We start from the raw sequence: 90,076 nt of genomic DNA, 5'->3' as shown, positions 1-90,076 counted from the left end.
CAAAAGGCATTTATACGTACGAAATTGTATTAGCCAATAAAGAAATTTATAAGAAAGGCGAATACAAATTTGAAGACGATGTGGTATTTACGGTTAAAGATGAATAAAGAAAACAACTTTTTTTAAAATTTATAAAAATGTACACTTTTTGTGTACCAAAATGTAAAATAGGGCGTTTACTTTTACAACATCAAATAACAGTAATTGTATTAGACAGTAAATAAGTCTAGGTTTTAAAAATTCGACGACACAAAACCTAAGACCGATACAATTAAAATTATATACATGAAAAATGTACTATTGGGTTTGATGGTTATGGTTACTTTCCTATTCGAAGCAAAGGCTCAGGAAAAACAAACAATAGACCAGCAATGCGATTTTAAAAGTGGTTCCATAGTAGTGTCCTTTAATAAAGAGCGTATCGAATACAAGTTTACCTCTTTGGACGATCTAAACGAGCAGGTAGATGAAATTAGTAAAGAGATTGATTTTGCTGATTTCACCAATAAAAAAGAAGTCTGTGAAATAATTGTAGAACTCAAACTAGAAATAGCAATCGGAGCGACACGAATACGGCTTTCAGAAATAATAAAAACCAATTGCACAGAAGCCACAACTTCTGAAGCGGCAAGAAAATTAAAAGCCATGCTAGTTGCCGCCACTATTGGATAAAGAAACTGTTTGACAGAAGACTAAGTGAATGCATATAATTCATTTAATTGTGGGAAATTGGGTTCTGGCTTTTGCTGGAGCCCAATTTATTTATATAACTTTATTTTATGATGAAACTATTATTTTTAACAAGCATGGTTGTAGTACTGCTGAGTAGCTGTACCTCTAAAACTATGGATACTACTGATAAAGCCACCAATGATTCTATTAAGAAGTATTTGGATTTGGCGGGGAATTATAATGTCGCATTTGATAAAAGGATACAGTATAACGATAAAGCGTATTCTATGATTGATTTGAAGAAGAATGATAGTGTTACTAGATATTATTTAAATTATGTTACTTGCAATTACTCTAATTTATTTAAAAACAAAGAACTTAAATTAACTGCCGAGAAGTTAATGGTTTTATCGTTAAAAGGCAAAGATTCTTTAAATATTGGTAGAGCCAATAGAAATTTAGGATTGTATTATATGGCAATATCAGAAAATGAAAAGGCGATAATATATTTTTTTAAGTCAAAAAAAATATTTCAAGCTTTAAAAAGAACAGATTATGTTTTAAAAGTAATGGATCATATAGCGACAACACAATATTTTGCTTCAGATTTTTTAGGAAGTAATAAGACTTCAATTGAAATGATAGCATTATCAAGAAAGGAAAATTTAACTAAATTTCAATATATAGCTTTGTTGAATATTGGAGATAATTTATCTTCTTTAAATAATCATGAAGAAGCGTTAAAATATTACAAGAAAACTTTAAACAAATTAAAAGGTAATAGTGGTGTTTATAATTCTATGTCACAAAATTATTTATTTTTAAAGCAATATGATAGTGCATCAAAATATGTAAACTTTAACTTAAAAAATAAAAATTTATTATTATTTCATCCAAATACTTATTCAAGAGCTATCTCTTTAAATGCATTAGTTAAATTAGAAAAAGAAGAGTATGATGGATTAGAAAAGGAATTCAATTTAGCAGAATATTATTTTAACCGATATAATAGTCCAAATGGCAGAAATTATAATCAAATATACCTTTCTAAATATTATGACAAAATAAATGATAATAAAAAAGCAATAAAATCAGCTTATAAAGCTTTAAATTTATCTAAGGAGTATAATAATTATTATGATATTCTAGAAAGTCTAAAACAATTAATAAAAGTAGATAATACTAATGCTTCAAAATATGCTCAAGAATACATAAGAGTTAGCGATAGTTTGCAAATGGCAGAACGCAATTTTAGGGATAGATTTGCGCGAATAGCATATGAAACCAACGAAATCACCCAAGAAAAAGAAAAAGCCATCAATCAAAAATGGTTTATTAGCAGTATATCAGGTGTCATAATCCTAATTCTCTCACTATTATTTGTTATTTCTCGTCAACGAAACAAGCAAAAAGAACTACAGTTGCTCCAAGAACAACAAAAAGCCAATGAAGAAATTTACGAACTCATGCTTACTCAAAAAAGTAAGGAAGAAGAAATACGAAAAAATGAAAAAAAGCGTATTGCTCTAGAGTTGCACGACGGTGTTATGAACAAACTCGCCAGTACGCGACTCAATTTGGATGTGCTTAAGTATAAAAAGGACGCACAAACTATTGAGAAATGCGTGCCGCATATTGCCGAGATTTACAACATAGAACAGGAAATACGAAACATTACGCACGATTTGTCACAGGAAGCTATTGTAATTGGAAATAGTTTTTCAACCCTAATGAACGACTTTCTAAACACACAAAATTCAGCTTATCCCAAAACCCAATGTAGACTCGAAATAGAGGAATCGATTTCTTGGAGTAGTATATCGAGTACCATTAAGATGAATCTGTTTCGGATTGTTCAAGAAGCCACGCACAACATCAATAAATTTGCTAAAGCCAAAAACGTAGTGATTAGTTTTGTTTTAGACGAGCAAAATATTTGCCTTTCTATTACCGATAATGGTAAAGGATTTGACCCCGAAAACAACACGGATGGTATTGGCCTCAAAAACATCAAGCAACGAGTGGATAACCTTAACGGTAACTGTGTTATTCAATCAATAAAAAACAAAAGCACTTCCATCAATATTGCGATTCCAGTAATGTAGTGTAACCTACAGAATATTATATTTGAAAACGTCAGTTCGTTTTATGTATATCTTGTCTCAAAAGACGAGATATACATAAAATGTATCGACCCGAGCCGAAGGCGAACTGAGCGTAAGCTAGAACCCTTTTTAATGAAATTTTCCATGTTCACGATACGCTTCGCACTCGAAGCGACGTGTTTTGAGAATCCTAACTATATTTCGATACATTTTCAACTCCATGGCATTCTATTAAAAACACTCGATTTGACGATATACTAATTCAAAAGGGATATCGAACTCCTATTAATAAGTCATTCAAATAGTAGATGAGCACCAATTAATTTCTTCCTGCATAAAATAGTCATCCACCCAGATTTTCCGTTTTCATCCCCAATATCATTTTTAGCAACCTCAGGATTTACCTGTTTTTTGGTCCGATAAGTCATTTTCTCAAAAACCATCCACTCGCATTTGGCTATCATTCACTATCAAACGGCACCATTCTACCATATACCCCTTTATTCATAGGGATTGACAAACACATCCTATTTAGTTTTACATCGTGAAAGTGTCGCATTGTCTCAAATCAATAGAATGACACACATCAACAAAACGAAAAAAAACATTTAAAATAAAAAGTCTCAATTATGAAAAAATTAGCAACAACATTCGGATTATTAGCTTTAATGCTTGTAGTTACGTCATTTACAACACCAAGTGAAATAGGTGGTAAAAGTACACCTGGTACCTTGGGAACAGGTAAAGAAGGTTTTAATATTGGTGGTAAAAGCACACCTGGTACTTTAGGAACAGGAAAAGAAGGTTTTAATATTGGTGGTAAAAGTACACCTGGTACTTTAGGAACAGGTAAAGAAAGTTTTAATATTGGCGGTAAAAGCATACCTGGTGATTTAGGGACGGGGAGTAAATAAACAGAAAATTAAATTTTATATAATTAAACCACTAATTTAAGTTAGTGGTTTTTTTATTGAGTATGTTTACTACTTTTGTTGAAACACTATTTAATATTGAAAGTAAATTATATTATAATATTTATTATAGTTTTATTCTTAAGTTGTACAAAAAAGAAGATTCACATATTTTCTGAAAAAACAATTTCAGAGAAAGGGTTTTATTATTACAACTTGTCAAAACAGGAAAAATATTCTGATGCACAAAGGATAAATTTTCTAAACAGAGCTTTCAGTTTAACGTATAAACTCCAAAACACTAAAGAAAGCCGTAATTTGCTTTCCGATATTGTTTTTCAGTATTATAATTTTGATATTAAAGATGGTTTTAACAATTCATCCAAAGTTTTACTCAAGAATTCTCTAGCTTCACGAGATAGTATAAATTTAGGGAAAGCATATAGAAGTAGGGCATTCTATTATAAAAATGAAAACATCCTCGATAGTTCATTTATCTATTTTTCAAAATCAGAAAAGGTATATTTTAAAATAGATGATCAAAAAAAAGAGGTATTAGCTAATATTTATTTAAACAAAGGAGTAGTACAATACTTGGCTAGTGATTTTTTAGGGGCTGAATTATCTCTTACAAGAGCATATTCAATTTTCAAAGATTCAGAGAATAAAAATAATTTATATGGGACATTAAATCAGTTAGGATTAGTTTATAATGAACTTAAAGAGTATGATAAAGCTGTTTTTTATCATACAAAAGCACTTGAAACGGTTAGAAAGTTTAATTTACAAAACACACAACATCAAGAGGCGGTTTGCTACAATAATTTGGGATACCTGTATATTAAGCAAAATAAATATAAAGAAGCAATAACTAATTTTGAAGAAGGTTTAAAAGACAAACAAATTCTTAAAGACGATCCGGACTTATATTCACTTTTAATTGATAACCTTGCCTATTCTAGATTACAGAGTTCAAATTTTAAAGAACTCCCTAGACTATTTTTTGACGCATTGGCAATAAGGCAAAAATTAAACGACCCTACTGTTATTATTGGAAGTTATATTCATATTTCGGAATATTATCAAAAAAAAGGAGATAAAGGATTATCAATAGAATATTCTCAAAAAGCATTAAGTCATTCGAAACAATCAAAAATACCTGGTAATATTGTACTAGCATTAAAACAAGCATCAATTGTTGATATAAAAAATGCCTCAATATATTCTAAAGAATACATCAGAATTAGTGATAGTCTTCAAATTGTTGAACGTAAATCTAAAGACAGATTCAATCGTATTACCCTCGAAACCGACGAAATCATCCAAGAAAAAGACGTCCTCGAAGACCGCAACCGCAACCTCCTCTACGTTTTTGTAACCACCGTAATCTTAGCCTCATTATTATTTGTCGTAAGAGCACAACGTGCCCGAACACGAGAACTACTTTTCAAACAAAACCAGCAAAAAGCCAACGAGGAAATCTTTAACCTCATGATGTCGCAGCAATCTATTATAGATGAAAGTCGCTACAAAGAAAAGAAACGACTGGCGCGAGACCTGCACGACGGTGTTTTAGGCAGAATGTTTGGACTGCGGCTCAACTTAGACATTTTAAACTCGAGTACCGATACCGATGCACCTCAAAAAAGACAGGAATTGTTAAATCAGTTAAAAACCATCGAACAAGATATTCGTGAAATTTCGCATGATTTAAATAGAGAAAAATTGGTTTTAATTAATAACTTTGTTTCCATCGTTCATAATTTATTAGAAGAGCAAAAATCATTGCATGAGGCACATGTTGATTACCAAATTGACACCAAACTAGATTGGGATAAAATAGGAAATGCCGTCAAAATTAACCTGTATCGTATTTTGCAAGAAGGTTTACAAAACATTAATAAGTACGCCAATGCTAAGAATATTAAGGTTGACATTAGCGGAGATGCTGAAAATGTGTATTTAAAAATTAAGGACGACGGAATTGGATTTGATGTCAACAAAAAAAGCAAAGGAATTGGAATGCAAAACATGATTTCAAGAACACAAGATTGTCAAGGAATTATAGACATCAGCTCTAAAAAAGACCACGGAACCAAAATAGTAATTACAGTTCCCATAGAAACCAAAAAACCAAGTGTAGAAGAATCATGACAAACCGAATGAACATATTAATCGTAGACGACCATCCATTTATTATTCAGGCGTATAAAAATGCCTTAGATAAATACAGCCAACAAGGATATGAGTTTGTAATAACTCGAGCAAACAATTGTAAATCGGGATACGAAAGTATTACGGAATCAAAAACGCCTTTTGATGTGGCTTTCTTTGACATCAGCATGCCAGAGTATGCCGAAAAAGGAATTTATTCGGGCGAAGATTTAGCCATGCTGATGAAAACAGAAATGCCTCGCTGCAAAATTATTCTGTTAACCATGCATACCGAATTGCTCAAAATAAACAACATCATCAAAACCATCAATCCAAGCGGATTGGTGATAAAAAATGATTTGACGTTTGACGAATTGATTTTCGCATTTGATAAAATCATGAACAACGAAAATTATTACAGCCAAACCGTAATCAAATTAGTAAGTCAAGCGCAGTATAACAATATCGAATTAGACGCTTTTGATAAACAAATTTTGTTTTATTTGTCAAAAGGAGTAAAAACAAAAGATTTACCACTCTATATCCCACTTTCGTTCAGTGCTATCGAAAAACGTAAACTTAATATCGGAGAACTATTAGAGGTAAAAGAAGGAAATGACATCGATTTGATTAATGAAGCCAAAACAAAAGGTGTCATTTAACGATATTACGGGAAACCGTAACAACCAATCAAAATACTACCCTTAACTTAGCAAAAGATTTTAGGGGAATCTAGTAGATTATGGCAGTAAGACGCTTTGTACTATTACTTAATTTATGAAACTCAGGGAGAAAAGCGGTGCTTTCGGGTATCGCTTTTTACTTATTCATTCATGGCATCCCAACCGCGCGCTTTCAACGGAATTTTAGTATTTGCTCTAGTGATCAAATGAATACCTTCGCTTTCTTGTGTTAAATGGCCAATTACCGTAAAGTTTGGATTGGCTTTTATTTTATCAAAATCTTCTAAGGCAATAGTAAATAACAATTCATAATCTTCTCCACCATTGATGGCAACGGTAGTACTATCGATATTAAATTCTTCACAAACATTGATAAATTGAGGATCAACCGGAATTTTCTCTTCGTATAAATTACATCCTAACTTAGATTGTTTACAAATATGAATAATCTCAGATGATAATCCGTCCGAAATATCAATCATAGCACTTGGTTTCACATCTAATTTATGCAACAATTCCCTAATATCATGCCGCGCTTCGGGTTTTAACTGACGTTCAATCAAATACGAATAGCCATCCAAGTCGGGTTGATTGTTTGGGTTTACTTGAAACACTTGCTTTTCACGTTCTAAAATTTGTAATCCCATATAAGCCGAACCTAAATCGCCTGTAACTACTAATAAATCACCCTCATTTGCGCCATTTCTATAAACAATATCTTCTGCATTCGCTTCTCCAATTGCGGTTATCGAAATGATCAATCCTTTTTGAGACGAAGTGGTATCACCACCAATCACGTCAACATTATAAAATTTGGCTGCTAATGCTATTCCGTCAAAAAGTTCTTCCAAAGCTTCCAGCGGAAAACGATTAGAAACCGCGACAGAAACCGTAATTTGAGTCGCTCTAGCATTCATCGCGCAAATGTCCGAAACATTCACCACCACGGCTTTATAACCCAAATGACGTAACGGCATGTAGGACAAGTCAAAATGCACACCTTCAATTAATAAATCGGTAGAAACAATTGCTTTTTTATCCCCAAAATCCAAAACAGCCCCATCATCGCCTATACTTTTTAAGGTTGAGGATTGCTTTACATCAAAGTTTTTGGTTAAATGTTCTATAAGTCCAAATTCTCCCAATTGTGAAAGTGAAGTGCGTTGTGGTGTTTTATCTTCTAACATGATTTTTTTGGAAAAGCGTAAGCGCTAAAGTCAATATTTTTTGTTACATATTTTATGGTTTCAAAGGTACAAAGTTTTTAATGCTAGATTTTTTGTTTTATTGGTTTCAGATTTAGTATTTTTAAAAAATTAACTTTATTGTGTAACAAACCTATTTTCTAAATACAAATAGTAGTAAAAATTATTAAATTACATAGTATGAAATTGCAGATAAACAATTTAACAAAAACATATTCAAATGGTGTTAAAGCACTAGATAATCTTAATTTAGAAATAGGAACTGGAATGTTTGGATTGCTTGGGCCAAATGGTGCCGGAAAATCTTCTTTAATGCGAACCATAGCCACTTTACAAAAACCTGATTCTGGCTCTATTGTTTTTGATGGTATTGATATTCTTAATAATCAAATGGAATTGAGAAAAGTGCTAGGCTATTTGCCACAAGAGTTTGGCGTTTATCCCAATATGTCTGCAGAAAGTTTGCTCGATTATTTTGCCCGTCTAAAAGGAATATCCTTGCAAAAAGAACGCGATGCTATTGTTAAAGAAGTTTTGGAAGTTACAAATCTGTATGACGTTCGAAAAAAATATGTTAGTGGTTATTCGGGCGGAATGAAACAACGTTTTGGAATAGCTCAATTATTATTAAACAATCCAAAATTGATTATTGTTGATGAACCTACCGCAGGTCTTGATCCAGCTGAAAGACATCGTTTTTTAAATGTTTTAAGAGAAATTGGAACCAACAATACCGTTATTTTTTCTACCCATATCGTTGATGACGTAAAAGAATTGTGTAACGAAATGGCGATACTCAACGGCGGAAAAATATTAACCCAAAATACACCAAAAGGTGCAGCTGAAAGCTTGATGGGCAAAATTTGGACAAAAGCAATAACCAGAGAAGAATTAGAACAAAATGAAAATCAATTTAATGTAATTTCTTCAAATTATAATGATGACAATACACTCAATATTAAAGTGTATAGCGATGAAAAGCCAAGCGAGAGCTTTGTAATTTGCCAACCCCAACTGGAAGATGTTTATTTTGTTGCACTAAAATCGGATCAATAATATGTTTGGAACATTATTTACTTTCGAGCTAAAAAGATGGCTTAAAAACCCCACTTTTTATATTTTTTGCGGAATTTTCTTTGCACTATCCTTGTTTTTAATGGCAAGTTCTTTGGGTGTTTTTGATAGTTTTAAAACGACTACGGTATCCAATACTTATTCTAATTCTCCAATAGCCATCAACAGTATGTTGAACGGATTGTCGCTGTTTATTTATTTTTTGTTGCCAACCATCGTAGGCGCATCTGTTTATAGAGATTTTAAATACAATATGCATACGATATTGTTCTCCTATCCGTTTACCAAAAGCGAATATATGTTTGGTAAATTTTTGAGTTCAATAACAGTTGTAATTTTAATAACCTTTTGTGCCGGATTGGGTTCATTTGCCGCTTGTTTTTTGCCAAGTGTAAATCCAGATTTACTCGGACCACATAAGTTTTCAGCGTATTGGCAGAGTTATCTAATTTTTATAATACCTAATATTTTGTTTTATGGCGTTATCATTTTTTCGGTAGTAACGATTACACGAAATGTTGTGGTTGGATTTATATCAGTCATTGGATTGTTTTTCATACAAGGTATTTTAGGCAATTTTACTGAAGAAGCTGAAAATAAATATTTGATTTCGTTATTTGATCCATTTGGTTCCGATGCCTTGAATTACTATACAAAGTATTGGACCGTATTTGAAAAAAATGCCAACGATTTACCTTTTGAAGGCGCTTTAATTTATAATCGATTGATTTGGTTTGGAATATCTCTTTTGATTTTCGCATTGATTTATCGTTCTTTTTCTTTTTCACAAACAGCGCCATCTTGGCAAAAAAGTAAAAACGAGGAGCGAGTAGTCAAAAACAATTTTGGCAGTATCACACGAATTAATTTGCCGAAAATTTCCTTTGATTTTTCTTTTGTTCAGCAACTTAAAACAGCTTGGAGTTTATCCAATGTTGATTTTAAGTTTATGGTTAAAAACTGGATATTTGTTGCTGTTGTAATCGTTGGTTTGTTGTTTGCATTTATAACGTTAAATTTCTCAGGAACTATTTTTGGAACTGAAACCTATCCTGTGACTTGGCAAATGCTTCAATTTGCAGGAGGCGTTTTTAGCACCTTTATCAATTTGATGACTTTCTTATTTGCTGGAATAATCATTCATCGTGTTAAAAACACCCGAATGAACTTTTTGATTGATGCAACTCCCACCAAAAACTGGACGTTTCTTTTATCTAAGTTGATTGCCATTGTAAAAATGCAAATGATATTGTTGTCTATCGTTTTGGTTTCTGGTATAATTTATCAGGCCTCAAATGGGTTTTTTGATTTTGAAATTGGACATTATTTATTTGAACTTTATGTATTGATTTTAATTAATTGTGTCGTTTGGGCATTGTTAGCTGTTTTTATTCAATCATTATTAAAAAATTACCTTTTAGGCTTTTTCATTCTTATGATTTTGTCAATAGGTTTAAGTTTCCTTCCAATATTTGGTATCGAACAGCAAATTTTTGTATTTAATAGCGATACAGGTTATTCCTATTCCGATATGAATGGTTATGGACATCGTTTGAACGAGTATTTTCTCTATAAAACGTATTGGTTATTACTTGGAATTGTAATGTTTATTATCAGTTTGTTGTTTTATGTCCGTGGATTAGGGCAATCGGTTCGCGGCCGAATTTCGGATGCTAAAAAACGATTGACAAAACCTTTGGCTATGTCAATGCTAATAGCTTTTGTCGGGTTTATTTCTATCGGGAGTACGATTTATTATTATGACAATATCAAAAACGAAAATAAGACTGGCCAAGAAGTTGAATTGGAAATGGTAAATTGGGAGAAAAAATATAAAAAATACCAAAATACACCACAACCAAGAATTATTGCTATCAATGTGGCTTTGGATTTGTATCCAAAAGAACGAAATTATGTAGCCAAAGGAACCTATATTCTTAAAAATAAATCATCGGTAGTTATTGATACCATTTTTGTTGATTATATGAAGAAAACAAAACTCGATTTCAATACGAAAGTAAAATTGGTTTCAAAGGATACCGTCTATAATTTTAATATCTATCGATTGGAAAAACCTTTACAACCAGGCGAAACGATAACATTAAATTTTGAATTAAAAAATGATCCTAATACAATTCTAGAAGACAATTCTCCTGTTCTCGAAAACGGGACATTCTTAAATAATCAAAATTTTCCAAGAATTGGCTATAATGCTGATGTAGAATTGACCGATGACGATTTGCGTAAAAAGTACGGATTGAAACCTAAAGATAGAATGCCATTTCCAACCGATTCAATAGCGAGACAAAATACGTATATAAGCAATGATTCAGATTGGATAAAGTTTGAAACCACAGTAAGTACGGCAGGCGACCAAATAGCCATTGCGCCTGGATATCTTCAAAAACAATGGAAAAAAGAGGGGAGAAATTATTTTCATTACAAAATGGATCGTCCGATGCTCAATTTCTACGCCTATAATTCGGCACGTTACGAAGTAAAACGTGACAAATGGAACGACGTCAATATTGAAATTTATTACCATAAAGGACATCACTATAATGTAGGCCGAATGATTTCGGCTATTAAAAAATCCTTGGGTTATTACACAAAAAATTTCAGTCCTTATCAGCATAAGCAAGTTCGAGTAATCGAATTTCCAAATACTATGGGAATGTTTGCTCAGTCGTTTGCTAACACCATACCTTTTTCTGAAGCCATCGGATTTATAGCCGCCGTTGATGATGAAAATCCAGATGCGGTAGATTATCCTTTCTCGGTTACTTCGCACGAAGTAGCGCATCAATGGTTTGCTCATCAAGTAATTGGTGCCAATGTTCAAGGTGCCACCCTGCTTTCCGAAAGTTTATCCGAATACAGTTCGCTGAAAGTTTTGGAACATACGTACGGGAAATCACAAATGCGACGTTTCTTAAAAGATGCTTTAGATAAATATTTACAAGGAAGAACTTTTGAAAGTGACAGAGAACAACCCTTAATGTTTAATGAAAACCAGCAGTATATTCATTACAACAAAGGTTCGTTGGTGCTTTATGCTTTGAGTGATTATATTGGAGAACAAAAAATGAATAATGCTATAAAAGCATATATTCAAAAAGTGGCTTATCAAGAAGCGCCATATACCAATTCGATTGAGTTTGTATCGTATTTGAACCAAGCCACACCCGATAGTTTGAAGTATGTAATAGACGATATGTTTAAAACCATCACTTTATATGATAATAAAATAACAAAGGCATTCTCCAAAAAACTAAAAAATGGCAGCTATGAGGTAACCATCAATTTTGATATTACCAAATATAAAGCCAACGAAGAAGGAAAGCGAACGTTTACAAATAATCTCGGGAAAACGCTTAAAATTACCAAAAAAGGGAAAAAGTATGCAACCGAATCGTATCCGTTGAATGATTATATTGAAATCGGTATTTTTAGCGAAGAAACATTAAAAAACAAAAAGCGCGACAAAGAATTGTATTTAAAGAAAGTAAAAGTAACAGGTATCGAAAATCAAATAAAACTCATTGTAAAAGAAAAACCACTTGAAGTTGGTGTTGATCCGTATAACAAATTAATTGATACTCAAAGTGACGATAATAGAATGAAGATATAAAACTAAAGGTGAAACGTAGGTTTCACCTTTTTTCATCTTCTTGAAAAACTACAAAAAATAAAAATGAACAACCATCAAATAGTAACCCTTACGATAAATCCATCTCTAGACAAATCAACCCATTTCACCGGACTAATTGCAGAACAAAAAATACGCTGCGAAAGCCCTAGGTATGATGCTGGTGGCGGAGGTATTAATGTTTCAAAAGCCATTTCAAAACTAGGCGGAAGCTCAATTTGTGTGTTTACTTCGGGTGGTTCATCGGGTGAAATGTTAGAAGAATTAATCAAAAAAGAAGGAATTGAAAGCATTGCTATAAAAACCAAAAACTGGACACGAGAAAACTTCATCGCTTTTGAAAACACTACTCAATCGCAATACCGATTTGGGTTTCCAGGGAATGAATTTTCGGAAGATGAAAAAGATAAAATAATCGAAATGGTCTCAACCTTAAAAGCCGAATATTTAGTCATCAGCGGTAGTTTGAACGAAGGTTTACCAACTGATTTTTATCAAAAAATAGCCGAAACAGCCAAAGCTTCGGGCATAAAAGTAATTGTAGATACTTCTGGAGAACCATTACAAAAAGTGCTAGAAACGAGTGTTTATATGATTAAGCCCAATATTGGCGAACTCGCAAAACTCATGGGTGTTGAACGATTGGAATTAGCTGATGTTGAAAAAGCAGCAAAAAACGTAATAGAAAAAGGGGCAGCCGAAATTGTCGTAGTTTCTCTTGGTGCTGATGGTGCTATTTTAGTTTCAAAAGACATAACCGAATACGTAGCGGCACCAAAAGTAAAAAAGAAAAGTACGGTTGGTGCTGGCGACAGCATGGTTGGCGGCTTGGTTTGGGCGTTGTCACAAAACAAATCCCTAAAAGAAGTAATCCAAATAGGCGTTTGTTGTGGAACTGCCGCGACAATGAACGAAGGTACGCAGCTTTTTAAAGTAGAAGATGTGGAAAAACTATTTAAGGAAATGCAATCTTAAATTTTTGACCATATAAGAAATTTAAGGTCATTTAATATTCCTTCCATGTTCTTAAATGCCTTATGTGGTTTAAGAATTACATGCGCTTTTTATGTAAAAGCTGTAAAAAAATTGGTTAAAGGATTACAAAAGAAATAAAGTTACACAAACTTAACATTTCGACCTATTGAAAGAAATCAGATAAAATCATTTCAATTTATGATATGCTTTTCTCGTCCCAAAAGACGAGACAGCATGACAAAATTGTGGTGACAAAAACCCAGCAACTTTGATTATTGAGTTTGTCTTAATACTTGATACTGAAATCTTAATACTTCTTAATCATTCAACTTCAAAACCGCCATGAACGCTTCTTGCGGAATCTCAACATTCCCTACCAAACGCATACGCTTTTTACCTTTTTTCTGTTTTTCCAGTAGTTTTCTTTTACGTGAAATATCACCACCATAACATTTAGCAGTAACGTCTTTACGCAACGCTTTTATGGTTTCACGCGCTATGATTTTTGCCCCAATTGCTGCTTGTATCGGAATATCAAACTGCTGTCTTGGGATTAATTCACGCAACTTCTCACACATTTTTTTACCAATGGCATACGCGTTGCTCTCATGTATCAAAGCCGAAAGCGCATCAACCGATTGCGAATTTAACAAAACATCCAATTTCACTAATTTAGAAGCTCTCATGCCTATTGGAGAATAATCAAAAGAAGCATATCCTTTAGAAACCGTTTTCAATCGGTCATAAAAATCGAATACAATTTCGGCCAAGGGCATATCAAAATTCAACTCTACTCTTTCCGTGGTTAAGTAGGTTTGATTGGTAATTACGCCCCGTTTTTCAATACACAAACTCATCACATTCCCAACGTAATCTGATTTGGTAATGATGGTTGCTTTTATAAAAGGTTCTTCTACTCGGTCTAACCTTGATGGTTCTGGTAAATCGGATGGATTATTAACTACAAATGGTGTTTCAGGATCTTTCTTAGTATATGCCAAATACGAAACGTTGGGAACCGTAGTAATTACCGTCATATCGTACTCGCGCTCCAAACGCTCTTGAATAATTTCTAAATGCAACATTCCTAAAAACCCGCAACGAAAACCGAATCCCAAAGCAGCTGAACTTTCGGGCAAAAAAACCAAGGAAGCGTCGTTCAATTGCAATTTTTCCATCGAAGAACGCAAATCTTCATAATCATCCGTGTCAACCGGATAGATTCCAGCAAAAACCATTGGTTTTACATCTTCAAAACCAGTAATCATATTGGTTGTTGGTGTTTTGGCATCGGTAATCGTATCCCCAACTTTTACCTCTTTTGCTTCTTTTATTCCTGAAATCAAATACCCAACATCACCCGTCGAAATGACATCTTTTGGAACTTGGTTTAATTTCAAGGTTCCTACTTCATCCGCAAAATATTCATTGCCGGTAGCCATAAATTTTATCTTTTGACCTTTCCGAATTTCACCATTTTTAATTCTGAAAATAACTTCAATTCCTCGAAACGGATTGTAATGAGAATCAAAAATCAAAGCCTGTAATGGTTCCTCTTTTATGCCTTTTGGTGGCGGAACTTTTTCGATAATGGCAGCCAAAATATTTTCCACACCAAAACCAGTTTTCCCCGAAGCATGAATAATATCCTCTAATTTACATCCTAATAAATCGATAATGTCATCACTAACTTCTTCCGGGTTTGCGCTTGGTAAATCTACTTTGTTCAATACCGGAATAATTTCCAAGTCGTTTTCCAAAGCCAAATACAAATTTGAAATCGTTTGTGCCTGAATACTTTGCGCTGCGTCAACAATCAACAAAGCGCCTTCACAAGCTGCAATAGAACGGGAAACTTCATACGAAAAATCGACGTGACCCGGAGTATCAATAAGATTCAGAATATAATCTTCGCCTTTGTAGTTGTATTCCATTTGAATCGCGTGACTTTTTATCGTAATTCCACGTTCACGCTCCAAGTCCATATTGTCGAGCAACTGCGCTTTTTCTTCACGAGCAGTAACGGTTTGGGTAGCACTCAACAATCGGTCTGCCAACGTACTTTTCCCGTGGTCAATATGGGCAATAATGCAAAAATTTCTAATATGCTTCATCTTCTTTCTTTGTCAAAATTATTATGGGCGTGACCACAAGGGTCGGGCTTTTCGTTACAATCTTTTGTTTTTTTAAAAGAAAAAAACAAAAGGATTTTCGCTACTATCCCTCACGCAAACTAACGCTGTAGAATTAACAGCAATCCATTAATCGGCAAATATAGGGCAAAGTTTTTGATTGAAGATTGCAGATTAACGATTGTTGAAGGATGAATTAAAATTCTTAAATCGATGATAGTCAATTATCATTCAACAATCTTTTATATATTTGTTTGTTTTAAATTTTGATTATGACTACAACTCATGAATTAATTGTTAGAGACTTAACTGTAATGAATGGCAAGCCAATTATAAAAGGCACAAGGATTACAGTGGAATTGATTTTAAAAAAACTTTCTGAAGGTGCTTCAGTATTGGATTTGATAAAAATATATCCTCATTTAAATTCGGCTCAAATCCTAGCTACTCTTGATTATGCTGCCAATATTATCAGCAATGAAGAGCTTTTAGATGTTTAAGAAATGATTATTGCTGACGAAAATATTCCTTTACCTATAATAGAAAGTTTACTCCAAAACAGTATTGAAATTACTTCTGTATACAAAGACTTCCGAGGGATTTCAGATATAGAAATAATTGATTTGGCTCAAAATCCTCCCAAAATAATTTTGACAGAGGATAAAGATTTTGGAGATTTAATTTTTGCTTACAATCAAAAACAAGTCAGTGTAATTTTGTTGCGTTATCATTATTCAGAGATGGAAACCATTTCAAAAATTCTACTAAAATTTCTCTTAAATCATGCTATTGAAAACCACTCATTTATTGTGATTTCTCCAAAAAACATCAGGATTAGAAAGATTTAAAAAAATAGTAATTCTGAAAGATAGTCCAATATCCTTCTTTATTATCTTTACCCAAAATTTACGCCAATGCCCAAAATAGGCAACATCATATTACCCGATTTCCCTTTACTTCTTGCACCTATGGAAGATGTGAGCGATCCACCTTTTCGCAGGTTATGCAAATTGCATGGTGCCGATTTGATGTATTCGGAATTTATTTCTTCCGAAGGGTTAATTCGTGATGCTATAAAAAGCCGCATGAAGTTGGATATTTTTGATTATGAAAGACCCGTTGGCATTCAAATTTTTGGAGGCGATGAAGAAGCCATGGCGATGTCGGCCAAAATTGTAGATGCTGTTCATCCTGATTTAATCGATATTAATTTTGGTTGTCCCGTTAAAAAAGTAGTTTGTAAAGGCGCCGGTGCCGGCGTTTTGAAAGATGTAGATTTGATGGTTCGTTTGACCAAAGCCGTGATTAAAGGAACCAACCTTCCAGTAACGGTAAAAACACGATTGGGCTGGGATGAAAGTTCGATTAATATTGATGAGGTTGCCGAACGATTACAAGACATTGGTGTTCAAGCCTTAACCGTTCATGCCCGAACGCGTGCCCAAATGTATAAAGGAAGTGCCGATTGGTCACATATTGCCCGTGTGAAAAGTAATCCCCGAATAACGATGCCTATTTTCGGAAATGGCGATATCGATTCGCCTGAAAAAGCATTGGAATACAAAAATAAATTTGGTTTAGATGGCATGATGATTGGTCGCGCCGCCATCGGCTATCCTTGGATTTTTAACGAAATCAAACATTACTTCAAAACCGGGGAACATTTGGCACAACCTACCATGTTTGACAGAATTGAAGCCGCTCGAAATCATTTAACCTGGTCAATGGATTGGAAAGGAGAACGCGTCGGAATTGTAGAAATGCGTCGTCATTATACCAATTATTTCAAAGGAGTTTCTAACTTCAAAGAACACCGATTAAAATTGGTTACACTAGAAAATGCTGAAAGTTTATTCAATGCTTTAAATGAAATTCAGGAAGTTTACGCGGATTATCAGTTTGTTTAATTTAACAACTTTTTGGTTACGCGACTGCTTGCTATCAAACTAGATATAATACCTAGAGTTATTATAGTTCCCATTACTATCAATACATTTTGAAAAGTAAAAACTACAGGATAAGCCAAAGATTCAGTTATCATTATTAGTTCGTACTGTTCTTGAATTACGACAACAATGATTCCTACACCTAATCCAATAATTCCCCCAATAATAGTCAGTAAGCTACCTTGAAGCAGGAAAATTTTCTTTAAATCTTTGATTTCCGAACCTAAGTTATAAAGTGTTTTCAAATTAGGTCTCTTGTCCAAAATCATCATAATTAAGGCGCCAATTAAATTGAATAAGGCAATAATAATGACTAAGGTAAAAATAAGATAAACCGCAATATTCTCGGTATTCAACATTTTATAAAGTGTAGCATTCAGTTGTGCTCTGTTTTTTATTTCTACTTTATTTGTCAGTACAGCTTTTAAATCATCTATAATTTCGGCTTCATTAAAATTTGGAACAGTTTTAATCTCAATACTAGAAATTTGATTCTTTTTATATTCTAATAAATCTTGTGCCAATCTCAAATCAGAAAAAACATATTTGCTATCCAAATCTTCGCTAATGGCATAAATTCCGACCGGAATCAGCACCGATTTATTAAATGCCTCGGCTTCACTTTCAATTACAGCTTTACCTTTTCGAGGAACATATACTTCAAATGCATTATTAAAATCAAATAATCCCAGCGATAATTTTTGAGAAATTCCATAACCAACAACAACTTCAGCTGTATTATAGCGTAGCCAGTTTCCGTTATAAAGACTTTTAGAAACAGCATTAATCTTGTAGTAATTTTTATCAACACCTTTGAGATAGGTGACTTGTTCTTTTCCGTCAAAAAAGAAGAGTACACGCTCTTCTGCAACTTTACTGTATGAAACAATCCCTTTAATCGCAGTAATTTGATTTTCTTGTTTGGTCGAAATAAAGAAGCTTTTTCCTTGAATTGGAGTTACTTTTAAATCGGGATCAATAGTGTTCGTAAACGATAAACTAAAATCACGCAGTCCACTAAAAACAGATAGAACAACGAACAATGCTAGTGTTCCCACTATAATTCCCATCGATGCAATGCCCGTAATAATGTTAATAGCATTGTTTTTACTTTTGCTAAAAAGATATCTTTTGGCTATGTAAAGGGCGAAGTTCACTTAGAATTTCTTACGTTTTTCTAAAAGGTCTCTGTTTTCAATAGGATTTTCTTTCCCTGACAGGGCATTATCAATCTTTTCGATATAATCTAAAGAGTCATCAATATAGAAAGAAAGGTTAGGGACTTTTCGTAGTTGCAATTTTACACGTTGCGATAAATCATGCTTAATCAAAGGCGCATTGGTCTTTATAGCTTCAAGTAAATCCTTTGCTTTATCCTGGGGGAAAACACTTAAATATACTTTGGCAATAGACAAATCAGTGGTTACGATTACTTTAGAAACCGAAATCACTAAGTTAGAAATTCCATTTTTACGTATCTCACCTTGCAAAATATCTACTAAATCCTTTTGCAATACGCTGCCAATTTTTTTCTGTCTGTTCGTTTCCATGGCGCAAAAGTACAATTTTAAATTTTTATAAAAAGATGTAGCGAAAGTTTTGGCTTTTTTTAACAAGCCATTACTGTCTGCCTTCCTAACAGTTTACGTTGTTCGTTGTGTCTTGTCCTAAAAGACAAGATGTCGCGGTCATCTGGGATAAAGGATAAACCATTTGAATTTTTGTTACCTTTGAATAATCAAAATCAATACTAAAATGCGTAAAATAGAACACATAGGAATAGCGGTAAAAAGTTTAGAAATATCCAATTTGCTTTTTGAAAAACTTTTTGGTAATCCGCCATATAAAGAAGAAGAAGTCGCCAGCGAAGGCGTTAAAACTTCCTTTTTTATAAATGGGCCGAATAAAATAGAACTATTAGAGGCAACAAATTCTGAAAGTCCAATTGCAAAATTCATAGAAAAAAAAGGGGAAGGCATTCATCACATTGCTTTTGATGTAGAAAACATAGTTGATGAAATTGAACGTTTAAAAAAAGAAGGTTTTATTGTTCTTAATGAAACTCCTAAAAAAGGGGCCGATAGTAAACTAGTTGCTTTTTTACACCCAAAAGGTACAAATGGTGTTCTGATAGAACTTTGTCAAGAAATCAGCTAAAAACACTTGCTTTGAAAAAAAATTAGTAGTAATATTGCACCTCCAAGAGAGGTCCTATAGCTCAGTTGGTTAGAGCACCTGACTCATAATCAGGTGGTCCTTGGTTCGAGCCCAAGTGGGACCACTAAAAAGTAAGACCTCTTTTTGAGGTCTTTTTCATCTAAATTAAAACTAAGAAAGTGAATATATCGTTAATAAAGGTAAGTTGTCGATTTTTTCATTTTGTATCGATAATAGAAATTGTAGAACGTTAATTTTCGATTAACTTTATCGATTAAACGCAAATTTATTTTGGAGAATAGATTTTTTTTATACTTTTACCGACTATGAAAATTGTCCCGAATAGAATAATTATTTTTTTGGTAGTGTTTTTGGTGCAACAAGCTACTGTTTTTGCTGCGCCGTCACCACCACCGCCAACAACACCGCCGCCGCCACCTGGGCTTCCATTGGATGGAGGTATATTTTTATTAGTACTTCTTTCGGTGTCCTATGGTGTTTTTAAATTAATTAATATTAAAAACATAAAAAAAGCCTCAAATTAATTTGAGGCTTTTTTATTTTGCGAAATGTCGACGGGTTATTGCTGTAAAGAATACAATTTAGCAACGTATTTTCCTATAATATCAAATTCAAGATTTATTTTTGTTCCGATTTTAAAGTCTTTAAAATTAGTATGCTCATAAGTATACGGTATGATAGCAACACTAAATTCGTTTTCTTTTGAATTTACAACGGTTAAACTAACACCATTTACGGTTATTGATCCTTTTTCAATAGTAATGGTACTTATGGTTTTATCATAGTAAAAAGTGAAATACCAACTACCTTTTGCTTCTTCAATAGATTTGCAAACGCCTAGTTGGTCTACATGTCCTTGAACGATATGTCCATCAAGTCGGTCACCCAATTTCATGGCACGTTCAAGATTAAGTGAATCGCCTATATTCCATTCTCCTAAATTGGTCTTTTGTATCGTTTCATTAATAGCAGTAACCGTATACTCGTCATTATTAATAGCGATAACGGTTAAACAAACTCCATTATGAGCAATGCTTTGATCAATTTTTAATTCGTTAGTTATTGTAGAGAAGACAGTAATGTGCAGATTATCTTTTTCTTTTTTTAAATCTTTGACAATTCCAAGGGTTTCAATTATTCCTGTAAACATTGTAGTTTTAATTTACTAAATTTGCACCTCAAAATTAGCAATAAATAACTTGTTCTTCTTATGAAAAAAGCAGAAAATATCATTGTCGGGATTTCTATCGGTGATTTAAACGGAATCGGCAGTGAAGTCATCCTTAAGACTTTTGACGATTCAAGAATGTTAGAACTTTGCACACCAGTTATTTTTGCCAATGTAAAAGTGTTGTCCTTTATGAAAAAATCATTGGGATTAGAAACACCACTTCATGGTATTGATCAAATCAATCAAATAGTTATTGGTAAAGTTAATGTCCTGAATATATGGAAAGAAAGTGTCGATATAAATTTTGGAACCAATGAGGATAATGCTGGAAAATATGCCATAAAATCATTTATTGCAGCAACAAAAGCATTGAAAGAAAATCAAGTAGATGTTTTAGTTACCGCCCCAATTAATAAGTATAACATACAATCAGAGGAGTTTAAATTTCCTGGACATACTGATTATTTAGATAAAGAACTTGAGGGAAATGCTTTAATGTTGATGATTCAGGATACTTTAAGAGTTGGTCTGCTTACGGATCATATTCCAGTTAATGATGTAGCAAAACAGTTAACCGAAAAAGTGATTGTTCAAAAAATAGAAACGATAAAACTTGCATTAACGCAAGATTTTGGGATAAACAAACCAAAAATTGCCGTTTTAGCATTGAATCCTCATGCAGGAGATAACGGTGTTATTGGCAAAGAAGATGACGAAATAATAAAACCAGCAATTAAGAAGTTATTTGAAAAAGGAACGCTCGTTTTTGGTCCTTTCCCTGCGGATGGTTTTTTCGGCAACAGTCAATATGAAAAGTATGATGCAGTAATTGCGACCTATCACGATCAGGGATTAATTCCGTTTAAAACATTGTCTTTTGGTAACGGTGTTAATTATACAGCAGGATTGAATAAAATTAGAACGTCTCCCGATCATGGTACTGCATATGAAATCGCAGGTAAAGGGGTTGCCGATTATAATTCGTTTAAAGAAGCAGTTTATACTGCAATTGACATTTATAATTCGAGAAATGAATATTACGAAATCAGTAAAAACCCACTTAAAACAAAGGAAAAACAGTTATAAATAAAAAAATGTTTATAAGGCTTTTGAAATTGCAATAATTTTATATCTTTGCACTCCTTAATTAGGGCTGAAATTGTTGTTTAGATGAAAAGTACGAATGAATATTTAATTCCTTTTATAGAATTAAAATTAGGAAAGCATCAATTTGAATTTAATATAAATAAAAAGTTCTTTGACGAATTTAGTTTTAATGAATTTGAAAGTTGCGAAATAAAGGCAGATGTTGTTCTTGATAAAAAAGCAACTATGCTAGAAATCAGCTTTAAACACAAAGGGACAGTAAATGTTCCCTGTGACTTAACAGGCGAACAATTTGACTTGCCAATAAAGGGTAAAATAAAACTAGTGGTACAATTTGGAGAAGAATTCAACAATGACAACGATGAATTGTTAATTCTGCCGCATGGAGAATATGAAGTAGATTTATCACAATATATATATGAAATGATTGTGTTGTCTATTCCTCAAAAAAGAGTTCATCCAGGTGTTAAAGATGGCACATTGCAAACAGAAGCTTTGAAAAAACTAAAAGAGTTACAAGTAAAAGAACATACAGTAGAAAAAAAAGAAGAAGACATTGACCCGCGTTGGGACAAATTAAAACAACTATTAACGGATAAATAATATAGTAAAATGGCACATCCTAAAAGAAAAATCTCCAAAACAAGAAGAGATAAAAGAAGAACTCACTATAAAGCAACTGTTGCTCAAATTGCAACATGTCCAATAACTGGAGAAGCGCATTTATATCACAGAGCTTACTGGCATGAAGGTAAAATGTACTACAGAGGACAAGTAGTTATAGATAAATCAGCAGCTGTTGCCTAAATTAAGTTTTTTTAAAAAACTAACTCTCACTCTGTGGGAGTTTTTTGTTTTGTAGAAATTTAATAAATAACACATCTTAAAACGCTTTACGTATAATATTTTTTTGTAATTTCCACAACTTTTCAAACTGAAAAAGTGAAAAGAAAAACACCTAATTTATGAATACAATTACAGCCGCAATTACCGCAGTTGGAGCTTATGTCCCTGAATTTGTACTCTCAAATCAAGTACTGGAATCAATGGTAGAAACCAATGATGAATGGATTACTACCCGCACCGGAATCAAAGAAAGAAGACTGTTAAAAGAAAAAGGGAAAGGGACTTCTTTCATGGCGATAAAAGCAGCTCAAGATTTAATTTCGAAATCAAATATTAAACCTGAAGAAATTGACCTCTTGATAATGGCCACTGCAACACCAGATATGCCTGTCGCTTCTACAGGAGTATATGTGGCAACTCAAATAGGCGCAGTTAATGCTTTTGCATACGATTTGCAAGCAGCATGTTCCAGTTTTTTATACGGAATGTCAACTGCAGCAGCGTATATTCAATCGGGGAGATACAAAAAAGTACTTATAATTGGTGCTGATAAAATGTCTTCTATAATTGATTATACAGATAGAGCAACCTGTATTATTTTTGGAGATGGTGCTGGTGCAGTATTATTTGAGCCAAACTATGAAGGACTCGGTTTGCAAGATGAGTTTTTAAGAAGCGATGGGATTGGAAGGGAATATCTAAAAATTGATGCTGGTGGATCTATTCTTCCACCATCAAAAGAAACTGTTGAAAATGGACAGCATTTTGTTTTTCAAGACGGGAAAACAGTATTTAAATACGCAGTTTCAGGAATGGCAGATGTAAGCGAGAAAATTATGGAGCGAAATAATCTTTCTAAAGACGATGTAAACTGGTTAATCGCTCATCAAGCTAACAAAAGAATCATCGATGCAACAGCAAGTAGAATGGGTCTTGATGAGGAAAAAGTACTAGTGAATATTCAAAAATATGGGAACACAACATCGGCAACCTTACCTTTATTGTTAAGTGATTTTGAAGATAAATTTAAAAAAGGCGATAATTTAATTTTTGCAGCATTTGGAGGTGGATTTACTTGGGGTTCTATCTATTTAAAATGGGCATACAATAAACAATAAACTAACTAAAATCAACGAATCATGGATTTAAAAGAAATTCAAAACCTAATCAAATTTGTATCCAATTCTGGAGTTGCTGAAGTAAAACTAGAAACGGGAGATATCAAAATAACTATTAGAACGACATTAGAGGGGAATTCACCAGATATTACTTATGTGCAACAAGCACCAATGCAACAAGCAATAGCTGCAGCACCATCTTCACCTGCACCATCTTCACCTGTTGCAGCTGTTCCATCTGATGAAAATTCGAAATATATTACTATTAAATCTCCAATGATTGGAACGTTCTACCGTAAACCCGCTCCTGATAAACCAACATTTGTTGAGGTTGGTAGTACTATAGGAAAAGGAGATGTTCTTTGCGTAGTGGAAGCTATGAAATTATTTAACGAAATCGAAGCTGAGATTTCAGGAAAAATCGTTAAAATTTTAGTTGATGATATGTCACCAGTTGAATTTGACCAACCATTATTCTTAGTTGACCCATCATAAATGTTTTGAAATTCCAATTATCAAAATACAAATTCCAATATTTTGGATTTTGGGATTTGGGATTTGTAATTTTAAAATTGATAAAAGATGTTTAAAAAAATACTAATTGCCAATAGAGGAGAAATTGCACTTCGTGTAATCAGAACCTGCAAGGAGATGGGCATTAAAACAGTAGCAGTCTATTCTACTGCTGATGCAGAAAGTTTGCACGTGAAATTTGCAGACGAAGCGGTTTGTATTGGCCCTCCGCCAAGTAATCTTTCTTACTTAAAGATGTCAAATATAATTGCGGCTGCAGAAATTACAAATGCAGATGCCATTCATCCTGGTTATGGTTTTCTTTCTGAAAACGCTAAATTTTCTAAAATTTGTCAAGAGCATGGAATCAAGTTTATCGGCGCATCTCCTGAAATGATTGACAGAATGGGCGATAAGGCTTCGGCAAAAGCGACGATGAAAGCTGCTGGTGTTCCTTGTGTTCCTGGTTCTGAAGGTATTTTAGAATCTTACGAACAAGCCGAACAAATTGCCGATGAGTTTGGTTACCCAGTAATGTTAAAAGCTACTGCTGGCGGCGGTGGAAAAGGAATGCGTGCCGTTTGGAAAAAAGAAGATTTGCTAAAAGCATGGGAAAGCGCGCGCCAAGAGTCGGCTGCTGCTTTTGGCAATGATGGTATGTATCTAGAAAAATTAATTGAAGAGCCAAGACATATCGAGATACAAGTTGTCGGGGATTCTTACGGGAAAGCCTGTCATTTATCTGAGCGAGATTGTTCAGTGCAACGTCGTCATCAAAAATTGACCGAGGAAACACCTTCCCCTTTTATGACGGACGAATTGCGAAATAAAATGGGCGAAGCTGCAGTTAAAGCTGCCGAGTATATCAAATATGAAGGCGCCGGAACCGTTGAATTTTTAGTTGATAAGCATAGAAATTTCTATTTTATGGAAATGAATACGCGTATCCAAGTGGAACATCCAATTACAGAACAGGTTATTGATTATGATTTGATTCGTGAACAGATTTTAGTAGCCGCGGGTGTTCCAATTTCGGGTAAAAATTATTTGCCTCAATTGCACGCTATTGAATGTCGAATTAATGCTGAAGATCCGTATAATGATTTTAGACCATCACCAGGGAAAATTACAGTTTTACATTCTCCTGGAGGGCACGGAGTGCGTTTAGACACTCACGTTTATGCAGGGTATACGATTCCACCAAATTATGATTCCATGATTGCCAAGTTGATTACAACGGCTCAAACAAGAGAAGAAGCTATTAATAAAATGAAGCGTGCTTTGGATGAGTTTTATATCGAAGGGATAAAAACAACTATTCCTTTCCACAGGCAATTGATGGATGATGAGCGATATGTTGCAGGAAATTATACTACTGCTTTTATGGATACCTTTAAGATGAACGATCCTGAGTAAATTGAAAGCCCAACATGAGAGTTGGGTTTTTTATTTTTATAATGTTTCCTTCAACCATTTATAAAACTCACGTTGCCATACTAAACCGTTTTGTGGTTTGAGCACCCAGTGGTTTTCTTCGGGGAAATAGAGCAAACGGCTTTTTATACCACGAAGTTGTGCCGCTTGAAAAGCTTCTTGCGCTTGTCCTATTGGCACACGAAAGTCTAATCCGCCTTGTATGATTAGGATTGGTTTGTTCCATTTGTCCACAAAATTTATAGGGTTGAACTGAGTGTATGATTTTTGTGCGGCAACATTATCTTTTTCCCAATAAGCGCCACCAAAATCCCAGTTGTTAAAGAATACTTCTTCTGTAGTTCCAAACATACTCTGGGTATTAAAAACACCATCATGAGCAATGAATGTTTTGAATCTGTTTTTGTGGATTCCAGCTAAGTAAAAAACAGAATAACCTCCATAACTGGCGCCAACACAGCCCAAACGTGCTTTATCTACATAACTTTCTTTTGACACATCGTCTATTGCTGAAAGGTAATCATCCATCACTTGTCCGCCCCAATCTTTGGAAATTTGTTCGTTCCAAGCTTGCCCGTGACCATACATGCCTCTTCTGTTTGGCGCGACAACAACATAACCCTGAGAAGCCATCAAAGAAAAATTCCAACGGAAAGAATAAAACTGTGTCAAAGGTGATTGTGGTCCGCCTTGGCAGTATAAAAGCGTTGGATATTTTTTAGTTTTATCAAAATTTGGAGGTAAAATTACCCAAACCAACATTTTTTTACCGTCGGTTGTGGTTACATAGCGTCTTTCATATTTTGGTAATGACAACATAGAATACGTTTCGTCATTGACTTTGGTAAGTTTTGTAAATGCTTTTTTCTTGTAATTAAAAGAATAAATTTCAGAAGCATGGTTCATGTCTGTTCTAGTAACGATGATGTTATCGCCATCAAAACCTACAATGTCGTGTATATCAAAATCTCCGTTAGAAATTTGTTTAACGCTTATTGCTATTCTTTTTACTCCAGGAAAATTTACTTCAAATAATTGTAAAGTTCCATCAACGGCAGCAACAAAATAAACTTTTGTCCCATCCGGACTCCATTTAAAACTTTCAACAGAGCCGTCCCAATTGATGGTTAAATTATAGTCAACATCCTTAAAACGAACAATGATATCATTTTTATCCGCTTCATAACCATCGCGTTTCATTTGTAACCAGGTCAAATAACCGGCGGGCGAAAATGTTGGATTGGTATCGTATCCTAAATTGTTTTCAGTTAGATTTTTGGTAGTCTTTGTTTCAATGTTATACTCATACAAATCGGTATTGGTTGAAATCGCATAAGCGGTTCCAAATTTCTTTTTGCATACATAAATAATATTTTTACTATCGGGTGACCAAATAAAATCTTCATCGCCTCCGAAAGGTTTTTGAGGAGAATCAAAAGGTTCGCCCGTCATAATGTCTATTGGACGCGCTTTAGTTCCTTTATTGATGGCATAAAAAACATGATTGTGTGTCCCGTTATTCCAAGTATCCCAATGACGGTAATCTAATCCGTCATAAATTTGTGCTTCTGATTTGTCTAATTCAGGATAAAAGTCTTTACCTAATACTTTTTCGGTTTTAACTTCTTTACTTGATAAAATGAAACTTCCATCTGGAGAAACATTTTTATCGGTTAACATTTCTTTGGTTTTTGATTCCTGAACTTCAGTTGGATTGCCTCCAGCAACTGGAATTGTATAAAACTTTGAATTGGATTTATTTTCATCTATGGATGGAATTGCCACTTTGTAAACAATTGACTTTCCATCTTTTGAGATTCCAAGTGGTGAGATACGTCCTAGTTTCCATAAAGTTTCTGGAGATAAAACTTGTTGTGCTGATGCTACTAGGCTCATAGTAATAACGATTAAAAAAAGGATTCTCTTCATTTTGATATGATTTTATAAGGGCTAAAAGTAACAAATATAATTAATAAAAAAAGCCATACTTTTTCAGTATGGCTTTTCTGTGTTTTGGAAAAGGTTTATTCTTTAATAAATCGTTTTGTACTTGTTGATGTTCCGTTAGAAACTTCAAGTAAGAAAGTACCGGAATTTAATGAATCGACATTAATCGCATCATTTTCTATTTTACCACTTCCTAATTCTTGGCCCAACATATTGAAAATTCTATAAGTTGATGGAGAATCAAGATCAGCAATGTTTACTACATCACCTTTAACAGGGTTTGGATATAAGTTGAATGAAATTTTGGTAACACTTACCTCGTCAAACCTTGCAGTTGTTGTAATGTTGACGGTATAGTCTTCTACTTCACCAAAAGAGAATACTTCACAAGAAGTTGGCGATGCATTATATTTCATCGATACACGCATTCTAGTAGTTCCTAATAAAGCTGTAGTTGGTATCGTAAAACTTCCAGAAATAGGTGTAGCAGTTGTTCTATTTCTATTGAAAACTTGTTCACCCGAATCAAGGAAATCACCATCTTTATTATAATCAATCCAAACTCTGTAGGCTTCACTATAAACGGTAGCTGTCCAACCTGGTGTTATCGTAATGGAATTACTTGTCCCACGAACTAAATTAGTAGACAAAGCAGTAAAATTACCATAACCGCCATTATTTCCAGATAAATTATTAATTGTTCCAAGCTGAACTCTATTTATAAATTCATCAGCAGTGCTATTTCCTCTAGATGCACAGTAAGTAATTGATACAACAGCTAAAGTGGTAACAGAAACGGTATTACTATTTAATGAAATATTACCAGCAGCATCTTTTGCTCTTACATTAAAAGTATAAGCTGTTGAAGCAGTTAAACCAGTTACAGCAAAAGTAGTTGCGGTAGTAGTGGAACCAATTAAAGAACCATTTCTAAAGATATTGTATCCTGTTACAGCCACATTATCTGTCGCGCCCGACCATGATAAGTTGGTTGTAGTTTGTGTTGTTCCTGATGCGGATAAAGTTGGAGCAGTTGGAGCAGTTGTATCAGGAGCAGGGGCCAAAGTTGTTACACTAACTGTGTTACTGTTGGGAGAAACATTACCTGCAGCATCTTTTGCTCTTACATTAAAAGTATAAGATGTCGAAGCGATCAAACCTGTTAAAGCAAAAGTAGTTGCGGTAGTAGTAGAACCAATTAAAGTGCCATTTCTAAAGACATCGTAACCAGTTACCGCTATATTATCTGTAGCGCCCGACCATGATAAGTTGGTTGTTGTTTGTGTAGTCCCTGAAGCGGATAAAGTTGGAGCGGTTGGCGCAACAGTGTCAGGAGCAGATCCAGCTGTGATAGTAAAGTTAGTATTAGAAACATCAAAGAAAATATGGTTTGTTCCTTTTACCATAATTCTATTAGTTGTCCCAGGAGTATTCGGAATGGTAACTGCTTGAGTACCGTCATTTGGGGTTGAAGCCAATAAATTATTCCAAGTTGTTCCGCCATTTGTTGATAAAAGGATATCAACATTAGCACAGTTAACACCATTTGCAGTTGTACCAGCTACAGCCCAAGTTATAGTTTGTGAACTTCCTCCAACATATGATACTGCAGTGTTTGGAGAATTAACAGTAAATGGTCCAGCGGTGCCATTAACGGTTACAATCATATCATCTGAATTATTGGCTGATCCACCAGCTCTATTATCGCGAACAGTCAATCTAAAATTCATAGTTCTTGCTACCGATGGTAATGCTTCTACAGTAATCTCAGTGCCAGCAGTTGTAGTGGCTCCATTTAAAACAGATTGAATTCTGGGGAAATATCGAACTGGAGCAGCTGTAGAATTGTAGGAACGGAAAGTTGGTCCGGAAGTTCTTGTGGCACTAGCTGCAGAGCTAGCTCCAGTTGCTGTTGAAGCGGCATTGTCAAATTGTTCCCAGTTATAGGTTAGCACATCACCATTGGCATCTGTTCCTGATCCCGTTAGCACAAAAGGAGTACTTCTAGGAATGGTGTAATCTATTCCTGCATTTGCAGTTGGTACAGCGTTTCCGGTTGCGGTATTCGTTTGACACGTTTTGGCCTTAACATTATTAGTTATTTGTTGAATACTAGCAGCATGAAAATAAGCATCTGAATTTGGCTGAACATCTTGAGAAGTTATTCCAGCATATCCCATAATTGATGAACCTGAACCAGGCTCCATGTTTACTCCAGTGCCTTCATTACTCATAGAAAAAGTATGGTTTCCACCAAACTGATGTCCGATTTCATGGGCCACATAATCAATATCAAAAGTATCTCCTGTTGGAATGGTACTTGAAGTAAATCCACTTCCTTTTGAACCATTCACACAAACACAACCGATACATCCTGCATTTCCGTTGTTAGAAGCTCTAACAAATACATGTCCTACATCATAATTAGCTTCTCCAATTACAGAAGTTAATGTGCTTTGTAATTGACTATTGTAACTTGTAGTATAAGGATCTGTTGAAGCGTTTGTATAGATTACAGCATCATTATTGGCAATCAACACCATTCGAATTGCAAAATCTTTTTCAAAAACACCATTTACACGGGTCATAGAGGCATTTACTCCAGCTAGTGCTCCTGCTACTGTTCCTCCAAAGTAAGCCGAGTATTCTCCCGTTGTAGATACTGCTATACGAAAAGTACGTAAAGTAGAATCGTCAGCATTCGGGCGTAATGTTTCTCCATCAATTTGTGAGGCAACTTGATTAATTACGCTACATTCAAAAGGATTAAATGTTTTGGTTTTATCTGCTTTTTTGTAAATAGTATAGGTAGTTAAATCTTCCGATAATGGTTCAATAAACACAGCAGATCTATCTGCTCCTATTACCATAGATTTAAAGCCAAGCGGAGACATACTAAAATAAGCAGTCAAGGTAGGATTGTCTTTTCCTATTCCGATATAAGATTTTATTTCTGGAAATCTTGCGGCTAATGCAGGATCCATAGTTGGATTTTCGTAAATACTAAAGCGCTCTAAAACACCATCAGCATTTGGTATAGAGATGATTGTATTAGATTTTGAGTTTGCATTTCTTAAAGGTGCATTAACTAGATTCGATTTAAGATTTACAATATTTAAATCGAAAAGTGTTTTTTCTGGAAGTTGCATTTTTGCTTCCAATGGAATCATGTTACTTTTTTTGGTGGTAGTATTCCACAATGTACTTTTATTTTGGGCAATTGAAGCACTTGCAGTTGCAATTAGAGCAACAAGAAGTAATTTACATCTCATAATTTATTTTATTTGGTTAATGTAGTTTACCAAAAATAAAAGTATTTTTATCAAATCGATTTAATTTTTAATAATTTTTTTATCAAATACATAAATTAGTGTCATAATTGTTGATATATATCTATAAAGCACAAGAAATTCATATAAAATCGATAAATTTTAATTCTTTTATTTAAGGTTAATCTTAAAAAAAGTATTTTTAAAAAAAATAACTAAATGAATCTTAGCTACTGGGAATTAAAAAACTGGTTTACAAATGTAGATTTCACTATTGTAGGAAGTGGAATAGTTGGACTTCATTGTGCATTAACTTTACGTGAAAAATTTCCAGAGAGTAAAATATTGATTTTAGAAAAGGGAATGCTGCCGCAAGGAGCGAGTACAAAAAATGCTGGATTTGCTTGTTTTGGAAGTATTTCGGAAATTATAGATGATTTAAAGTTACATACCGAAGAAGAGGTAATTCAATTAATTCGAAAGAGATGGAGTGGATTACACTTATTGCGTAAAAATTTAGGTGATACCACAATAGATTTCAAACCTTATGGAGGTTATGAATTGTTTTTACAGAATGACGAAAGCACTTATAATGAATGTTTAAAAAAAATTCCTTTTATCAACGACTTACTAAAACCGCTTTTTAGAAATGATGTTTTTGTAAAGGAAGTTAATAGATTTGATTTTCAAAGTATACAAGAATATGTGGTTTTTAATCCTTTTGAAGCTCAAATTGATACAGGTAAAATGATGAATGCTTTGTTAAAAAAAGCCAATGCTAATTCTATTTTGATTCTTAATCAGGTTAAGGTTACTTCCTATCATGAAAAAAAAGAAGGAGTTGAAGTTGCTTTGTCTGATTTTGTTTTTTCAACAAAAAAATTATTATTTGCAACCAATGGTTTTGCAAGCGAATTGACAAATAATCAAGTGAAGCCAGCTAGAGCACAAGTATTAATTACGGAGCCCATTCCAAATCTCACAATTAAAGGAACCTTTCATTTGGATAAAGGGTATTATTATTTCCGAAATATTGATAATAGAATACTACTTGGTGGCGGAAGAAACTTAGCATTTGAATCGGAAACTACAACAGAACTGGGCCAAACAGAATTAATTCAAAATCGTTTGGAAGAATTATTAAAAGAAGTAATTTTACCAAACAGGGATTTTAAAATAGCACATCGTTGGAGTGGCATTATGGGACTTGGGGCAACTAAAACCCCTATAGTTGAGCAAATGTCAGATAATGTTTATTGCGGAGTACGCTTAGGCGGAATGGGTGTTGCCATTGGGAGTTTAATAGGTCAAGAATTAGCAGAATTAGTCAATTAAGTATGGTAAAAAAATTTTTTCGCTGGATTTGGAAAGCCATGCTTTGGTTTTTTGGGCTTTCTATTATTTCTGTAATTATTTTCAAATGGGTTCCAATTCCGTTTACACCCCTAATGATTTCAAGAATTATTGAATTTAAATTAGATGGAAATGATGCCATATACAGTCACAAATGGGTTCCTTTAGAAGAAATATCTCCCCGCCTTCAAAAAGCTGTAATTGCTAGTGAGGATGGAAACTTTCTTAAACATTACGGCTTTGATTTTAAAGCCATGCAAAAAGCATTCAAAAATAACAGCAAAGGGAAAAAACTAAAAGGAGGAAGCACCATTTCACAGCAAACGGCTAAAAATGTTTTTCTTTGGCAAGGCAGAAGCTATATTCGTAAAGGATTGGAAGCTTATTTCACTGTTTTAATTGAACTCATTTGGGGTAAAGAGCGCATTATGGAAGTTTATTTAAACAGTATAGAAATGGGTAATGGCGTTTATGGGGCTCAAGAAGCATCGCGGCATTGGTATAGTAAATCTGCAATTGATTTGTCTTCAAGAGAAGCAGCAGGTATCGCCGCCATATTACCAAATCCGAGAAAATACAAAGCATCCAATTCTTCTTCCTATATTAATAATAGAAAAGATAAAATCATGAGAGTGATGCGACATCTCGGAAAAATTGAATACTAAAAAAAGCCATCTCGCTATTTGAGATGACTTTTTGAATTTATTTAGTAGTTGCTAATTAATAAAACAAAGGTTTATATTGTGTCCAATGCTTAAATATTAACGTAGCATTAAAAATAACAATTAATAAGGCAATTGATAATCCTGGTATTTCCAAAAACAAATGGAATAATAAAATATTAATGGATATTGGCGCTAATAATATTAAGGCGAAAGCCACCCATTTTTTTAATAATAACAAAATTCCTATAACCACTTCTAATACGCCTACAATTGGAAAAATATAGCCGGTTGCATTGAGTGAATTCATGAATTGTCCCGCAGCGGTATTTCCATCAGGTTGGTCCAATGGTAAAAAATGATGAATCATGTTCGCACCAAATACAACGAGTACTGTGCCAAGTGTAATTCGTACTATTTTAGTAAACATTGACCTCATAACAATAAATTTTCGTTAGTAATAATGTAAAAATAACAAAATTTACCCTCAGCAAAATCAATTATTTACTTAAATTTTCAACACTTATATAATTTATTAATATAAAACAAAAAAAAATAATTACTATAAGAAGTGTTTTTGTATATCAATTAAAATAAAAAAAGGGATACAATTTAGCATCCCTTTTTTATAGAAAGATTTTCTTTTTATTGCACAACAACTGGATAAGTTACCGCAGCGTCTGTTGAACCACCAGCATTAGTAATATTTCCAGCAGCTACTCCAGCAGCAGACTTGTTTGGTTCGTGTCTTAGTGTTACCAATAAATTGCCTGAAGTTGCATTTCCAGTTAACAAGGTAAATTGAAGACCAATTGGTTTTCCATTGGCATCAGTGTCATCATAAGTAAATGTTCCTAAAGCATTAGTTGCTTGATAAAATAATTGATGATCTATACCTTCTGCTAAAATCTCGGCAGTTATATTATCGACTGGATTAGCAATTTCATTTAAAAAAGTTACAGCACCTGTATAGGTTGTATTTGCAACTAAATTTCCGGAAACCGTAATCACTGGGGCATTTGGACCATCACCATCTAAATCTCTAGAAGTAAGTGTAATTATTTGTCCACCACCTGTTAAAGTAGTTGTAACTGTTGTGATTACCTCATCTTCATTAACAGGTTTATCATCGTTGCTACATGAGTTTAATGTAATTAAAGCTGCCATTGCTATTGTTAAATTTCTTAAATTTTTCATTGTTTTAAATGTTTTAGTTTTAATAATTAATTTTTAATTGAATTTGAAAGTTTCTACCCATTTCATCGGCATAGAAACGTTGCCTGTTTAAATAATCTCTGTATTTTGTATCAAAAAGGTTAAATACAGAAAAACCTAGTGTTGCCATAGCGTGTTCGGAAGTTTTAAATTGTATATCAGATGAAAAGTGTAAAAGATGATATCCTGGCGGCGGTGTACTGATATCAACTTCAACGGGAGTTAACTCATTGTTTACAATAATATTGGTTGTAAAATTGTTATTTGGGAATTGTGTTTGTTGAAACATAATTTCGCTTTGTAATTCAAGATTGAGATTACACCATTCTTTTTTAGCAAACAGAAGTCTATTGTTAATATTTAGCGGAGGCATATCGATTAAAGCACCATCTTTTGATTTGTCTTTTCCGTTTACGTAGGAAGCTAAAAGCCTATGCTGCCAATGTTCATTGATTTGCCATTCTGAATAAAAGTCAATTCCAGTTAACAAGGCATTAGTTTGCTCATATTCCCACACTGGAAAATCGCCGCGGGTAGTTTTTTCAAAATCGGTTGGTTTTAAAAACATAAAATCTTCAACATAGTTTAAAAACGGATTGATGGTAATCTTGAAATTTGTCCATTTTTTTTGCAACGAAGTCCCAATCTTATTTGACTTTTCTTGTTGTAATCGCAAATCCCCCAATTCAATCATACCAGTAGAATGATGTAAACCATCACTAAAAAATTCGGATGGATTTGGATTTCTAACGGCACGACTTACATTAAAATACCAGTCAAATTCTTTTCCAAAGGAATATTGTGTTCCAATACTTGCTGAAAAGTTATGGAACGTATAGGAAGGTTTGGTCAACCATTGGGTTTGTGTTTCATTTTCTCCTACAATAAACGAGTCAAACTCTGGACTATAGTTTCTTTCGGCCCATCTTGTTTTTTTGTAGTACTTGGTAGCTTCAATAGTTGAAAAATCATATCGAATTCCCGCTTCAACAGAAAAATTCGTCGTAAAATGTTTGTCAACAATAGCATATACTCCAGCATCTATTTTGTTATAACTGGGTATTAAAGGAGAAACACCCGTGTTAGGACTGGCAGCATTATTTTGATAAGAACCCGAAAACCCTGCTTTATAGTCCCAAGTTTCTTTGCTTAATTTGTAATCGGCATTCAAAGTGTTCGTCATTAAGTTTAAACTTAATGCTGGTCTTGAATCGGAAATTCCAGTTCTTGTATCAAATTCTTCCCGGTTATTGAATTGAAAAGCATATTGCAAACTAATGGATTCTCTGTCTTTGAAGTAATAATTATAATTGAATTTAGCCAAATGATGTTGTACTTTTTGCCTTGGATTTTTAATCGAATGGGTAAAATCGTTAATAACATATGGGATTTGATTATTTATTGCATTAAACAAATCATTAACGTTTCCGATGTGCGAAGCACTTAAAATTGCTAATGTTGCATTATACAAACTGTAATACGAAGAAAAATCAAATTTCTTCCCTATATACTTCAAATCTCCCGAGAAATTTACTTCTCTATTTCCAGTATTTGATAAAACATAATTAGGAGATTCTCGATCGCCATAGTATTTTAGACTTGCTTGAGCATTCCAACTCCAATCGCAAAAATTTCCTTTATGCAAGCTCGAGGAAATTGTTCCGCCTCGTCCGTTGGATTCAGCTGTCATAATGGTTTTTCCGAAAAGCGTATCTTTCTTTACACTCAAAGGCTCAATGATTACAATTCCACCAATAGCATCACCGCCATATTGCAGTCCAGAAGCACCTTTTAAAACGGTTATTTTTCCAGCTGCATTTACATCAAAATTTGGCGCATGTTCCATTCCCCATTGTTGGTCTTCTAGTTTAACATTGTTGTTAAAAACAGGAACTCTATTGCTATGTAAACCATTAATTACAGGTTTTACAATGGTGCTACCACTTTTTAATATAGAAACGCCCGAAACCTCTTTGAGTACATTTCCTAAAGACTGACTACTGAATTTTTCAATAGTTTTTTCTTTAATTTTTTGTTCTAAAACGGAGTGATTGAAATAATTGTCTTTGTGTTTTAAGACAATTTCCTCTAATTGTTCCCTCTTTTGTATCATCTTAAAATTTAACTCAAGATCGCCACTAATTTCAATTATAGTATCAATGGGTTTATATCCAACATAAGTTATTAAAACCTTTGTAGATCCATTTGGAATATTCCGAATGCTATAAGAACCATCTTTTTTACTGTTGGTTGTTTTTGACGAAACATGAATATGACTTTTTTCTAATGCCACATTGTTTTCGTCGGTAATGTAACCACTTATTGTGTTTTGGCTATAAATTGTGCCAAAAAAAAATAAGCAAAAAAGAAAACATGTTTTTTGCATTTTGTAATTGTTTTAAATTTAATATACTCTTAGGAGTGCATAGAAATTAAACAATTGGAGGGCCGCGAAGTGAAAAAGAACTTCCGGTATAAAATAAAATGCTTTCGGAAGTGTTTAAAAATGAAGGTTTGAAATAAAGTGAATTGTATTTTAAAGAAATAAGGGATGTTCTTATTTCTAAAGAAGAACTGAAGGTAAATTCACAAGTAAAACAATGCTCAAAGCCAAAATGTGCATGATTGATTTCGGTTTTATTGTGATTGTATTTGTGATTGCAATGTTTTGCTATAAATTGTTTTTCCAAATGACTCATAGCGTGAAACGATTGGAACAGTATTGCAAACAATACGACCAGTCCTAAAATTGTATTTACTATGAGAACTCTTTTTTTCATTAACTATATTCAGTATTCGGTTCGGCTTTAGCTTAGTAAGTTTGCAGTGTTTGAGCAAACAAAGTCTTACACAAAGGTACGTTATACCAAAGGAAAAACCGATTGGATTTAACAAATTTTATGATTTGATAAACCAAACGGTTATTTTATTTCCTCATTATAAATGGCGGTAATCTACACTAATTTATGCGCCATTAAATATTCCGCAATTTGAATCGTGTTAGTCGCAGCGCCTTTTCTTAAATTATCAGAAACAATCCACATGTTTAATGAGTTCGGCTGACTTTCATCACGGCGAATTCTACCCACAAACACATCGTCTTTACCTTGCGCATACAATGGCATCGGATAGGTATAGGTGTCGGTATTATCTTGAACTGTAACACCATCAGTGTGGTGTAGAATGTTTCGAATTTCATTGATGTCAAAATCATTCGAAAATTCGACATTTACTGCCTCGCTATGTCCGCCAACTACCGGAATTCGTATTGCAGTTGCCGTAACTGCAATTGTTTTGTCACCAATAATTTTTTGAGTTTCACGCACCAATTTCATCTCTTCTTTGGTGTACCCGTTAGCTTCAAAGCTGTCGCATTGTGGAATGGCATTTCTATGAATTTGATATTTATAGGCCATTTCACCTTGAACTCCGGCATATTCATTTTCTAATTGTTGCACTGCTTTTACACCAGTTCCAGTGATGGATTGATACGTAGAAACGATAACACGTTTGATGTTGTATTTTTTGTGCAATGGCGCTAAAACCATTACCATTTGAATGGTGGAACAGTTGGGATTGGCGATGATTTTATCGTCTTTGGTTAATTCGGAAGCATTGATTTCGGGTACGATTAATTTTTTACTCGGATCCATTCTCCAAGCTGATGAATTGTCGATTACGGTTGTTCCTGCTGCAGCAAATTTTGGTGCCCATTCTAACGAAGTTTCACCACCAGCTGAAAACAATGCAATATCAGCTTTCCTATCCACAGCGGTTTGTAACCCCACTACTTTATAGGTCTTTCCTTTGAATTCTATTTCTTTTCCAACAGATTTTTCGGAAGCCACAGGAATTAATTCCGTCACCGGAAAATTTCTTTCGGCCAAAACTTGAAGCATTACCTCACCAACCATTCCGGTTGCACCAACAACAGCAACTTTCATATTTTTATCTATTTATTTTTGAAGTACAAAAGTATGTAGAAAAAAGAGAATAGAATATAGAAAAAAGAAGGAAATGCAGATAGGTTCTCACTAGCCCCGATAAGAGCCTTTTTTGAAAAAAAAGATATAGCGGATAGCGGGAGGATACTTCCTGATTAAACGGATGCCGTGCTCCAAATATAAAAAAAAGACCCTGAAACGAGTTCAGGGTTAAATTAGAATATGCTATGTAGCGGTATTATTTTTTTAATAAATCTCTAATTTGAGTAAGCAATTCTTCTTGTGTTGGGCCGGCTGGAGCAGCTTCTTCTTTTTTCTTCATGCTATTTATTCCTTTTACCATGATGAAAATTACAAAAGCAATAACAAGAAAACTGATTACAGCAGCAAGGAATTTTCCGTAAAGAATTCCGCCTCCTGTTTTTAAATCGGCTAAGTTTTCTACTTGTGCCGCTTTGAGGGCTGGATTTAATAATGCTGGCGTAATCACATCGGCTACTAATGAATTTACAATGGCGCCAAAAGCGGCTCCAATGATTACCCCAACGGCCAAATCCATGGCATTACCTTTTGCAATAAAGTCTTTAAATTCTGAAATCATTCCCATATTTGTTTTGTTTTTATTTGGTTAATAGAGCACTAAAATAATAAAATTTTAAATAGTTCAAAAAAAAATTATTCTCTAAAAAAAACGCGCTTTACTCGTTGCGAAATACTCGTCAAAATTTCATAAGGAATTGTATTGAGCTTTTTAGCCATGAAGTTAACCGTAGGGTTTTCTCCAAAAATGATAACGGTGTTTCCTTCTTTGCAATCAATGCCAGTTATATTAACCATAAGCATATCCATGCATATACTTCCTATAATTTTGGCGGGGGTATTATTTATTAATACGTAACCAACACCCTGTCCCCAAGCTCTACTAATGCCATCTGCATACCCAATGGGGATAGTAGCTATTTTGGTTGTTTCAGTAGCTATAAATCTTCTGCCATATCCTACACTTTCGTCTTTTTCAATAGTTCGGATTTGTGAGATTACTGACTTTAAAGTGCCCACAATTTCTAACTCTTTTTGTTCTTCTGCATCATTTGAAATGCCATATAATCCTATTCCTAGTCGCACCATATCGTATTGCGCTTCAGGGTAATTGGTAATGCCTGAGGTGTTTAAAATATGACGAATTAGCTTTGCTCCGTTCGCCGTTGGCTCGGGTGGGTTTATCTTTAATTCAGTTTGTAGTTGTGTTGACAATTTTTCAAACAAAGCGATTTGGGATTTTGAAAAGGCGTCATGTTTCAAATCGTCACTGGTTGCCATGTGTGATAAAATGCTTTTGATTTGAACATTATTTTTTCCTTTAAGAATTTGAATTAACTCGGGTAAGTTTTCTTCTTCAAATCCCAAACGGTGCATTCCGGTGTCGATTTTTATATGAATCGGAAAATGTTGAAGTTTCTTTTGTTCGGCAATTTTCAGAAACGATTTCAATCCTTTTATCGAATAAATTTCAGGTTCTAGTTGATGCTGAATGATTGCGGAAAAACTTGTTGTTTCTGGATTCAACACCATTATTGGCACTGTAATTCCAGCATTTTTAAGCGAAATTCCTTCATCGGCGAAAGCCACACCCAGATAATCCACTTTGTGATGTTCGAGTAACTTCGCTATTTCAAATCCACCATTACCATAACCAAAAGCTTTGACCATGACCATCATTTTAGTTTTTGGAGCTAGTTTTGATTTGTAAAAATTGAGGTTATGACTGATAGCGTTCAGGTTAATTTCTAAAACCGTTTCATGTGTTTTTTCTTCGAGCATGGAAACGATTTCTTCGAAGTGAAAATTCCGCGCACCTTTAATTAAAATAGTTTCATTTTCAAAACTTAGGCTTTCAAAAGCATTTATAAAATCGGAGACATTTGTAAATGTAATGCAATTAATAAACTTGCTTTTGTATCGTGAAATCGTTTCTCCAATACCAATCACACGGTTAATTTTATTGGAAATAATAAGCTGGGAGACTTTTGAATACAACTCATCATTACTTAAACCGCTCTGAAAAATATCGGAAAGAATTAGTGTTTTCTTTTTATGTTGCTTTTGATTTTCTAAAAAGTCTAACGCAATTTTCAACGATTGAAAATCAGAACTGTAGCTGTCATCAATAATTGTTGTATTGTTGATTCCATTTTTAACTTTCAAACGCATTTCAACAGGATATAATAGCGCCATTCGAGTTTGAATGGTTTTTTGATTATACCCAAAATAAAGCATCACCATCATACAATGAATCGCATTTTCTAGCGATGCTTGATCTTGAAAAGGAATGTTTATTGTGAAAGTATCTTCTCTGTAGGTAACATTCAATTCGGTTAGTTCGCCTTTATTTTTCTTAGTAATAAATACATCCGCACTTTTATCATCAGAACACCAGCTAAACTGTTTTATTTTTGGATTTATAAATGCGCTAATGGTTTTGTTTTTATTTAAAATTAAAATAGTAACAGTTGAAAACAATTTTAGTTTTTCTTTTATTTTCTCCGCTGCGCTCGAAAACCCTTCGTCATGCGCCGAACCAATGTTAGTAAGAATGCCTATCGTGGGTTGAATTATTTTCTGTAATTTCTCCATTTCGTGCATTTGAGAAATTCCAGCTTCAAAAATCCCGAGGTTGTGATTTTCATTGATGCCGAGTATTGAAAGCGGCACACCCACTTGTGAGTTGTAACTTTTTGGACTTCGAATAATATTAAAATCGGGACTTAATAAGAAATTCAACCACTCTTTAATAATGGTTTTTCCGTTGCTTCCGGTAATTCCAATTATTGGGAAATCAAATTGGCTGCGATAAAAAGCGGCAAAATTTTGTAGCGCCTCAAGGGTGTTTTCAACCACCAAAAAATTTCCTTTTCCTTTTACGTTCTCAGGAATTCTTGTGACTACAAAATGGTGAACGTTTTTGGCAATCAATTCTTCTATATACTGATGCCCATCATGATTTGGGCCTAAAAGGGCAAAGAATAAGGTGTTTTCATCATTTTGTAACGAACGGCTGTCAATGGAAATAGAATCGATAATGGCTACATCATTTTGACCAATCCAATTGGCTTTGATGATGGGAATAATATTTCGTATAGTTAAAGTCAAGCTTTGGGTTTATTTTTTTTCTTTTGACAAATGTTCGGCATCTTTAACCTCCATATTTTGTCGTATCGCGTTGAAATATGCAGCACGACTTAATGGTTCATATTCTTCGTTTTCGCCCAGCATGACTAATTTGTCATTGTCATTTTTTCTAAAACTATAATGTGCTAAATTTCCGGTGCGAGTGCATACCGCATGTACTTTGGTTACATATTCTGCTGTTGCCATTAGTGCTGGCATTGGGCCAAAAGGATTTCCTTTAAAATCCATATCCAATCCTGCTACAATAACTCGAATTCCTGAATTGGCTAAATCATTACAAACAGAAACAATTTCATCGTCAAAAAATTGGGCTTCATCTATGCCGACCACATCGCAACCTTGTGCTAAAATTCTAATATTGGTTGCTGCAGGAACGGGTGTTGATCGAATTTCGTTTTTGTTGTGAGAAACGACCATTTCTTCATCATAACGCGTATCGATAGAAGGTTTGAAAATTTCTACTTTCTGTTTGGCAAATTGAGCTCTTTTTAAACGACGTATTAATTCTTCGGTTTTCCCCGAAAACATTGAACCACAGATGACTTCTATCCACCCAAATTGTTCTTTATGATTTACTGTATTTTCGAGAAACATTTTGTATTTTTCTTGCGCTAAAAATGAATAGTTTTTATTACTTTGTACCGATTGCAAACCGACTTAAAATTTTCCTATTTTTACGTCGATTCAAATGTAGAAAAATTTTAATTAAGGGAACTTCTTCGAAAGAGGAAATAAATTGATTAAGACGAAAATAAACTAAAGTATTAGCAATTTCAAATAATATGAAAAAAAGATTAGAATCTGAATTAATCAGCATTGCTCACCGAATTTTAAAGCTTAAAAATAAGTCGGAAGTCGATCAGCTCTATAAAGAAACTCAAAAATTATACGAAACGCTAACCGTTTTAAAGTTTTACCAGGACAATTTTGAATCCGTAAAATCAGATGTAACCGAAGATGTTTTAGAAGAAAAACTGGAGTTATCGATTCAATTACAAGAAACTGATGAACCAATAGTCGACGTAAAAACTGTTGTTGAAGAACCTTTTGTTGAAGCAGCATCAGCAGTCGAAATCGAGGAAGAACAATCTGAAGCAGAAGAGGAAGAACTAACAGAGGAAGAAGTAACCGTTTCTGATGACCATGATGAAACTAAAGAAGTGGATGAAATACTGTTGGAGGAAGAACAAGTTGTTGATGAGTTTAAGTCAACATTTAGCCCAATATTTGAATTAGAAGTTGAAGAGGAAGAAATGCCTGAGACTGCGGAGACAGCATCTGAATTTAAGCCAGAAGACAAATCGATTGCCCTCGAAGATTTTTTAGGTGAAAACTATACAGATCCTGTTTTTGTAAAACCAAATGAAGTAGCATTATTTCCCTCAGATACCAATGAAGAAAACCCAGAAAATTTAGAAGAGACCAAGTCTACTTCTGTTAGTGAAACTTATTCAAAGTCAATTGCAATTGGATTAAACGATAGAATAGGTTTTGTACAACATCTTTTTAATAACAGTAACGAAGATTTTAATCGAGTGATTTCTCAATTAAACACTTTCAACACTTTTGAAGAAGCAAAAAGTTTCATTAATGAAATGGTAATTCCTGATTATGATTATTGGGTTGGTGAGGAAGATTATATGGAGCGATTTATGGAAATTGTTGAGAAGAAATTCCAATAGATACTGAAAATCTGAAATGAATTCAGAACAAGTAAATTCAGCATAAATGGCTAAACTTTATATAGTTCCCACGCCCATTGGCAATCTTGATGACATGACTTTCAGAGCGATTCGTGTTTTGAGAGAAGTGGATTTGATTTTAGCAGAAGACACTCGAACTAGCGGAAAACTTTTGAAACATTTCGAAATTGCTACTCATATGCATAGCCATCATATGCATAATGAACACAAAACCATTGCCAATTTAATTGCCCGCTTACAATCGGGAGAAACTATTGCCTTGATAAGTGATGCTGGAACGCCTGCCATTTCTGACCCAGGATTTTTGTTGACACGAGCTTGTGTCGACAACAATATTGAAGTTGATTGTTTACCTGGAGCTACCGCATTTGTTCCAGCCTTAGTGAATAGCGGTCTACCTAACGACCGTTTTGTTTTTGAAGGTTTTTTGCCCGAAAAAAAAGGAAGGCAAACCCGATTTTTGGCGTTAGCCGAAGAAGTTAGAACGATGATTTTTTATGTTTCGCCACATAAATTAGTAAAAACTTTGGCTGAATTTGTGCAGTATTTTGGAGAGGATAGATCAGTTTCCGTTTCTAGAGAACTATCAAAACTGCACGAAGAAACTATTCGCGGAACAACTGTTGAAGTACTCAAACATTTTGAAACCAAACCTCCGAAAGGTGAAATTGTTGTGGTAGTTGGAGGCAAAATTACAATCAAAGAAAAGAGTAAAGATTGATTTTTGGGCGTTGCCTTCGGCCGGGCTTTCGGCTGCACACGGTGCCTGCCTCAATCCCTAACGCAAAATTATTCCACTTCTAAATCTACAAACGAAAAACGATTCCCACTAAACAATCCTTTGTCCGATAATTTCAAATCGGGAATTACCAATAATGCCATGAATGATAAAGTCATAAATGGTGCTTTTAAACTGCTTCCCAATTCTTTTGCCATAGCGTCAATTTCTTGATACAATTTTCCGGTTTCCCAAGCGTCTTTAGTACTCATAATTCCGGCAACAGGAAGTGCCAACGATTTTTTATGGGAACCATTTACGGCACAAATTCCGCCTTTGTTTTCAATTATGATATTGACAGCATTACAGATTTCTTCATCGGAAGTACCAACCACAACGATATTATGGCAATCATGCGCTACGGAACTAGCAATCGCACCTTTTTTTAAGCCAAAATTTTTGATAAAAGCAATTGCAGGCAAAGCATTCTCATACCGATTAACAACCGCCATTTTTAGTATGTCATTTTCTATATCTGAAACGATTTTGCCATTGTTAATTTTCGGTTTGCAATGAATTTCATTAGTGATTAATTGTCCTTCTAGGGCTTCGATTACTCTGATTTTTTCGGCTGAACCCGAAATTTCGAAGTCGGTTATTTCTTTTTTAGACGTATTGAAATTATTAGGTTTTTCGAAATCAACGTATTTTACAAACGATTGTCCGTTTTCGGCAACGACTTCGCCATTAATATAGGTCTGCAACACTTTGAAATTGGTTAAATCTTCTACCACAATAAAATCAGCAGGGTCGTTTTCTTTTAACAAACCAACATCCATTTTATAATGATAAACCGGATTGATGCACGCCATTTGTAATACTTTAAATACATCAAACCCTTTGGCCACAGCTCTAGCGCAAAGTAAATTAATATGACCCACAATTAAATCATCAGGATGCTTGTCATCCGAACAAAACATCATGTTTTCAAAATGATCTGGGAGTAAATCAATCAAAGCTTCAAAGTTTTTAGCTGCACTTCCTTCACGAATAAGCACTTTCATTCCGAGTGATAATTTTTCTGCCGCTTCATCATAGGTAAAACATTCGTGATCTGTTGAGATTCCGGCAGAGATGTATTTATTAATTGGTTCACCGCGCAATCCAGGAGCATGACCATCAATGGGTTTTTTGAAATGTTTTGCCCAAGCTATTTTCTTCAACACTTCTTCATCATTAAATAAAACACCAGGATAGTTCATCATCTCGGACAAATAGTAAATATCCGGTAATGCCATTAATTCCATAATTTGTTCAGAATCAATAATCGCTCCAGCGGTTTCAAAAAAAGTGGCAGGAACACAAGATGGTGCTCCAAAGTGAAATTTCAACGGCACCTTTTTACCATTTTCAATCATAAAATGAACTCCAGCCACACCTAAAACATTGGCAATTTCATGCGGGTCAGAAATGGTTCCAACAGTTCCGTGCAATACGGCGATCTTAGCAAACTCAGAAGGCACCAGCATGGAACTTTCAATATGAATGTGAGCGTCTATAAAACCAGGTAGGATAAAGGAATTAACAGTGTGTTGTTTTTCAATTATAGCACTAATTTTGCCATTTTCTACCGATAGTTCACCCGAATAAATTCGTTTGTTTTCGATATCTACAATTTGACCTTGAATTAGCATTTAATGGAGTTTTATATATCAAAAGTAACGAATATTATCAAGTTTTGTTTTAAACTTTAGCACGAATACAATTCTGTTTTTTTGTAGTATTTTTATATCTTTGAAGAAATTCATAAACCCACAATTGAATTATTCGTGCATTCGTGACATAAACCTATAATTCATTCAAAACATGCGTTGGACACTTAAACCAAAACCATCCCACAAAAAAGTACATTTATTAGCTGCCGAACTAAACGTGAGCGAACTCATAGCCACACTTTTAGTACAACGAGGTGTTGAAACTTTTGATCATGCGCGCCAGTTTTTCCGCCCGAGTTTAGATGATTTGCATAATCCGTATCTGATGAAAGATATGGACAAAGCGGTCAATAGAATTGAAACAGCCATTGAAAACGGAGAAAATATTTTGGTTTTTGGCGATTATGATGTCGATGGCACTACAGCGGTTTCATTGGTTTCATCCTATCTGAAAAGTTATTATCCGAATGTGGCGACTTACATTCCAGACCGTTACGATGAAGGTTATGGCATTTCGTATAAAGGCATTGACTTTGCAGATGATAACGGTTTTACACTGATTATAGCATTGGATTGTGGTATAAAATCTATAGAACACATAGCATACGCCAAAGAAAAAAGTATCGATTTTATCATTTGCGACCACCATCGCCCTGGAAACATTTTACCAAATGCAGTTGCAATTCTCGACCCAAAACGGGGAGATTGTTCGTATCCTTACGATGAGTTATGTGGATGCGGCATTGGTTTCAAATTGACACAAGCTTTGGGAGAAAACAGAAAGCAAACGATAGACGATTTACTGATTTATCTCGATTTGGTTGCAACGGCAATTGCTGCTGATATTGTTCCGATGACAGGTGAGAATCGAATTTTGGCTAAGTTTGGATTGGAAGTTATTAATACAAATCCACGTCCTGGAATTAAAGCATTAATCAAAAACGTAAAGAAAAAAGTTTTAACGATTACAGATGTCGTTTTTATTATAGCACCAAGAATTAACGCAGCCGGAAGAATAAAACATGGTAACGAAGCCGTAGCATTATTAACAGAATACGACTTAGACCAAGCTGAAAAATTTGCTTCCGAAATTGAACAACACAATTCCGAACGAAAAGATTTAGACAAACAAATCACCATTGAAGCGCTAGACCAAATTGAATTAAATGGTGAAGAGGGAAAATTCACTACTGTTGTTTATGACGAAAACTGGCATAAAGGCGTCATCGGAATTGTAGCTTCTCGACTGACAGAAACCTATTATCGTCCTACGATTGTCTTTACTAAAAGTGGTGATAAATTGGCTGCTTCGGCACGTTCGGTGAAAGATTTTGATGTTTATAATGCGTTGGAAGCTTGTGCGGAACATCTCGAACAATTCGGCGGACACATGTATGCCGCAGGAATGACATTAAAAGAAGAAAATTATATTGTCTTCAAAAATGCTTTTGAAAAAGAAGTGGAAAAAACCATTTCTCCTGATTTATTAATTCCGGAAATATCGGTTGATGCTGAAATAGAGTTATCCGATATTAACGAAAAATTAATTCGGATTTTAAATCAGTTTGAACCTTTTGGTCCACAAAACATGACGCCAGTTTTTATGACCAAAGGAGTAAAAGATACGGGTTATGCCAAAGGAATTGGTCAAAATGAAGAACATATAAAGCTTTTTGTCAAACAGTCCCGAAGCTTCGGGAGTAGCGAAGGATTTGGGGCTATTGGTTTTGGATTGGGAAATAAATTGGAACTAACTAAAAACCAAAATCCATTTGATATGGCTTTTTGTATCGATGAAAACGAGTTTAACGGAAACGTTACAGTTCAGTTGCGATTGAAGGATTTGATATAATTTTTTACTCTGAACTCTGTTAGAGTTGAAAGTTGATTTCTATTTATACTCCTTCAATTCAAAACTTTCCCCATCAAAAACCCCATAGGTAAAGTAACCAATCCAATCGCCAAGGTTGATGTATTGCGAGTTTTCGCCAACGGTTAATACCATTGGTAAATGACGGTGACCAAAGATGAGGTAATTATAATGCTTGGTTTCGAGTTTTCGTTTGGAGTAAAGAACCAACCATTCATTTTCTTCACCCAAAAATTTTACATCGGCATCACCCGAAATCAGTTTGTTTTTTACGGATAAGTACTGCGCCAATTTTACACCCAAATCAGGATGCAACCAACGGAAAATCCATTTAGAAAGTGGATTGGTAAACACTTTTTTCATGCGTTTGTAGCCATTGTCTCCTGGTCCTTTTCCATCGCCATGACCAATTAAAAAAGTCTTGGAATTAAAAGTATATTCTTGATTGTCGTGGTACACAGGAATGTTCAATTCTTTTTCAAAATAATCAGTCATCCACAAATCGTGATTGCCCACGAAGAAGTAAATAGGAATGCCACTGTCCCGAATTTCAGCCAGTTTACCCAAAATTCTCACGAAACCTTTAGGTACTACCGTTTTATATTCAAACCAAAAATCAAATAAATCGCCCAAAAGGAAAATACATTCGGCATCCTGCTTTACTTCATCCAACCAAGCGACAAACTTTTGTTCACGAGGAACACTCGCTTCGGCAGTTGGTGCACCAAAGTGTTGGTCGGAGGCGAAATATATTTTTTTGTTGGGTGAAATTGTCATTTAAAATTCTTGATTAATAAAAGCACTTCGACTGCGCTCAGTGAGACAGCTTAGTTATCGGAAGCATACCATTCGGCAAACGAGGTTTCGGTTTCTTGAAGTTTTAAAGAATGAAGTTGAATCCCATTGGGTAAACGATTTTTTATCTTGTAGGCAAAATCAATTACCATGTTCTCACTTGTGGGTTGATAATCAACTAAAATTACATGATGACCACGATTGGAAAGTTCTTTTGCCAATTCAATGTGCGGGGTATTTTTATTGAAAACAGTGGCATGATCAAAAAGATCGACAATTTCTTCTCTCACAATTTTTTTCAAATCTGTAAAATCAATTACCATTCCGAATTTTACATTTGAAGCATCTAAAATTGGTTTGCCAATCACTGTAACCGAAAGTTTATAACTGTGCCCGTGCACGTTTTTGCATTTCCCATCATAGCCATAAAGCGCATGTCCTGTTTCGAAAGAAAATTGTTTAGTGATTCTGATGTTACTCATAAAGGATATATTAATGCCGTAAATTTACTAAAATAGTACAATAAATCGTTTTCTCTTTTTTTTGGCTTGTTATTCAGGGAATAAGCAACTGTAACAACGATTACAAAAGGGATATGAAAAAGATAATATGATGAATATAAATCATTTATATTCATCAAGTATAAATAAATAAGGTTGCCTTTTCGCAACTTTATTTTTAAGTATAAAATTTAATTATGGGTTTTCTTCAAATTCTTGATTCTCATTTGCGTGAGATGCTCGAGCGTTGATAGCTATATTATCTTCGCCTACAAGAAAAGCTACGAAATTAATATTGTCAGCATTTGCAATATTTGATGGAACTGGAATGGTAAAGTTTTTAGTAAATGAACTTCCTGCAGAAGTATTTCCTGAAATAGTTTCCCCTAGAATGTCAGTCATAGATGCTCTTAAAACATGGTTATGAATATAATTTGGAATTGGGTTCACATTGTCATAATAAGTTGTGTAGTTACGTTGGAAATACATAAGATCATCTTCTAAAAGATATACTACCAGTTTTAAGTTTGAGTAGTTTAAAGCAAACTTAACAGTAACATCAAGATTAATGTTTCCATTTTCAATGGTAGAATTCATAGCAATCCCTAAACCAGAATTGTTTCCCGTAAGATTTATAGCTTCTTGAACATTTGTGGGTTCTGGAAAGGTCCAAACAATCATTCGGTTTAATCTAGATACTGGTAAAGCTAGAGGACTATTTGGTAAAATTAAGTTTTTTAAAGGTGCAATTCCTGCAAAATGAAATGGATCATTACCATTGTGAATAGCAACCGTTACAGCTTTGTCACTTTGTTCATTAACTTGATCGATGGCATAAGAAACTCGCGTACAATTCCCACACCATGTTCCAGTATAATCTTCTATTAAAACTCTTTTTTTGAAGTATCCAGAAATAGGTGGTGTATCAATACCTCCATCAGGAATATTTTCAATTACTGCGGTATCACCACAAGAAACGAAAAACAAAACAAAAAACAATAAATTTATGATATATGTTTTTCTCATGTTTATTAATTTAAAAATGAATATAATAGTGCAAAAAAATAAAAAAAATTTCATATTCAATAACATTATTCATTTATTTGTGAAAATTATATACTAAACCATGAAATTATTTATTGTTAGCCTATTTTTTATAGGATTTAATTTAAACGCTCAAACTAATTTACCCGATGTCTCAATTTCTAATTTAGAGGGAAAAAAAATATCGTTGAAAACCGATTTTTCTGAAAAAGACAAATTATATGTTTACTCTTTTTGGGCCACATGGTGCACGCCTTGTATCAATGAATTAGACGAGATTAATGATTTACAAAAAACATGGAAAAAAGAAGTAAATTTTGATGTAATTGCGGTTTCTATTGATGATTCAAGAACTCAGAAAAGAGTTAAACCATTAACAAATGGGAAAGAATGGGAGTTTATTATTTTGCTAGATTCTAATCAGGATCTTAAAAGAGCACTGACCATAGTTAACGTACCTTATACAATAGTTGTTAAAAATAATATGATAGTTCATGTTCAAAATGGGTATGTGCCTGGGAACGAATTAGAATTGTTTGAAAAATTGAAATCTCTTAAATAAATGAAAAAGTTATATAGTTTTACTTTGCTTTTTCTTTTATCTATCTCAGTATTTTCTCAAGTTAATGGAAATTTATCAGGAGGATTTGAATCAAACATACAATGGTATTTAAATGATAAAGGGTTAAAAGATGAGTTCAATAATCCAACATCCCATCCAGATGAGCCATTAAGATCAAATAATTATTTGTTTCTTAATTATAATTATAAGAACTGGTCAGCCGGAATTCAAGGGGAAGCTTATGAGCAAAATGCCTTACTAAACTTAAATCCTAAATATAACGGGACCAATGTTGCAACCTATTTTATACAATATAAATCAGAAAAATTGGATATAACGGGAGGTTATTTTTATGAACAGTTTGGTAGTGGGTTGTTATTAAGAAGTTGGGAAGATAGAGCATTGGGAATTAATAATGCATTAAGAGGACTAAGAGTAATTTTTAAACCTACCAGTTTTATTACAATAAAATCATTGTATGGACGGCAAAGAACTGGTTTTGATGTAGCTGACAGTAAAATATATGGTTCTGATGTTGAGTTTGATTTAAAAACTCTTTTTAAATTTCAAACATCAGATTTAACTCTTGGTTTTAATTATGTAGGTCGAGATGAAAAATTAGATCTTCCGGATCAAAAATTTAATGATCTTACTAATGCGTTTGGGGGAAGAATAAGCTTCTCTCACAACTCTTACTACATTTCTTTTGAGATGAATTATAAAGCAGAAGATGCTGTTGTTCAGTTAAATAACCAAGTAAATAACAGATTGGTGAAGCCAGGGTCATCTTTTTTAATAAATACAGGATATTCTAAAAAAGGATTTGGAGTGGATGCCACTTTTAGAAGACTAGAAAATATGAGCTTCTTCTCTGAAAGAGGTGCAAAAGGCAATGAATTTAACGATAAAATAATGAACTTTATTCCTAGCTTAACGAAACAGCAACACTATAATTTAGCTAATATATATGTTTATCAAGCCCAGCCGGGTGTATTTATAGCGGATAAAGATTTATTGAAAGCTGGAGAAATAGGTGGGCAAATAGATGTGTTCTACGATATAAAAAAAGGAACTACTTTAGGAGGAAAAAATGGAATGAAAATCGCAGTTAATGCCTCAAATTGGAATGCTTTAAGCGGAACTTTTTATATTTTTAATCCACAAGATTATCAAACAGACTTCTTAAAGTTTGGTAAAAAATATTACACCGATTTTAGTATTGAGGTTACTAAAAAATGGAACAATAAATGGCAGTCGGCCTTTAGTTACATCAATCAATATTATAACAAACAGTTAGTCGAAGGAACAGATGGTGTTATTCATACGAATATTGCAGCAGCGGAAGCAACTTATAAGTTTACACCAACAAAATCAATACGTGTCGTTGGTGAACACATGTGGGCTGATTACGATAAGAAAAATTGGGCTAGTTCAACGGTTGAGTTTAATGCAAATTCTAAGTATTCTTTTTATGTTACGGATTTATATAACTATGGTAACGATTTGGAGTATCAGAGAAATCACTACTATAATTTTGGGGGTGCTTACAGAAAAAAAACTACTCGAATTGCCCTAAGTTACGGAAGACAACGCGGAGGTTTAGTTTGCGTTGGAGGAGTTTGTAGAAATGTTCCAGAAAGTTCAGGAGTTTCTTTGTCGTTAAACACATCGTTCTAAAAAAGTAAGAAATGAAAAGCTTAAAAATTGTTTTAGTATTATTTTTTTACTCTTTTTTATCGTGTAATAAAGAAGATTATACTGAAATAGAAACGTATGCTGTTGTGTTAGATTTAGCACAAGTGCCTTATCCAAAACTTTCGGATTACAAATTTTTTGAAGGTAATTTAAAAGATCAAAAACCTTCTTATGGTGTTATTCCTTATAAACCAAACAGCGAACTTTTTTCAGATTATGCACTAAAGAACAGATTTGTTTGGATGCCAAATGGTGTAAAAGCAACTTTTAACGGCGATGGTAATGTTCTTGAATTACCTGTAGGTGCAGCACTAATTAAAAATTTTTATTATAAAAATGTGCAACCCAATAACACTACTAAAATTATTGAAACTCGAATAATGATCAGAAAGTCTACAGGATGGATTTTTGCAAACTATATTTGGAATGATGAACAATCAGATGCCTTACTTACTACTCAAAGTACTGCCAGAGATTTAAGCTGGAAAGACGTTAACAATGTTGTTCATACTTTAAATTACAGAACACCAGAAGTTGATTTTGAATGTTTGCGATGCCATTCTACTTTTAACAATCAAATCATTAATCCGTTAGGCATTAAACCTCAAAACATTAACTACAATTTTAATTATGCGGATGGTTCAAAAAATCAATTGAACAAGCTAATAGAGTTTGGTTATTTAGAAAATAATTTACCCGATCAGATTAATTCAACGGTTGACTTTAATGACACTTCTAAATCACTAGATTTAAGAGTAAGGTCTTATTTTGATGCGAATTGCGCTCATTGTCATGAGAACGGTGGAGAAGCATCTTCACACAACTTGCGTTTTGCGTTTAATGAAACTATAAACCCAGTAAAAATGGGCGTTACTGCTCACGCTGCACATTATTTAGAAGGTTATAACAACGTTACAGTAACTCCAGGCAATGTAAATCTATCTATTTTGCATTACAGAATAAATACAGAAAATGATTTATTGTATATAATGCCACCTTTAACAAGAACAAAAAGACATACTGAAGCAGTACAATTAATTGAAACTTGGATAAATTCGTTATAAAAAAAAGGTTCAATTTATTGTTGAACCTTATTTTATGTTAAAAAAATGAAATTATTTTTTGACAATCTTTTTGTTTGATGAATTCCCTTCAGAATTTCTAAAATTAACTAAATAAATTCCAGAACTAAAATTGGAAACATCAATACTTTGAATTCCGTAATCCAAATTAGAATTAACTACTATTTTACCATTCAAATCATAAATACTCATTAGGGTAGGTTTAAGTACATCTAGAGTTAATTCGCTATCTACAATTGTTGATTTAATAATAACGCCGGAGTTTTGTAATTGGTTTACATCATCAATGGATAAATTTGGGTCATATCTATAAGTTACAGTTATAGAGTTACCCACTTCTGCTCCTCCTTGGGTTGCTTGATTAGTTTGAAAAAATTTAAATACAAAATCCATAGGAAAAACTCCGCTTCCTGTATTGTAATTTAAAAAATGATCAAAATTACCATTAGCGGCATTTGGAGCTAGAGTAAGTGCGACACTAGGGTAAACACCACCAAGAGTAACTTCTCCAATACATTCTTGACCAAAACAAAATTGAAAATTTAAACCATTATTATTAACTAAACTTTGGCATCTTGCCCAAACATTTGTAGTAGTTGTTCCGGTATTTCTAACTTTAAATTTAATCTCACTTGCATCACTGGTTACATTACTGGCCAATACAGTACCATTTACTATGGGAGAACCATCAGATGGTCTAGTCATAGTAATTTCTTGCGCAAAAGAAAACTGACTTATAAAAAGCGCTAATATGAATATTTTTTTCATAGTTTAATTTTTTAAATCTAAAAATAGCCATGCTTTCTTTAAAAGCATGGCTAAGTTGGATTAGTTTAATATTATTTTTTTAGTTTCTTCAACTCCTGTTTCAGTAACCATTTTAGCTAAATAAACACCATTTTGAAGGTTTGATAAGTTGATGGTTTCATTATTAGTAACATTGTTTTTAGAAAAGACAACTTTACCAGTAATGTCACAAATAGTAATATTTAAAGTATTTTCTGTATTTATTGTGATAATTCCATTTGATGGATTTGGGAAAATAGAAATTAAATTTCTAGTAAATTCGTTTATATTTAAAGGATTAGCTACGCTAAAAGATCTTGCATCAGATGAACCAAACTCACCTCCTTCAACACCAGAGATGACAACTCCATTGGAGAGAATACTATACGATCCAATTCCATAAGCACCAACGATACCATCACCATATGAATCTAAAATTGTAAATGAATAACAGTCATTTGGCACATTGATGTTGATGTCAGGTTGCGGATAAGCACCAGAAGCAGCTGAGTCATTATAAGATGGACTTGAAGCGACAGTTGCACCAGATGAGTTTTTTAACGTCCATGAAGTTTCTGAACCGTATTGATCTAATGTAATTTTGATTGTTAAATTTGAGGTTGTAGTTTCAGGTGCTTTTACGAAAGTTATAGCACCAGTGTTATTTGTTGTATTATCATCAGAAGGTAATGAAACATTTAAATTGTTATTTGCTTGTAAAGTGTAGGTTATCGAAGGTAATGTTATTGTTGTTTTAGCCAATGAAGATAAATTACCTGTCCAGTTAAACACTTGTGGAGTTTCACCATTTATACTATAAGTGATAGGCAAGCTAGTTAGATTAGTTTGGCCATTATTTTGAATTTCTACCTTTGGTTGTAAAGCGTTAACACATTGTTCGGCAACTTCCTTTACCTCTTTTATTTTTGCATCATTTGCAATTAAACCAGTATAAGTAGGAACTGTTCCGTTACCAGAAATAATTTTTTGTTGACCTTCAGCAACAAAAGCTACAATTTCAAAATCTCCTAATTCAGCAGGAATATTGTTGTAAGTAGCAGGTATTGTATAAGTATAGGTTCTTGTAACAAGCGTGCCAGCAGTAGTTGTAGTATAAGTGTCTCCCCATTGCCCTGTAAGCATATGCACTAATCTATGTTGATGAGGGTAATTGTTACCCAAACCACCACTACTTTGTGGTCCCAAAGTGTTGTTTTGTAATAAGGCAACATTTAATCTGTTTGAGGCAACTGGACTGGCTCCAGTATAATATGCTTCAACAAAAACTGTTAAAAGCCTTGTGTTAACATTAATAGTAGCAGTTGTTGCCACGTTTACATACGAACTTTGATTACGGGTTTGGTTAGAAGCATTGGACCAATTGTTTCTGCTCATTGCCGTCCCAGTTCCTCCATTTTGAGATAAACCAGTATAGGCAACTCGGTTAACTGTAGCTGCAGGGTAACCAGTTAATCCTGATTGATTCGCAATAGCTGTTCCAAATGACGTCCTAAAATCAGGTTGTCCCGAACCAGGAGTTGAAAATCCACCAACATGTATGTTAATTAAGAATACATCAGCAGGATTTGCGTTTTTAATGTTATTAGCAATAGAATGACCCGCAGGACAAAACTGACAATTAATACCTGTAAACTCTTCTAAGATTACTTTCTTGTTTTGTGGTGTAGTGCTTACAATTGTTTGAGAAAAGGAGCTAAAAGCTGTAAAAAATATTAAAAGGAGTAATTTTTTTTTCATTGTTATTGGTTTTTAGACAGTTAAAATTTTATTTTGAAATGCAAGTATAGTTAATTTTTTTCTAAAAAAAATTGCTTTAATTGCTTTTTTTTTGAGATGGAATGTTAATTTCTTAATCATTTAATTTTTTACATTAATAATTTGTTATTTGTTTTATCTTTGCCAATATTTGGGGATGTAGCTCAGCTGGTTAGAGTGCTTGCCTGGCAGGCAAGAAGTCGTGGGTTCGAGTCCCATCTTCTCCACAAAAAAAGCTGTCTCGTTTATTGTAATGAGATGGCTTTTTTATTTGATTTTTTTTATTAGTTCTACTTGAAATGTTGTGGATATTCAATTTTTTTAAAAACATTAAGATATTTAAGTTCCATCAAGAATATTGAAAACCTTAATTATCTTAATTTCTTGATAGTTAAAAATGTTTTCACTTTCCCGTTTTTAAATCTTCAGCAACTTTTTCTAATTCGATATACCAATCTTCGCCAAACTTTCTAATCAAGGCTTCTTTTACAAATTTATATACGGGAACTTCGAGTTCTTTTCCCAATGAACATGCAGGATTACAAATATCCCAACGGTCATAATTAACTGCAGCAAACTCTGAAAATTCTTTTACACGAATAGGATATAAATGACAAGAAACCGGTTTTTTCCAATTAATTATTCCTTGGTTATACGCCTGCTCAATACCACATAGTGCTGTTTTTCCATCAAAAATTACATAAGCACAATCTTTGTTTTCAATTAACGGCGTTTCTAAATCTTGGTCGGTGCCCACTACCCAAGTTCCTAATCTTTCAATAGCTTCTATTCCTTCTTTGCGAAGAAAAGGTTTAATTTTCGGATAGATTTCTTCTAGGATTTTAGTTTCCTCTTGCGTCAAAGGGGCACCAGCATCACCATCAACACAGCAAGCTCCGTGACAAGCCGAAAGATTACAAACAAAATCTTTTTCGAGAATATCTTCAGAAACGATGGTTTTGCCTAATTGAAACATAAAAATTTAGGATTTTTTCATAGCAAAAATAACCTATTTAGGATTGCGATATGGCATTTCCATTTTGGAATTTGTTACTTTTGGGAAAAGTAATTTATGAATATAGATTTTAGAGAAATTGCAACAGCTACCATGGTTCTTTTTGCTGTAATTGATATTGTAGGAAGTATTCCAGTGATTATTGAATTACGTGTAAAATTTGGCCATATTCAATCGGGTAAAGCATCAATAGTTTCAGCAGTTATTATGACCGCCTTTCTTTTTGTAGGGGAAGAAATTTTAAAATTAATTGGAATCGATGCCAATTCCTTTGCAGTTGCGGGTTCGTTTGTATTGTTTTTTTTAGCATTAGAAATGATATTGGGAATTCGTTTATATAAAGATGAAAAATCCTCTTCGGCCTCTATTGTCCCTATCGCATTTCCTCTGGTTGCTGGAGCAGGAACAATGACAACCTTACTTTCTCTTAGAGCAGAATTTCATTCCATAAATATTATTTTTGCCATACTTTTAAATATTATTTTAGTCTATTTTGTATTGAAATCTTCAGCCAAAATTGAAAAAATATTAGGGGAAAATGGATTAAGCATTATTAGAAAAGTTTTTGGAATTGTGCTTTTAGCCATTGCTGTTAAATTATTTGCTACTAATGTTAAAGGACTTTTTGTGTAACCGCAATTTTAGTATTTTTGTCTGCTAAATTTATTTTATGAAAATTTTCACTTTAATATTAATGATTATTGCATTTAGTCTGGTAGTTTTCAATCTTACTTTGATAGATTTTGAAAACCCTTTTGAAGGGAATAGTATGGTAGCACTAATTGGTATGGCAGCATCTTTATGTGCCATCTTTATTCTTTTGATATTTAGAATGTCTAAAAAAATTGAAGAGAAACTAAAAAACTAATTTTTTAAAATCCCAAATAACAATAGCCAAATAACAATAAAAAAAAATTTTGGTATTTGGAATTTTAGATTTGGAATTTCATGTTTTAAAATATTTTTTTATGTATGATGTGTTAATTATTGGTGGTGGTGTTTCTGGAATGTCATGTGCTTTGGTATTGGGTTCTGCTCACAAAAAATCATTTGTAAAAGACAAAAATATCGGAATCGTTGCTCATCAAAAGACATCATCTTTACAAGAAGCGCTATTCTATAATGCATACGGAGTTACGCCGGGCAAATTAGGTTCGGAATTGTTGACTGAAAGTACTACACATTTAAAAGAGTTATACCCGCATGTAACACAAATAGAAAGTGAAAAAGTATTGAAAGTAACAGGTGATTTTCAAAATTTCACCGTGATAACCAACAAAAATACTTATCAAACAAAATCGATTGTTGTTGCAATCGGATATTCTAATACTTTTGATATCGATGGCTTAATGCATTATGTAGAGCCTCACAAAAAAGCGTTAGCAGAAAAACAACGAATTCAATTAAAAAACATAGACCACAAAGTAGCGGAAGGCGTTTATGTTGCCGGAACTTTAGCAGGTTGGCGCAGTCAACTAGCCATAGCTTCGGGTAGTGGTGCAGCAGTAGCGACGGATATTTTGACCTTATGGAATGACGGAGTTTCTTCTCAAAGCCACGATTCAATTAAAAAGTAGTTTGCTTTTTTAAGTAATACAATTCGAAGCTATGATAATTTTATTATATTGCTAATCGTTTTGGCAATAGTGCTGTTAACCAAACCTAAAGAAATGAAAAAACTACTTCTCCTATTAATTTGTGTTTATTCCAATGCATTTTATTCTCAAAATAAAAAAATAACAGATACTATTTTTTCCAATAAATTAAACGAAGACAGAGAGATTACGATTGGATTACCGCCATCGTATGAAAAACATCCCAATCAAAAATTTCCAATTTTTGTACTTCTTGATGGGGATTTTCTTTTTGATCCGTTTCAAGGTGCTTTAAGTTACGGATATTATTGGGATGATTTGCCAGAAGTAATCATTATTGGTGTTAGTCAGAACAAAAATAATGAACGAGAAACGGATTGTATGGTGGATGAAACTACCGGCTTACCTTCTGAAAAAGGAGAATCTTTTTTTGAGTTTATTGGGATGGAATTATTGCCTTACATTCAAAAGAACTTCAGAACGGCACCCTTTAAAATGATTGCGGGATTGGATACTACAGCGGGTTTTTTGAACTTATATCTGTATAAAGATAACCCTGTTTTTGACGCTTATATTTCAATGAGTCCGGAACTTCCGACCGGAATGGAGGAAAATATCCCAGAACGATTGGCAGCTATTCAAAAACCACTCTTTTATTATCACTCTTCTGCCGATGGAGATCTTAAAAAAATGAGAAATCGTATTTTAGCTTTAGATGAAGCGGCCAAAAAAGTCAATAAAGAAACCCTTAATTACAGATTTGACGATTTTAAAGGAGCATCACATTATTCTTTAGTTCTGAATTCAATTCCAAGCGCTTTGTATCAAATATTTTCGGTTTATCAGCCCATTTCAACTGTAGAGTTTAATGAGAAAATAGCTATATTACCTTCGGGTTACGTTGATTATCTTATAAAAAAGTATGATGTTATAGACAAATCGTTTGCTTTAAAGTTGCCAATTCGTTTGAATGATTTTAAAGCTATAGAAGCAGCAATTCTAAAAAATAAAGCCTATGATGAATTTGATAAACTATCTCAATTAGCCCGAAAAAATTATCCAAAATCAATGCTTTCTGACTATGAATTGGCGCAGATGTATGAGAAGAAGGGAGATAATGCCAGAGCCGTTAAGTCCTATTTGGCTGCTTTTCAGCGTGAAGAAATTGGGGATTTAACCAAAGACATGATGATTGAGAGAGCCGATGAATTGAAAAAAACATTACCTAAAAAAGGTAAAAAAGGGGAAAAAGTAAAAGAAGAACCGGTTGTCGAGGAAACACCACCAACCGATACTCCTTCAGAAACTACTCCGACAGAAACTGCTCCTACAGAGACCACTCCAACTGAGACTACTCCAACCGAGACTACTCCAACGGAAACACCATTAGGAGGTAAAAAGTAAAACCAATGTCCAAACTTAAAACGACTTTTTTTTGTCAAAATTGCGGGGCGCAATATTCTAAATGGCAAGGGCAATGCAACTCATGCAAAGAATGGAATACGATTGCAGAAGAAATTATTCAGAAAGAAGAAAAGTCAAGTTGGAAATCATCAGATACTGATTCTAAAAGAGTTTCTAAACCCTTAAAAATAAAAGAAATCGATTCGACTCAAGAAGTACGAATGGATACTACTGATGGCGAACTAAATCGGGTGCTTGGCGGTGGAATTGTTCCTGGTTCTTTGATACTTTTGGGAGGTGAACCTGGTATTGGGAAAAGCACATTGCTGTTACAAATCTCGTTAAAATTACCCTATAAAACCTTATACGTTTCGGGAGAAGAGAGTCAGAAACAAATAAAAATGCGTGCCGAACGCATCAATCCAGATAGTGATAATTGTTACATACTTACCGAAACTAAAACCCAAAACATCTTTCGTCATATCGTAGAAACCCAACCCGATATTGTTATTATTGATTCGATTCAAACCCTGCATACCGATTATATCGAATCCACTGCAGGAAGCATTTCTCAAATTCGTGAAACTACTGCTGAGCTTATAAAGTTTGCCAAAGAAACCAATATACCCGTGATTCTTATTGGTCATATTACTAAAGACGGCAACATTGCTGGGCCAAAAATTTTGGAACACATGGTCGATACTGTTCTTCAATTTGAAGGCGATAGAAATCACGTCTATCGAATTCTGCGTTCACTCAAAAATCGTTTTGGTTCCACTGCCGAGTTGGGAATTTATGAAATGCAAGGTTCAGGGTTACGCGAAGTTTCTAATCCCTCCGAAATTTTAATTTCGCATCGTGAAGAAGAACTATCTGGCACAGCCATAGCATCAACTCTTGAAGGAATGCGTCCATTGATGATAGAAATTCAGGCATTGGTTTCGACCGCAGTATATGGAACACCACAACGAAGCACAACAGGGTATAATGCAAAAAGATTAAACATGATTCTAGCGGTTTTAGAAAAACGTGCTGGTTTCCGTCTCGGAACCAAAGATGTTTTTTTGAACGTTACTGGCGGTATTTCAGTTGATGATCCAGCGATTGATTTGGCGGTGGTAGCGGCTATATTGTCTTCTAATGAAGATATTGCCGTTGGGAAAGACGTTTGTTTTGCTGGAGAAGTTGGCCTTTCGGGCGAAATTCGCCCAGTGAATCGTGTAGAACATCGCATTCAAGAAGCTGAAAAACTGGGTTTTTCGACCATTTTCGTATCTAAATATAATAAGATTGCTACTAAATTCCCTGGAATAAAAGTGGTTTTGGTTTCCAAAATTGAAGAAGTGGTTGAGCAATTATTTGGGTAATTTACAAATCCTAAACTTATAAAATAACCATTAAATTATATAACCCTAAAACGTATCGTTATAATTACTTTGAGACGCAGCAATAAAAGGCAACGAAATCCGTTTTATATAATTAAACATTACAATTTATGAAAACAAAAATCCTATTCCTGTTATCACTATTTTTTATTTTAAATTCATGTAATTCAGGAACTTTTAGTCAATTTGATAAAATGCCCGAAAATAACCGTTGGGAAAAATCAGATTTAAAAGGTTATGAATTTGAGATTAAAGACGATTCGAAGCGCTACACTATAGTATTTGAATTTAGTCATGTTTATGATTATCAATTTGACAGTATTCCGATTCAATTTATGATTAAAAGTCCAGATGGTAAGGAGGAAAACTTAGCGGTCGATTTACAACTAAAAGACAGTTCAGGAAAACAACTCGCGGAATGCTCTGGAGATGTTTGTGATTTAAAATATACTGTAAAAAAACAAACAAGACTTAACAGAGGAACATACAAAATTATAGTTTCCCATAATTTTAAAGCAGCTCCGTTTCTTCCTAATGTAATCGGAATTGGATTATCGGTAAATCCATAAAATGAAAACAACCAAACAAAAAGTATTTTTAATTCTCAAAATAATTGGTAGCATTTTACTGCTTGGAATAGTTTTGCTTTTTGCTTTTAGAAATACCATTTTAGAAAAAGGTATTCATCGTATTGATGCCAAAATGGAACGAGAGTATCAATGCCATTTCAGTATAGAAAAAGCTCAATTTCACGGATTGACTAATATCGAGTTTCATCAAATTTCATTAGTTCCTGTTCAAGCTGATACATTGCTTCATATTCAAGAATTGAAAACCAGTGTAAGCTTTTGGAAATTATTGATTGGCGATATTCAATTAGGAAAACTTGAAATTAATAAAGGCTTCATTCAATTAGTAAAAACAAAAAAGGGGAGCAACTTCGATGCATTTCTTCGTTCCAAAAAAGAGAAAACGGATAATTCCGAAGTCAACTATGCCAAATTACTCAACCGAATAAGCTCAAATCTTTTAGACTTGGTGCCAACCGATATGAATGTCCAAGGATTCGCTTTTAAAATTGATGACAAAGGCAATAAAGTTGTTTTTGATTTTAACCAATTAATTTTAAATAAAAAAAAGCTCAACACAATCATCCAAGTTACTTCAGCTAATTTTTCACAGCAGTGGGCTATCAATGGATTTGCCGATCCAAGAGATAGAAAAGCCGATTTGCAATTCTTCAATCCAAACAGCGACACGATACAAATTCCGTATTTGGATAAAAAATTCAATCTGAAAACAGGTTTTAAATCCATTCATTTTAATTTAGAAAACCTCTCTATGGATCGTGGTGAATTATATGTTGATGGCTATTCTTCCATTGAAAATTTGATGGTTAATCACCCGAAAATTGCCAATATAGATGTAGTGGTAAAATCCGCCCGTTTCGATTATCATTGGATTATTGGTTCAAGATTTATGGCATTGGACAGCACTTCTGCGATACAGTTGAATAGCATCAAGTGCAAACCTTATATTTTGTATACCAACGAAACGGATAAAGTTTATGACTTCAAATTAGACATTCCTAGAATGAAAGCACAAGAGTTTATAGTGTCTTTACCAGCAGGTTTATTTCGACATTTTGAAGGCATGGAAGCACAGGGAGATTTTAGTTTCGACTTGAATTTTGAATACAATAGTCATCAACCAAACGACCTAATTTTTGAAAGTAAATTGAAATCAGAAGGATTAAAAATTACTAAATATGGCGAAGCCGATTTGAATAAAATCAATGGCGAGTTTATCTATCGTGCCATTGATAATGGCGTTGCACAACGGCCAATAGTAGTTGGTGGATCGAACCCTAATTTTACACCTTTAAATAGCATTACTCCCTATTTGCAAAAATGTGTGTTGACCAGCGAAGACCCATCTTTTTTTAATCATCGTGGTTTTATTAATGAAGCTTTCAAACAATCGATAGCCAAAAATATTCGAACCAAAAAATTCTCACGTGGTGCCAGTACTATTAGCATGCAATTGGTAAAAAATGTTTTCTTAACTCGAGAAAAAACAGTCTCAAGAAAGTTAGAAGAGATCCTTTTGGTTTATATTTTAGAAAACAACCGAATCAGTTCAAAAGAACGTATGCTTGAAGTGTATTTTAATATTATAGAATGGGGACCAAACATTTATGGCATTAGCGAAGCCTCTCATTTTTATTTTCAGAAGAATCCAAGTGATTTAAACTTAAATGAATGTTTATTCTTAGCTACAATAATCCCGAAGCCGAAAGGATTTATGTATCGCTTTGATGCTACTAATAGCTTGAAACCATCGGCAAAACAACAAGAAAAATTTTTGATTAATTTGATGTTACGGAGAAATATTTTATCCACAAATGATACTATTGGCAACTTTCCACTCTCCATATCTGGTGCCGCACGAGTATACTTAAAACAAAAACCTGCTACTATTGAAAGCGATAGTCTTAGCATCGACGAGTTTGAGTTTTAATGAATTTTTCTTAAAATTATTAAAGTCACATACTTTTTCTTTCCTTTATACGTTATTTTAGTTTCCTGTAATAAATCTTTTATTTATGATGAAGTTCCTTCCTTTCTTATTTTTGATTCCCTTTGTTTCATTTGCTCAAAAACCAATTTTCACCACAGCCAAAGTAAAGTCGGCAACGGTTTACTTCAATGCTGCCGAATTAACTCAAACCACATCCGTAAATCTGCCAGTAGGCACAAGCGAAATTGTGGTAAAAAACGTAGCCGATTATTTAAACGAAAGCACTGTGCAAATTGGTGCACCCAATTCGGTTACAGTTTTATCAGTTCAGTTTACGCAAAATTATATTTCCGAATATGAAATTGATGAAACCAATCCGGTGATAAAAAAAGTACGGGACAGCATCACTATTGTTCAAAAAGAAATTAAGAAAATCCAAATAGACACCTATTCTAGCCAGCAAACCATTGCGCTATTGGATGCCAATCAAAACGTAAGTGGTGCCAATACGGGATTGAATGTTGCCGAACTGATGAAATTGGTCGATTTTTATAAAGCCAAACGAACAGAATTGGATAATGCAGTGGTAACTTTGGCCGAAAAAGAAACCAAACTCAAGGAAAAACTCAAAGCACTCAACGACAAACTCGAAATCAATACCCAAAAAGAAGAAAAAAGTTCCAAAGGAAAATTGATTATTCAAGTGATGAATGAAATAGCAGGAGTTGTTAATTTAGACCTAAACTATATTACCGACAATGCTTCATGGACGCCATTTTATGATTTAAGAGCTGAAAATATTACATCACCTATTAATATGATGTATAAAGCACAAGTAACCCAATGGACAGGCATTGATTGGAAAAAAGTAAAACTCACTTTGTCCTCGGGCAATCCCAATCAAAACAATCAAGCACCGTTGTTGAATTCTTGGTTTTTGAGGTATAGAGATTTCTATGAAAATGATGCCAATTTTGGAGTTCAAAATCAATTACAAGGAAATGCTCCTGGTGTAAAATTTGAAGAAGTTGTTGTTCAAGGGTATGGTAGAAAGGACAAAAAAGTAGCTTCAACTTCTATTTCAAATTTCACAACAATTCAAGAAAACCAACTCAACGTTTCCTTCGACATTGATATTCCCTACGATATTTTATCCAATAGCAAACCACACAGTGTTGCGTTAAAAGAAATCAAATTGCCAGCAACCTATAAATATTATGCGGCACCTAGAGTAGAAAAAGAGGCGTTTCTTTTGGCAGAAATCAATGATTATTCGAAGTATAATTTATTACCAGGCGAAGCCAATATTATTTTTGAAGGTTTGTATGTAGGCAAAACAGTGATTAACCCCAATCAAACTTCAGACACCTTGAATCTGAGTATGGGAAGAGATAAAAAAATTACTATCAAGCGTGAAAAAGTAGTCGATAAATCGGGAACACGATTTTTATCGTCCAAAAAAGAGCAAACATTTACATTTGATATTACAGTAAGAAATAACAAGAAAGAAGCCGCAGATATTTTGTTAAAAGATCAATATCCGTTGAGTACGGATAAAGAAATTGAAATCGAATTATTGCAAAGTGATAATGCCACAGCAAACAAAGAAACCGGAATTCTTACTTGGACTTTAAAACTCAATCCAAACGAAACCAAGAAAGTCAGAGTAAGTTATAAAGTCAAATATCCTAAAGACAAAATCATAGATAATTTATAAATTAGAAACGCAATCCTTGCCGGTTGCGTTTTTTGGTTAACAATTTGATTACAAACTTTTTATTTCTAACTTTACAAAAAAAATTAGATTATGAAAAAAATAATACTCGTAGTAATAACACTTTTTATTTTTTCAGTTTCAGCCCAAACAGTGGCTGTACAAACTTTTGCTACAGGTTTAACCAATGCAGTAGCAATAGTTCATCCACCGGCTGATTCTCGCCTTTTTGTGGTTCAAAAAACAGGTGCGATTAGAATAGTAAATTCAAATGGAACGGTGAATGCCACCCCTTTTTTAACCGTAACAGGTTTAAGTAGTGGCAGCGAACAAGGGTTGTTGGGCTTGGCTTTTCATCCCAATTATGCTACAAATGGACTGTTCTTTATCAACTATACCAATACAGCTGGCGATACTGTTATTGCTAGATATTCTGTTTCTGCCAATCCAGATATAGCCAATACTACTGCAACCATTTTAATGACAGTAGATCAACCATTTTCTAATCACAACGGTGGAAGTTTGGCGTTTGGTCGTGATGGTCTTTTATACATCGGATTGGGTGATGGCGGAAGCGGTGGCGATCCACAAGGATATTCCCAAAACATGACCGTAGATCCTTCTTTTCCTAGTAGAGTAATGTTAGGTAAAATGCTTCGAATAGATGTTGATACTACTTTTGGGTCATTAAATTATGGTATTCCATCAACTAATCCGTATGCAACCACTGCTGGTCTTCGCGAAATTTGGGCAATTGGTTTACGTAATCCGTGGAAGTATTCATTCAATAGATTAAATGGCGATTTATGGATAGCAGACGTGGGTCAGAGTACTCGTGAAGAAATCAATAAAACAACATTTCCTTTGCCCAATACGGGTTTAAATTATGGCTGGCGTTGTTTTGAAGGAACTTCAGTTTTTAACAACAGCGGTTGTCCTACTTTTGCGAACACAGTGGCGCCTTTTACAGATTATGTTTATGGTTCCAATGGAAGATGTTCTATTACTGGTGGTTATTTTTACACTGGCTCTTTGTATCCAAATTTTGCAAACAAATATATTTTTGCCGATTATTGTACTGGAGAAATTGGACTTGTTGACGCCTCTGGAGTCATCACTTGGACTGTAAATTTGCCTGGAGTAATTACCTCTTTTGGAGAAGATGTTAACGGTGAATTGTATATTACAAATGGCACTTCTGTTTCAAAAGTAGTTGACACTTCACTTAGTGCTTTGTCTCTTAACGAAAGTCTTGTAACTATATATCCAAATCCAGCAAATAATGAACTTTACATCAAGAATGACAATAATGTGGCATTAGAATTTATTTCTATAGCTGACCTAACCGGTAAAATTGTTTTTAATCAAGATATTCAAAACTTAGGTTCAAACGCAGTAAACATAGCAAGTTTAGCCAAAGGAATGTATTTAATTACTGTGGAAACACAAAATGGTTTGACTGCCACATCAAAAATTATCAAGCAATAATTTAAGGCGCAGGATTGGGAAATACTTCCTGAATTTTATTGATTTCCATAATGATTTCTGGCGATAAGGTTACCTCAAAAGCCGCAATATTTTCTTGAAGTTGTTCTGTACTTGTAGCACCAACAATTGTAGCGGTTACAAAATCTTGCTGGTTGACAAATGCCAAAGCCATTTGGGTTAAACTCAACCCGTTTGATTCGGCAATTTCCTGATATAGTTTTGTAGCTTTCACGCAATTCTCACTCGAATATCTCGTAAACTGAGGGAATAACCCCAATCGTGACGTTGGTTGAATCCCATTCAAATGCTTACCAGTTAAGAAACTAAACGCTAAAGGAGAATACGCCAGCAAACCAATATTTTCACGCATTCCAATTTCGGAAAGTCCCACTTCATACAATCGATTCAGTAGCGAAAACGGATTTTGAATCGTGACAATTCTAGGTAAATTATGGTTATAGCTTTCGCTGATGAACTTCATGACACCATATGGATTTTCATTAGAAACGCCAATGTGTTTTATTTTACCTTCTTTTATTAAACCATCATATACAGTTAATACTTCGAAGAAATTTTCTTGCCATTGGGGATCTATTTTCGAAACGCCACGTTGCCCAAACATATTCATCACGCGTTCGGGCCAATGCATTTGATACAAATCGATGTAATCTGTTTGAAGATTTTTTAAACTTAAGTTAACAGCTTCGTCAATGTTTTTCTTGGAAAAATCTAATGGATTTCTGATGTAACCCATGCCACGATTAGGTCCAGCAATTTTCGTAGCCACAACCAAATTCTCTCTTTTCCCCGTTTTTTTTAACCAAGTTCCAATATACCTTTCGGTTTCTCCCAATGTTGCTTCGCGTGACGCTATCGGATACATTTCGGCAGTATCAATGAAATTAACTCCTTGTTCTGTAGCGTAATCTAGTTGAGCATGTGCATCACTTTCCGAGTTTTGTTCTCCAAAAGTCATGGTGCCAAGACAAACTTTACTAACTTTTAGGTTAGTATTTGGTAAAAAAGTATACTTCATTTTAAGATTTCAAATCGATTGGGAAACTAAAAGCAAAATGTTTTTAGCTCAATAAATTGGTGACGAATGATGGATAAATCCCTAAAATAATATTGAGTAGAATTGCAATTACAGCAACTGCATAATATACAAATGGAACTGCTTGTCTTTCCTCAGAAGCTTCTTTTGTGTACATTGCCAAAATCAATTTAAAATAGTATCCCACACTTATAATTGAGTTGATTACAGCAGCGATAACAACTACTAAATAACCCGCTTTTATCGTTTGTTCAAATAACATAAACTTAGCAAAAAAGCCCGAAAAAATTGGGATTCCCGCCATAGATAGGAGTGAAGCCGTTAAAAGTGCAGCCAAAAGAGGATTGTTTTTTCCAAGACCATTAAAGTTTGAAATATCTTCGTTGTCATTGTTTTTAGTAACATAAATAATTACGGCAAACGAGGCAATTCCGGCCAAAGCATAGGCAGCCGTATAATACAATAAAGTTGAAGCTGCGGTTGACATGCTTAACAATGCCATTACCATAAATCCGGCATGAGATACACCTGAAAAAGCCAACATTCGTTTTACATTTTTTTGTCGTAATGCCATAATATTTCCAACAGACATGGAAAGAATTGATAGGATTACAATCAATAGTTCTACTTTTGGAGATAAGCTTGTTAATCCACTTAATAATTTATATAGAGTAGCCATAGCAACAACTTTTGCTAATGTACTCATAGTTGCTGTGGTCATTGATGGAGAACCTTCATAAACATCGGGAGCCCAAAAGTGGAAAGGTGCTGCAGCAATTTTAAATAACATTCCGATGATGATTAGTGTTATCCCAATCGGAAACCAAATAGGTAATCCGGCACCTTGTGCTAAATCATAGATTTCTGCCATGTCAAAATAGCCTGTAGCTCCATACACTAAACAAATTCCAAATAAAATAATGCCAGAAGCAAATGAACCCATTAAGAAATATTTCATTCCGGCTTCATTACTTTTAATATCCAATCTACGGCTCGCGGCTAAAACATAAAGAGAGATTGAAAGTACTTCAATTCCTAAGAAAAACATTGCTAAGTTTCCAAAGGAGACCATTGCAACAGCACCAGACAAAAGGAAAATTTTAATGGCTATAAAATCGGATATTTTTGTGGGATGCTCTTTATAAAAATCGCCACTCAAGGCTACTAAGAAAATCGTTAGTATGATAAACAGACTTGAAAAAGCTACCGAAAATTTATTTACAACAATCATATTGTTATAGAAAGAAGCGGGTGTGTTGAATTCAGAAATAGTAAGTCCAAGAATAGCTAAAAGTCCCAATACAGCAACCGGAACAAGTAGTTTTCTTAAATTAAAGATTTCAGCGATAAGGCAAAAAACACCTAAACCTGATATGGCAATTAATGTATTCATTTTTTTTATTTAGAATTTGGGATTTAGGAATTAGGATTTGGGATTTGATGTCCTCTTATACTAAAATCTAAATCTCTTTTTTGTTTTTTATATTTTTAATGAAGGAAAGTAATTGGAGTTCATTTTATTAATGCTAAATCCCAATTCCTATATCCTCAATTTATTTTTTACTCTTTATAGTTCTTATAGCTGCTGAAAAAATTGACGTTAATTCATCAGCTTCTTTAATCAATTTTTGTAATTCGTTTTGGTCACAATCTATTTTTAATTCTTGAATAAATTCTAACCAAAATAAACTTTCATCGGCTTCTTCATCTACTACTTTCAACTTATTTAAAAAATCAGAATCAGATTTCCCTCTGCAAACAGCTCTGTAATTTGCGGCTACGGAAGAAGAAGATTTAAAAAGTTGATAAGAAATAACATCTACTGCTTTATTTTTTTCAATTTCTATTAAAAATTTAAAAACCCTAATAGCAAAAGATTTTGTTCTTTTCTTTAATTCCTCTTTCGTCATAAATCCCAAATCCCAAATCCTAATTCCTTAATCCTTAATTCAATTATCTCTTTATAGTTTCTAAAATTTCATTTAAGCTCGGTGTCACCAAATCAACAATTGGTTTAGGATACAATCCGAAGCATAATAAAAAGCCGATGATAGCTAGTAATGTAATTGCCTCATTGGTTGTAATGTCTGTAAATATTTTGGTATTGGTTTCTCCAAGCATCGTGTTTTGAAACATTTTTAACATGTAATAGGCTCCTAAAATTATAGTGGTTCCACCTAGAATAGCAAACCATAGGTTAACTTGACTTAAGCTATACAATACGGTAAATTCACCCACAAAGTTAAAAGTTCCAGGTAAAGCTACTGAAGCTAATACCAATATCATAAACATCGAACTAAACTTGGGAGTTTGTGAACGAATTCCTCCCATTTCAGATATGGTTAGGGTTTCGTATCTTCTGTAGATAATTTCAGCTGCGAAGAATAATCCAACAATCACAAATCCGTGAGCAATCATTTGTGAAACAGCACCACGTAATCCGTCGAGTGTTACTGTATAACAACCAGCAGCAATTAAACCTACGTGAGCCAGAGAAGAATAGGCCAAAAGTTTTTTCAAATCTTTTTGACGCAACGCCACTATTGAGCCATAAATTACTCCCGCAATACTCAATCCGATTAAGATTGGCATATAGGTTTTAGCGGCAGCCGGCGCAATAGGCAATTGCCAACGAATAACGCTGTACAATCCCATTTTTAACATGATTCCTGATAAAAGCATGGTTCCAACTGTTGGGGCTTTTTGATACACTTTAGCTTGCCAAGTGTGGAAAGGAATTAAAGGAATTTTGATAGCATACGCTAAAAAGAAAGCAAAGAAAATATAGCATTGTTCAGTTGAAGACAACTCTAATTTATATAAATCTTCTAGAAGGAAACTGTTTGATTTTGTATATAAATACGTAAAACCGATTAGCATGAATAAAGAACCCGCTAAAGTATAAATAAAGAATTTTATAACCGCTTTTTTACGTTTTTCTGCATCACCATGACCCCAAATTAGGGCAATAAAATAAATTGGAATCAAAGCCAATTCCCAAAAAACATAATACAATAATCCATCAGCAGCTAAAAATGTTCCCGTCATAGCAAATGACATGAATAGTACTAAAGCATAGAAGTTTTTAGCATTGGTAAATGAATTTCCAAAAGACGAGAGTATAATTAAAGGTGTTAAAGCAGTAGTCAATAATACCATTGCTATCGATAATCCGTCAGCTTTAAACGCTAGAGCAACTTTTGGTATATCAATCCAAGAGGAAATATAACTGATGTTGTTTCCTTGATTGAATATATTTAATAAAAATAAAGAGAAACCGAAAGTGATTAAACTGAATAGTAAGGCAACTTTAGAAGCTAATTTATCTCCGACGAAAAACGTTGCAATTGCACCAACGAGAAGTAATATTAATATAGAAGTTACATCCATTATGTAAAAATTATTGAGCTATAAATAAATAAGATACTATGGCAACAATGCCAATCACAAAAACAAACAAATACAAACCGATACTTCCTGTGTGCCATTTTTTTCCTTGAGTTCCAATTCCGTTAGCCAATGTTCCGAAACTGAAAACTACTTTTCCTAATGCAGGTTCTAAGGTTGTTCTAAAGAAATTAGCCAAACTATTGACTGGCCTTACAATTAAAAACGTGTAAAATTCGTCTACATAATATTTGTTGTATATTGTTTTGTTAAAACCAACAATTTCAGAATCTTCTTTAGGAACAAATGCCTGTTTGATGTATTTGGCATTCGCCCAAATGATACCAATCAATGCACCAGCTAATGCTATTCCCATCAACATGTATTCTTGCATTCCAAGATGATGCGCTTCGTGTTTTCCTGATAAAATGGGTTCCATGAAATGGTTCAACCACATGCTTCCTGGCAAATTAATGGCGCCACCAATAGCAGCTAAAATAGCCAAGATTACTAATGGAATTGTAATCAAACTTGGACTTTCATGCAAATGGTGTTTTTGTTCTTCTGTCCCTCTGAAGTCTTTGAAGAACGTCAAGTACATCAATCGAAACATATAGAAAGCGGTCATTATTGACGCAATCGAAGCAACTATCCATAATACTTTATTGTGTTCAAAAGCCACCATCAAGATTTCGTCTTTGGACCAGAAACCCGCAAAAGGGAAAATTCCAGCAATAGCTAGAGTGGATATCATCATCGTCCAGAAAGTGATAGGCATCGCTTTGCGTAATCCTCCCATTTTTCGCATGTCTTGTTCACCGTGCAATCCGTGAATTACAGAACCCGAGCCCAAGAACAAACACGCTTTGAAAAACGCATGCGTAATTACGTGGAAAACCGCAACAGTATAAGCACCTAGTCCTAAAGCTAAAAACATTAATCCCAATTGCGAAACAGTAGAATAAGCCAATACTTTTTTAATATCGTTTTGTAGTAAACCAATGGAAGCTGCTACTAAAGCGGTCGAAACACCAACAATAGCAATTATATTTTGAACTGCTGGAGTCAAATCGAATAGAAAGTTCATACGGGTAACCATAAATATTCCGGCAGTTACCATCGTTGCAGCGTGGATTAACGCCGAAACTGGTGTTGGTCCAGCCATCGCATCGGGCAACCAAGTGTATAAAGGTAATTGTGCTGATTTTCCACAAGCTCCGATGAATAGGCAAAGAGCGGCAAGTCCAAGCATTGCAGAATTTTCATTACCATTAGTAATAGCTTGTTTAATTTCAGTGTAATTTAAACTTGAGAATAAATTTCCAATAATAAAAATCCCAATCAAAAACCCTAAATCGCCAATACGATTCATGATAAAAGCTTTCTTAGCAGCATCGTTATACGATTGATTTTTATACCAAAATCCAATCAGTAAATACGAACACAATCCAACGCCTTCCCAACCGATGAACATGACTAATAAGTTATTTCCGATTACCAATGTTATCATGAAGAAAACAAACAAATTCAAATAGCCGAAAAACTTGTGCATATTCTCGTCATCTTGCATGTAGCTGATAGAGTAGAGGTGAATTAACGAACCAATTCCGGTAACGAATAACAACCACAATAAAGACAATTGGTCCAATAAAATACCAAAGTCTAATTTGAAATTACTAACCTGTATCCAATCAAATAAAGAGATCTCGAATGGTTTTCCGTTTTGGTTCAATTGGGCAAAAAAGCATATTGATAATAAAAATGAAAGCACTACAGTCAATGTTCCGATAGAGCCAGAAATCGTTCTGCTCACTTTTTTCCCAAAGAAAATATTGAAAATAAATCCAACAAATGGAGATAAGAGTAATACTAAAGCTAAGTTTTTTTCCATTCCAGATTATCCTTTTAAGTTCTTTAAATTAGCAATATCAATGGAACCAATATTTCGGAACACCGATACTAAAATGGCTAAGCCCACAGCAACTTCAGCAGCGGCCACAGCCATGGAGAAGAATACAAATACTTGTCCTTCGGCATCTTGATGATAGGTTGAAAAGGCAACAAACAATAGGTTTACAGCATTCAGCATAATCTCAATTGACATAAAAACGATGATGGCGTTTCTTCTATATAAAACTCCAAAAACCCCAATACAAAAAAGAAGTACCGAGAGGAAAATGTAATTTTCTATACCTATTTGATTTAAAATATTATTCATTATTTTTCTCTATTTTTTCTTTTTTAGACAATAAAACTACTCCGATCATCGCTACTAATAATAGGATAGAGGCAAACTCAAATGGCACCATGTATTCATTTAACAAGACGGTTCCTAGTTTTTTGATGGATTGAAAATCTTCGCCCGAAACATCATAATCACCCATGATGGTTTTAGAATTGATGAAAATAGTAACCAAAACAACACTCATTAAAATAAATACAGAGATTGCTCCGAGTCTCGTGATTCTTGGTTTATGTACTTCGTCTTCTTTATTCAAATTCATTAACATGATGGTGAATAAGAAAAGCACCATTATTGCTCCAGCATAAACAATGAGTTGGACTAAGGCTAAAAATTGTGCATTAAACATTAGATAATGTCCTACTATTGACATCATACAAATTACCAGATAAATAGCACTGTGAATAGGATTTCTACTATATATCGTTAAAAACGCTGAAGCCAAAGTAATGGCTGATAAAAAGTAAAATATAATTGTTATCGTTGACATTAGTTAGCGTTTTTAAGTTTGCCGTCTGCAAGGAGATTGTTATTTTTTATCGCCATTTCTAAAGGCATAACCAATTTATCTTTTCCAAATATAAAATCTTCTCTATCATAACTAGAAGGAACTAGTTCTTTAGAGATGGTCAAATAAATAGCGTCTTTTGGACATGCTTCTTCACACAATCCACAAAAAATACAACGCAACATATTAATTTCATAAATAGAAGCGTATTTCTCTTCTCGATATAAATGTTCTTCACCAGGTTTGCGTTCTTCCGCCTTCATAGTGATGGCTTCAGCAGGGCACGATAATGCACATAAACCACAAGCAGTACAGTTTTCACGACCTTGTTCATCGCGTTTTAACATATGTTGTCCTCTGTAAACAGGGCTGAATTCCCTAACTTGTTCAGGGTAATGGATGGTGGCCTTTTTTCTAAAAAAGTGTTTGATAGTAATGGCTAATCCTTTAATGATAGCTATTAGATATAATCGTTCCCAAAAAGTCATTTCCTTATTGGAAACTTGTTTTTTTCTACCTGAAAGCGATATACTTTGTATTGATGCTGACATAATTTCTTTTCTTAATTAAAAGCTAGAATGCAAATTCCTGTTATAATAATATTGGTAATAGAAAGTGGAATTAAAACTTTCCATCCTAAGTTCATCAACTGATCGTATCGAAAACGTGGTATTGTCCAACGAATCCACATATAGAAGAAAATGAAGCAACATATTTTGATAAATAAAACGCCAATTCCTAAAATGTTTGCCATGTTTACGCCAACATGATCCACCATCCATTGCATACCTGGATAATTGTAGCCTCCAAAATAAAGTACTGCTAAAAGAGTTGATGAAATAAACATATTCGCATATTCTGCAAATAAGTAGAATCCCATTTTCATAGATGAATATTCGGTATGGTAACCGCCAATTAATTCGGATTCACATTCGGCTAAATCGAATGGAGTTCTATTGGTTTCAGCGAAAGCACAAATTAAGAAAATTAAAAAACCAACTGGTTGATAGAAAACATTCCAATTCATTCCCGATTGTTGTATAGATATTTCTTTTAAGCTCAACGTACCTGTCATCATAATCAAGGCTATGATAGACAATCCCATCGCTACTTCATAGGAAACCATTTGTGAAGCGGCACGAACAGATCCCATCAAAGAAAATTTATTATTTGATGCCCATCCACCAATCATAATTCCGTAAACACCTACAGAAACAATTCCAAAAATATAGAGTAATGAAACATCAATATCGGTTGCTTGAAGAATAACAGTTCTGCCGAAAATTTCTAATTTATCACCCCACGGAATTACAGCACTAGTCATTAAAGCTGTACTCATTGCCACAGCTGGGCCAACAAAAAACAAAAATCTATTCTTAGTATCAGGCTCAAATTCTTCTTTAGCAAATAATTTCATTCCATCGGCTAATGGTTGCAATAATCCACCCCAACCAGCACGGTTTGGACCAACACGGTCTTGCAGAAATGCAGCCACTTTACGTTCAGCCCAAGTAGAATACATTGCCATAATCATTGTTATTGCAAAAATGGCTACAATGAAAATACTTTTCTCTATGATGAAGGCACTATCCATTTTTCTTTGAATTTATTGGGTTACCATCAATTTTTTCGTTGTAATCGATTTCGGCCATACTAATTTTTTTGCGGTCGATATCTCTACCTTGAAGAATTCCTTTTTCAGTAGCAATTACTACAGTATCTCTTTTACCATAGTATTTACCTTGATTAATAACTGATTCTTTTTCAAATTTTCGTGGTCCTTCAATTACCCAATCCGAAACTTCTTTTTTGTCGAAACGACAGGTGTTGCAAATGAAATCTTCTACTTCGTGATATTCGTCTTTTCGAGCAGTTACTCTTTGAATTTCATTTCCGAACATCCAAAGGGTTGTTTTTCCGCAACAGCCTGGAGTTGTACATTCTCTGTGTGCATTGAAAGGTTTGTTAAACCAAACTCTCGATTTGAAACGGAACGTTTTATCTGTTAAAGCGCCTACGGGACAAACATCAATCATGTTTCCAGAGAATTCATTGTCAATAGCTGCCGAAACACAAGTCGAAATTTGTGAATGATCACCACGATTCAACACTCCGTGAACCCTTCCGTCCGTCAATTGGTCGGCAACTTCTACACAACGTTGGCATACGATGCAACGGTTCATATGTAATTGAATTTTATCGCCAATATCTTCGGGCTCAAACGTTCTTTTTTCTTCAATAAAACGCTGTTGTAATTTTCCGTGTTCGAAGCTTAAATTCTGTAAATCGCATTCGCCTGCTTGGTCACAAACCGGACAATCTAATGGGTGATTTATCAGAAGAAATTCGGTTACAGCATTTCTTGCATCTCTTACTCTTTCTGAGGATTTGCTGGCTACTTCCATTCCGTCCTGACATCCTGTTACACAGGAAGCCATTAATTTTGGCATTGGTCTTGGGTCGGCTTCGCTACCTTTGGTAACATCTACTAAACAACAACGGCATTTGCCACCGGTTCCTTTTAGTTTAGAATAATAACACATGGCTGGCGGAACAGATTCTCCACCAATCATACGAGCCGCCTGCAGAATTGTTGTTCCTGGAGCTACCTCAATTTCTTGACCGTCTATGGTTACTTTCATTTTTTATTTGTATAAAGGTTTAAAGGTTTAAGTGTTTTCACTTCCAACTTCCAACTTTTAAATTATATTTCTTGTTTTGCAGTTAAATGCTTCACTTTTTCAAATGGTTCATTTACAAAGTGATCTCTATTTTTTATTTTTTCCGGGAAACGAATATGGTACTCAAACTCGTCTCTAAAATGACGAATTGCCGCAGCTACTGGCCAAGCAGCAGCATCACCTAAAGGGCAAATTGTATTCCCTTCAATTTTTGCCTGAATGCTCCATAACAATTCAATGTCTTCTTCACGGCCGTGACCGTTTTCAATTCGATGCAATACTTTTTCCAACCAACCTGTTCCTTCTCGACAAGGCGTACATTGTCCGCAACTTTCATGATGATAAAACCGTGCAAAATTCCAAGTATTTCTGACGATGCATGCTCGGTCATCATACACGATAAAACCTCCTGAACCTAACATAGAACCTGTTGCAAAGCCACCGTCGGACAAACTTTCGTAGGTCATTAAACGGTCTTCGCCATTCGCCGTTTTATAGATTAAATTCGCTGGTAAAATAGGCACCGAACTTCCTCCTGGCACCAATGCTTTCAATGGTCTGTCGGTTTGCATTCCGCCACAATATTCGTCTGAATTCATAAATTCATAAACTGACAATCCTAAATCTATTTCGAAAACGCCTTGATTTTTGATATTTCCAGAAGCCGAAATTAATTTGGTTCCCGTTGAACGACCAATTCCTATTCCGGCGTAATCAGCACCAGAATTGTTTACTATCCATGGCACAGCGGCAATCGTTTCCACATTGTTAACCACGGTTGGGTTCGCCCAAAGTCCTGAAACCGCTGGAAATGGGGGTTTGATTCTAGGATTGCCACGTTTCCCTTCTAAGCTTTCAATTAAGGCGGTTTCTTCTCCACAGATGTATGCTCCAGCTCCAATTTGAACGTATAATTCTAAATCGTAGCCCGAACCTAATATATTTTTTCCTAACCAACCCGCAGCTTTTGCTTCGGCAATGGCACGTTCTAAAATTTTATAAACCCACATATATTCTCCACGAATGTAGATGTAGGATAGGTTAGCGCCTAATGCGTAACTCGACGTAATCATTCCTTCAATCAAAAGATGCGGAATGTATTCCATCAAATACCGGTCTTTGAAAGTTCCCGGTTCCGATTCGTCGGCATTACAAACTAAATGTCTAGGTTTTCCTGATTTTTTATCAATAAAACTCCATTTCATTCCGGCAGGAAATCCGGCGCCGCCACGACCACGAAGTCCAGAAGTTTTTACTTCTTCTACTACTTCATCCGGGGTCATTTTTTTCAACGCTTTTTCCACCGAGGCATAGCCGCCTTCCTTGCGATATACTTCGTAGGTTTTGATGCCTGGAACGTTTATTTTGTCTAACAATATTTTTCTTCCCATGCTATTATTTATCGTGTAAAGTGATTTTTCCATCTTTGCAATCAGCAATAAGCTGATCGATTTTTGCTACTGTCAAATGCTCTTGGTAGAAATCACCCAACTGCATCATTGGCGCATAACCACAAGCACCAAGACATTCAACTCCTCGAACTTCAAAAAGTCCATCAGCAGTTGGTTCACCAATACCAACGCCCAATTTTGAACAGGTATAATCCATCAAATCTTCCACGCCGTTTTGACAACAAGCTGCGGTTTGACAGAACTCGAACATGTATTTTCCAATAGGTCTTTGATTGTACATGGTGTAAAATGTTACTACTTCATAGACCTCAATGGGTTGTATTTCTATAATCTCAGCTACTTTATTTTGCAATTCTATACTCAACCAATTGTCATGGGCATCCTGAACCTCATGTAAAACAGGCAACAAAGCTGATTTTCTTTTTTCGGCAGGATAATGACTGATTAACTCATTGATGCGAGTCATCAATGGTTCGGTAATGTTTATCTCTTGTTTTATATGTGTTCTTTCCATAAGCCCCACCCCAACCCTCCCCAAAAGGGAGGGAGGCATAACGTGAATTTATATGTTAATACTTTTTTTCATTTTTATTTTAAAACCTTTAGTAGCCCCTCCTTTGGAGGGGTTGGGGAGGCTTACGCGTCTAATTCCCCCGCAATTACATTTAAACTTGATAATATTACTATAGCATCTGAAAGCATGGCTCCTTTTATCATTTCCGGATACGCTTGATAGTAAATAAAACAAGGTCTTCTGAAATGCAAACGATAGGGTGTTCTACTGCCGTCGGTAACTAAATAAAATCCTAATTCTCCGTTTCCGCCTTCGACTGCATGATAGATTTCGGCAACAGGAACCGGAACTTCGCCCATCACAATTTTGAAGTGATAGATTAAGCTTTCCATATTGTTGTAGACATCTTCTTTTGGAGGCAAATAATAATCGGGAACGTCAGCGTGAATTGGCCCTTCAGGCAATTTGGCTAATGCTTGACGAATGATGCTCAAACTCTCCCAAACTTCGGCATTACGAACACAAAAACGATCGTAAGTATCCCCTGATTTTCCGACGGGAACGATGAAATCAAAATCTTCATAGGATGAGTAAGGTTGCGCCACACGAACGTCGTAATCAATTCCGGCTGCACGAAGGTTAGGGCCTGTAAATCCATATGCCATGGCATTTTCAGCCGTAATCGGACCAACATTTACGGTTCTATCAATAAAAATTCTGTTTCTTTCAAAAAGGTTTTCGAATTCTTTCCAACACACAGGAAATTCTTCTAAGAAAGTATATAATAATTCAAATGCTTTTGGCGACCATTCTCTTTCGAAACCACCAATTCTTCCCATATTGGTTGTTAAACGAGCGCCACAAATTTCTTCATAGATTTCGTATATTTTTTCTCTAAACTGGAATACATAAAGAAAACCTGTGTATGCTCCGGTATCAACACCTAAAATGGAATTACAAATCAAGTGGTCGGTTATTCTCGCCAATTCCATCACAATTACTCTCAAATATTGAGCACGTTTAGGGACTTCGATTTCTAATAACTTCTCAACCGTCATCCACCAAGCCATATTATTAATGGGCGAAGAACAGTAGTTCATTCGGTCTGTCAAAACGTTTACTTGGTAAAAAGGACGGTTTTCTGCAATTTTTTCAAAAGCACGATGAATATAACCAATAGTAGGTTCAGCATCCAAAATTCTTTCTCCATCCATCAATAGAATATTTTGGAAAATACCATGGGTTGCTGGATGTGTTGGCCCAAGATTTAATATTGAGAGTTCGCTTCCGTCTTCGTTGCGAGTTTGTTCAATAATTTTGGCATATCGATGCTCTGGTAATAATAATAAGTCTGACATTTTATAATGTTGAATTATTTATTTTGTTTTTATAACTTTTGCGCTGTTCTTCCAAAGAAACGATCGTCTTTATCGGTTCTACCACTGTCTTCCATTGGGAATTCTTTTCGCATCGGATGTGAAATCATTTCGTCCATATTTAAAATTCGTTTCAACTGTGGATGACCAATGAAGTTAATTCCGTAAAAATCCCATGTTTCTCTTTCCATCCAATTTGCACACAAAAATAAATCTATGATTGAAGTTACTTCGGGAGTTGAAGTCAAATAAGTTTTTACGCGAATTCTAGTATTTTCAACCCAATTATGCAAATGATACACTACAGCATATTGATGATTTTCATCATTTTCTGGGTAGTGAATTCCGCATAAATCGGTTAGAAAATGGAAGTTTAAATCTTCGTCTTGTTTAAGGATGCGAATTACTTCATGCAGCGCGTATGAATTTACTTCGAATGAAAAAACATCTTTACTCATGCCAAAATCGTGTACTTTGTCACCAAATTTTTGAGTTAATTTTTCTTGTATGATTGAAGTTTCTAAAGCCATTATTATAGGTTATAAGAAGCTAATAATTCTTTGTATTCAGGGGAACTTCTTCTTCGTACAGATTCGTTTCGTACCAATTCCTGCAATTGCATTACACCATCAACAATCTGCTCTGGTCTGGGCGGACAACCTGGAACGTATACATCTACAGGAATTACTTTGTCAATTCCTTGCAGCACTGAATAGGTATCAAAAACACCACCTGAAGAAGCACAGGCTCCAACTGCAATTACCCAACGAGGTTCAGACATTTGTTCGTAAACTTGACGTAAAATAGGGGCCATTTTTTTTGATATAGTTCCCATTACCATTAACATATCTGCCTGACGTGGAGAAAAGCTAACTCGTTCAGATCCAAATCGAGCTAAATCGTAGTGAGATGCCATGGTTGCCATAAATTCAATTCCACAACAAGAAGTAGCGAAAGGCAATGGCCAAAGCGAATTGGCACGAGCCATCCCAACGACATCATTCAGTTTTGTTGCAAAGAAACCTTCGCCAACAACTCCATCTGGGGGAGCAACCATATTTGTTTTGTTTTCCATTTTAGATATTAAATACCAAATGTTAATTTTAGCTGACTTTATTTTATAGATTCAAACTTATCTACTAGTTGAAATCTGAAATTCAATATTATTTATTCCCATTCTAGTGCTTTCTTCTTTATGATATAGAAAAAACCGACCAAAAGTAAAAGCATGAAAATCACCATTTTTATCATTCCATCTACTCCTAATGCTTTGAAATTGACTGCCCATGGATACAAGAAAATTACTTCGACATCAAATAGGACGAAAAGTATTGCGACAAGAAAGTATTTCACTGAAAATGGAATTCTTGCGTTTCCAACAGATTCTATTCCACATTCAAAGTTTTTATCTTTGTTTTTGGAATGTCTTTTTGGTCCTAGATAGCCAGAGCCAATTATGGTCAAAACCACAAATCCCACGGCCAAACCTGCCTGCATAAGAATTGGTAAATAGTCTAATTGATTGGACTGCATAATGGGTATAATTAGAGGTAATTTTAATAGGCACAAATATACATCGCATTATTTAATTCGCAAAAATCAAGTGATAAACGTTTGTTAATTAGCTCGCAAAACTGTTTATTTAAATTGATTTTAAATAGCAAATTTTAATTTATAAAAAAACGCCCCGAAATTTCGGGGCGTTAAGTCATTTTAGGTAATCAAAAAATAATATGTATTAGTCTTCGATAGCTACTACTTGAGCGGCTACTTTACCTTTTCTACCTTCTTCTTCTTCGTAAGATACTTTGTCTCCTTCTGCTAAGTTTTCAGTTTTAACTCCGGTAGCATGTACGAAAATGTCTTTACCAGTTTCATCATCTGTGATAAAACCGTAACCTTTAGACTCGTTGAAAAATTTTACTGTTCCTGTGCGCATTTTGTATTGTAAAAATTATTAATAATGTTCAAAGATAAATTTTATTGCGACATAACAAGCATTTTGAAGTTAAATAATTAAAAATTTGTTAAATTCTATAGCTTTCTATAAGAACTTGATGGATAAATACTTGCGGCATTTTAAATTATAACATAAAAAAAGCAACTGTTTTTAGTTATTTTAACAGTTGCTTCTTAAAATTCTGTGAATTTGATATAAATTACTTTACATCTAATTTAATATATAATTCTTTTAGTTGTGTTTCATCAATTTCTGATGGTGCATCAATCATAACATCGCGTCCTGAATTGTTTTTTGGAAAAGCTATAAAATCGCGAATGGTTTCTTGTCCGCCAAGAATTGCCACCAATCGATCCAATCCAAAAGCCAATCCGCCATGAGGAGGAGCACCAAATTGAAACGCATCCATCAAGAAACCAAATTGATTTCTAGCTTCTTCTTCGGTAAAACCTAAATATTTAAACATTAATTGCTGCGTAGCTTTATCGTGAATTCTGATGGAACCACCACCAATTTCGTTTCCATTCAACACCATATCATAAGCGTTAGCGCGAACTTTTCCTGGATTGGTTGCCAATAATTCCATGTCTTCAGGTTTTGGAGAGGTAAACGGATGGTGCATGGCGTGCCATCTTCCTGATTCTTCATCTAATTCTAGTAAAGGAAAATCAACCACCCAAAGTGGCGCAAATTCTGCCGGATTTCTTAATCCTAATTGGGTTGCTAATTCCATTCGAAGAGTCGAAAGTTGGGCACGTGTTTTATTTGCTGGACCAGAAAGTACAAATATCATGTCACCCGCTTTGGCATTGGTAGCTTCAGCCCATTTTTTTAAATCGTCTTGGGTATAGAATTTATCTACCGATGATTTATAAGTTCCATCTTCTTCACATTTTACGTATACCATTCCAGTGGCACCAACTTGTGGACGTTTTACCCAATCAATTAGAGCATCTATTTCTTTTCTTGTAAAAGAAGCACAAGCTGGAGCTGCAATTCCAACTACTAACTCTGCTTCTTCAAAAATTAAAAACTCAGTAAATTCTTTGAATGTAGCAATACCATTTCCAGCTCCTTTTCTTCTTTTTGCCACATCATTTAATTCGCCAAATTTCATATCAAAACGAACATCTGGTTTGTCATTTCCGTAAGTTTTCATTGCATAATCGTAGGTAATTCTTGGAAATTCAGCCACATCTATACCTTTTATTTCTTTTAATAAATGACGCGTCAATCCTTCAAAAACATTTAAAATATCCTCTTGTTCCACAAACGCCATTTCGCAATCGATTTGTGTAAACTCGGGCTGTCTATCGGCACGTAAATCTTCATCACGAAAACATTTTACGATTTGAAAATATTTGTCCATACCGCCCACCATCAATAGTTGCTTGAAGGTTTGTGGCGATTGTGGCAAGGCATAAAACTGTCCTGCATTCATGCGGCTGGGCACAACGAAATCTCTTGCGCCTTCTGGAGTTGATTTAATTAAATAAGGTGTTTCTACTTCGCAAAAATCCAAATCAGAAAGGTATTTACGCACTTCCATAGCCACTTTATGACGAAAAAGCAAACTGTTTTTTACTGGGTTTCTACGAATATCAAGGTATCGGTATTTCATTCGGATGTCTTCACCACCATCGGTTTCGTCTTCAATAGTAAATGGAGGCGTTATAGCGGCATTAAGTAGGGTCATTTCTGTAACCAAAATTTCAATATCACCTGTTGCCATGTTTTTATTTTTGGCTTCACGCTCAATCACGGTTCCTTTTACTTGAACCACGTATTCTCTTCCCAATGTTTTGGCCAATTCAAAAACTGATTTTTCTGAACGACTTTCGTCAAATAACAATTGCGTTATTCCGTAACGGTCTCGTAAATCAACCCAAACCATAAATCCTTTATCTCTTGATTTTTGAACCCAACCCGCAATTGTAACTTCTTGATTTATGTGTGAGGCGTTTAGCTCGCCGCAATTATGACTTCTATACATTTGTAATAAATTAGTTTAAAAAATTAAAGAAACATTCAATTTGTGTGCAAAAGTAAAAAAACTAATATGAAATGCTGGTATTAAATGGGTTCCCTTTTTCAAAAAAACTATGATAGTTGGTCAAAAATTAAAACGCCCTTAACGAATTAACGTGAGTTCTATAAAATAAATTTATTTTTTTATTGAAACTAGTACCATAGTTAAGTGACTTAAGTATTGAAGTAAAAAATAGTAAAAAAGTTAGCTGATTTTTTCAATTTTAAAATCATAGTTTTTATACAATTAAATTAACGTTATTATTTTTTTATTTTTTTGTTAATAAGTTTTTCTAAACAGGAGCAAATTGAGTTAAATGGAATACAAAACTAAGAACAAGATTGCTTTATTTATGCCTATTATATGCACATAATAACGTTTAACTGTTACTACTTTGCTCAATAGCTGCTTTTTTTAACATTTTGTCGATAATTTTTTTTTTATATAATAAAATGATTACTTTTGTATGATAAAGTATGACAATTGAAATGGGTTTTATTTAATTGATATTCAATACATTTAATTTATAAAAGTTTTAAAATTATTTTTTTATATGTTTATTAATATTTATTAATGCTTCAGATTATGAAAAAGACTAATACATTTAATAACAAGAATTTTTGCTTTCTTAATAAAGCAACGTTCATTTTGATTTTCATGGCTTTTGGCTCTGGAAATCTATACAGTCAAAACGGTCAGTTTGTTTTGGAAGCAAATGGTGCAGCTCCAATAACTATTGGTTCTAATGCAGTGAATCTGTGGTCTGCTCCTTTTTTACCGAATAAAAAGGATAGTCGTGCGCAGTTTTTATTTGAAGCTAGTGAACTTGCCTCAGCTAGCTCGTCTGGCTATACGACAATTTCTTCTTTGGCGTTTCACGTTCCCGGATTTTCTATTGGGTCTTTGAGTAGTTATACAATGCAAAATATTACCATCAGCATGGGGCACACGATTGCTACTTATGATGGAGATGGTGGAACTCCGGTGTGGGGCCCTGCCATGCCAGCTCCGGGTCGTTGTACTTGGGATGGTTCTGCAACACCAGAACTACTTACTGTGGTAAAAACCTCGTTTAATTTAACTATTAGTCAAACCGGTTGGGTAGAAATTCCATTAAATACTCCTTTCGTTTGGAATGGTATTGATAGTATAGTGGTTGAAATTTGTAAAGCAGACCCAAGAATTTCACCACCATCTACATCGTTTAGCACTGGTTATTACCAATTTACAGGAAGGTTCCACACAAATTCTGTAGCTATTGCTAATAATACTTTAACAAGAAGTCTTTATAGCCAAAACAACGGCGGAGGAGGTTCAAATTATACACAAGGTTGCAATATGCAGATTTCTGGAACGGCAGGAACGTACAATACATCTACAGTTTTAAGTGCTGTGTATAGAAAATTTAGACCAAACATTCGTTTTACTTTTCAATGTGCCGGTGCTCCGACTGGTGGTGACGCAATATTAGGTGCTGAAAATTTTTGTAAAGATGAAGCAGTTACTTTAAGTGTTATTAATGATGAAAAATCAAGCGGATTGCATTATCAATGGTACTATTCTTATGCAGATGATGATAATTTCATTTCTCTGCCAGGACAAACAGCTGCTACTATGACAGTAGATAGAGACGGTATAGGCAGTATCTGGTACAAAAGAGATGTTGGCTGTAATCATAACCTACCAGCGGGAACAAGATCGTCTCTTGGTGCCGAAGTTACTGGAGTGAATACATGGAATGGAACTTCTTGGAGTTTTGGAAGTAATCCGTTGCCAGCTTTACCAGTCAGAATTCAAGGAAATTTTGATACTTCTGTCAATGGAACTACTTTGATGGAGGCCTGTAGCTTTAAAATAGTATCTGGAACATTCACTGTACGAAGCGGAGATTTTATTTCCTTAAAAGAGAAATTAGTTGTGGACGATGCTGCCACTGTAATCTTTGAAAATAATGCTAGCTTAATTCAGGAGAATGATGCTGTTGTCAACGAAGGTAAAATACTTTACAATAGAGATTCTCAGCCAGTTCGAATGTTAGATTATACGTATTGGTCCTCTCCGGTAGCGGGACTGACACCATTTCAATTCTCGCCGGGAACACCAACAATAAGGATTTATCATTGGAATCATCTTACCCAAGCTTGGGTTAATGGTATAGCAAATAGCCCTATGATTGCTGGTAAAGGATATATCATACGCGCACCCGATGGGTATCCTTCAACTGGAACTGGAACTGTTTTTCAAGGATCTTTTTTAGGTGTGCCAAACAATGGTCTTATTACTGTGCCTTCACAAGGAGGTTCTGCTAATTGGAATTTATTAGGAAATCCTTATCCTTCCGCTTTAGATGCTAATAAGTTTTTATTAGCCAACAGTACTTTGCTCGACGGAACAATTTATTATTGGACACACAACACGCTACCGATTGCCGCTTTAAACCCTCTTTTTCCGCACATCTCAGGTTATACTTCTGATGACTATGCAACATACAATTTCACGGGATCTGTGGGTCTTCCTTCGATTAGTTCTGGGAATAATACTACTCCAGGCCAATTTATAGGTGCAGGTCAAAGTTTTATGGTTAAAGGAGGCACATCGTCAGGCAACGTTGTATTTAACAACGACATGCGAAAAAACATAACAGGATATACTAATTCACAATTTTATAGAAATAATGCAACCAATTCTGAAGAGGTTGAAAAAAACCGACTTTGGGTTGAAGTAATTCATCAAAATGGGAAATTCAACCAAACAATGGTTGGTTATGTTGAAGGAGCAACAAACGGTCTAGATTGGGGTTATGACTCTACAATAACACCTTCTGGAGACGTAAAAATTTACACAAAAATTGGGGATGATAAATTAGTAATACAAGGTAAATCTTTGCCATTTAACTCAAACGATAGTATCCCATTAGGATTTTCTACTACCTTGACTGGTGAATTTACATTAAACTTGTACCAGTATGACAGTATTTTTGAAAACCAATCTGTTTATTTATTAGACAATGCTACATCAACTTTGCATGATATTAAATCTGGGATGTATACCTTCACAAGTATACAAGGCACTTTTGACAATCGTTTTGAACTTAGATTTAATAACGAAGCCCTAAGTTTAAATCCAAATATAAAAACAGAGAATAGTGTTTTATGTTATGCTAATAATTCTGATATTATTGTTAAATCGCTTGCTAGTCAAATACATTCTGTTACGATTTTTGACAGTACTGGAAGATTACTTTACAATAAAACTAATGTAGATACTTCAGAAATACTAATTTCAGACATCGCAAAAAACAACCAATTATTACTAGTTCAAGTTGAGAAAGATAATGGTGTAATAGCTACAAAAAAAATCATATTCTAAATTAACTATCTGTTTTAAATATAATTATGAAAAAAAACTACTTTATTATGAGCACAATATCTATGCTGAACGTATTTATAAAAAAAACTAACGCATTTAAATGTATTATACTACTTTTTATACTTTTCTGTAATGACATACAAGCTCAAGTAACTTATACTTTAGGTGATGGTGTAGAGTCGATTAATACTCTAGGAGTTTCTCCTTTTGCAACGATTAACAGAAATAATAGATCTCAATATCTTTATTTTGCTGAAGAATTATATGACGCTGGATTTAACATATCAGGGAACGTGATTAAATTGGCAGTTAACGTCACTCAATTAGGTTTGCCGTCAAGTTTAAAGCCAGAAAACATTAAAATAAAAATGGGAATGACTAATTCCTTTGTCTTGGGGTCAACTCTTGTTGATGATTTACCTGTATATTACGAGTCAACTATTGAAAATATTACAGGAACGGGTTGGTATACCTTTAATTTAAACACACCGTTTGCATGGGATGGATTTCGAAATATTATTGTTGAAATCTGTAGAAGCAATACCAATTTTGGAACGAGCTTTTCTGTTGAATGTAAGAATTTTCCAGCCGGAGAACGAGTAACTGCGGCAAATTACACCAATAATACCTCACCCGTTGGATGCAGCTTACCCAACCAAAACTTATTGGCAGAATTATTCGCCAGAAGAAGACCTAACATGCAATTTACAATAACAAATCCATGTGATGCAACTCCTGTTGGTGGTCAAACAATAGTTTCTGCTGGTCCTTATTGTTCAGGAGAAGCATTCACACTTTCTGTTCAAAATGGTTCTATAGCATCAGGGTTGTCATACCAATGGCAATCATCACCCAACGATAGTGGGCCTTGGACAAATATTCTAAATGCTACCGACGCCTTTTATTCTACTACGCAAAGCATAGCTACCTATTATCGAAGAGCTACAACATGTGATATCGTTTCTTCAACGATTTTCGATTTTCCATTATTAGTTGGAGGAGAAGGGTGTTATTGTGCCCCTTTAGTAGCAACTGAAAATGGAATTGGCATAACTAATGTAACCATAGCAGGAATTAATAATTCATCTTCGAGCATATCCACTTATTCAAATTTCACATCAATTCAAACAGATTTAGTAAAAGAAACTACAGTTCCACTATCGGTAACTGTTAGTCCCGAAGGTGGAACAAATTACACAATGGCTTGGATAGATTGGAATCAGAATAAGCAGTTCGAAGTAAGCGAATCATATATTTTAGGTTTTGTAACAGGTGGGAATAATATTAATTCTGGAATTATAGCAAATATTACCGTACCAGCTGATGCATTACTGGGCTCAACAATTATGAGAGTGAGAACAAAACAATCAGAAACGTCAACGTACCCTTTACCTTGTGAATCAATTGCTAATGGGGAAGCAGAAGATTACATAGTGGTAATTAAAGAAAATTTAAATAATGATGAATTTTCAACTATAAATGAAACAGTTATCATTTCAGTTTCTAATTCAAATATACATTTCTTGGTAAAAGAAGTAGGCATCCAAAAGATAGATTTATTTGATTTATGTGGACGATTGATTTTTAGTAATTCTATTGCTAATGAAAATGAATGTAAAATCTCTGGGTTAAATCAAAAAAAACAATTACTTATTGCCAAAATTGTATTATCTAATGGACAACAGATTACCAAGAAAATAGTTTACTAAATAAAATCTACTAATACAATTCTAAATCTATAAAGCTTATGAAATATCAATTTACAATCAAAACGGTTATATTGCTAACGAACGTTTTCGTTACATTTTTTAGTTTTGCTCAATGCCATCCACCGACTGGAGTTATGGTAACTAATATAACCTCTATCTCTGCAGTATTAAACTGGACAGCATCAAGTTCTGCTCCAGGCGAAGCTTATTTTTATGAAGTTAGAACATCAGGTTTACCAGGCAGTGGTGTTTCAGGTTTGGTAGTAAGTGGTTCAGTGGGTGATGGCGTATTTTCGTCACTTGTTTCTGGATTATCATCAATTACTACTTATTCTGTTTACATGCGTTATAAATGTACCCCAGCACCGCTTTTTAGCAGTTGGACGGCTGCAGTTACTTTTTCAACAAACCCATTATTACCGCCAGTCGCTGCTTCAGCTTCTGGAATTTCGGATACATTTTTTTCTGCTCGATGGATTGGTGTTTCTGGAGCTACAGGATATCGCTTGGACGTAAGTGAGTTTAGTGACTTTTCTGTCCTGTTAGCGGGTTATAATAATTTATTTGTTGCCAGTATCTTTACAAGAAAACTTGTTTCAGGTTTAGATCCTTCAACGGTTTATTATTACAGAGTTCGTGCAGAAGGTCTTAGTGGTGGCACTCCAGTAACTACTAACAATTCAAATGTGATTACGGTAACTACTCTTAGTGCTCCGACTTTAGAAGCCATATGGTCAAACGGCGCTTGGTTGAATGGCGTTTTACCAGCTTCTGATCATGATGTGATTTTAGATGATGATTATATTTCTGATGGTACTAACGTGGATATGTTTGAAGTTAAAAGTTTAACACTAAATCAAGGGCATACGTACACTATAGCTTCGGGATATAATCTTATTGTGTATGAAAATATAGTTAACAATAGTAGTGCAGCTTCATTTGTTGTTGAAAATAATGCTAATTTGTACCAACTTAACGACTCCGCTCCTGCTAATGTTGGAGAAATTACGGTTATA

80 protein-coding genes and 2 tRNA genes (1 of these 82 running past the window's edge) are annotated in these 90,076 nt (G+C 34.3%); 41 read left to right on the top strand and 41 right to left on the bottom strand.

Going from position 1 to position 90,076, the window contains the following annotated elements; translation table 11 throughout:
• Window positions 1–285 precede the first annotated feature (285 nt).
• Window positions 286–672 carry a hypothetical protein gene (locus ACIQ2L_RS02130; RefSeq protein WP_396155956.1) on the top strand — a complete coding sequence of 129 codons (387 nt, stop codon included), beginning with the start codon at window positions 286–288 and terminating at the stop codon, window positions 670–672.
• 107 nt (window positions 673–779) lie between these two features.
• A complete protein-coding gene (locus ACIQ2L_RS02125; RefSeq protein ID WP_396155954.1) occupies window positions 780–2,777 on the top strand; it encodes an ATP-binding protein in 1,998 nt (665 codons plus the stop codon).
• 293 nt (window positions 2,778–3,070) lie between these two features.
• On the opposite strand, the gene ACIQ2L_RS02120 is transcribed toward ACIQ2L_RS02125, so the two are convergent.
• Window positions 3,071–3,220 carry a hypothetical protein gene (locus ACIQ2L_RS02120; protein ID WP_396155952.1) on the bottom strand — a complete coding sequence of 50 codons (150 nt, stop codon included), beginning with the start codon at window positions 3,218–3,220 and terminating at the stop codon, window positions 3,071–3,073.
• Window positions 3,221–3,406: 186 nt separating this feature from the next.
• Here ACIQ2L_RS02120 and ACIQ2L_RS02115 point away from each other — a divergent pair, with 186 nt between their 5' ends.
• The 3 genes from ACIQ2L_RS02115 to ACIQ2L_RS02105 all read left to right on the top strand — a co-directional run bounded on the left by ACIQ2L_RS02115 (window position 3,407) and on the right by ACIQ2L_RS02105 (window position 6,504).
• Entirely contained in the window at window positions 3,407–3,691 is a 285-nt protein-coding gene (locus tag ACIQ2L_RS02115) for a hypothetical protein (RefSeq protein ID WP_396155950.1), read from the top strand.
• 213 nt (window positions 3,692–3,904) lie between these two features.
• Window positions 3,905–5,842 (top strand): tetratricopeptide repeat protein, encoded by a 1,938-nt coding sequence (locus ACIQ2L_RS02110; protein WP_396155948.1) that lies wholly within the window; start codon window positions 3,905–3,907, stop codon window positions 5,840–5,842.
• Window positions 5,843–5,850: 8 nt separating this feature from the next.
• Window positions 5,851–6,504, top strand: coding sequence for a response regulator (locus tag ACIQ2L_RS02105; protein ID WP_396155946.1), 654 nt, complete (start codon window positions 5,851–5,853; stop codon window positions 6,502–6,504).
• A gap of 161 nt (window positions 6,505–6,665) precedes the next feature.
• On the opposite strand, the gene thiL is transcribed toward ACIQ2L_RS02105, so the two are convergent.
• The gene (gene thiL / locus ACIQ2L_RS02100; RefSeq protein WP_396155944.1) at window positions 6,666–7,712 is read right to left on the bottom strand and encodes a thiamine-phosphate kinase; all 1,047 of its coding nucleotides are present in this window, start codon (window positions 7,710–7,712) and stop codon (window positions 6,666–6,668) included.
• 198 nt (window positions 7,713–7,910) lie between these two features.
• On the opposite strand from thiL, the gene ACIQ2L_RS02095 reads away from it, so the two are divergent.
• From ACIQ2L_RS02095 to ACIQ2L_RS02085, 3 genes are all read left to right on the top strand, one after another.
• Window positions 7,911–8,786, top strand: a complete 876-nt coding sequence (locus ACIQ2L_RS02095; protein ID WP_396155942.1) for an ABC transporter ATP-binding protein — start codon at window positions 7,911–7,913, stop codon at window positions 8,784–8,786.
• A 1-nt stretch (window position 8,787) separates the two neighbouring features.
• Window positions 8,788–12,435, top strand: coding sequence for a M1 family aminopeptidase (locus tag ACIQ2L_RS02090; protein WP_396155940.1), 3,648 nt, complete (start codon window positions 8,788–8,790; stop codon window positions 12,433–12,435).
• Window positions 12,436–12,498: 63 nt separating this feature from the next.
• The gene (locus ACIQ2L_RS02085; RefSeq protein ID WP_396155938.1) at window positions 12,499–13,428 is read left to right on the top strand and encodes a 1-phosphofructokinase family hexose kinase; all 930 of its coding nucleotides are present in this window, start codon (window positions 12,499–12,501) and stop codon (window positions 13,426–13,428) included.
• Window positions 13,429–13,745: 317 nt separating this feature from the next.
• Here ACIQ2L_RS02085 and lepA read toward each other — a convergent pair whose 3' ends face one another.
• On the bottom strand, window positions 13,746–15,542 hold the full coding sequence (gene lepA, locus ACIQ2L_RS02080) for a translation elongation factor 4 (protein ID WP_396155936.1): 1,797 nt from the start codon (window positions 15,540–15,542) through the stop codon (window positions 13,746–13,748).
• A 290-nt stretch (window positions 15,543–15,832) separates the two neighbouring features.
• On the opposite strand from lepA, the gene ACIQ2L_RS02075 reads away from it, so the two are divergent.
• The 3 genes from ACIQ2L_RS02075 to dusB all read left to right on the top strand — a co-directional run bounded on the left by ACIQ2L_RS02075 (window position 15,833) and on the right by dusB (window position 17,467).
• The gene (locus tag ACIQ2L_RS02075) at window positions 15,833–16,060 is read left to right on the top strand and encodes a DUF433 domain-containing protein (protein WP_396155934.1); all 228 of its coding nucleotides are present in this window, start codon (window positions 15,833–15,835) and stop codon (window positions 16,058–16,060) included.
• Between the two features lie 3 nt (window positions 16,061–16,063).
• Window positions 16,064–16,408, top strand: coding sequence for a DUF5615 family PIN-like protein (locus ACIQ2L_RS02070; RefSeq protein ID WP_396155932.1), 345 nt, complete (start codon window positions 16,064–16,066; stop codon window positions 16,406–16,408).
• Window positions 16,409–16,474: 66 nt separating this feature from the next.
• A complete protein-coding gene (gene dusB, locus ACIQ2L_RS02065) occupies window positions 16,475–17,467 on the top strand; it encodes a tRNA dihydrouridine synthase DusB (RefSeq protein ID WP_396155930.1) in 993 nt (330 codons plus the stop codon).
• Here dusB and ACIQ2L_RS02060 read toward each other — a convergent pair.
• Together ACIQ2L_RS02060 and rbfA are read right to left on the bottom strand one after the other, a co-directional pair.
• Window positions 17,464–18,663 (bottom strand): ABC transporter permease, encoded by a 1,200-nt coding sequence (locus tag ACIQ2L_RS02060; protein WP_396155928.1) that lies wholly within the window; start codon window positions 18,661–18,663, stop codon window positions 17,464–17,466. The genes dusB and ACIQ2L_RS02060 overlap by 4 nt on opposite strands.
• Entirely contained in the window at window positions 18,664–19,056 is a 393-nt protein-coding gene (gene rbfA / locus ACIQ2L_RS02055) for a 30S ribosome-binding factor RbfA (RefSeq protein WP_290286863.1), read from the bottom strand.
• 205 nt (window positions 19,057–19,261) lie between these two features.
• Between rbfA and mce the strand changes: the two genes are divergently transcribed.
• The 3 genes from mce (at window position 19,262) to ACIQ2L_RS02040 (ending at window position 20,208) form a co-directional block, all read left to right on the top strand.
• The gene (gene mce, locus ACIQ2L_RS02050; protein ID WP_396155926.1) at window positions 19,262–19,663 is read left to right on the top strand and encodes a methylmalonyl-CoA epimerase; all 402 of its coding nucleotides are present in this window, start codon (window positions 19,262–19,264) and stop codon (window positions 19,661–19,663) included.
• A 50-nt stretch (window positions 19,664–19,713) separates the two neighbouring features.
• Window positions 19,714–19,787 (top strand) — tRNA-Ile (locus tag ACIQ2L_RS02045).
• 202 nt (window positions 19,788–19,989) lie between these two features.
• Complete coding sequence (locus ACIQ2L_RS02040; protein WP_396155924.1) at window positions 19,990–20,208, top strand: hypothetical protein; 219 nt, start codon at window positions 19,990–19,992, stop codon at window positions 20,206–20,208.
• Window positions 20,209–20,243: 35 nt separating this feature from the next.
• Here ACIQ2L_RS02040 and ACIQ2L_RS02035 read toward each other — a convergent pair whose 3' ends face one another.
• Complete coding sequence (locus tag ACIQ2L_RS02035) at window positions 20,244–20,834, bottom strand: riboflavin synthase (RefSeq protein ID WP_396155923.1); 591 nt, start codon at window positions 20,832–20,834, stop codon at window positions 20,244–20,246.
• A 60-nt stretch (window positions 20,835–20,894) separates the two neighbouring features.
• On the opposite strand from ACIQ2L_RS02035, the gene pdxA reads away from it, so the two are divergent.
• The 6 genes from pdxA to accC all read left to right on the top strand — a co-directional run bounded on the left by pdxA (window position 20,895) and on the right by accC (window position 25,855).
• Window positions 20,895–21,941: a 4-hydroxythreonine-4-phosphate dehydrogenase PdxA gene (gene pdxA / locus ACIQ2L_RS02030; RefSeq protein WP_396155921.1), complete on the top strand. Its 1,047-nt coding sequence runs from the start codon at window positions 20,895–20,897 to the stop codon at window positions 21,939–21,941.
• A gap of 84 nt (window positions 21,942–22,025) precedes the next feature.
• Window positions 22,026–22,565, top strand: coding sequence for a YceD family protein (locus tag ACIQ2L_RS02025; RefSeq protein ID WP_396155919.1), 540 nt, complete (start codon window positions 22,026–22,028; stop codon window positions 22,563–22,565).
• 9 nt (window positions 22,566–22,574) lie between these two features.
• Window positions 22,575–22,769, top strand: a complete 195-nt coding sequence (gene rpmF / locus ACIQ2L_RS02020) for a 50S ribosomal protein L32 (RefSeq protein ID WP_396155917.1) — start codon at window positions 22,575–22,577, stop codon at window positions 22,767–22,769.
• Window positions 22,770–22,927: 158 nt separating this feature from the next.
• On the top strand, window positions 22,928–23,926 hold the full coding sequence (locus ACIQ2L_RS02015; RefSeq protein ID WP_396155915.1) for a beta-ketoacyl-ACP synthase III: 999 nt from the start codon (window positions 22,928–22,930) through the stop codon (window positions 23,924–23,926).
• Between the two features lie 21 nt (window positions 23,927–23,947).
• A complete protein-coding gene (gene accB / locus ACIQ2L_RS02010; protein WP_396155913.1) occupies window positions 23,948–24,421 on the top strand; it encodes an acetyl-CoA carboxylase biotin carboxyl carrier protein in 474 nt (157 codons plus the stop codon).
• Between the two features lie 87 nt (window positions 24,422–24,508).
• Window positions 24,509–25,855, top strand: a complete 1,347-nt coding sequence (gene accC, locus ACIQ2L_RS02005) for an acetyl-CoA carboxylase biotin carboxylase subunit (RefSeq protein WP_396155911.1) — start codon at window positions 24,509–24,511, stop codon at window positions 25,853–25,855.
• A gap of 36 nt (window positions 25,856–25,891) precedes the next feature.
• Here the strand turns inward: accC and ACIQ2L_RS02000 are convergent, their stop codons facing one another.
• The gene (locus tag ACIQ2L_RS02000) at window positions 25,892–27,802 is read right to left on the bottom strand and encodes a S9 family peptidase (protein ID WP_396155909.1); all 1,911 of its coding nucleotides are present in this window, start codon (window positions 27,800–27,802) and stop codon (window positions 25,892–25,894) included.
• 95 nt (window positions 27,803–27,897) lie between these two features.
• Window positions 27,898–31,092 (bottom strand): reprolysin-like metallopeptidase, encoded by a 3,195-nt coding sequence (locus ACIQ2L_RS01995; protein ID WP_396155907.1) that lies wholly within the window; start codon window positions 31,090–31,092, stop codon window positions 27,898–27,900.
• Between the two features lie 216 nt (window positions 31,093–31,308).
• Between ACIQ2L_RS01995 and ACIQ2L_RS01990 the strand changes: the two genes are divergently transcribed.
• Together ACIQ2L_RS01990 and mtgA are read left to right on the top strand one after the other, a co-directional pair.
• A complete protein-coding gene (locus ACIQ2L_RS01990) occupies window positions 31,309–32,424 on the top strand; it encodes an NAD(P)/FAD-dependent oxidoreductase (RefSeq protein WP_396155905.1) in 1,116 nt (371 codons plus the stop codon).
• 2 nt (window positions 32,425–32,426) lie between these two features.
• Entirely contained in the window at window positions 32,427–33,107 is a 681-nt protein-coding gene (gene mtgA, locus ACIQ2L_RS01985) for a monofunctional biosynthetic peptidoglycan transglycosylase (RefSeq protein ID WP_396155903.1), read from the top strand.
• Between the two features lie 55 nt (window positions 33,108–33,162).
• On the opposite strand, the gene ACIQ2L_RS01980 is transcribed toward mtgA, so the two are convergent.
• The 8 genes from ACIQ2L_RS01980 to ACIQ2L_RS01945 form a co-directional block, all read right to left on the bottom strand.
• Window positions 33,163–33,543, bottom strand: a complete 381-nt coding sequence (locus ACIQ2L_RS01980) for a DoxX protein (protein ID WP_396155901.1) — start codon at window positions 33,541–33,543, stop codon at window positions 33,163–33,165.
• Window positions 33,544–33,749: 206 nt separating this feature from the next.
• Window positions 33,750–34,301, bottom strand: coding sequence for a type 1 periplasmic binding fold superfamily protein (locus ACIQ2L_RS01975; protein ID WP_396155899.1), 552 nt, complete (start codon window positions 34,299–34,301; stop codon window positions 33,750–33,752).
• 19 nt (window positions 34,302–34,320) lie between these two features.
• Window positions 34,321–36,705: a TonB-dependent receptor gene (locus tag ACIQ2L_RS01970; RefSeq protein ID WP_396155897.1), complete on the bottom strand. Its 2,385-nt coding sequence runs from the start codon at window positions 36,703–36,705 to the stop codon at window positions 34,321–34,323.
• A 46-nt stretch (window positions 36,706–36,751) separates the two neighbouring features.
• Window positions 36,752–37,099: a hypothetical protein gene (locus tag ACIQ2L_RS01965; RefSeq protein WP_396155895.1), complete on the bottom strand. Its 348-nt coding sequence runs from the start codon at window positions 37,097–37,099 to the stop codon at window positions 36,752–36,754.
• Window positions 37,100–37,273: 174 nt separating this feature from the next.
• A complete protein-coding gene (locus ACIQ2L_RS01960) occupies window positions 37,274–38,263 on the bottom strand; it encodes an aspartate-semialdehyde dehydrogenase (protein WP_396155893.1) in 990 nt (329 codons plus the stop codon).
• 238 nt (window positions 38,264–38,501) lie between these two features.
• A complete protein-coding gene (gene mscL / locus ACIQ2L_RS01955; RefSeq protein ID WP_396155891.1) occupies window positions 38,502–38,870 on the bottom strand; it encodes a large conductance mechanosensitive channel protein MscL in 369 nt (122 codons plus the stop codon).
• Between the two features lie 68 nt (window positions 38,871–38,938).
• Entirely contained in the window at window positions 38,939–41,413 is a 2,475-nt protein-coding gene (locus ACIQ2L_RS01950) for a bifunctional UDP-N-acetylmuramoyl-tripeptide:D-alanyl-D-alanine ligase/alanine racemase (protein ID WP_396155889.1), read from the bottom strand.
• A 9-nt stretch (window positions 41,414–41,422) separates the two neighbouring features.
• On the bottom strand, window positions 41,423–42,046 hold the full coding sequence (locus tag ACIQ2L_RS01945) for a thymidine kinase (RefSeq protein ID WP_396155887.1): 624 nt from the start codon (window positions 42,044–42,046) through the stop codon (window positions 41,423–41,425).
• A 188-nt stretch (window positions 42,047–42,234) separates the two neighbouring features.
• On the opposite strand from ACIQ2L_RS01945, the gene ACIQ2L_RS01940 reads away from it, so the two are divergent.
• Both ACIQ2L_RS01940 and rsmI read left to right on the top strand, forming a co-directional pair.
• Window positions 42,235–43,134, top strand: a complete 900-nt coding sequence (locus tag ACIQ2L_RS01940) for a hypothetical protein (protein ID WP_396155885.1) — start codon at window positions 42,235–42,237, stop codon at window positions 43,132–43,134.
• A 46-nt stretch (window positions 43,135–43,180) separates the two neighbouring features.
• On the top strand, window positions 43,181–43,876 hold the full coding sequence (gene rsmI / locus ACIQ2L_RS01935; protein ID WP_396155883.1) for a 16S rRNA (cytidine(1402)-2'-O)-methyltransferase: 696 nt from the start codon (window positions 43,181–43,183) through the stop codon (window positions 43,874–43,876).
• 68 nt (window positions 43,877–43,944) lie between these two features.
• Here rsmI and ade read toward each other — a convergent pair whose 3' ends face one another.
• On the bottom strand, window positions 43,945–45,567 hold the full coding sequence (gene ade / locus ACIQ2L_RS01930) for an adenine deaminase (RefSeq protein ID WP_396155881.1): 1,623 nt from the start codon (window positions 45,565–45,567) through the stop codon (window positions 43,945–43,947).
• Between the two features lie 172 nt (window positions 45,568–45,739).
• On the opposite strand from ade, the gene recJ reads away from it, so the two are divergent.
• Complete coding sequence (gene recJ, locus ACIQ2L_RS01925; protein ID WP_396155879.1) at window positions 45,740–47,440, top strand: single-stranded-DNA-specific exonuclease RecJ; 1,701 nt, start codon at window positions 45,740–45,742, stop codon at window positions 47,438–47,440.
• A gap of 39 nt (window positions 47,441–47,479) precedes the next feature.
• Here recJ and ACIQ2L_RS01920 read toward each other — a convergent pair whose 3' ends face one another.
• From ACIQ2L_RS01920 to ACIQ2L_RS01910, 3 genes are all read right to left on the bottom strand, one after another.
• The gene (locus ACIQ2L_RS01920) at window positions 47,480–48,235 is read right to left on the bottom strand and encodes a UDP-2,3-diacylglucosamine diphosphatase (protein WP_396155877.1); all 756 of its coding nucleotides are present in this window, start codon (window positions 48,233–48,235) and stop codon (window positions 47,480–47,482) included.
• A gap of 50 nt (window positions 48,236–48,285) precedes the next feature.
• Entirely contained in the window at window positions 48,286–48,735 is a 450-nt protein-coding gene (locus tag ACIQ2L_RS01915; RefSeq protein ID WP_396155876.1) for a 6-pyruvoyl trahydropterin synthase family protein, read from the bottom strand.
• A gap of 213 nt (window positions 48,736–48,948) precedes the next feature.
• Window positions 48,949–49,779 (bottom strand): Omp28-related outer membrane protein, encoded by an 831-nt coding sequence (locus ACIQ2L_RS01910; protein ID WP_396155874.1) that lies wholly within the window; start codon window positions 49,777–49,779, stop codon window positions 48,949–48,951.
• Between the two features lie 100 nt (window positions 49,780–49,879).
• Between ACIQ2L_RS01910 and ACIQ2L_RS01905 the strand changes: the two genes are divergently transcribed.
• From ACIQ2L_RS01905 to ACIQ2L_RS01895, 3 genes are read left to right on the top strand one after another with little or no spacing between them, the layout of a single operon-like run.
• Entirely contained in the window at window positions 49,880–50,359 is a 480-nt protein-coding gene (locus ACIQ2L_RS01905; RefSeq protein ID WP_396155872.1) for a TlpA family protein disulfide reductase, read from the top strand.
• Entirely contained in the window at window positions 50,360–52,036 is a 1,677-nt protein-coding gene (locus tag ACIQ2L_RS01900) for a DUF6029 family protein (protein WP_396155870.1), read from the top strand.
• Between the two features lie 11 nt (window positions 52,037–52,047).
• The gene (locus ACIQ2L_RS01895; RefSeq protein ID WP_396155868.1) at window positions 52,048–53,118 is read left to right on the top strand and encodes a hypothetical protein; all 1,071 of its coding nucleotides are present in this window, start codon (window positions 52,048–52,050) and stop codon (window positions 53,116–53,118) included.
• Window positions 53,119–53,169: 51 nt separating this feature from the next.
• Here ACIQ2L_RS01895 and ACIQ2L_RS01890 read toward each other — a convergent pair whose 3' ends face one another.
• Together ACIQ2L_RS01890 and ACIQ2L_RS01885 are read right to left on the bottom strand one after the other, a co-directional pair.
• Window positions 53,170–53,904, bottom strand: coding sequence for a T9SS type A sorting domain-containing protein (locus tag ACIQ2L_RS01890; RefSeq protein ID WP_396155866.1), 735 nt, complete (start codon window positions 53,902–53,904; stop codon window positions 53,170–53,172).
• Between the two features lie 60 nt (window positions 53,905–53,964).
• Window positions 53,965–55,680: an Omp28-related outer membrane protein gene (locus tag ACIQ2L_RS01885; protein ID WP_396155864.1), complete on the bottom strand. Its 1,716-nt coding sequence runs from the start codon at window positions 55,678–55,680 to the stop codon at window positions 53,965–53,967.
• A 171-nt stretch (window positions 55,681–55,851) separates the two neighbouring features.
• On the opposite strand from ACIQ2L_RS01885, the gene ACIQ2L_RS01880 reads away from it, so the two are divergent.
• Window positions 55,852–55,925, top strand: a tRNA-Ala gene (locus ACIQ2L_RS01880).
• A gap of 176 nt (window positions 55,926–56,101) precedes the next feature.
• On the opposite strand, the gene ACIQ2L_RS01875 is transcribed toward ACIQ2L_RS01880, so the two are convergent.
• Window positions 56,102–56,674: a DUF3109 family protein gene (locus ACIQ2L_RS01875; protein WP_396155862.1), complete on the bottom strand. Its 573-nt coding sequence runs from the start codon at window positions 56,672–56,674 to the stop codon at window positions 56,102–56,104.
• A 96-nt stretch (window positions 56,675–56,770) separates the two neighbouring features.
• Between ACIQ2L_RS01875 and ACIQ2L_RS01870 the strand changes: the two genes are divergently transcribed.
• The 9 genes from ACIQ2L_RS01870 to ACIQ2L_RS01830 all read left to right on the top strand — a co-directional run bounded on the left by ACIQ2L_RS01870 (window position 56,771) and on the right by ACIQ2L_RS01830 (window position 66,819).
• The gene (locus tag ACIQ2L_RS01870) at window positions 56,771–57,346 is read left to right on the top strand and encodes a MarC family protein (RefSeq protein WP_396155860.1); all 576 of its coding nucleotides are present in this window, start codon (window positions 56,771–56,773) and stop codon (window positions 57,344–57,346) included.
• Window positions 57,347–57,383: 37 nt separating this feature from the next.
• Window positions 57,384–57,581 (top strand): hypothetical protein, encoded by a 198-nt coding sequence (locus ACIQ2L_RS01865; RefSeq protein WP_396155858.1) that lies wholly within the window; start codon window positions 57,384–57,386, stop codon window positions 57,579–57,581.
• A 100-nt stretch (window positions 57,582–57,681) separates the two neighbouring features.
• A complete protein-coding gene (locus ACIQ2L_RS01860) occupies window positions 57,682–58,290 on the top strand; it encodes an FAD-dependent oxidoreductase (RefSeq protein WP_396155856.1) in 609 nt (202 codons plus the stop codon).
• Window positions 58,291–58,383: 93 nt separating this feature from the next.
• On the top strand, window positions 58,384–59,712 hold the full coding sequence (locus ACIQ2L_RS01855; protein WP_396155854.1) for an alpha/beta hydrolase: 1,329 nt from the start codon (window positions 58,384–58,386) through the stop codon (window positions 59,710–59,712).
• Window positions 59,713–59,717: 5 nt separating this feature from the next.
• On the top strand, window positions 59,718–61,079 hold the full coding sequence (radA, locus tag ACIQ2L_RS01850; protein ID WP_396155852.1) for a DNA repair protein RadA: 1,362 nt from the start codon (window positions 59,718–59,720) through the stop codon (window positions 61,077–61,079).
• Window positions 61,080–61,207: 128 nt separating this feature from the next.
• Window positions 61,208–61,666 (top strand): hypothetical protein, encoded by a 459-nt coding sequence (locus ACIQ2L_RS01845; protein WP_396155851.1) that lies wholly within the window; start codon window positions 61,208–61,210, stop codon window positions 61,664–61,666.
• A 1-nt stretch (window position 61,667) separates the two neighbouring features.
• The gene (locus ACIQ2L_RS01840) at window positions 61,668–63,617 is read left to right on the top strand and encodes a transglycosylase domain-containing protein (protein ID WP_396155850.1); all 1,950 of its coding nucleotides are present in this window, start codon (window positions 61,668–61,670) and stop codon (window positions 63,615–63,617) included.
• 85 nt (window positions 63,618–63,702) lie between these two features.
• A complete protein-coding gene (locus ACIQ2L_RS01835) occupies window positions 63,703–65,334 on the top strand; it encodes a DUF4139 domain-containing protein (RefSeq protein WP_396155848.1) in 1,632 nt (543 codons plus the stop codon).
• A gap of 90 nt (window positions 65,335–65,424) precedes the next feature.
• Window positions 65,425–66,819: a PQQ-dependent sugar dehydrogenase gene (locus tag ACIQ2L_RS01830; RefSeq protein ID WP_396155846.1), complete on the top strand. Its 1,395-nt coding sequence runs from the start codon at window positions 65,425–65,427 to the stop codon at window positions 66,817–66,819.
• A 1-nt stretch (window position 66,820) separates the two neighbouring features.
• On the opposite strand, the gene ACIQ2L_RS01825 is transcribed toward ACIQ2L_RS01830, so the two are convergent.
• The 18 genes from ACIQ2L_RS01825 to aspS form a co-directional block, all read right to left on the bottom strand.
• On the bottom strand, window positions 66,821–67,855 hold the full coding sequence (locus tag ACIQ2L_RS01825; RefSeq protein WP_396155844.1) for an aldo/keto reductase: 1,035 nt from the start codon (window positions 67,853–67,855) through the stop codon (window positions 66,821–66,823).
• A 43-nt stretch (window positions 67,856–67,898) separates the two neighbouring features.
• Complete coding sequence (locus ACIQ2L_RS01820; protein ID WP_396155842.1) at window positions 67,899–69,266, bottom strand: NADH-quinone oxidoreductase subunit N; 1,368 nt, start codon at window positions 69,264–69,266, stop codon at window positions 67,899–67,901.
• A gap of 160 nt (window positions 69,267–69,426) precedes the next feature.
• Window positions 69,427–69,783 carry a four helix bundle protein gene (locus ACIQ2L_RS01815; RefSeq protein ID WP_396155840.1) on the bottom strand — a complete coding sequence of 119 codons (357 nt, stop codon included), beginning with the start codon at window positions 69,781–69,783 and terminating at the stop codon, window positions 69,427–69,429.
• Between the two features lie 43 nt (window positions 69,784–69,826).
• Window positions 69,827–71,263 carry a NuoM family protein gene (locus ACIQ2L_RS01810; RefSeq protein ID WP_396155838.1) on the bottom strand — a complete coding sequence of 479 codons (1,437 nt, stop codon included), beginning with the start codon at window positions 71,261–71,263 and terminating at the stop codon, window positions 69,827–69,829.
• Window positions 71,264–71,273: 10 nt separating this feature from the next.
• Window positions 71,274–73,151 (bottom strand): NADH-quinone oxidoreductase subunit L, encoded by a 1,878-nt coding sequence (nuoL, locus tag ACIQ2L_RS01805; protein ID WP_396155836.1) that lies wholly within the window; start codon window positions 73,149–73,151, stop codon window positions 71,274–71,276.
• A gap of 6 nt (window positions 73,152–73,157) precedes the next feature.
• The gene (gene nuoK / locus ACIQ2L_RS01800; protein WP_236461931.1) at window positions 73,158–73,478 is read right to left on the bottom strand and encodes an NADH-quinone oxidoreductase subunit NuoK; all 321 of its coding nucleotides are present in this window, start codon (window positions 73,476–73,478) and stop codon (window positions 73,158–73,160) included.
• Window positions 73,471–73,992 carry an NADH-quinone oxidoreductase subunit J gene (locus tag ACIQ2L_RS01795; protein WP_396155834.1) on the bottom strand — a complete coding sequence of 174 codons (522 nt, stop codon included), beginning with the start codon at window positions 73,990–73,992 and terminating at the stop codon, window positions 73,471–73,473. The genes nuoK and ACIQ2L_RS01795 overlap by 8 nt, the downstream gene beginning before the upstream one ends.
• Window positions 73,992–74,561: a NuoI/complex I 23 kDa subunit family protein gene (locus ACIQ2L_RS01790; protein ID WP_396155832.1), complete on the bottom strand. Its 570-nt coding sequence runs from the start codon at window positions 74,559–74,561 to the stop codon at window positions 73,992–73,994. The genes ACIQ2L_RS01795 and ACIQ2L_RS01790 overlap by 1 nt, the downstream gene beginning before the upstream one ends.
• 11 nt (window positions 74,562–74,572) lie before the next feature.
• The gene (gene nuoH / locus ACIQ2L_RS01785) at window positions 74,573–75,604 is read right to left on the bottom strand and encodes an NADH-quinone oxidoreductase subunit NuoH (protein ID WP_396155830.1); all 1,032 of its coding nucleotides are present in this window, start codon (window positions 75,602–75,604) and stop codon (window positions 74,573–74,575) included.
• Window positions 75,597–76,652 (bottom strand): 2Fe-2S iron-sulfur cluster-binding protein, encoded by a 1,056-nt coding sequence (locus ACIQ2L_RS01780; protein ID WP_396155828.1) that lies wholly within the window; start codon window positions 76,650–76,652, stop codon window positions 75,597–75,599. Before ACIQ2L_RS01780 ends, nuoH begins: the two co-directional genes overlap by 8 nt.
• 62 nt (window positions 76,653–76,714) lie before the next feature.
• Window positions 76,715–78,082, bottom strand: coding sequence for an NADH-quinone oxidoreductase subunit NuoF (gene nuoF, locus ACIQ2L_RS01775; RefSeq protein ID WP_396155971.1), 1,368 nt, complete (start codon window positions 78,080–78,082; stop codon window positions 76,715–76,717).
• A 4-nt stretch (window positions 78,083–78,086) separates the two neighbouring features.
• A complete protein-coding gene (locus ACIQ2L_RS01770) occupies window positions 78,087–78,617 on the bottom strand; it encodes a complex I 24 kDa subunit family protein (RefSeq protein WP_396155969.1) in 531 nt (176 codons plus the stop codon).
• Window positions 78,618–78,739: 122 nt separating this feature from the next.
• Complete coding sequence (locus tag ACIQ2L_RS01765) at window positions 78,740–79,975, bottom strand: NADH-quinone oxidoreductase subunit D (protein WP_396155826.1); 1,236 nt, start codon at window positions 79,973–79,975, stop codon at window positions 78,740–78,742.
• 29 nt (window positions 79,976–80,004) lie between these two features.
• The gene (locus ACIQ2L_RS01760; protein ID WP_396155824.1) at window positions 80,005–80,523 is read right to left on the bottom strand and encodes an NADH-quinone oxidoreductase subunit C; all 519 of its coding nucleotides are present in this window, start codon (window positions 80,521–80,523) and stop codon (window positions 80,005–80,007) included.
• Window positions 80,524–80,525: 2 nt separating this feature from the next.
• Window positions 80,526–81,068 (bottom strand): NADH-quinone oxidoreductase subunit B, encoded by a 543-nt coding sequence (locus ACIQ2L_RS01755; protein ID WP_396155822.1) that lies wholly within the window; start codon window positions 81,066–81,068, stop codon window positions 80,526–80,528.
• A 92-nt stretch (window positions 81,069–81,160) separates the two neighbouring features.
• Entirely contained in the window at window positions 81,161–81,526 is a 366-nt protein-coding gene (locus tag ACIQ2L_RS01750) for an NADH-quinone oxidoreductase subunit A (RefSeq protein ID WP_396155820.1), read from the bottom strand.
• Window positions 81,527–81,731: 205 nt separating this feature from the next.
• The gene (locus ACIQ2L_RS01745; protein ID WP_293872363.1) at window positions 81,732–81,932 is read right to left on the bottom strand and encodes a cold-shock protein; all 201 of its coding nucleotides are present in this window, start codon (window positions 81,930–81,932) and stop codon (window positions 81,732–81,734) included.
• Window positions 81,933–82,152: 220 nt separating this feature from the next.
• Entirely contained in the window at window positions 82,153–83,946 is a 1,794-nt protein-coding gene (gene aspS / locus ACIQ2L_RS01740) for an aspartate--tRNA ligase (RefSeq protein ID WP_396155817.1), read from the bottom strand.
• A gap of 621 nt (window positions 83,947–84,567) precedes the next feature.
• Here aspS and ACIQ2L_RS01735 point away from each other — a divergent pair.
• The 3 genes in view from ACIQ2L_RS01735 to ACIQ2L_RS01725 are tightly spaced (at most 47 nt apart) and all read left to right on the top strand, a layout consistent with a single transcriptional unit that may run on beyond the window.
• A complete protein-coding gene (locus ACIQ2L_RS01735) occupies window positions 84,568–87,351 on the top strand; it encodes a T9SS sorting signal type C domain-containing protein (RefSeq protein WP_396155815.1) in 2,784 nt (927 codons plus the stop codon).
• A 47-nt stretch (window positions 87,352–87,398) separates the two neighbouring features.
• Entirely contained in the window at window positions 87,399–89,060 is a 1,662-nt protein-coding gene (locus ACIQ2L_RS01730; RefSeq protein WP_396155813.1) for a GEVED domain-containing protein, read from the top strand.
• A 38-nt stretch (window positions 89,061–89,098) separates the two neighbouring features.
• Window positions 89,099–90,076, top strand: the beginning of a protein-coding gene (locus ACIQ2L_RS01725) for a T9SS sorting signal type C domain-containing protein (protein ID WP_396155811.1). 1,311 nt of this gene lie beyond the right edge of the window; only the first 978 of its 2,289 coding nucleotides appear in the window; it begins with the start codon at window positions 89,099–89,101; its stop codon lies beyond the right edge, outside the window.

Origin of the sequence: Flavobacterium sp. (genome assembly GCF_044369455.1) — a bacterium.
GTDB lineage: Bacteria > Bacteroidota > Bacteroidia > Flavobacteriales > Flavobacteriaceae > Flavobacterium.
This window is presented reverse-complemented; position numbering and strand designations above follow the sequence as displayed.

Excerpts from the sequence above, each read along its gene's own strand:
- nuoK (WP_236461931.1), bottom strand. The coding sequence starts at position 73,478 with ATGAATAATATTTTAAATCAAATAGGTATAGAAAATTACATTTTCCTC.
- thiL (WP_396155944.1), bottom strand. The coding sequence starts at position 7,712 with ATGTTAGAAGATAAAACACCACAACGCACTTCACTTTCACAATTGGGA.
- ACIQ2L_RS01910 (WP_396155874.1), bottom strand. The coding sequence starts at position 49,779 with ATGAGAAAAACATATATCATAAATTTATTGTTTTTTGTTTTGTTTTTC.
- ACIQ2L_RS01780 (WP_396155828.1), bottom strand. The coding sequence starts at position 76,652 with ATGAAAGTAACCATAGACGGTCAAGAAATTGAGGTAGCTCCAGGAACA.
- nuoL (WP_396155836.1), bottom strand. The coding sequence starts at position 73,151 with ATGGAAAAAAACTTAGCTTTAGTATTACTCTTATCTCCATTTGTTGGA.
- aspS (WP_396155817.1), bottom strand. The coding sequence starts at position 83,946 with ATGTATAGAAGTCATAATTGCGGCGAGCTAAACGCCTCACACATAAAT.
- ACIQ2L_RS01990 (WP_396155905.1), top strand. The coding sequence starts at position 31,309 with ATGAATCTTAGCTACTGGGAATTAAAAAACTGGTTTACAAATGTAGAT.
- ACIQ2L_RS01730 (WP_396155813.1), top strand. The coding sequence starts at position 87,399 with ATGAGCACAATATCTATGCTGAACGTATTTATAAAAAAAACTAACGCA.
- ACIQ2L_RS01940 (WP_396155885.1), top strand. The coding sequence starts at position 42,235 with ATGAAAAAAAGATTAGAATCTGAATTAATCAGCATTGCTCACCGAATT.
- ACIQ2L_RS01865 (WP_396155858.1), top strand. The coding sequence starts at position 57,384 with ATGAAAATTTTCACTTTAATATTAATGATTATTGCATTTAGTCTGGTA.
- ACIQ2L_RS02015 (WP_396155915.1), top strand. The coding sequence starts at position 22,928 with ATGAATACAATTACAGCCGCAATTACCGCAGTTGGAGCTTATGTCCCT.
- accB (WP_396155913.1), top strand. The coding sequence starts at position 23,948 with ATGGATTTAAAAGAAATTCAAAACCTAATCAAATTTGTATCCAATTCT.
- ACIQ2L_RS01970 (WP_396155897.1), bottom strand. The coding sequence starts at position 36,705 with ATGCAAAAAACATGTTTTCTTTTTTGCTTATTTTTTTTTGGCACAATT.
- ACIQ2L_RS01755 (WP_396155822.1), bottom strand. The coding sequence starts at position 81,068 with ATGGAAAACAAAACAAATATGGTTGCTCCCCCAGATGGAGTTGTTGGC.
- dusB (WP_396155930.1), top strand. The coding sequence starts at position 16,475 with ATGCCCAAAATAGGCAACATCATATTACCCGATTTCCCTTTACTTCTT.
- ACIQ2L_RS02085 (WP_396155938.1), top strand. The coding sequence starts at position 12,499 with ATGAACAACCATCAAATAGTAACCCTTACGATAAATCCATCTCTAGAC.
- ACIQ2L_RS02105 (WP_396155946.1), top strand. The coding sequence starts at position 5,851 with ATGAACATATTAATCGTAGACGACCATCCATTTATTATTCAGGCGTAT.
- ACIQ2L_RS02130 (WP_396155956.1), top strand. The coding sequence starts at position 286 with ATGAAAAATGTACTATTGGGTTTGATGGTTATGGTTACTTTCCTATTC.
- ACIQ2L_RS01845 (WP_396155851.1), top strand. The coding sequence starts at position 61,208 with ATGAAAACAAAAATCCTATTCCTGTTATCACTATTTTTTATTTTAAAT.
- mscL (WP_396155891.1), bottom strand. The coding sequence starts at position 38,870 with ATGGGAATGATTTCAGAATTTAAAGACTTTATTGCAAAAGGTAATGCC.
- ACIQ2L_RS01895 (WP_396155868.1), top strand. The coding sequence starts at position 52,048 with ATGAAAAGCTTAAAAATTGTTTTAGTATTATTTTTTTACTCTTTTTTA.
- ACIQ2L_RS01995 (WP_396155907.1), bottom strand. The coding sequence starts at position 31,092 with ATGAGATGTAAATTACTTCTTGTTGCTCTAATTGCAACTGCAAGTGCT.
- ACIQ2L_RS02035 (WP_396155923.1), bottom strand. The coding sequence starts at position 20,834 with ATGTTTACAGGAATAATTGAAACCCTTGGAATTGTCAAAGATTTAAAA.
- rbfA (WP_290286863.1), bottom strand. The coding sequence starts at position 19,056 with ATGGAAACGAACAGACAGAAAAAAATTGGCAGCGTATTGCAAAAGGAT.
- ACIQ2L_RS01765 (WP_396155826.1), bottom strand. The coding sequence starts at position 79,975 with ATGTCAGACTTATTATTATTACCAGAGCATCGATATGCCAAAATTATT.
- ACIQ2L_RS01825 (WP_396155844.1), bottom strand. The coding sequence starts at position 67,855 with ATGAAGTATACTTTTTTACCAAATACTAACCTAAAAGTTAGTAAAGTT.
- accC (WP_396155911.1), top strand. The coding sequence starts at position 24,509 with ATGTTTAAAAAAATACTAATTGCCAATAGAGGAGAAATTGCACTTCGT.
- ACIQ2L_RS01745 (WP_293872363.1), bottom strand. The coding sequence starts at position 81,932 with ATGCGCACAGGAACAGTAAAATTTTTCAACGAGTCTAAAGGTTACGGT.
- ade (WP_396155881.1), bottom strand. The coding sequence starts at position 45,567 with ATGCTAATTCAAGGTCAAATTGTAGATATCGAAAACAAACGAATTTAT.
- mce (WP_396155926.1), top strand. The coding sequence starts at position 19,262 with ATGCGTAAAATAGAACACATAGGAATAGCGGTAAAAAGTTTAGAAATA.
- ACIQ2L_RS01975 (WP_396155899.1), bottom strand. The coding sequence starts at position 34,301 with ATGAAAAATTTAAGAAATTTAACAATAGCAATGGCAGCTTTAATTACA.
- ACIQ2L_RS02115 (WP_396155950.1), top strand. The coding sequence starts at position 3,407 with ATGAAAAAATTAGCAACAACATTCGGATTATTAGCTTTAATGCTTGTA.
- ACIQ2L_RS01770 (WP_396155969.1), bottom strand. The coding sequence starts at position 78,617 with ATGGAAAGAACACATATAAAACAAGAGATAAACATTACCGAACCATTG.
- ACIQ2L_RS01960 (WP_396155893.1), bottom strand. The coding sequence starts at position 38,263 with ATGAAAGTTGCTGTTGTTGGTGCAACCGGAATGGTTGGTGAGGTAATG.
- ACIQ2L_RS01900 (WP_396155870.1), top strand. The coding sequence starts at position 50,360 with ATGAAAAAGTTATATAGTTTTACTTTGCTTTTTCTTTTATCTATCTCA.
- pdxA (WP_396155921.1), top strand. The coding sequence starts at position 20,895 with ATGAAAAAAGCAGAAAATATCATTGTCGGGATTTCTATCGGTGATTTA.
- ACIQ2L_RS01875 (WP_396155862.1), bottom strand. The coding sequence starts at position 56,674 with ATGTTTCAATTAGGCAAAACCATCGTTTCTGAAGATATTCTCGAAAAA.
- ACIQ2L_RS01870 (WP_396155860.1), top strand. The coding sequence starts at position 56,771 with ATGAATATAGATTTTAGAGAAATTGCAACAGCTACCATGGTTCTTTTT.
- ACIQ2L_RS01795 (WP_396155834.1), bottom strand. The coding sequence starts at position 73,992 with ATGTCAACGATAACAATTATATTTTACTTTTTATCAGCCATTACTTTG.
- ACIQ2L_RS01760 (WP_396155824.1), bottom strand. The coding sequence starts at position 80,523 with ATGGCTTTAGAAACTTCAATCATACAAGAAAAATTAACTCAAAAATTT.
- ACIQ2L_RS02025 (WP_396155919.1), top strand. The coding sequence starts at position 22,026 with ATGAAAAGTACGAATGAATATTTAATTCCTTTTATAGAATTAAAATTA.
- ACIQ2L_RS02040 (WP_396155924.1), top strand. The coding sequence starts at position 19,990 with ATGAAAATTGTCCCGAATAGAATAATTATTTTTTTGGTAGTGTTTTTG.
- ACIQ2L_RS01790 (WP_396155832.1), bottom strand. The coding sequence starts at position 74,561 with ATGTCAGCATCAATACAAAGTATATCGCTTTCAGGTAGAAAAAAACAA.
- ACIQ2L_RS02070 (WP_396155932.1), top strand. The coding sequence starts at position 16,064 with ATGATTATTGCTGACGAAAATATTCCTTTACCTATAATAGAAAGTTTA.
- ACIQ2L_RS02000 (WP_396155909.1), bottom strand. The coding sequence starts at position 27,802 with ATGAAGAGAATCCTTTTTTTAATCGTTATTACTATGAGCCTAGTAGCA.
- ACIQ2L_RS02095 (WP_396155942.1), top strand. The coding sequence starts at position 7,911 with ATGAAATTGCAGATAAACAATTTAACAAAAACATATTCAAATGGTGTT.
- rpmF (WP_396155917.1), top strand. The coding sequence starts at position 22,575 with ATGGCACATCCTAAAAGAAAAATCTCCAAAACAAGAAGAGATAAAAGA.
- radA (WP_396155852.1), top strand. The coding sequence starts at position 59,718 with ATGTCCAAACTTAAAACGACTTTTTTTTGTCAAAATTGCGGGGCGCAA.
- ACIQ2L_RS01855 (WP_396155854.1), top strand. The coding sequence starts at position 58,384 with ATGAAAAAACTACTTCTCCTATTAATTTGTGTTTATTCCAATGCATTT.
- nuoH (WP_396155830.1), bottom strand. The coding sequence starts at position 75,604 with ATGGATAGTGCCTTCATCATAGAGAAAAGTATTTTCATTGTAGCCATT.
- ACIQ2L_RS01840 (WP_396155850.1), top strand. The coding sequence starts at position 61,668 with ATGAAAACAACCAAACAAAAAGTATTTTTAATTCTCAAAATAATTGGT.
- ACIQ2L_RS01820 (WP_396155842.1), bottom strand. The coding sequence starts at position 69,266 with ATGAATACATTAATTGCCATATCAGGTTTAGGTGTTTTTTGCCTTATC.
- ACIQ2L_RS01815 (WP_396155840.1), bottom strand. The coding sequence starts at position 69,783 with ATGACGAAAGAGGAATTAAAGAAAAGAACAAAATCTTTTGCTATTAGG.
- nuoF (WP_396155971.1), bottom strand. The coding sequence starts at position 78,082 with ATGGGAAGAAAAATATTGTTAGACAAAATAAACGTTCCAGGCATCAAA.
- ACIQ2L_RS01885 (WP_396155864.1), bottom strand. The coding sequence starts at position 55,680 with ATGAAAAAAAAATTACTCCTTTTAATATTTTTTACAGCTTTTAGCTCC.
- ACIQ2L_RS01920 (WP_396155877.1), bottom strand. The coding sequence starts at position 48,235 with ATGACAATTTCACCCAACAAAAAAATATATTTCGCCTCCGACCAACAC.
- lepA (WP_396155936.1), bottom strand. The coding sequence starts at position 15,542 with ATGAAGCATATTAGAAATTTTTGCATTATTGCCCATATTGACCACGGG.
- ACIQ2L_RS01735 (WP_396155815.1), top strand. The coding sequence starts at position 84,568 with ATGAAAAAGACTAATACATTTAATAACAAGAATTTTTGCTTTCTTAAT.
- ACIQ2L_RS01965 (WP_396155895.1), bottom strand. The coding sequence starts at position 37,099 with ATGAAAAAAAGAGTTCTCATAGTAAATACAATTTTAGGACTGGTCGTA.
- ACIQ2L_RS02090 (WP_396155940.1), top strand. The coding sequence starts at position 8,788 with ATGTTTGGAACATTATTTACTTTCGAGCTAAAAAGATGGCTTAAAAAC.
- ACIQ2L_RS01890 (WP_396155866.1), bottom strand. The coding sequence starts at position 53,904 with ATGAAAAAAATATTCATATTAGCGCTTTTTATAAGTCAGTTTTCTTTT.
- ACIQ2L_RS01750 (WP_396155820.1), bottom strand. The coding sequence starts at position 81,526 with ATGCAGTCCAATCAATTAGACTATTTACCAATTCTTATGCAGGCAGGT.
- ACIQ2L_RS01905 (WP_396155872.1), top strand. The coding sequence starts at position 49,880 with ATGAAATTATTTATTGTTAGCCTATTTTTTATAGGATTTAATTTAAAC.
- ACIQ2L_RS01945 (WP_396155887.1), bottom strand. The coding sequence starts at position 42,046 with ATGTTTCTCGAAAATACAGTAAATCATAAAGAACAATTTGGGTGGATA.
- ACIQ2L_RS01860 (WP_396155856.1), top strand. The coding sequence starts at position 57,682 with ATGTATGATGTGTTAATTATTGGTGGTGGTGTTTCTGGAATGTCATGT.
- ACIQ2L_RS02075 (WP_396155934.1), top strand. The coding sequence starts at position 15,833 with ATGACTACAACTCATGAATTAATTGTTAGAGACTTAACTGTAATGAAT.
- ACIQ2L_RS01835 (WP_396155848.1), top strand. The coding sequence starts at position 63,703 with ATGATGAAGTTCCTTCCTTTCTTATTTTTGATTCCCTTTGTTTCATTT.
- ACIQ2L_RS01915 (WP_396155876.1), bottom strand. The coding sequence starts at position 48,735 with ATGAGTAACATCAGAATCACTAAACAATTTTCTTTCGAAACAGGACAT.
- ACIQ2L_RS01810 (WP_396155838.1), bottom strand. The coding sequence starts at position 71,263 with ATGGATGTAACTTCTATATTAATATTACTTCTCGTTGGTGCAATTGCA.
- ACIQ2L_RS02125 (WP_396155954.1), top strand. The coding sequence starts at position 780 with ATGATGAAACTATTATTTTTAACAAGCATGGTTGTAGTACTGCTGAGT.
- rsmI (WP_396155883.1), top strand. The coding sequence starts at position 43,181 with ATGGCTAAACTTTATATAGTTCCCACGCCCATTGGCAATCTTGATGAC.
- ACIQ2L_RS01830 (WP_396155846.1), top strand. The coding sequence starts at position 65,425 with ATGAAAAAAATAATACTCGTAGTAATAACACTTTTTATTTTTTCAGTT.
- recJ (WP_396155879.1), top strand. The coding sequence starts at position 45,740 with ATGCGTTGGACACTTAAACCAAAACCATCCCACAAAAAAGTACATTTA.
- ACIQ2L_RS02120 (WP_396155952.1), bottom strand. The coding sequence starts at position 3,220 with ATGGTTTTTGAGAAAATGACTTATCGGACCAAAAAACAGGTAAATCCT.
- ACIQ2L_RS01980 (WP_396155901.1), bottom strand. The coding sequence starts at position 33,543 with ATGAGGTCAATGTTTACTAAAATAGTACGAATTACACTTGGCACAGTA.
- mtgA (WP_396155903.1), top strand. The coding sequence starts at position 32,427 with ATGGTAAAAAAATTTTTTCGCTGGATTTGGAAAGCCATGCTTTGGTTT.